This is a genomic window from Mesorhizobium sp. M0145, assembly GCF_040322355.1.
In the GTDB taxonomy this organism is placed as follows: Bacteria; Pseudomonadota; Alphaproteobacteria; order Rhizobiales; family Rhizobiaceae; genus Mesorhizobium.
Genome location: NZ_JAMYTK010000017.1, coordinates 54,309 through 148,494, shown reverse-complemented (window position 1 = coordinate 148,494; position 94,186 = coordinate 54,309). Strand labels below are relative to the sequence as shown.

General features: G+C 62.2%; 94 protein-coding genes and 2 tRNA genes (1 of these 96 running past the window's edge). 38 read left to right on the top strand and 58 right to left on the bottom strand.

Annotated features, from left to right (window positions below; genetic code table 11):
• Positions 1–242 precede the first annotated feature (242 nt).
• The 4 genes from NKJ28_RS23040 to NKJ28_RS23025 form a co-directional block, all read right to left on the bottom strand.
• Positions 243–4,007, bottom strand: a complete 3,765-nt coding sequence (locus NKJ28_RS23040; protein WP_352637027.1) for a vitamin B12-dependent ribonucleotide reductase — start codon at positions 4,005–4,007, stop codon at positions 243–245.
• Between the two features lie 647 nt (positions 4,008–4,654).
• Positions 4,655–5,143, bottom strand: coding sequence for an NUDIX hydrolase (locus NKJ28_RS23035; protein ID WP_352458592.1), 489 nt, complete (start codon positions 5,141–5,143; stop codon positions 4,655–4,657).
• Between the two features lie 222 nt (positions 5,144–5,365).
• Positions 5,366–5,866 (bottom strand): xanthine phosphoribosyltransferase, encoded by a 501-nt coding sequence (gene gpt / locus NKJ28_RS23030; protein ID WP_352637026.1) that lies wholly within the window; start codon positions 5,864–5,866, stop codon positions 5,366–5,368.
• Positions 5,867–5,967: 101 nt separating this feature from the next.
• A complete protein-coding gene (locus tag NKJ28_RS23025; RefSeq protein ID WP_352637025.1) occupies positions 5,968–7,371 on the bottom strand; it encodes a pyridoxal phosphate-dependent decarboxylase family protein in 1,404 nt (467 codons plus the stop codon).
• A gap of 263 nt (positions 7,372–7,634) precedes the next feature.
• Between NKJ28_RS23025 and NKJ28_RS23020 the strand changes: the two genes are divergently transcribed.
• On the top strand, positions 7,635–8,543 hold the full coding sequence (locus NKJ28_RS23020; protein ID WP_352637024.1) for a LysR family transcriptional regulator: 909 nt from the start codon (positions 7,635–7,637) through the stop codon (positions 8,541–8,543).
• A 10-nt stretch (positions 8,544–8,553) separates the two neighbouring features.
• Here the strand turns inward: NKJ28_RS23020 and NKJ28_RS23015 are convergent, their stop codons facing one another.
• Positions 8,554–9,387 carry a universal stress protein gene (locus NKJ28_RS23015; protein ID WP_352637023.1) on the bottom strand — a complete coding sequence of 278 codons (834 nt, stop codon included), beginning with the start codon at positions 9,385–9,387 and terminating at the stop codon, positions 8,554–8,556.
• Positions 9,388–9,465: 78 nt separating this feature from the next.
• On the bottom strand, positions 9,466–10,215 hold the full coding sequence (locus NKJ28_RS23010; protein ID WP_352637022.1) for a competence/damage-inducible protein A: 750 nt from the start codon (positions 10,213–10,215) through the stop codon (positions 9,466–9,468).
• A 149-nt stretch (positions 10,216–10,364) separates the two neighbouring features.
• Between NKJ28_RS23010 and NKJ28_RS23005 the strand changes: the two genes are divergently transcribed.
• Complete coding sequence (locus NKJ28_RS23005; protein WP_352570875.1) at positions 10,365–11,351, top strand: alpha/beta fold hydrolase; 987 nt, start codon at positions 10,365–10,367, stop codon at positions 11,349–11,351.
• A gap of 186 nt (positions 11,352–11,537) precedes the next feature.
• Here the strand turns inward: NKJ28_RS23005 and NKJ28_RS23000 are convergent, their stop codons facing one another.
• The 8 genes from NKJ28_RS23000 to NKJ28_RS22965 form a co-directional block, all read right to left on the bottom strand.
• Positions 11,538–12,431 (bottom strand): carbohydrate ABC transporter permease, encoded by an 894-nt coding sequence (locus tag NKJ28_RS23000; protein ID WP_023674766.1) that lies wholly within the window; start codon positions 12,429–12,431, stop codon positions 11,538–11,540.
• A gap of 1 nt (position 12,432) precedes the next feature.
• A complete protein-coding gene (locus NKJ28_RS22995; RefSeq protein ID WP_376705884.1) occupies positions 12,433–13,284 on the bottom strand; it encodes a carbohydrate ABC transporter permease in 852 nt (283 codons plus the stop codon).
• Between the two features lie 191 nt (positions 13,285–13,475).
• Entirely contained in the window at positions 13,476–14,801 is a 1,326-nt protein-coding gene (locus tag NKJ28_RS22990) for an ABC transporter substrate-binding protein (protein WP_352637021.1), read from the bottom strand.
• A gap of 33 nt (positions 14,802–14,834) precedes the next feature.
• Complete coding sequence (locus tag NKJ28_RS22985; protein WP_352637020.1) at positions 14,835–15,920, bottom strand: ABC transporter ATP-binding protein; 1,086 nt, start codon at positions 15,918–15,920, stop codon at positions 14,835–14,837.
• 164 nt (positions 15,921–16,084) lie between these two features.
• Complete coding sequence (locus tag NKJ28_RS22980; RefSeq protein WP_023674770.1) at positions 16,085–16,324, bottom strand: DUF2188 domain-containing protein; 240 nt, start codon at positions 16,322–16,324, stop codon at positions 16,085–16,087.
• 28 nt (positions 16,325–16,352) lie between these two features.
• Positions 16,353–16,646: a DUF982 domain-containing protein gene (locus NKJ28_RS22975; protein ID WP_031211240.1), complete on the bottom strand. Its 294-nt coding sequence runs from the start codon at positions 16,644–16,646 to the stop codon at positions 16,353–16,355.
• A 62-nt stretch (positions 16,647–16,708) separates the two neighbouring features.
• A complete protein-coding gene (locus NKJ28_RS22970) occupies positions 16,709–17,026 on the bottom strand; it encodes an SH3 domain-containing protein (RefSeq protein ID WP_352570878.1) in 318 nt (105 codons plus the stop codon).
• 606 nt (positions 17,027–17,632) lie between these two features.
• Positions 17,633–18,736, bottom strand: coding sequence for an NADH:flavin oxidoreductase/NADH oxidase (locus NKJ28_RS22965; RefSeq protein ID WP_352637019.1), 1,104 nt, complete (start codon positions 18,734–18,736; stop codon positions 17,633–17,635).
• 153 nt (positions 18,737–18,889) lie between these two features.
• Here NKJ28_RS22965 and NKJ28_RS22960 point away from each other — a divergent pair, with 153 nt between their 5' ends.
• Positions 18,890–19,468 carry an NUDIX domain-containing protein gene (locus tag NKJ28_RS22960; protein ID WP_352541399.1) on the top strand — a complete coding sequence of 193 codons (579 nt, stop codon included), beginning with the start codon at positions 18,890–18,892 and terminating at the stop codon, positions 19,466–19,468.
• Between the two features lie 190 nt (positions 19,469–19,658).
• Here the strand turns inward: NKJ28_RS22960 and NKJ28_RS22955 are convergent, their stop codons facing one another.
• From NKJ28_RS22955 to NKJ28_RS22940, 4 genes are all read right to left on the bottom strand, one after another.
• On the bottom strand, positions 19,659–21,572 hold the full coding sequence (locus NKJ28_RS22955) for a hypothetical protein (protein ID WP_352637018.1): 1,914 nt from the start codon (positions 21,570–21,572) through the stop codon (positions 19,659–19,661).
• Positions 21,569–22,081, bottom strand: a complete 513-nt coding sequence (locus tag NKJ28_RS22950) for an ABC-three component system middle component 2 (RefSeq protein WP_352637017.1) — start codon at positions 22,079–22,081, stop codon at positions 21,569–21,571. The genes NKJ28_RS22955 and NKJ28_RS22950 overlap by 4 nt, the downstream gene beginning before the upstream one ends.
• A complete protein-coding gene (locus NKJ28_RS22945; protein ID WP_352637016.1) occupies positions 22,066–23,067 on the bottom strand; it encodes an ABC-three component system protein in 1,002 nt (333 codons plus the stop codon). The genes NKJ28_RS22950 and NKJ28_RS22945 overlap by 16 nt, the downstream gene beginning before the upstream one ends.
• Before the next feature lie 232 nt (positions 23,068–23,299).
• Positions 23,300–23,385, bottom strand: a tRNA-Leu gene (locus NKJ28_RS22940).
• Between the two features lie 239 nt (positions 23,386–23,624).
• Between NKJ28_RS22940 and NKJ28_RS22935 the strand changes: the two genes are divergently transcribed.
• Both NKJ28_RS22935 and ade read left to right on the top strand, forming a co-directional pair.
• Entirely contained in the window at positions 23,625–24,116 is a 492-nt protein-coding gene (locus NKJ28_RS22935; protein WP_352637015.1) for a cupin domain-containing protein, read from the top strand.
• A 571-nt stretch (positions 24,117–24,687) separates the two neighbouring features.
• Complete coding sequence (gene ade / locus NKJ28_RS22930; protein ID WP_352637014.1) at positions 24,688–26,499, top strand: adenine deaminase; 1,812 nt, start codon at positions 24,688–24,690, stop codon at positions 26,497–26,499.
• 256 nt (positions 26,500–26,755) lie between these two features.
• Here ade and NKJ28_RS22925 read toward each other — a convergent pair whose 3' ends face one another.
• The 3 genes from NKJ28_RS22925 to NKJ28_RS22915 all read right to left on the bottom strand — a co-directional run bounded on the left by NKJ28_RS22925 (position 26,756) and on the right by NKJ28_RS22915 (position 30,623).
• Entirely contained in the window at positions 26,756–27,919 is a 1,164-nt protein-coding gene (locus NKJ28_RS22925; RefSeq protein ID WP_352637012.1) for an alpha/beta hydrolase, read from the bottom strand.
• A gap of 132 nt (positions 27,920–28,051) precedes the next feature.
• On the bottom strand, positions 28,052–29,125 hold the full coding sequence (locus NKJ28_RS22920) for an alpha/beta hydrolase (RefSeq protein WP_352637011.1): 1,074 nt from the start codon (positions 29,123–29,125) through the stop codon (positions 28,052–28,054).
• 103 nt (positions 29,126–29,228) lie between these two features.
• Positions 29,229–30,623 (bottom strand): hypothetical protein, encoded by a 1,395-nt coding sequence (locus NKJ28_RS22915; protein ID WP_352637010.1) that lies wholly within the window; start codon positions 30,621–30,623, stop codon positions 29,229–29,231.
• A 128-nt stretch (positions 30,624–30,751) separates the two neighbouring features.
• On the opposite strand from NKJ28_RS22915, the gene ilvA reads away from it, so the two are divergent.
• Together ilvA and NKJ28_RS22905 are read left to right on the top strand one after the other, a co-directional pair.
• Entirely contained in the window at positions 30,752–32,008 is a 1,257-nt protein-coding gene (gene ilvA, locus NKJ28_RS22910; RefSeq protein WP_352637009.1) for a threonine ammonia-lyase IlvA, read from the top strand.
• Entirely contained in the window at positions 32,005–32,577 is a 573-nt protein-coding gene (locus NKJ28_RS22905) for a DUF1697 domain-containing protein (RefSeq protein ID WP_352637008.1), read from the top strand. Before ilvA ends, NKJ28_RS22905 begins: the two co-directional genes overlap by 4 nt.
• Before the next feature lie 8 nt (positions 32,578–32,585).
• Here the strand turns inward: NKJ28_RS22905 and NKJ28_RS22900 are convergent, their stop codons facing one another.
• The gene (locus tag NKJ28_RS22900) at positions 32,586–32,879 is read right to left on the bottom strand and encodes a DUF2218 domain-containing protein (protein WP_352637007.1); all 294 of its coding nucleotides are present in this window, start codon (positions 32,877–32,879) and stop codon (positions 32,586–32,588) included.
• Between the two features lie 78 nt (positions 32,880–32,957).
• Entirely contained in the window at positions 32,958–33,398 is a 441-nt protein-coding gene (gene gloA / locus NKJ28_RS22895; RefSeq protein WP_023674793.1) for a lactoylglutathione lyase, read from the bottom strand.
• A gap of 215 nt (positions 33,399–33,613) precedes the next feature.
• On the opposite strand from gloA, the gene NKJ28_RS22890 reads away from it, so the two are divergent.
• From NKJ28_RS22890 to NKJ28_RS22875, 4 genes are all read left to right on the top strand, one after another.
• The gene (locus NKJ28_RS22890; RefSeq protein WP_036238076.1) at positions 33,614–34,210 is read left to right on the top strand and encodes a cold-shock protein; all 597 of its coding nucleotides are present in this window, start codon (positions 33,614–33,616) and stop codon (positions 34,208–34,210) included.
• A 19-nt stretch (positions 34,211–34,229) separates the two neighbouring features.
• Complete coding sequence (locus NKJ28_RS22885) at positions 34,230–34,793, top strand: DUF192 domain-containing protein (protein ID WP_023674794.1); 564 nt, start codon at positions 34,230–34,232, stop codon at positions 34,791–34,793.
• Between the two features lie 20 nt (positions 34,794–34,813).
• Positions 34,814–35,581, top strand: coding sequence for an alpha/beta fold hydrolase (locus NKJ28_RS22880; RefSeq protein ID WP_352637006.1), 768 nt, complete (start codon positions 34,814–34,816; stop codon positions 35,579–35,581).
• Between the two features lie 132 nt (positions 35,582–35,713).
• A complete protein-coding gene (locus NKJ28_RS22875; protein ID WP_352637005.1) occupies positions 35,714–36,085 on the top strand; it encodes a hypothetical protein in 372 nt (123 codons plus the stop codon).
• Between the two features lie 42 nt (positions 36,086–36,127).
• Here the strand turns inward: NKJ28_RS22875 and NKJ28_RS22870 are convergent, their stop codons facing one another.
• Complete coding sequence (locus NKJ28_RS22870) at positions 36,128–36,742, bottom strand: HD domain-containing protein (RefSeq protein WP_352637004.1); 615 nt, start codon at positions 36,740–36,742, stop codon at positions 36,128–36,130.
• Between the two features lie 159 nt (positions 36,743–36,901).
• Here NKJ28_RS22870 and cysE point away from each other — a divergent pair, with 159 nt between their 5' ends.
• Both cysE and NKJ28_RS22860 read left to right on the top strand, forming a co-directional pair.
• The gene (gene cysE / locus NKJ28_RS22865) at positions 36,902–37,750 is read left to right on the top strand and encodes a serine O-acetyltransferase (protein ID WP_023717455.1); all 849 of its coding nucleotides are present in this window, start codon (positions 36,902–36,904) and stop codon (positions 37,748–37,750) included.
• Positions 37,751–38,083: 333 nt separating this feature from the next.
• Positions 38,084–38,287, top strand: coding sequence for a DUF3126 family protein (locus NKJ28_RS22860; RefSeq protein WP_023674799.1), 204 nt, complete (start codon positions 38,084–38,086; stop codon positions 38,285–38,287).
• A gap of 265 nt (positions 38,288–38,552) precedes the next feature.
• Here the strand turns inward: NKJ28_RS22860 and NKJ28_RS22855 are convergent, their stop codons facing one another.
• Positions 38,553–39,284 carry a hypothetical protein gene (locus NKJ28_RS22855; protein ID WP_352570896.1) on the bottom strand — a complete coding sequence of 244 codons (732 nt, stop codon included), beginning with the start codon at positions 39,282–39,284 and terminating at the stop codon, positions 38,553–38,555.
• Between the two features lie 118 nt (positions 39,285–39,402).
• On the opposite strand from NKJ28_RS22855, the gene NKJ28_RS22850 reads away from it, so the two are divergent.
• Positions 39,403–39,747, top strand: a complete 345-nt coding sequence (locus NKJ28_RS22850; protein WP_352570897.1) for a DUF6949 family protein — start codon at positions 39,403–39,405, stop codon at positions 39,745–39,747.
• An 18-nt stretch (positions 39,748–39,765) separates the two neighbouring features.
• A complete protein-coding gene (locus NKJ28_RS22845; RefSeq protein WP_352637002.1) occupies positions 39,766–40,293 on the top strand; it encodes a gamma carbonic anhydrase family protein in 528 nt (175 codons plus the stop codon).
• Positions 40,294–40,320: 27 nt separating this feature from the next.
• Here the strand turns inward: NKJ28_RS22845 and NKJ28_RS22840 are convergent, their stop codons facing one another.
• From NKJ28_RS22840 to NKJ28_RS22820, 5 genes are all read right to left on the bottom strand, one after another.
• Positions 40,321–40,830, bottom strand: a complete 510-nt coding sequence (locus NKJ28_RS22840) for a hypothetical protein (RefSeq protein WP_352637000.1) — start codon at positions 40,828–40,830, stop codon at positions 40,321–40,323.
• A 16-nt stretch (positions 40,831–40,846) separates the two neighbouring features.
• Positions 40,847–43,954 carry a class I SAM-dependent DNA methyltransferase gene (locus NKJ28_RS22835; protein WP_352636999.1) on the bottom strand — a complete coding sequence of 1,036 codons (3,108 nt, stop codon included), beginning with the start codon at positions 43,952–43,954 and terminating at the stop codon, positions 40,847–40,849.
• 203 nt (positions 43,955–44,157) lie between these two features.
• Positions 44,158–44,757, bottom strand: a complete 600-nt coding sequence (locus NKJ28_RS22830; protein WP_352623276.1) for a transglutaminase-like cysteine peptidase — start codon at positions 44,755–44,757, stop codon at positions 44,158–44,160.
• Between the two features lie 262 nt (positions 44,758–45,019).
• Positions 45,020–45,637, bottom strand: a complete 618-nt coding sequence (locus NKJ28_RS22825; protein ID WP_352636998.1) for a PilZ domain-containing protein — start codon at positions 45,635–45,637, stop codon at positions 45,020–45,022.
• Between the two features lie 117 nt (positions 45,638–45,754).
• Positions 45,755–46,393: a PAS domain-containing protein gene (locus NKJ28_RS22820; protein ID WP_352492545.1), complete on the bottom strand. Its 639-nt coding sequence runs from the start codon at positions 46,391–46,393 to the stop codon at positions 45,755–45,757.
• A 392-nt stretch (positions 46,394–46,785) separates the two neighbouring features.
• Between NKJ28_RS22820 and NKJ28_RS22815 the strand changes: the two genes are divergently transcribed.
• From NKJ28_RS22815 to NKJ28_RS22800, 4 genes are all read left to right on the top strand, one after another.
• Entirely contained in the window at positions 46,786–47,556 is a 771-nt protein-coding gene (locus NKJ28_RS22815) for a rhomboid family intramembrane serine protease (RefSeq protein WP_352623264.1), read from the top strand.
• Between the two features lie 100 nt (positions 47,557–47,656).
• A complete protein-coding gene (locus NKJ28_RS22810) occupies positions 47,657–48,088 on the top strand; it encodes a CBS domain-containing protein (RefSeq protein ID WP_023674810.1) in 432 nt (143 codons plus the stop codon).
• 190 nt (positions 48,089–48,278) lie between these two features.
• Positions 48,279–49,778 carry an Asp-tRNA(Asn)/Glu-tRNA(Gln) amidotransferase subunit GatB gene (gatB, locus tag NKJ28_RS22805; RefSeq protein WP_352623263.1) on the top strand — a complete coding sequence of 500 codons (1,500 nt, stop codon included), beginning with the start codon at positions 48,279–48,281 and terminating at the stop codon, positions 49,776–49,778.
• A 1-nt stretch (position 49,779) separates the two neighbouring features.
• Positions 49,780–50,268, top strand: a complete 489-nt coding sequence (locus NKJ28_RS22800) for a GNAT family N-acetyltransferase (RefSeq protein ID WP_352636997.1) — start codon at positions 49,780–49,782, stop codon at positions 50,266–50,268.
• 16 nt (positions 50,269–50,284) lie between these two features.
• Here the strand turns inward: NKJ28_RS22800 and NKJ28_RS22795 are convergent, their stop codons facing one another.
• The 5 genes from NKJ28_RS22795 to NKJ28_RS22775 form a co-directional block, all read right to left on the bottom strand.
• Entirely contained in the window at positions 50,285–50,626 is a 342-nt protein-coding gene (locus tag NKJ28_RS22795) for a hypothetical protein (RefSeq protein WP_352636996.1), read from the bottom strand.
• 152 nt (positions 50,627–50,778) lie between these two features.
• The gene (locus NKJ28_RS22790; protein WP_352636995.1) at positions 50,779–51,987 is read right to left on the bottom strand and encodes a hypothetical protein; all 1,209 of its coding nucleotides are present in this window, start codon (positions 51,985–51,987) and stop codon (positions 50,779–50,781) included.
• A gap of 152 nt (positions 51,988–52,139) precedes the next feature.
• The gene (locus NKJ28_RS22785; RefSeq protein WP_352472757.1) at positions 52,140–52,439 is read right to left on the bottom strand and encodes a hypothetical protein; all 300 of its coding nucleotides are present in this window, start codon (positions 52,437–52,439) and stop codon (positions 52,140–52,142) included.
• 94 nt (positions 52,440–52,533) lie between these two features.
• Entirely contained in the window at positions 52,534–53,934 is a 1,401-nt protein-coding gene (locus NKJ28_RS22780) for an ArnT family glycosyltransferase (RefSeq protein WP_352636994.1), read from the bottom strand.
• A 209-nt stretch (positions 53,935–54,143) separates the two neighbouring features.
• On the bottom strand, positions 54,144–55,304 hold the full coding sequence (locus NKJ28_RS22775) for a helix-turn-helix transcriptional regulator (RefSeq protein WP_352570906.1): 1,161 nt from the start codon (positions 55,302–55,304) through the stop codon (positions 54,144–54,146).
• A gap of 258 nt (positions 55,305–55,562) precedes the next feature.
• Between NKJ28_RS22775 and NKJ28_RS22770 the strand changes: the two genes are divergently transcribed.
• The 3 genes from NKJ28_RS22770 to NKJ28_RS22760 all read left to right on the top strand — a co-directional run bounded on the left by NKJ28_RS22770 (position 55,563) and on the right by NKJ28_RS22760 (position 57,056).
• Positions 55,563–55,961 (top strand): NADH:ubiquinone oxidoreductase subunit NDUFA12, encoded by a 399-nt coding sequence (locus NKJ28_RS22770; protein WP_023674818.1) that lies wholly within the window; start codon positions 55,563–55,565, stop codon positions 55,959–55,961.
• 155 nt (positions 55,962–56,116) lie between these two features.
• Positions 56,117–56,599 (top strand): DUF2155 domain-containing protein, encoded by a 483-nt coding sequence (locus tag NKJ28_RS22765; protein WP_023674819.1) that lies wholly within the window; start codon positions 56,117–56,119, stop codon positions 56,597–56,599.
• Positions 56,600–56,687: 88 nt separating this feature from the next.
• Entirely contained in the window at positions 56,688–57,056 is a 369-nt protein-coding gene (locus tag NKJ28_RS22760; protein ID WP_352637029.1) for a hypothetical protein, read from the top strand.
• 83 nt (positions 57,057–57,139) lie between these two features.
• Here NKJ28_RS22760 and aat read toward each other — a convergent pair whose 3' ends face one another.
• From aat to NKJ28_RS22730, 6 genes are all read right to left on the bottom strand, one after another.
• Positions 57,140–57,757, bottom strand: a complete 618-nt coding sequence (aat, locus tag NKJ28_RS22755; protein WP_023674821.1) for a leucyl/phenylalanyl-tRNA--protein transferase — start codon at positions 57,755–57,757, stop codon at positions 57,140–57,142.
• Between the two features lie 15 nt (positions 57,758–57,772).
• Positions 57,773–59,116, bottom strand: a complete 1,344-nt coding sequence (gene accC / locus NKJ28_RS22750) for an acetyl-CoA carboxylase biotin carboxylase subunit (RefSeq protein ID WP_352636993.1) — start codon at positions 59,114–59,116, stop codon at positions 57,773–57,775.
• Positions 59,117–59,135: 19 nt separating this feature from the next.
• The gene (gene accB / locus NKJ28_RS22745; RefSeq protein ID WP_023674823.1) at positions 59,136–59,594 is read right to left on the bottom strand and encodes an acetyl-CoA carboxylase biotin carboxyl carrier protein; all 459 of its coding nucleotides are present in this window, start codon (positions 59,592–59,594) and stop codon (positions 59,136–59,138) included.
• Positions 59,595–59,620: 26 nt separating this feature from the next.
• A complete protein-coding gene (gene aroQ, locus NKJ28_RS22740; RefSeq protein WP_352636992.1) occupies positions 59,621–60,055 on the bottom strand; it encodes a type II 3-dehydroquinate dehydratase in 435 nt (144 codons plus the stop codon).
• A 163-nt stretch (positions 60,056–60,218) separates the two neighbouring features.
• On the bottom strand, positions 60,219–61,022 hold the full coding sequence (locus tag NKJ28_RS22735; protein WP_352636991.1) for a DsbA family protein: 804 nt from the start codon (positions 61,020–61,022) through the stop codon (positions 60,219–60,221).
• A gap of 70 nt (positions 61,023–61,092) precedes the next feature.
• Positions 61,093–62,487 (bottom strand): M48 family metalloprotease, encoded by a 1,395-nt coding sequence (locus tag NKJ28_RS22730; protein ID WP_352636990.1) that lies wholly within the window; start codon positions 62,485–62,487, stop codon positions 61,093–61,095.
• A gap of 145 nt (positions 62,488–62,632) precedes the next feature.
• Between NKJ28_RS22730 and NKJ28_RS22725 the strand changes: the two genes are divergently transcribed.
• The gene (locus NKJ28_RS22725) at positions 62,633–63,781 is read left to right on the top strand and encodes a pyridoxal phosphate-dependent aminotransferase (protein WP_352636989.1); all 1,149 of its coding nucleotides are present in this window, start codon (positions 62,633–62,635) and stop codon (positions 63,779–63,781) included.
• A gap of 11 nt (positions 63,782–63,792) precedes the next feature.
• A complete protein-coding gene (locus NKJ28_RS22720; protein WP_352636988.1) occupies positions 63,793–64,740 on the top strand; it encodes a glutaminase in 948 nt (315 codons plus the stop codon).
• Between the two features lie 198 nt (positions 64,741–64,938).
• On the opposite strand, the gene NKJ28_RS22715 is transcribed toward NKJ28_RS22720, so the two are convergent.
• Complete coding sequence (locus NKJ28_RS22715; protein WP_352636987.1) at positions 64,939–67,923, bottom strand: Rne/Rng family ribonuclease; 2,985 nt, start codon at positions 67,921–67,923, stop codon at positions 64,939–64,941.
• A 666-nt stretch (positions 67,924–68,589) separates the two neighbouring features.
• Here NKJ28_RS22715 and NKJ28_RS22710 point away from each other — a divergent pair.
• The 7 genes from NKJ28_RS22710 to NKJ28_RS22680 all read left to right on the top strand — a co-directional run bounded on the left by NKJ28_RS22710 (position 68,590) and on the right by NKJ28_RS22680 (position 76,016).
• Positions 68,590–69,852, top strand: coding sequence for an N-acetylmuramoyl-L-alanine amidase (locus NKJ28_RS22710; RefSeq protein WP_352636986.1), 1,263 nt, complete (start codon positions 68,590–68,592; stop codon positions 69,850–69,852).
• A 1-nt stretch (position 69,853) separates the two neighbouring features.
• A complete protein-coding gene (locus NKJ28_RS22705; protein ID WP_352457449.1) occupies positions 69,854–70,036 on the top strand; it encodes a hypothetical protein in 183 nt (60 codons plus the stop codon).
• Between the two features lie 30 nt (positions 70,037–70,066).
• A complete protein-coding gene (locus NKJ28_RS22700) occupies positions 70,067–72,523 on the top strand; it encodes a penicillin-binding protein 1A (RefSeq protein ID WP_023679927.1) in 2,457 nt (818 codons plus the stop codon).
• A gap of 133 nt (positions 72,524–72,656) precedes the next feature.
• A protein-coding gene (gene prfB / locus NKJ28_RS22695; protein ID WP_156937454.1) for a peptide chain release factor 2 occupies positions 72,657–73,788 on the top strand; the annotation gives its coding sequence in 2 pieces (ribosomal slippage) (positions 72,657–72,722 and positions 72,724–73,788; 1,131 coding nt in all).
• Between the two features lie 473 nt (positions 73,789–74,261).
• Complete coding sequence (locus NKJ28_RS22690) at positions 74,262–74,648, top strand: hypothetical protein (protein WP_031212810.1); 387 nt, start codon at positions 74,262–74,264, stop codon at positions 74,646–74,648.
• A gap of 177 nt (positions 74,649–74,825) precedes the next feature.
• Complete coding sequence (locus tag NKJ28_RS22685) at positions 74,826–75,194, top strand: GFA family protein (RefSeq protein ID WP_023679923.1); 369 nt, start codon at positions 74,826–74,828, stop codon at positions 75,192–75,194.
• 174 nt (positions 75,195–75,368) lie between these two features.
• Complete coding sequence (locus NKJ28_RS22680; protein ID WP_023679922.1) at positions 75,369–76,016, top strand: YiaD family glycine zipper/OmpA-like lipoprotein; 648 nt, start codon at positions 75,369–75,371, stop codon at positions 76,014–76,016.
• Positions 76,017–76,106: 90 nt separating this feature from the next.
• Here the strand turns inward: NKJ28_RS22680 and NKJ28_RS22675 are convergent, their stop codons facing one another.
• Both NKJ28_RS22675 and NKJ28_RS22670 read right to left on the bottom strand, forming a co-directional pair.
• Complete coding sequence (locus NKJ28_RS22675) at positions 76,107–76,379, bottom strand: DUF2798 domain-containing protein (protein ID WP_023679921.1); 273 nt, start codon at positions 76,377–76,379, stop codon at positions 76,107–76,109.
• 48 nt (positions 76,380–76,427) lie between these two features.
• On the bottom strand, positions 76,428–77,312 hold the full coding sequence (locus NKJ28_RS22670; protein ID WP_352636985.1) for an NmrA/HSCARG family protein: 885 nt from the start codon (positions 77,310–77,312) through the stop codon (positions 76,428–76,430).
• A gap of 120 nt (positions 77,313–77,432) precedes the next feature.
• Between NKJ28_RS22670 and NKJ28_RS22665 the strand changes: the two genes are divergently transcribed.
• Positions 77,433–78,326, top strand: coding sequence for a LysR family transcriptional regulator (locus NKJ28_RS22665; protein ID WP_352636984.1), 894 nt, complete (start codon positions 77,433–77,435; stop codon positions 78,324–78,326).
• Between the two features lie 27 nt (positions 78,327–78,353).
• Here the strand turns inward: NKJ28_RS22665 and NKJ28_RS22660 are convergent, their stop codons facing one another.
• A complete protein-coding gene (locus NKJ28_RS22660; RefSeq protein WP_352623275.1) occupies positions 78,354–78,518 on the bottom strand; it encodes a YjiS-like domain-containing protein in 165 nt (54 codons plus the stop codon).
• Between the two features lie 253 nt (positions 78,519–78,771).
• On the opposite strand from NKJ28_RS22660, the gene NKJ28_RS22655 reads away from it, so the two are divergent.
• Positions 78,772–80,784 (top strand): BTAD domain-containing putative transcriptional regulator, encoded by a 2,013-nt coding sequence (locus tag NKJ28_RS22655; protein ID WP_352636983.1) that lies wholly within the window; start codon positions 78,772–78,774, stop codon positions 80,782–80,784.
• A gap of 81 nt (positions 80,785–80,865) precedes the next feature.
• Here NKJ28_RS22655 and NKJ28_RS22650 read toward each other — a convergent pair whose 3' ends face one another.
• The 7 genes from NKJ28_RS22650 to NKJ28_RS22620 form a co-directional block, all read right to left on the bottom strand.
• Complete coding sequence (locus NKJ28_RS22650) at positions 80,866–82,461, bottom strand: DEAD/DEAH box helicase (protein ID WP_352636982.1); 1,596 nt, start codon at positions 82,459–82,461, stop codon at positions 80,866–80,868.
• Between the two features lie 190 nt (positions 82,462–82,651).
• On the bottom strand, positions 82,652–83,425 hold the full coding sequence (locus NKJ28_RS22645; RefSeq protein WP_023679915.1) for an NAD kinase: 774 nt from the start codon (positions 83,423–83,425) through the stop codon (positions 82,652–82,654).
• 460 nt (positions 83,426–83,885) lie between these two features.
• Entirely contained in the window at positions 83,886–84,647 is a 762-nt protein-coding gene (locus tag NKJ28_RS22640; protein WP_352636981.1) for an MBL fold metallo-hydrolase, read from the bottom strand.
• On the bottom strand, positions 84,644–85,714 hold the full coding sequence (locus NKJ28_RS22635) for an ABC transporter ATP-binding protein (RefSeq protein ID WP_352636980.1): 1,071 nt from the start codon (positions 85,712–85,714) through the stop codon (positions 84,644–84,646). Before NKJ28_RS22635 ends, NKJ28_RS22640 begins: the two co-directional genes overlap by 4 nt.
• Positions 85,711–86,493: an ABC transporter permease gene (locus tag NKJ28_RS22630; protein ID WP_352636979.1), complete on the bottom strand. Its 783-nt coding sequence runs from the start codon at positions 86,491–86,493 to the stop codon at positions 85,711–85,713. Before NKJ28_RS22630 ends, NKJ28_RS22635 begins: the two co-directional genes overlap by 4 nt.
• A 2-nt stretch (positions 86,494–86,495) precedes the next feature.
• Positions 86,496–87,335, bottom strand: a complete 840-nt coding sequence (locus NKJ28_RS22625; protein ID WP_352636978.1) for an ABC transporter permease — start codon at positions 87,333–87,335, stop codon at positions 86,496–86,498.
• A 13-nt stretch (positions 87,336–87,348) separates the two neighbouring features.
• On the bottom strand, positions 87,349–88,455 hold the full coding sequence (locus NKJ28_RS22620) for a polyamine ABC transporter substrate-binding protein (protein WP_352636977.1): 1,107 nt from the start codon (positions 88,453–88,455) through the stop codon (positions 87,349–87,351).
• 91 nt (positions 88,456–88,546) lie between these two features.
• Between NKJ28_RS22620 and NKJ28_RS22615 the strand changes: the two genes are divergently transcribed.
• A complete protein-coding gene (locus NKJ28_RS22615) occupies positions 88,547–89,161 on the top strand; it encodes a TetR/AcrR family transcriptional regulator (RefSeq protein WP_023679909.1) in 615 nt (204 codons plus the stop codon).
• Between the two features lie 55 nt (positions 89,162–89,216).
• On the opposite strand, the gene NKJ28_RS22610 is transcribed toward NKJ28_RS22615, so the two are convergent.
• Positions 89,217–89,417, bottom strand: a complete 201-nt coding sequence (locus NKJ28_RS22610; RefSeq protein WP_023679908.1) for a DUF2905 domain-containing protein — start codon at positions 89,415–89,417, stop codon at positions 89,217–89,219.
• A 138-nt stretch (positions 89,418–89,555) separates the two neighbouring features.
• Here NKJ28_RS22610 and NKJ28_RS22605 point away from each other — a divergent pair, with 138 nt between their 5' ends.
• Positions 89,556–90,122 (top strand): DUF2569 family protein, encoded by a 567-nt coding sequence (locus NKJ28_RS22605; protein WP_352636976.1) that lies wholly within the window; start codon positions 89,556–89,558, stop codon positions 90,120–90,122.
• Positions 90,123–90,186: 64 nt separating this feature from the next.
• On the opposite strand, the gene NKJ28_RS22600 is transcribed toward NKJ28_RS22605, so the two are convergent.
• The 4 genes from NKJ28_RS22600 to NKJ28_RS22585 form a co-directional block, all read right to left on the bottom strand.
• Positions 90,187–90,825 (bottom strand): cupin domain-containing protein, encoded by a 639-nt coding sequence (locus NKJ28_RS22600; protein ID WP_023680420.1) that lies wholly within the window; start codon positions 90,823–90,825, stop codon positions 90,187–90,189.
• 135 nt (positions 90,826–90,960) lie between these two features.
• Positions 90,961–91,158 carry a hypothetical protein gene (locus NKJ28_RS22595; RefSeq protein WP_084641813.1) on the bottom strand — a complete coding sequence of 66 codons (198 nt, stop codon included), beginning with the start codon at positions 91,156–91,158 and terminating at the stop codon, positions 90,961–90,963.
• Between the two features lie 275 nt (positions 91,159–91,433).
• Positions 91,434–91,673, bottom strand: a complete 240-nt coding sequence (locus tag NKJ28_RS22590) for a hypothetical protein (protein WP_156937488.1) — start codon at positions 91,671–91,673, stop codon at positions 91,434–91,436.
• A 153-nt stretch (positions 91,674–91,826) separates the two neighbouring features.
• Positions 91,827–91,902, bottom strand: a tRNA-Thr gene (locus NKJ28_RS22585).
• 156 nt (positions 91,903–92,058) lie between these two features.
• Between NKJ28_RS22585 and NKJ28_RS22580 the strand changes: the two genes are divergently transcribed.
• From NKJ28_RS22580 to NKJ28_RS22570, 3 genes are all read left to right on the top strand, one after another.
• The gene (locus NKJ28_RS22580) at positions 92,059–92,226 is read left to right on the top strand and encodes a hypothetical protein (protein ID WP_352451069.1); all 168 of its coding nucleotides are present in this window, start codon (positions 92,059–92,061) and stop codon (positions 92,224–92,226) included.
• Between the two features lie 176 nt (positions 92,227–92,402).
• The gene (locus tag NKJ28_RS22575) at positions 92,403–92,702 is read left to right on the top strand and encodes a BA14K family protein (protein WP_352636975.1); all 300 of its coding nucleotides are present in this window, start codon (positions 92,403–92,405) and stop codon (positions 92,700–92,702) included.
• Positions 92,703–93,167: 465 nt separating this feature from the next.
• The gene (locus tag NKJ28_RS22570; protein WP_352593845.1) at positions 93,168–93,524 is read left to right on the top strand and encodes a hypothetical protein; all 357 of its coding nucleotides are present in this window, start codon (positions 93,168–93,170) and stop codon (positions 93,522–93,524) included.
• A 40-nt stretch (positions 93,525–93,564) separates the two neighbouring features.
• Here NKJ28_RS22570 and bhcR read toward each other — a convergent pair whose 3' ends face one another.
• Positions 93,565–94,186: the 3' portion of an HTH-type transcriptional regulator BhcR gene (gene bhcR / locus NKJ28_RS22565; protein ID WP_352636974.1), read on the bottom strand. Its footprint extends 236 nt past the window's final position; 622 of the gene's 858 nt are visible here — the last part of the coding sequence; its start codon lies beyond the right edge, outside the window; its stop codon occupies positions 93,565–93,567.

Genomic DNA, 94,186 nt, shown 5'->3' with positions numbered 1-94,186 from the left:
AACGCTTCCACGCCATCGCCGAGGGCTTCGCTCTTGCAAATCCAAACTAATCCCCGCCAAATCAGATGTGTGCGCACGCTAGCCCCCTGTGGGAGAAGGTGGCTCGGCGCGGAGCGCCGAGACGGTTGAGGGGTGTTGGACGGAGCGCCGCCGGTGCCAAGCTGGAGCACCCCTCATCCGACCGAGCTTCGCTCGGCCACCTTCTCCCACAAGGGGAGAAGGGAGGGCGCGACCTCAGCTCCTCAGCTACACCCGCTCGTGGCCCCGCAAGTATCGCACTTCTCGCAAGTCCCGTTCCGCACCATCGTGAAGTTGTGGCATTCCGAGCATTCGTTGCCGGTGTAGCCTTGCATCAGCGACTGCTGGCGCCGGTTGGCGGCAAGCGCTTTTGCTTCGGCTGCTTCCTTCGCCGCCTCGTCGGTGAACAGCTCCGTCGGGTCGGACGCTTCCGCGTAGACGATGTCCTCGACCAGTTCCCTGGCGCGCTCCTCGTAGTCGCGCTTGTAGGCGACGGCTTCGTCGCTTGCCGGTTTTAGCGTCAGCACGTTGGAGCCGGAGAAAGCGGTCGGGGCGGTACGGGCTGGAGTTCCGGAACCGGAACCCGCAAAGCCTTTCGGCTCGGCGCCCATGCCCGACACCAGCTTGACCGGCGAGGCGCCGCGGGTCAGGCCCTTGGAGAAGGGCGTCGCCTTGCCTTCATTGATGCCGCGTCCGAGTGCCGTCTTGTCGAAATCCGACTGGTCGACATGGGCGAGATCGTGGCGGCCGAGATAGGAGACAGCCAGTTCGCGGAACACGTAGTCGAGGATCGACGTGGCGTTCTTGATGGCGTCGTTGCCCTGCACCATGCCGGCCGGCTCGAACTTGGTGAAGGTGAAGGCCTCGACATATTCGTCGAGCGGCACGCCATATTGCAGGCCGAGCGAGATGGCGATAGCGAAGTTGTTCATCATCGCCCGGAAGGCGGCACCTTCCTTGTGCATGTCGATGAAGATCTCGCCGATACGGCCGTCATCAAACTCGCCAGTGCGCAGATAGACCTTGTGGCCGCCGACGACCGCCTTCTGGGTATAGCCCTTGCGGCGGTTCGGCAGTTTCTCGCGGTCGCGGTAGAGACGCTCGACGACGCGCTCGACGATCTTCTCGGTCACCTGCACGGCGCGCTGTGCGGCCGGCGCCGCGATCAGCTGCTCGATGGCTTCGTCCTCGTCGTCTTCGACGTCGGCAAGCAGCGAGGCGTTGAGCGGCTGCGACAGCTTCGAGCCGTCGCGATAGAGCGCGTTGGCCTTCAGCGCCAGCTTCCACGACAGCATGTAGGCGCCCTTGGCGTCTTCCACCGTCGCGTCGTTCGGCATGTTGATGGTCTTGGAGATGGCGCCGGAGATGAAGGGCTGCGCCGCCGCCATCATCATGATGTGGCTTTTGATCGACAGCGAACGCTTGCCGATCTTGCCGCACGGGCTGGCGCAGTCGAACACCGGCAGGTGTTCGGCCTTCAGGAACGGCGCGCCTTCCAGCGTCATCGCCCCGCAGACATGGATGTTGGCGGCCTCGATGTCCTTCTTCGAAAAGCCCAGCGCCGGCAGCATCTCGAACGAGAAATCATTGAGCTGCTCGTCGGTGAAGCCGAACGTCTCCTTCACCCAGTCAGCGCCCAGCGTCCACTGGTTGAAGACGAATTTGATGTCGAAGGCCGACTTCAGCGCGGCATTGAGTGCTGCGATCTTTTCGTCGGTAAAGCCTTTTGCCTTGAGCGAGCCGGGGTTGATGCCCGGCGCCTGGTTGAGATTGCCGTGGCCGACGGCATAGGCCTCGATCTCGGCGATCTGGGCCTCGGAATAGCCGAGCGTGCGCAGCGCTTCGGGCACCGCGCGGTTGATGATCTTGAAATAGCCGCCGCCGGCGAGCTTCTTGAATTTTACCAGCGCGAAGTCGGGCTCGATGCCGGTGGTGTCGCAATCCATCACCAGGCCGATCGTGCCGGTCGGCGCGATCACCGTTGCCTGCGCGTTGCGGTAGCCATGCTCCTCGCCGAGCTCGATGGCGCGGTCCCAGGCGGCCTTGGCATGGTCGGCAAGCTCCTGCTGCCTGAGATCGGAGGCGACCAGCGGCACCGGGTTGACGGCTAGCTTCTCGTAGCCGTCCCTTTCGCCATAGGCCGCGCGGCGGTGGTTGCGCATGACGCGCAGCATGTTCTGCGCGTTGCGGTCGTAGTCGGGGAAGGCGCCGAGCTCGGCGGCCATTTCGGCCGAAGTGGCATAGGCCGTGCCGGTCATGATCGCGGTGAGGGCGGCGCAGATGGCGCGGCCCTCGTCGGAATCATAGGGAATGCCCGAGGTCATCAGCAGGCCGCCGATATTGGCATAGCCGAGGCCGAGCGTGCGGTACTCGTAGGAAAGCTTGGCGATCTCCTTCGACGGGAACTGCGCCATCATGACGGAGATTTCCAGCACCATGGTCCACAGCCGCACCGTGTGCTCGTAGGCTGATATGTCGATCGTGCCGTCGGCATTGCGGTAGGGCAGAAGGTTGATCGAGGCCAGATTGCAGGCGGTGTCGTCGAGGAACATGTATTCCGAGCACGGGTTGGACGCCCGGATCGCACCGGCCGAGGCGCAGGTGTGCCAGTCGTTCATCGTCGTGTTGAAATGCAGGCCCGGATCGGCCGATGCCCAGGCGGCATAGCCGATCTTTTCCCAGAGATCGCGCGCCTTCAGCGTCTTCAGTACCTTGCCGTCCTTGCGGGCGGTGAGATGCCAGTCGCCGTCCTGCTCGACGGCGCGCAGGAAATCGTCCTTCAGCGACACCGAATTGTTGGAATTCTGGCCGGAAACCGTGAGATAGGCGTCCGAATCCCAGTCGGTGTCGTAGGTCTTGAACGACATCGAGGTGTAGCCCTGCTTTGCAAACTGGATGACGCGGTAGATGTAGTTCTCCGGCACCGCGTCCTTCTTGGCCGCCTTGATCTCGCGCTTCAGCGCGGTGTTGACCGCCGGGTCGAAGCAGTCGTCGCCATTGCCTTCGCAGTTGATGCAGGCCTTCATGATCGCTTCGAGATGCTTCTTGACGATCTTCGAGCCGGTGACCAGCGAGGCGACCTTCTGCTCCTCATTGACCTTCCAGTCGATGAATTCCTCGATATCGGGATGATCGGCGTCGACGATGACCATTTTCGCGGCGCGACGCGTCGTGCCGCCCGACTTGATGGCGCCCGCCGCGCGGTCGCCGATCTTGAGGAAGCTCATCAGCCCCGACGAACGACCGCCGCCCGACAGCTTTTCGCCTTCGCCGCGCAGGAACGAGAAGTTGGAGCCGGTGCCGGAGCCGTATTTGAACAGGCGCGCCTCACGCACCCACAGGTCCATGATGCCACCTTCATTGACGAGGTCGTCCTGCACGCCCTGGATGAAGCAGGCATGCGGCTGCGGATGCTCGTAGGAAGACTTCGACTTGGTCAGCTTGCCGGTGAACGGGTCGACATAGAAGTGGCCCTGGCTCGGGCCGTCGATGCCATAGGCCCAGTGCAGGCCGGTGTTGAACCATTGCGGCGAGTTCGGCGCGACGCGCTGGGTGGCCAGCATATAGGCGAGCTCGTCGCGGAAGGCGCTCGCGTCTTCCTCCGACTTGAAGTAGCCGCCCTTCCAGCCCCAATAGGTCCAGGTACCGGCAAGCCGGTCGAAGACCTGGCGGGCGTCGGTCTCGGAACCGTAGCGCTCGGCTTCCGGCAGCTTGGCCAGTTCAGCCTCGTCGGCGACCGAGCGCCACAGGAAGGAGGGGACTTGCGTCTCTTCGACCTTCTTCAGCCGTGCGGGAACACCCGCCTTGCGGAAATATTTCTGCGCCAGGATATCGGCGGCAACCTGGGAGAACTGCGCCGGCACGTCGATGTTGTCCAAGCGGAACACCACCGAGCCATCCGGATTCTTGATCTCCGAAAGCGCCTTGCGGAATTCGATCTCCGAATAGGCAGATTGTCCTGGTTTGGTGAAACGACGCTCGATGCGCATTGGTCCGGTCCCTTTTGTCTACATATAGCGCTTTTCCCAGAGGATTTCTGCCCTCTTGACGAAACGCGCATGTCCGCCGCCTGCCGGCGTTCGAAAACCGCCGGCTCTCATCTTCACAGGCTCCGCCGCCCTGCCGGTCAAACCTCTCGCGAGGCCGCTGTCCAACGCGCTCACGGACCCTGTGGGTCCCTCAAAACTGAAAACTTTTTGTAACGCCCTCGATCGAGGGAAATTTACATTATCTAGCGTCGAACCTACCTGCAAACACTAAATATAGTATTAACAGACAATTTATTCAAGTCCGACAATCCTCCCCTTTCGCCACCCAAGGCTTCAAAATCCCACGCCTTCGCCGGCCTCGTAAACAGGCGGGAATGCGGCTCAAAACGCACATATTCCGGGAAAAAGACCGGCCTCGAAACTTTTCCGGTCGCACTCTCAACAGGAGCGCATGGCCTATAAAAGGCGACTCGTTTTGCGGCGTCAAGGATTCGTTTGCGTAGCTTTTATGACCCCCACATCTTGTGTGTCACACATGTGGATAACGGGGATAGAAGCGGAGCGCAAGGAAGGGTCGGCTCTGGGTGGAGGCGCTTCGGCAACGACGTTCCACAGCACCTGAGCGATAGGCTATGCGCGACTGAGACTCAGGAGAACCGATGCGGATCCGCGCAGAAATGGGCGATGATCTGGCTGAGGTCGGGTTCGTTGACCATGCGCACAGCCTCGGCGGCGCTGACCCACTTGCGGGTGCGTGCCCGCTTTTCCTTCCACCGGTCGGCGACCTTGTCGACCTGCAGCGGGAAGACCAGCACCTCGCACGGCACTTCCTCGCCGGAATCCAGCAGCTTGGCATAGAAATAGCGGCCGGCCTCGTGATGCGAGATCGTGCCGCGCAGCCCGGCCTCCTCGCCGGCTTCGCGCGCCGCCGCCTCGCAAAGCGGCTCCTTTGCTTCCGGCCAGCCCTTGGGAAGCACCCAGCGGCCGGTATCGCGGCTGGTGATCAGCATGATTTCGACGCCGTCGCCGCCATCGCGCCAGGGCAGGGCTGCAACCTGAAGGCGGGACGGCACCGCGCCGAAGAGTCGCCGGACCCTTTCGGCCTTATGGTTGTGCGTCGTTGGCCTCGTCAACATCGGAGAAGCTTGCCCCAGCTTCCAGAATCATTTGCCGTCTCACGAATCTTACGGCTAATTATAAGCAATGAAAGTAAAAAATGTTTCACGGATCGGCCAGATTCCGTCAATCTGCGCCGATCTCAGCCTAATGGCGCGACTGCAGCAGCGTCGCGCCACGCCTTTATCGGTGTGCGGAGGTCCCCTGGGCGGACTCGGTGCATCAAGCGGCGTTGCCGCGAATCAGCCGGCGTGGTCGTCGGCGATCGGCTTCTGGTAGGTGAAGCCCATGTCCCAGGGAAAATAGATCCAGGTGTCCTGACTGACCTCGGTAACAAAAGTGTCGACCATCGGCCTGCCTTTCGGCTTGGCATAGACGGTGGCGAAATGCGCCCTGGGCATCATCGCGCGCACGATGCCTGCCGTCTTGCCGGTGTCGGTGAGGTCGTCGATGATCAGCACGCCGGCCCCGTCATCGACGAGCAGCGCCGGCGTGACCTCCTTCAGCACCTGCAATTGCCCCTGGCTGGTATAATCGTGGTAGGAGGCGACGCAGACCGTCTCGATGATGCGGATGCCAAGTTCGCGCGAAATGATAGCCGCCGGAACCAGGCCGCCGCGCGTGATGCAGACGATCGCCTTCCACTGTCCCTTGTTGGCGCCGGCAAGCCGCCAGGCGAGCGCGCGCGCATCGCGGTGGAACTGGTCCCAGGAGACCGGGAAGGCTTTTTCGGGCAGGGACATCTTTCGCGCACTCCGCAAAGCGCGCATCGCGCGCAGACACTATGGAATGCGCGCGGAATTAACTGGAAAGCCTGTGCGTTGGCAAGTGGCGGAACCTCCAGTCAGATCGCTGTAGCCGATTCCGGCGTAAGCACAGAAGTCGCGGCTGCGATCGCCCGCTTCACATCCTGCTCGTTGGTGCGCCAGTTGACCACGCTGACGCGCATGGCGCGGCGGTTGTGCCATGTCGTGCCGGAGAAGAAGGCTTCGCCCGTCGCGTTTATTTTTTGAATCGTTTCGTCGGTAAAAGCATCGTTTTCCGCGGGAGACGCGCCCGGCCGAACGAATCTGAGCAGGCCTTGATTGAGCGTTGGCCTTGCAAGGATCTCGGCGCCTGGCAGTTCGCCAATCCCCTCGACGATGCTGGCGCAATGCACGCAACAGCGATCCACCAAAGCCTCCACGCCGCTGCGGCCGAGTTGCTTGAGCGCGGCATAGACGGGAACGCCGCGCGCGCGGCGAGAGTATTCAGGGTTCCAGTCCAACTGATCCCGCGCGATTGTCGTGGGCGCGACATAGGATGCGCTCGATGTCATGGCGGCGCGGTGCGCCTCCCGGTCCGCGACGATGGCGATGCCGCAATCGAAGGGGACGTTCAGCCATTTGTGGCCGTCGGTCGCCCAGCTATCCGCCAGTTCCACGCCGTCCAGCAGGTGGCGGTAGGTTCGGCTGGCGCGTGCGAACAGGCCGAAAGCGCCGTCGATGTGAACCCAGGCGCCGGCTGAATGCGCCATCGGAATCAACTCCCCGAACGCGTCACAGGCGCCGATGTTCAGGCCGGCGGCATTCAGCACCAGCATGGTCGGCTTGGAACTGGCGGAAAGCGCGCCCTCGAGAACCGCGGGAGAAACGCGTCCATCCCCGTCGGTTTCCAATTGTTCGACGGCATTGCGGCCGATCCCCAGGAAGCGCACCGCGCGGTCTATGGTGACGTGTCGCTGGTCGCTCGTCAGCACCCTGATCCCGGGCGCGCCAACGAGCCCGTCCTCTTCCACATTCCAGCCGGCGCGCTTGAGCAGGGCCCCCCGCGCAGCCGCAAGGCTGGTCATGTGCGCCATCTGGCAACCGCTGGTGAAGGCGAAAGAGACGTGACGCGGCAGGTCGAGCAACTCCTTGATCCATTCGCCCGCCGTCTCTTCGATTATTGCGGACGCAGGACTGGAGGCATAGACCGTCGCGTTCTGATCCCAGGTGGCGACGAGCCAGTCGGCCGCGAGCGCGGATTCCAGCCCGCCGCCAATCACCCAGGCAAAGAAGCGTCCGCCTGCGCTGCCATGCATCCCAGAGCCGGCATCCCTGGCGAGTGTCTGAACCACGTCCTCTGCGCTGCTGCCATCCTGCGGCAATGGGCTCGAGAAAGATCGCCTGAGATCCGACAAAGTGGCCGTGGCCGCCACCGAACGATCATCCAGTCCGTCGATCCATGCTCGTGCTGCACGATACGCCAGATCGAGCGCGGTGTTCATCGTATAGGCCCCTTCTTCCTTCGTCGTGGACGTCTCTCCAGGAGGCCCCACCCGGTGTGTGATGCGTCTGGTACGATACTGGAAGAGCCCATTCACCAAAGTTGCCGAAGGGTTTCTCAGTCAGCCACCCGAAACCTGCCAATGTGCGCAAACCCTGTCGGTTCGCCTGGATTTACTCAGCTTGGCTGATGTCGATTGCTCCGAGAAACGAAAAAGACTTACACTGAACATCAGCGAAATTGGCGAATTGGGGTTTGCCACTCATGTCGAACCATCGCTTGCGGCCGGATTCGGACGTTCTGTTGGGGTTGGACAATTCGCTTCTGCGTACTCTGATGGCGGTTGTCGACACAGGCAGCTTTGTTGGCGCTGCCCGAACAGTGCACCGGACGCCGTCTGCCATCAGCATGCAAATGAAGCGGCTGGAAACGCAGATCGGACAGCCGATCTTTGTGCATCAACGGCGCTCCGTAATGTTGACGCCGGCAGGTGAAACGCTTCTGACCTATGCGCGGCGCGCCCTTGGAATAGCCGAGGAGGCGATAATGCGGTTCAATCGCCTGTCGCCTGGAAGCGCCGTGCGGCTGGGAATGACCGACGAATATGCAGTTGCGTTCCTTCCCTCGGTTCTCGCCAGCTATACAGCGGCCCATCCGTTGGTGGAGATAAGCGTGACGTGCCGCACGAGCAGCACGATGTCGCGGATGCTGGATGAGGGCGAACTGGATGTGGCGCTGGTGACGGCGGGCGTGACTAATCGATCTGGATCGCCCGATACGGTCATTCATAGAGATCGGCTTGTGTGGGCTGGCCTCGCGCATGGAACTGCCCATCTTAGTCGTCCGCTGGCGATCGCCGCAGGTCCGACGACTTGCATTTGGCGGAAGTCGGCCATCGATGCGCTCGATGCGGCCGGCATCTCTTATCACATCGTTTGCACAAGCGAGAATCTTGCAGGCCAGCTCGCGCTGGTGGTGGCGGGGCTGGCAGTTGCGCCCTTGCCGATTGCGGCCTTGTCGGGCGAACTGACGCCATTCGGGCCCGAGCAAGGCCTTCCGTCAATTGGCTACTATGACGTCGCTTTGCGGCGCAGCCCTCACGCGCCCCATGACCCGACTTCCACTGTCGTCGACCATGTCGGGGCGTATTTTGCCGCGCGCCAGAGTTTTTGATCTACACGTCCTACCGTGACAGGAAAGCCGCCACCGGGGCGGTGCGCAGCACCGTTCGGGTCACGCCGCCGAACAGCAGCTGGCGCAGCCAGGAATGGCTGTAGGCGCCGAGCACGAGCAGGTCCGCACCCGACTCGGCGACCCTGGTCTGGATGATGTCGTCGACCGAGGCGCCGCCGGACCTCAGCACCGAGACACTGACGGTCGCGCCATGCCTGGACAGCGAGGCGGCGATCTCGGCGCCGGCTGTTTCCGGCGCCTCGTCGAGCGTATCGGGCGGGTCGATGACGACGATGTCCGTCTTTTCGGCCTCGATAATGAAGGGCAGGGCATCGAAGGCCGCGCGCGCGGCTTCCTTGCTGCCGTTCCAGGCGAGCAGCACGTGCTTGAAGCTGGTCACCAGCGGACCCGAATGCGGCACCACCAGCACCGGCCGGCCGGCATCGTAGACCAGCGTGTCGACGTCGGCGCTCGGGTCGCTGCCCGATTCGCGCTGCGCGGCGATGATCAGGTCCGCGGTGCGAACGGTCGAGATGCCGGTCAGCGCACTGTCGCCGGAAAAACTCTCGAGGCTGCGCCACTCGAACGACAGGCCGGAATTCTCGATGCGCTTGTGAAAGGCGGCCTGCAACTTCTCGGCGCGCTCCCGGTTCATATCGGCGGAAACCTGCAGGAACTCGGTGTCCGGAAAGCCGGTGGCAGAGGTGTAGGGCACGGGCAGCGCCTCGGCATGGATGCCGATCAGATGGCTCTCGAACCGGCTGGCCAGCGGGATCGCGCAGTCGAGGACGCGCTCGGCATCCTGTTCGTTCTGTAGTATGGCGACGATGGTCTTGAAGCGCATGGCAGTCCCTCACTTCTTACGGCGATCCCATCCATGACAAACGTCACTGCGCGATGCTGGTTCCGTCAGGCCGGCCGATCAGCCCACTCGGCTTGCCTTGATCAAGCCCGCCACCATAGCCTCTACGTCGGCGCGTGCGGAGTCCAGCGCCTGCTGGCTGCGGGCGCGCACCACCAGTTCCGTCCAGAACTTGCCGTCGCCATATTTCGGGTAGGAGCCGATGATCGTGTCCGGATGCGCCTTCTGGATGTCGCCCAGCGGCCCGCCGATCAGGCCTTCGCCGAACGGGCATTCCACGGTTGCTGACAGCATTTTGGTGCCAGCCCGCAATGTCGGCACGACATTGTCGAGCATCGCCTGGAAAATCGCCGGCACGCCGGCCATGACATGGACGTTGCCGATGCGAAAGCCCGGCGCAACCGACACTGGGTTGTCGATATGGTCTGCCCCGTGCGGCATCCGCGCCATGCGCTTGCGCGCTTCGGTGTATTCGATGCCGCGGGCGGCGTAGCTTGCTTCCAGCAGGGCGTAGGCTCTGGCGTCGTATTCGCATGGGACGCCAAAGGCCTTGGCAACCGAATCGGCGGTGATGTCGTCATGCGTCGGGCCGATGCCGCCGGTGGTGAAGACATAAGTATAGCGGGTGCGCAGCGCATTCACCGCAGCGACGATCTCGTCTTCCTCGTCCGCAACGATGCGCACTTCCTTCAGGTCGATGCCGATCGCCGTCATGATGTCGGCGAGGTGGCCGATATTCTTGTCCTTGGTGCGGCCGGACAGAATCTCGTCGCCGATGACGAGCATGGCGGCGGTGACGATTTCGGTCATGACTGGCTCCGGCAAACGGGTCGCCTGAGATAGCGCGGCAAACGGCCGGCGGCAATGCCGCCAAACGACGGATCTACCTGTGCCACCTCCCTTGCGGTGCACCCGTCGGCGGGTGATGCTGCGTGCCGGTTTGGAGCCCTGAGCAAGACATGCCGGCATCGATTCTGCTATGGCTACCCGGCGCGCTGTTTCTGCTGGCGCTCGTCATGGCAGCCTATCCGATGCTGGCGACGCTGCGGATCGCGGCGAAGGCCGAAAGGCTGGTGCCGGCCAGTGGCAAATTCATCGAGATCGACGGCAACCGCATCCATTATGTCGAGACGGGCGAGGGGCGGCCGATCGTCTTCCTGCACGGCCTCGGCGCGCAGCTTCATCAATTCGGCCACACGCTGTTCGGACGGTTCGGCCCGAACTATCGGCTGATCGCGCTCGACCGTCCGGGCTCCGGCTATTCGGTGCGGGCCAGGGGCGCCAGCGGACGGCTGCCCGAGCAGGCCGAGATCGTGCGGCATTTTATCGACGCGCTTGGGCTGGAAAAGCCTCTGGTCGTCGGTCATTCGCTGGGTGGCGCCATCGCGCTGACGCTGGCTATCGAGCATCCCACGGCGATTTCCGGCATCGCCTTGCTGGCACCGCTGACCCATCTGGAGCCGGACGCGCGCGAGAAGTTCGGCCCGCTGTACATCAAGTCGCCGCTGCGGCGCCGGATCATGGCTCATACGGTGGCGATCCCGGCGGCTCTCAAATATGCCGAAGCGACGCTTGCCTTCATTTTCGCGCCGCAGACGGCGCCGACCGACTATATGGTCGAGGGCGGCGGCTGGTGCGGGCTGAGGCCAAGCCATTTCTATGCAACGTCGACCGATGTCGTGGCCATCGAGCACGACCTTGGCCGCATCGAGCAACGCTATCGCGAGATCACCATGCCGGCCGGCATTCTGTTTGGTGCTTCCGATCTCGTGCTGGGCATCGATATCCATGCCTGGCCGGTGATGGATAAGATCAGGGGGCTGCATTTCGAGCCGGTCGAGGGGCTTGGTCACATGCCGCAATTCATCGACCCGGAACGGGTCGTCGCTTTCATAGAACGCATTGCCGACCGCGCATTTGCGCCGAAGTCCGACACCGGCTGCTGACACCCTTCCGTAACCTCGCGCATTCCTCACGCAAAGGTGTGCAAGCCTGTCTCCGACGCCAACGCCAACACGAATGTCAACGATCAATACTGCGGCAAGTAACCGGCCGTAGCCTCGGCCGGCAGGGTGCCTACCCCAGGTATTCCCGGCCGCCGGGAATACCTCCGAACCCAATCACGATGCTGGCTATTCCTTCACGGCTCCGGTCATCGAGGAAACATAGTGCTCGACAAAGAACGAATAGAGCACCACGACCGGCAGCGAGCCGATCAGCGCTCCCGCCATCAGCGCCCCCCATTCATAGACGTCCGAGCGCACCAGCTCGGTGAGCACGCCGACCGGCACAGTCTTGTTTTCGGACGACTGGATGAAGGTCAAGGCGTAGATGAACTCGTTCCATGACAGCGTGAATGCGAAGATGCCGGCGGAAATCAGGCCCGGCACCGACAGCGGCAGCACGATCTTGGTGAGGATCTGCCAACGGCTCGCCCCGTCGATCAGCGCGCATTCTTCCAGCTCGAACGGGATCGAGCGGAAATAACCCATCAGCAGCCATGTGCAGAACGGGATCAGGAAGGTCGGATAGGTGAGGATGAGCGCGAACGGCGTGTCGTAAAGTCCAAGGTTGAACACCATCACAGACAGCGGAATGAACAGGATCGAGGGCGGCACGAGATAGGCGAGGAACACCGCGAGGCCGACCTGCCGCGCCCCGGAGAACCTCAAGCGTTCGATCGCATAGGCAGCGAACACCGCAGCCAGCAGCGACAGGAACGTGGCGGCGGTCGAGATGATGATCGTGTTGAGCAGCCAGCCCGGATAAGACGTCTCGAAGAGCAGGTAGCGGATATGCTCGAGCGTCGGATGCACCACCCAGAACGGATTGAAATTGGCGTAGTCGGTCATCTCGAGGTTGGGCTTAACCGCCGTGATCGTCATCCAGTAGAACGGAAACAACAGCACGATGACGAAGATCAGCAACGGCAGGTAGACCGTCACCACGCGGCGCGGCAAACTCTGCAGGTAGCCCATGCCGCCTTCGTCGAGTTCCGGGCGTTTGCTCGTTTCGATCGCGGTCATGTCAATCTCCGCCGCCCTGCTGCCATTTGCGACGCTGCAGGCCAAAATAGCTGAACAGGATCGCCGCCAGCAGGAACGGGATCATGGCAACTGCGATCGCGGCGCCTTCGCCAAGCTGGCCTCCGGAAATGCCGCGCTGGAACGACAGCGTCGCCATCAGATGCGTGGCGTTCACGGGCCCGCCGCGCGTCAGCACATAGATCAGCTGGAAATCGGTGAAGGTGAACAGCACCGAAAACGTCATGGTGATGGCGATGATCGGCGTCAGCAGCGGCAGCGTCACATAGCGGAACAATTGCCAGCGGCTGGCGCCGTCGAGCGTGGCGGCCTCGTAGAGCGACTGCGGAATCGTCTGCAGGCCGGCAAGCAGCGTGATCGCCACAAAAGGAATGCCGCGCCAGACATTGGCGGCGATGACCGAAGCCCGCGCATTCTCGGGATCGCCGAGGAAGTTGATGCGATGGTCGATCAGGCCCATTTCCATAAGCGCCCAGGACAGGATCGAGAATTGCGAATCGTAGATCCACCAGAAGGCGATCGCCGACAGCACCGTCGGCACCACCCAGGGCAGCAGGACGATCGCGCGGAAGAACGACTTGAACGGCAGGTTCTGGTTGAGGATAAGCGCCAGCCACAGGCCGAGCGCAAACTTCAGGATCGAGGCGCTGATCGTGTAGAGCAAGGTGTTGAAGACGGAGAGCCAGAAGACGGCGTCATCCCACAGATATTCGTAGTTCTCGATACCGATGAAGATGCCGGGGCGGCCGATGCGGGCATCGGTGAAGCCGAGCCAGACGCCGAGCCCGAGCGGATAGGTCAGGAAGACCAGTAGCAGCGCCGCCGCCGGCAGCATGAAGCCGAAGCCAAGCGCGTTATGACTTTCAGACACGAACGCTAGAATGCGCGACAGCGTCGACCGGCGTGGCTGAACGGCAGCGGAGGTCACGGCCATGGGTCGGCTCCTCTAAGGTCTCATTGATCGGCGGGCGGCCGCGACGCAGTCCAAAGCCAGCCGGGCAGCATGGCTGCCCGGCTGAACCCGGCTCAAACGCGATAGTAGCGGTTTGCGCGCTTCTCGGCTTCTTCCATCGCTTCTTGCGGCGTCGCCTGGCCGGTCACCGCCTTGGCGAACATGTCGACCAGCACATAGTCGGCCATGGTCGCTGCCGAGGCATAGCCAAGCGGGCCGGCATAGCCGTTGGGCCGCAGCGTCGCCGAGGCCTTGGCGTAGGCGGCATTGTTCGGATCGGCCGTCCACACCGGGTTGTTGTCGAAGGCTTTGAGCGTCTGGCAGCAATAGCCTGCCGACGACGTGATCCACTGCGACATTTGCGGATCCTCGAACATGAACTGCAGGTAGGCCTTGGCGGCGTTGGGGTAGGGCGTGTAGTCGAAGATCACGGCCGTGGTCACCTGGAACAGCTCGACGGATTTCCCGACCGGGCCGATCGGCAGGTTGGTGGTGCGAATGTCCTTGGCTATTTCAGCCAGCTTCGGATCATTGTCCTTGTTGATCTTGGCCGTGTTGTACGCGGAAATCCCATTGGCGATGACACTGACTTCGCCGGCCAGGAAGGCGCGGTTGTTATTGACGTCGAGCCAGCTTTCGGTGCCGGGAATGAAGGTCTTGTAGAGCTCCTGCGCGTATTCGATCGCCTTGAGGGTCTCCGGGCTGTTGATCGTTACCTTTCCGCTCTCGTCGACCATCTGGCCGCCATGGCTCCACAGCAGCCAGTGAGCGTAGTTGTTGCCGTCGCCGACGCCGTGGCCGTGCGTGAAGCCGGCCGGATGTCCCTTCGCCTGCAGCGCCTTGCAAAGTTCGAGCAAGCCTTGAGTGTCCTTGGGAAACTCCGAAAAACCCGCTTCTTTCACCCAGCTCTCGCGGTAGACGATGGCATTGCCGATGGTGGCGAGAGGCAGGCCGAGGAATTTGCCCTCCCGCGTCGCATACTGGTGCGGTCCGTCGTACCAGCCGCCATATTTCGAGCCCAGATATTCACCCAATTCCGTCACGTCGTGCAGCTTGTCGGGATATTGATGCGGGTCGTCGAACCAGACCAACATGAGATCCGGGCCGGAGCCGACATTGGCGGCGACCGCCGCCTTGGGGCGGATGTCCTCCCAGCTTTCCTTGTCGACGCGAACCTCGACACCGGTCGCTTCGGTGAAGCGCTTGGTGTTGGCCAGCCATTGGTCCTCGTCGCCCTTCACGAAAGGCGACCAGCGCAGCAGCCTGAGCTTGGCGCCGTCCTCGGGCTTGTATTTCAACCCCTCCTGGGCAAAGGCGGGAGAGCCGATGAGCCGGCTTCCCAAGGCTCCCGCCGCCGCACCGGCGGTGGTGCGGATCACGTCGCGTCTGGTGAATTTCATGCTCGCTTCCTCCTGCTTATTGTCATTGCCGTCCTACTGCTCGATGGGTGTTTCGAACCGCTGTCCGGTTTTGCCGTGAAAGAGATGGATGAGGCCAGGCTCGGCCGTAAGCCGGATGGTTTCGCCCGGCGTGAAGGAATGGCGTTCGCGAAAATTGGCGACGATCTCCTCGCCGCCGGCGGTGCGGCCGATGAGCTGCACTTCGGATCCTGTCGGCTCGACCACCACGACGGTGACCGGGATACCCTGATGGTCGGACAGCCGTAAATGCTCGGGCCGTATCCCCAGCACGACCGGCTCACCATTGCCGATGGAAAGTGCAGACGCCAACGGGACCGAAATCCCTCCGGCGCCGCGAAATGAGGGCGAGCCGTCGCTTACGATCTCGCCCCTGAGCATGTTCATGGCGGGCGAGCCGATGAAGCTAGCGACAAAAATATTGTTCGGCCGGTCGTACAGCTCGAGCGGCGGCCCGATCTGCTCGACGATGCCGTCATGCATGACGACGATCTTGTCGGCCATGGTCATCGCCTCGATCTGGTCGTGGGTGACGTAGACCGTCGTCGTCTTCAGGCGCTGGTGCAGTTCCTTGATCTCGGCGCGCATCTGCACCCGGAGCTTGGCATCGAGATTGGATAGCGGCTCGTCGAACAGGAAAACCTGCGGATCGCGCACGATCGCCCGGCCCATGGCAACGCGCTGGCGCTGCCCGCCGGAAAGCTGGCGCGGATAGCGGTCGAGCAGCGGCACCAGTCCCAGGATTTCGGCCGCGCGCCGCACGCCGGCATCGCTCTCCGTCTTGGGAACGCCCTTGAGCATCAGCGAGAACGCCATGTTCTCGGCGACCGTCATATGCGGGTAGAGCGCATAGTTCTGGAAGACCATGGCGACGTCGCGCTCCTTTGGCGCAACGTTGTTGACGACACGTTTGCCGATCGCGATCTGGCCGCGCGAGATCTTTTCCAGGCCGGCGATCATCCTGAGAAGGGTCGACTTTCCGCAACCCGAAGGCCCGACCAGCGTGACGAACTCGCCGTCGTCTATATCGACGCTGACCCCGTGCAGGACCTCGACGGTCCCAAATGATTTGTAGACATCGCCGATCGCGACAGACGCCATCGATCTCCTCCCGATTGATTCCCGCAACGACTTCGAAGGAAACCGCTTTCTTGCCTGGACCGCGACAGCGCCCAGGCTCCTCCCCGGTCACGCGCGATGTGAGACGGTAGCGCTACCAAACCGACCTGTAAAGCAGCCCGGCATCACCTGGATATCGACACACCCTAATCCGAAACCTCCGTCTGCGGCCGGTCGCGGCCATCTGCGAGCTCGTCGTGCCATTTGCCGTCGGCGTCCTCGTACTGGATGCCGTCGGTATTGCCGGCGACCTGCTGTTCGGCCGAAGCGATCTCGGCGGCGCGCAACGCGTCCTGATGGGTTGGGAACGTTTCGGAGAATGTCGAGCCGACCTTGTAGGCCCAGCCTCCGTCATGCTCGACGATCTTGTAGGTCAGTTTCGCCATGAAACCCTCCGGTTGAAAGCCCGTTGCCTCAATGCAGCCTATCGTCGGCCAGTCTGTCGTCTGGCAGCCTGTCGTCTGTGACCAGCACGTCCGATTCCCTGGCGGCTTCGATTAGTGCCCGGCGCGCATCCGCCGTCGAACGATAACCTTCCAGCACTTTTAGGCAAGTGTCGAGGGCATCACGATGACGCGGCCCGCGATTGAGTGGCCAGACCGTCATCAGGCACTCCGCCGCCTCCTGGGCGCTGCGGATCTGCCGATATTTGCCGACATGGCCGAGTTCGACCACGACCGGCTTTTCAAATGGCTTGCTGTCCATCATCGCCGCCAACGCGGAGCGGCCGATTTGGTTGCAACTGCTATTTTAGCTCAGGCGAAAATAGCTCAATAGCCGCAGTCGTTGCGCAGCCAGCGTGCATTCGCCCAGCCGGTGCGGCCGCCGAAATCGACCTTGTACCAGCTTCCGCGGCGGTCGAAGATCTCGGTTTGGTCGCCGTTGAATAATTGCCCGATCATGCGCGACGACGAGTTCGGTCGGGCTCGAACGGCGAGAAAGCCGCTTCCCGTTGCCAGATTGTAGTGCCTGGAAAGTCCGTGCACCGTACCTTCGCAATATTGCGCCTCGGCCGGCGTCGGTGCGGCGAACGACAGCCCGGCCAACACCGCGGCGGCAGCCGCAGCATAAATCCCTCTGAAAGACATGGTTTCGCTCCCCCAGCTCAGCCGCGCCACCCGCAGCCTTTGCGCATCATACAACGGCAGAGGATCAAAGCGAAGCTGTGGCGCGCCTTGGTAGTGTCTCAGTTTGAAAATTCTCACATGAAAAAGGCCGCTTCTGGAAGGCGGCCTACCGGCGACGGGAGTCGAACCGCAGTCTCTCTAAAGACATGGTTTGCCATGGCCTTACCATTCGGGCGAACGCCGGCTTGCTCTATCTATCAGGCCGCACTCTTGTTGTTACTCCCCTGCACCTTCCAGAGTGACAAACACTAGCGGCACTTTCTCCGCGCTTGCTGTGGCCGGCTGCGGGACATGCGTTATCTCGGTCACCGCATACATGGCCAGACTATCGCCTGATGGCATGTGTACCCGGTCACCTACTACAGGCATTGATGCGAACGTCCACATCGTTGCTTCGTTTTCAATTCTGACAAGGCATCGGACCACCGCTCAATCACTCCATGCTTTCCGGTAAGCATATAGGAGTTCGGCGCGTGGCGCGACAATCGGCCGATGCCTAATAGCAGCCCGTCAAATTTCCAACTGAGACACTATCCGCGCCTTCCGGTGAGACGAGAACCCGCCCCTTCAGCTCGCCGCTTTCATCCAATGCTGCATCGTCGTCACCGAGCGGGCAAGCTGCGGCGCCGGGTGGATTTTTTCGCCGAAGGTGGCCGCGGCGCGCCAGCCCCAGCGCGGATCGGCGAGGAAGGCGCGCGCCAGCGCCACCATGTCGGCGCGCCCGTCGGCGACGATCGCCTCGGCCTGTTTCGGATCGTCGATCAGGCCGACGGCCCGCGTCGGGATGCCGACGGCCTTGCGCACCGCTTCGGCCAGATGAACCTGGTAGCCGGGCCCGGAGGGCAGCTTCTGCAACGGTGAATTGCCGCCGCTCGAGCAGCAGAGATAGGCGACGCCGGCTTCCTTCAGCGCTTTTGCCACTTCGATCGCATCCTCGACCTCGAAGCCGCCATCGACCCATTCCTTGATCGACAGACGCGCGCCCAGCATCAGCCTGGGCACCGCCTTCTTCACCGCCTTGGCGATCTCGACGGCGAAACGCATGCGGTTTTCCAGCGAGCCGCCCCACCGGTCGGTGCGCCGGTTGGAGAGCGGCGACAGGAACTGGAAGATCAGATAGCCATGCGCGGCATGCAGCTCGATGAAGTCGAAGCCGGCGCGCTCGGCCCGCCGTGCCGCTTCTGCGAAGCGTTCGATGATTTGCAGGATCTCGTCGTCCTCCAGCGCCCGCGGCACCTGCCAGCCGGTGTCGTAGGCGATGGCCGACGCCGACACGATCGGCCACGGATCTTGATCGGCATGCAGCGGGCCGCCGCCCTCCCAAGGTTTGCGGTTCGAGGCCTTGCGGCCGGCATGGGCAAGCTGCGTGCCGAATTTCGTGCCCGGTGCGGCGACACGCTTGGCTGCATCCAGCGTGCGTCGCGCGGCCGCCTCGTTGTCCTCGGAATAGAGGCCGAGACAGCCATGCGAGATGCGGCCGCGCCGTTCGACATCGGTCATCTCGACGGTGACCATGCCGGCGCCGGACATCGCCAGGTTCATCCAGTGATAGAGGTGCCAATCGCTGGCCGAGCCGTCCTCGGCCGAATACTGGCACATCGGCGCGACCGCGATGCGGTTGGGGAAGGTGAGGCCTTCGAGGGTGATCGGTTGGAAAAGAGATGAGGTCATAAAAAACTCCGGAAAGGGTTGCCGCTATTTATGCAGCCGATTGTGCCAGCGCCAGACACGAGACGGTGAACCGGCGCTCTGGACCAATTGGTGACCCGATTGCGCGAACCGCCGTTCGCGGCTACGCCTTGCCGCGGCAGCAGGGAGTCCACCATGGAAGATCGCATTCGCATCCGCTCTGAGGAAGTCCTTTCCGACGAGTGGGCGGTTTTGAAAAAGACCGTCTTCGACTACCGCCGGCGCGACGGCAAATGGGAAACGCACACCCGCCAGACCTACGATCGCGGCGACGGCGCGGTGATCCTGCCTTTCGATCCGGAGCGTTCGACGGTGCTTCTGGTGCGGCAGTTCCGCTACCCGGCCTACGTCACCGGCCACAAGGAGCCGCTGATCGAGGCCTGCGCCGGCCTGCTCGACGAAGACGATCCCGAAACCTGCATCCGCAAGGAGGCCGAGGAGGAACTCGGCTACCGTCTGAAGGACGTGCAGCGGCTGTTTTCGCCCTATATGAGCCCCGGCAGCGTGACTGAGCGGCTCTGGTTCTTCGTCGCCCGCTACTCGCCCGCCGACCGCATTTCCGACGGCGGCGGCGCTCATGACGAAGGCGAAGACATCGAAGTTTTGGAAATGCCGCTCGACGAGGCACTGGCCGGCATCCACGACGGTCGGATTATCGACGCCAAGACCATCATTTTGATCCAGCATTTGAAGCTGAACCCGATCGGGGGGTGAGAGTGGTGGACTGGGGCTGCGTCGCGTTGATGATCGTACGCTGAACCGGTACCCTCTTAACCGGTCTCGTCATTGCAGTCGGTCCCGCGTCGCGCCTGCGGCGTCATAAAGGTGTTGAGTCTCCTCTGACAGTTGCTCTGTCGGCACTTTGGTTCGTTTTTCCATCGGCAACGTCTACTGGTAAGCCGCTCTAATTCGTGGAATTTTTTGCTGCAACTGCCGAGCGCCGTGGCGAATGAAACAAGCCTACCCGACCTGTCGAAGGATCGCCGGTCAGGGTCTCCACTTTACCCAATGCTTCGATATTGCTTGGCAGGTCTACGTTCTCGATGACCATAAACTGGCATGTGTCACCGTTCTTTGAGAGGTGCTCAAAAAAGAAGTCCTTCAGTGACGTGTTGCTCAAAGCTTGTTCGTCTGCCGATAGTGGCCCCGCCTTAGAGGCAATCGGATCGCGATAGGTAAGCAAGGGCGTATCAAGCACCACAAATCCGGGGTGTGGAAGCTGTCTATCGCGACAGAATAGGAGCAAAGCCACCTTGAAGGCGGCGTGTGTGATGGCGCGAACGCCTTTTCCGTTGTCTCGGCGGTGCTTGCCATCAATGATGAGGTCGAAAGTGGTTTCGTCAAACGAGACATCCCGTTTTCCGGGGAACTGCCACTCTTCAAGCACCGAACCCACAGTCTGGGCGAATTCGTAGGCGACGTTGGTTGACAGGCTCAAATTCGGCTTGTCGCTCTTCGAAGCCGGCTTGAGTCCGGCGAGTTCATTCCGGCGCTTTTGAAGCGATTGCCGCTGCTCGATCAATGCGAGACCTTCGCGAACCTTGTCTCGAACCGGCAGCGTCTCATCTAGCTGCCTCCGTGCCGTATTCGCTGTGGGCGCGAGTTCTGCAAGACCCAGTTCGACGAAAGCAAGATTGCTATAAGCTGCGGCTAGCTCTTTCTCGCCCTCCAGCGCCTCGGCATTCAAATCCGCAAGCGCAGTTTCCAACTCAACACTCTGCCGCCTGATTTTGGCGATTTCAGCTGCTGCTGCCCCCCGTGCCTTTTCTATTTCATCGAGGCTGTGTGCATGCTTCTGATTTTCCGATGTCGCTCCGCAAAGCGGACAGTCATGGTCTCCGCCCAAACTGAGTAGGAAACCGGCTTCGTCAATGGCTTCGAGCCGTCGAATGTCGGATTGGTAGACATCTTGAAGCTGCTCGAATCTTCCGAAATTGATGTGTATTTCCGCTCGCCTAGTCTCAAGTCGCGAAATTGAATCGGCGTGTACCCGTTTGGCTGTGAGCCGGGCTCGGATGGATTCTTGTGCTCGGTCGAACTCACGCCGTGCATTTTGATAGGTTTCCTCCAATAGGGCGTACTGAGCAGCGAGCTGTTCTGAGTGAGGAAAATCCGCCGTCAGTTTGTCGTCAATGCCCACGATCATGTCGTCCAAGACTTCTAGCTTCCCGGCGGTAGACGACTTGAATGTTTTCTTGTCGACGACCGGAACAATCGCGCTGTCATCCGCCCCAGTGATGAGCAGCTTGAATACGCTGCGCTCGGCGGTCACAGACAGATGCTGCCCGGACAAGGCAGGCGAAACTTCACTTTGGATCGCCGTTTCGTCGACAATACAAAAACGCACAATGTCACGGAAGCTAAGCGACCGCTTCTTACCGTTCGCATCGACTGCAATCTGGCAACTGGCCAGACCTATCTCCTCAAGCAGAAGCTGAGAGATGTTGTCAGTGTTAGTCTGATCGTGCCGTCCAGAGAGTTGACGAATGTCTGTGCCGTCCGTCGGAGAGTCGGAAACGAAGCCTGGATGGTACTCAAGCGATCCACCAGCTAGAGCACGCATGAAGGTGGTCGACCCGGACTGAGGAAGGTCAAGTCCTAGCCAGGCGCGGTTGTAAGGCATGCGTTCTGCAATGTTGGGCAATTCGCGCGATGCGCCCAACATGAAATCGAGCGCCTTCACCGAAAAGGATTTGCCCGTGTTGGAAGCTCCGTAAAGCACACTGAGGCCCGGCGAAAACTCAAGGTCAGCCTGATCGGCGTCTGGTCCCGTGAAGGTCAAATGGTTGAGCGTGAGCCAAGGTCGTTTGCTACTCACGAGCCGCCTCCAGGCGCGTCGCTTTCGCCCTGAAATTCAACCGACCAACGACCGATGCGGTTCGCGATCAGTTCCGCGAGTTCGCTGTCGGCTCGTTGGTTAACATAGTCGGCAAGCCATCCCGCTCGCTCCTTAAGAGCGCGGCCATAGGCAGTTCGGAGCGAGTCGACAAACGCAGATGCTTCTTCGCGAGCAACATAAAGAATGCCGTCGGCGCGGTTCTGGGCGTCAACCAGATGAAGCTGGCGCATCAGGGTAAGGCCGTTTTCGACCAGCCGCCGCCGTACCAAAAGCTCGCCGATTCGTTGAGGAATATCGGGATGGAGGCTTTCGGGTCCCCCTATGTCGGCCGTGTGTACAACAAGATGATCGAGCCAAATCAGGTGTGACAAATCGAAGGCGCGCGGAAACACAGCGTCGAGCATCACGACGGCGCGCATGCCGGTCTCAAGCGAACCGTTGAAGAGCGGAACGCGGCTAGGTTCTGGGCCGGTTAACTCTTGCGCCATTTGATCAGGCCTTCATTTGCGAAGTGGTGGCAGATTCCCTGCTTGACGGGGACACGCGCGTAACGCGCGAGAGCGCCAGAGGCTTGAACGTTTGCGGCCTGGGTCATGACCGCGTCGACGCGCCGCAGCGAATCCGGGTAGTCAGCGCTATGGGTCTCGGCAACGCCATGATGGAGGTCGCGACGCAGGACGTCGATCTCTTCCTGCATCGTGTTGTCTCTATAAAACCGGGCGAACGAGTCTGCATCAAAGAAACGCTCACGTTGCATTTTGAGATGCGGTCCATGAGCGGAATGCGCTCGGGCGGTATCTTTGTCGAGGACACACCCGTCACGCTCACCATAAGCGTCAATCAATTGCTGAACATATGGCAGTTCGTGCAACTCGATTTCGTCTGGGGCGACGCCGATGGGGGCGGGGCCGGGATCAACACCGAACCAGGATTGAAGCACAGGCTTTGCCGCTGCGTCGCCTAGGATCTCATCGACCATCAGCAGATGAATGCCTGAAAAGTCCCACGCTTCGATAAACGCGCGAAGCTCGGGCGTGAGGGCGATGTTCTGCCCCTCCACAATCTTTTTGACGCAGAACTGATCCCAGTTGTCGATGAGGGTTGATTTGAACTCGGATGGCTTGGAGATGAGGCGCCTGAGATTGCGGTTCACACCGCGAGGAGCAACGAAGAAGTATGCCGTCGGCGCTGTAAACTCGCCGCTGTGGCTGTAGTAGAGCAGCTTGCCGAGTTCAGCGATACCAATGTCGGTTGCCAACGACCGGCCGTACTGCTTGCATTGGTAATTATGCCATGCCCCTTCGTGCTGCCGGAAACTCAAATAACCAACTACGTCTCGTCCCATGTCGCCAGGGCCTGTGAAGCGTTGTACTTTCACGTACTCTGTCTTGTATGCGGCCCATTCGCGCACAAAAGTTTCCAGTTGCTCATCGGTGAGCGCTAGGATTTGGCGATCAAGGGGCACTTTTACCATGTACAGGAATCAATGAGAGGAAAGGAAAGATATGTCTTAGCGTACGGAGCATATGCGAAGATTTCTACTATAACTTTCAAGGTACACAGGATTACGTGAGTTCCACGACCAATTTGGGAGCGCCTTTCGCCCGACCATTTCGGCAGGACGGTCGACCTAGCTGCGGCTCGTGTCCGTGTGTTCCGCCATGCTGTGTTTTGAGACCCTTTGCGGGTGCCGCACAGGACGCGGTTGGTGCGGACGACGGGAATCGAACCCGTACGATCAGAGATCGAGGGATTTTAAGTCCCTTGCGTCTACCAATTCCGCCACGTCCGCAGGCCAGCCCTTTTCAGCCGCCAGCCAAAGGCCGTCAAGCCGTCTTCTGCCGTCGACAAATCTGGCACTGGAAGCTGGCGAGGCCGATCACCTACAGTGATACAAACAAAATCGTTTCACCTGGAAATGTTTTTAGCGGCAGCTTCCGCGGCTACCGCGAATGCGCGTCCCCCGTTCGCAGGATGCGTTCGGGCGCTCTGCCCTGATAGGCTCGAAGTGGCAAGTGGATCGGCGCTCCGATGCTCGACGCCGTCCTCTACAAACACTGGGAGATTGTCATGCTCAAGCTTGCCTCTGCCCTGGCACTGCTGCTTGTTGGGACGGCGCCTCTGTTTGCCGATGAGATGCCGATGAACGCCAAAGACATCAAATGGGGTCCTGCTCCTGCTGTCATTCCCGCTGGTGCGGAAATGGCTGTTGTCGCTGGAGATCCCTCAAAGGACGGCGCCTATGTGCTGCGGTTGAAGACACCCGCCGGCTACAAAATTGCCGCACATAATCATCCCACCACGGAATACGTAACGGTGCTTTCCGGCAACTTCCATGTTGGAATGGGCGATAAGTTCGACGAGTCGAAAGGCGTCGAACTGACTGCTGGCGGCTTCGGCGTCGCGCCGGCCGGAATGAATCACTTCGCCTGGACAACAAGCGACACGATCATCCAGGTTCATGGCGAGGGGCCATTCAAGATCACCTACGTCAACCCGGCGGACGATCCAAGCAAAAAATGACAGTTCGGGATCGAATTGAGTGAACCGGCCGAAGGCTCGAACGATGGAGTGCGTCAAACTCCGCGACCGTCGATTCAGAAGGATCCTCTAACGAGACGAAAGCTGATTGGCCGCAACGGAATCGTATTCCGCCTGGGCCATTTGCCATGAATGGCGCAATAACAAAAAAACCCGCCTCGGGAGGCGGGTCGTTGGAGCCAATTGGCACCATACCCAAATTAGTAGCATAGCTGCCGGCACAAAGCAAGAACAAAGTTGCTGCGGCCGGCACAAAATGCCCTTGGCGATTGGCGAAGGCCATGGCGCATCGATCTCCCTCCTTGAGGGGGAGATGGCCGGCAGGCCAGAGGGGGACGTCTCGCGTCGAGCGCCAGCCTGTTTTGTTCGCGGTAAAGGCCAGCCTGTTTTGTTCGCGGTAAAGGTTCGCGTCAGGACGTCCCGACCCCCTCTGTCGCCTTCGGCGACATCTCCCCCTCGAGGGGGGAGATCTGCAACTTCGCCGTCCGCGCTTACTTCCTCGCTGGTCAAAATCCTCGCGGCTTGGCACAGTCGGGCAAAGAGGAGCCTGTTGATGCCGAAGACCGCCAATGCGACGAAACCAAAACCCTGGGCCGAGATGGCGACGCATCTGGTCGATGTCGCTATGGGCCGCAAACCCGCCGATCTCGTCATCCGCAACGGGCGCTGGGTCAACGTCCATTCGGGCGAGATCATCGCCGGCACCGACATCGCCATTGCCGGCGGCCGCTTCGCTTATTGCGGGCCGAACGCCGGCCATGCCATCGGCCAGGGCACCAAGGTGGTCGATGCCGGCGGCCGCTATCTGGTGCCGGGGCTTTGCGACGCGCATATGCATGTCGAGAGCGGCATGGTGACGGTGACGGAATTCTGCCGCGCGGTGATCCCGCATGGCACAACTTCGATGTTCATCGATCCGCATGAGATCGCCAACGTGCTCGGCCTGCCGGGCGTGCGGCTGATGCATGACGAGGCCGTCGCCATGCCGGTCAACGTGCTCGTGCAGATGCCGTCCTGCGTGCCTTCGGCACCGGGGCTGGAGCATGCCGGCGCCGAGCTGACCGTCGCCGACGTTGCCGAGGCGATGACCTGGGAGAACATTATCGGGCTCGGCGAGGTGATGAATTTTCCCGGCGTCGCCGCCAATGATCCGGTGATGTCGGGCGAGATCGCGGCGACGGTGAGGGCCGGCAAGACGGTCGGCGGGCATTATGCCTCGCGCGATCTCGGCCTGCCGTTCCACGGCTATGTCGCCGGCGGCCCCGAGGATGACCACGAAGGCACGCGCGCCGAGGACGCCATCGCCCGCGTCCGCCAGGGCATGAAGGCAATGCTGCGGCTGGGCTCGGCCTGGTATGACGTCGCCTTGCAGATCAAGGCGGTGACCGAGAGCGGGCTCGACCCGCGCAACTTCATCCTGTGCACCGACGACAGCCATTCCGGCACGCTGGTGCACGAAGGCCATATGGACCGGGTCGTCCGCCACGCTATCAGCCAGGGCTTGAAGCCGGTGACGGCGATCCAGATGGCGACGCTCAACACCGCCCAGCATTTCCGGCTGGAGCGCGAGATCGGCTCGATCGCGCCGGGACGGCTCGCCGATCTGCTGATCGTCTCCGACCTCGCCGAAATGACCATCGACGAGGTCTATGGCCGCGGCGTCAGGCTGGCCAAGGGCGGCAAGCTCGAAATCGACATTCCGGCCTACGACTATCCGAAGACGGCGAAGAACACCGTCAAGCTCGGCAGGAAGCTCAAGCCCGGCGATTTCGACATCGCCGCACCCCTGGGCGCCAACGAGGTGCGGGTGCGGGTCATCGGCGTCATCGAAAACCAGGCGCCGACGCGGGCGCTGGAGGCCGATCTTGCCGTCGAGGACGGGCTGGTCGCCATGGACCGCCGCAACGACGTCTGCCAGATCGCGCTGGTCGAGCGCCACAAGGGCACGGGCGGCGTCACCAACGCCTTCGTCTCCGGCTTCGGCTATATCGGCGACTGCGCCATGGCATCGAGCGTGGCGCATGATGCCCACCACATTATCGTCGTCGGCACCAACAAGCAGGACATGGCATTGGCGGTGAACCGGCTGGGCGAGGTCGGCGGCGGCGTCGTGCTGTTCTCCAAGGGCAAGGAGCTGGCGCTGGTCGAAATGCCGATCGCCGGGCTGATGTCCAACGAGCGGGCGGAAATCGTCGCCGCCAAGGCGGACCAACTCAGCGACGCCATGCGCCAGATGGGCTGCTCGCTCAACAACGCCTACATGCAGCACTCGCTGCTGGCGCTGGTCGTCATCCCGGAGTTGAGGATTTCCGACGTCGGCCTGATCGACGTGACGACTTTTCAGAAGGTTGATTTGTTCGTTTGAAGAACCACTGAACCCTGGAGGAACAGCGCCCCCCTCTGTCCTGCCGGACATCTCCCCCTCAAGGGGGAAGATTGGCGGTTTCGTTGACAGCGCCTTGTTCGTCAAAGATGGAGATTGGCGAAAGCCGAAAGTGGCGGCCAATCTCCCCACTAGAGGGGGAGATGTCCGGCAGGACAGAGGGGGGCGCGAAGGATCGCTACAGGGCGTTTTTGTTGACAGCTGCCAATCACCGGCGTGTTTGGCAGCAGAGGTCGGCTCACCCGCCGGTGGCGATGGTCAGCACTTTGAACGGCGTGGTGATGACGATTTCGGCGACCGAACCGACGGCCTTGCCGAGGCCCTGGCCGAGATTGTCGAGCTGGGCCGGCGCGGTCTCTTCGGAGGCAAGGCCCGCCGGGGCGCGCAGGCGGTCGCCGAGCAGCTGCACCAGGAACGGGTTGTCGGCGAATTTGGCGTGATTCAGCCGGTCGCCGCCCTTGGTCTTGGTCAGGTCGACCACCGAGACGCCATAGCTGGCGAGGTCGGCCGCGTCGCCATAGTCGCCGACGCGTGGCTTGTCGCCGGAGATCAGGGTCGACAGCCTGAGCGCCCGGTCGTCGCCCGAAAGCAGCACGGCGAACGGCTTGTCGGGCTTGCCGTAGCGGATCATCTGCTTCTTGAACACGTCGACGTCGATATCGGGTGAGGCCAGGATGACGTAGCCGAGCTTGCCGCCGAGGTCGCGGTCGCCGGTGATGGCAAGCTGGCGCAACGCTTCCATGGTCACCCAGGTCCCCATCGAATGGGCAATGATGTCGATGCTCTTGGCGCGGCTCTTGGCGAGCATGCGCAGCGTCGCTTCGAGATCGTCGCGCGCCGCATTGGCGCTTTCCTTGTCGTAGATGTAGCCGGTCGTCTTGCCGCTCGACGCCCACGAAAACAGCACCGGCGTGCCCGGATATTTCGTGTCGTGCGCGATCTGCGTCAGCCGGTAGATACCGTCGTCGAAGCCATTGTTGAAGCCGTGCACGAAAACCAGCGCGCGGTCGCCGCGCATAGCGATGTCGGCGCCGACCGCCTTGGCGAATTGCGGGGCGCCTTCGTAGAAGGTGACGCCGGTCGCCGTGAAATCCTTCGCCGGATTGCTGTTGGCCGAGCCCTTGACCCGCTCGATGGCGCCGAGCTGGTGGATTTTGGGCACCGTCACCTCGACGCTGGCAAAGCTGGTGGTCGGCGAACGGTCGCCGTCGAACACCTGCCGGGGCTCTTTCATTGCCTTTTGCCGGGTTGTGGCGACGAAGATCTTGTGCGTCGCCGCAATGTCCGAAGCAGGCACGATGATCGTCGTCTTGTTGAGCAGATCGTGCGTGTTCTGGCCGGCGCAGCCGGTAACCGCGAGCGCGAACGCAACGACGAGAAAGATCTTCGAAGGCACGATCACGCGGGCTCCCGCAAAGGCGACGTCGAGCCGGAGACGTCTTGGCCTATTCGATAGAGGCAGAGGCCGGCACGGTCCAGTTCAAACTGTTCCGATGGTGCGGCAATGGTCAACAGTCACTGCCGCGCAATGCAGCTATTGTCCGACCGAGGCGATGCGGTCTGTCACTTCGCGGTCGCTGGCAAACCCGTCATCCTCGCGCAGCTTCTGGCCGATCAACTGCACCAATTCCGGATTGTCGGCGAATTTGGTGTGGTTGAAGCGGTCGGTTCCCTTGACGCTGGAGAGATCGACGACCGACACGCCATAGCTGGCGAGGTCGGCGGCGTTTTTGTAGTCGCCGACGCGCGGCCGCGCGCCGGCGATCAGGCCGGAGAGCCGCAGCGCCCGGTCGTCGTCGGAGAGCAGCAGGATGAACGGCTTGTCCGGCTTGCCGTAGCGGCGCATCTGGCTCTTGAACACGTCGACGTCGATGTCGGGCGAGGCCAGCACGACGTCGCCGAGCTTGCCGCCCAGATCGCGGTCGCCGGTGATGGCGAGCTGGCGCAACGCCTCCATGGTAACCCAGGTCCCCAGCGAATGGGCGACGATGTCGATGCGCCGCGCGCCGGTCTGCGCCAGCATTCTCAGCGTCACTTCCAGCTGGTCGCGGGCAACGCTGGCGCTTTCCTTGTCGTAGACGTAGTCGGTGGTCTTGGCGCCCGACGCCCAGGAAAACAGCACCGGCGTGCCTGGATAGCCGGAATCATGGGTGATCTGGGTGACGCGGTAGACGGCGTCGTCGAAGCCGGTGTTGTAGCCGTGGACGAAGACCATGACACGGCCGCCGCGCGCCGCGATGTCGGCGCTGAGCGCGCTGGAGAATTTCGGCTGGGTGTCGTAGCCGACGACCTCGGAAGCCATGAAGTATTTGGCCGGATCGTCCGACTTGCCGCGCGAGCGCCGCTCGATCTGGCCTGTCTTGTGGATACCGGGGACGGTGACGTTGACGCGGGCATAGTTCAGCGTCGCCGAGCGCTCGCCGTCGAAGACCTTGTCGGGATCGTCGGAGCGCTTGCGCGTGGTTGCGATGAAGATCGAGTGGTTGCCGGCGATTTCCGTCACCGGCACCGCCATCATGGCGCTGCCGAGCAGTTCCTCGGTTTGGCGCCCGCCGCAGCCGGCGAGCAGCGCGGCAATGAGAATGATGCAAATCGTCTTCAAGGGCACTTAAGCAATTCCACTCCGGCCTGACCAAAGGCCCATCCACCTCCGCCGCACCTCCCGGACAGGCCAAGTGCGGCGGAAGTAAGTCGCAGGCGCCGAAATGCGCTCAGCGCCTCGCGACTGCCATCGCACTGTTGCGCGAAAGCCAGAACGGCGGCAGGAACGCCGGAATGTTGGAAAACGGCAGCACTTCCGGCTTCAGCCTTATGCCGAGCACGTCGGTCATGAAGGCGCGGCGCGCCTCGATGCGGCGCCAGGCTTCGGGATAGCGCGCGGCGATCTCTTCGCGCAGCGCCTCGTCGGCCAGCGCGATGCCGTCCTCGATGTTGGTGGTGAAATAGTCGGTGCCGGTCGCCGGGATGATGTCGACCTGCAAGGCCATGCCCGACTTCAATCTGATGTCGGAGCCGGAAAATACCGGCGAATGCATCCATTCGTCGATATGGATGAGGTGGCCGGGGTTGAGCGCTACGCCGAAGAACCGATCGCCGATGCGGTCGTGCACCGCTTGCCACAACGCGCCGGCGGGAACGCCGATGCCGACCGTCTCGTACCAGTCGACGACGGCGCAGAAATAGGGCGCGACCAGCTTCTCGACATAGTCCTGGATGCCCCTCGGAAGCTCGGCCGCGTCCTCGACCAGAAAACCGGCGCGGGCATTGAGCGAGCCCTGGATGCCATAGGCCATGGTGATCGGGTCGCCGCGCTTGATGATGTCGAGGCGCGGGCTCGGCAGGCCATAGGCCGCACGCTTGCCGGCCGACAGCATCGGGTGACAGCATTGCGGCAGGCCGTTGATGCCCATCAGCCGCGCCGCCTGCAATTCGGTCATGCCGGGTTCGATGCCTTGCAGGACGTTGCGCAGGCCTTGCGAGGAATAGGTCGCGGCGAATTCGAACGCCGCCAGTTGGTCGGCCTCATTGATGGCGCGCAGGCCGTCGGCGGGGTTCATCAAAGGGTTCGCCGCATTGATGATCACGCCCCTATCGCCGACAAGGCTGCGCAACGTGTCGGCGATGAAGGACGGCAGGTCGAGCGTCGTTTCGCCAAAACCGGCATCGCCGGGGCCGAACGGCTTCCAGCCGATGGCGCCGATGCGCTGGCCGGCATTCAGGCCGCAATCGGCAAGGATGTCGGAAAGCCCCTGCGAGCGGTCGCGCGGCTGCGCCGGCAGCGAAAACGTCTGGTAGAGCACGCGCTCGTACGGCCCGTCGCAGATCTCGGCATAGCCCCAGCCCTCATTGCCGACCAGCAGTTTCGGCGGCTTGCCGGGAACGATGATGAGCAGCGTCTCCTCGAAGCGCGGATCGTAGCCGCAGAGGTAGGCGACATTGGCCGCATGTTCGCGGTCGCCATAGACGACGAAGGCATCGAACCCGCCAAGTGCGACCAGCGCCGCGATACGGGCCTCATAGGTGGCGCGGGGCACCAGCGGCATCACCGTCGGCTCGCCGAACTCCGGCAGCGACACGGTTTTCCGGGCCACCGATGCGACAGGCATGAGCAAACGCCCCCAAATGCTTACGTTGATTCCGGAAATGCCCCTTCGGGGCGGCCGGACAATGGCTTCACGAGGCCAGATATGCAATAGCGGGACCGAACTCGCCTAGCCTGTGGGGTGCTCCAGCCATGACCAGTTTCTCCTCTCGCGTCGCCGCTGCCGCTGCGGCGATCCGCGAGATTTTTCCGGAGACGCCGCTGCAGGAAAACGACTATCTGTCGAAGAAGACCGGCGCGCGGGTGCTGCTGAAGCGCGAGGACCTGACGCCGGTGCGCTCCTACAAGATCCGCGGCGCCTTCAACTTCTTCCGCAAGACGCTCGCCGCCGGCAACGCTGCCGAGCTGTTCGTCTGCGCTTCGGCCGGCAATCATGCGCAGGGCTTTGCCTTCGTCTGCCGCCATTTCGGCAAGAAGGGCGTCGTCTTCATGCCGGTGACGACGCCGCAGCAGAAGATCGACAAGACGCGGCTGTTCGGCGGCGAATTCGTCGAGATCAGGCTGGTCGGCGATTTCTTCGACGACTGCTATCGCGCGGCACTTGAATTCACCGAAACTGCCGGCGCCCACATGGTGCCGCCGTTCGACCATAAGGACATCATCGAAGGGCAGGCGACCGTCGCCTATGAGATATCAGGCCAGATGCCCGGCGCGCGCATGGCTGATATCGTCATGCTGCCGGTCGGCGGCGGCGGCCTGGCCGCCGGTGTCACCCATTATTTCGCTGACCAGCACCGCGAAACGCGCTTCGTCTTTTGCGAGCCGGCCGGCGCCCCGAGTTTGAGCGATAGCCTTGCCGCCGGAAAGCGGATCAAGCTCGCCAAGGTCGACAATTTCGTCGACGGCGCAGCGGTGGCCGAGATCGGCCGCGAGCCGCTGCGCCACCTAAGGGAGTTTGCCGCCGACACCGTGCGGCTGATCCCGGAAAACCGGCTCTGCGCGACCATGATCGAAATGCTCAATGTCGAAGGCGTCGTGCTGGAGCCGGCCGGCGCGCTGGCGATCGATGCGCTCAAGGATTTTTCCAGGAAGGAAATCAGGGGCAAGACCATCGTTGCCGTGGTGTCGGGCGGCAATTTCGATTTCGAGCGGCTGCCGGATGTGAAGGAACGGGCGCTGCGCTTCGAGGGCTTGAAGAAATACTTCATCATCCGCTTTCCGCAACGGCCCGGCGCGCTGCGCGATTTCCTCGAATTGCTGGGTCCCGACGATGACATCGCCCGCTTCGAATATCTGAAGAAATCTGCGCGCAATTTCGGTTCGGTGCTGATCGGCATCGAAACCAAGGACCGCCGCAATTTCGACCTGCTCAAGGCGAATTTCGATGCCGAGAGCGTCCATTACCAGGACATCACAGACAACGAGACGCTCGCCGGGTTCATCATATGAGCAGCAACGATCTTCCGAACGCTCCGGCGAACGTTTTTGTCGCGCTGTTTTCCGGCATCAATGTCGGCGGCAACCGCATCGTCAAAATGGCGGAGTTGCGGACGTTCTTGGAGCAGCTCGGCTTCTCCGATATCGCCACCTATGTGCAGAGCGGCAACGCCGTGTTCCGGTCGCCAGATGGCGATGCGGCGACGCTGACCAGGCGGTTGGAAGCGGAATTCGAGAAGAAATGGGGGTTCCATTCACGCATCATGGTGCGCGATCTCGGCTGGCTCGAGCGGCTGGCGGCGGACAATCCCTATCCGGAAGTGGCCGGCGAGCCGACCAAGCTGCATGCCTATGCGCTGGAGCGCCGGCCGACCGCCGAGGAGGTCGCCCGGCTGGCGGAAAAATGCACCGGGCCAGAACGCTTCGAGATCAAGGGCGACGTGCTCTACCTGCATGCGCCTGACGGGCTCGGCAAATCGGTGTTTGCCAATCTCATTCCGCGCGTTCTGAAGGTGCCGGGCACGGCGCGTAATTGGCGCACCGTGCTGATGCTGCTGGACATGGCCCAGGCCGGCGGTTGACAGGTCGTCTACGCGGCCGGACCGCGTTTCCAGTCGAATGCCAGGTCTTCACGGAAGGCGAAGCGCTTGATGTGCTCGGCGACGACCGTTTCCAGGCGCTCGAGCGAGCCGGCTTCATCGGTCGTCACTGCAATGTGCAGCGCAGCCGGGTCGGCATCGAGAACCGTGCGGCCGAGCGTCAGATCGATGGTGCCGTGGTTCGGGTCGAATTCGACGGGAAACTTGTGCGCCCAATGTTTGCACAGCTGCTGCAGATAGCGGCTGGCATGTTCGGTGGCGACGTCGACATGGCTGGCCGGCATGAATGAATTCTCCTTGGGAATGCGGACGCGAAAACCGAACCAGGGCCCGCCTGCGTCCGTTCAAGATGGCGTGATCGGTTACCAGCTGCCGGTGTTCGGCATCGACGCCCACGGCTCGGCCTTCGGCTTGGCCGGACCTTTCTGCAACAGCTCGATCGAGATGCCGTCCGGCGATTTGACGAACGCCATGTTGCCGTCGCGCGGCGGCCGGTTGATGGTAACGCCATTGTCCATCAGCCGCTGACAGGTGGCGTAGATGTCGTCGACCTCATAGGCGAGATGGCCGAAATTGCGGCCGCCCTTGTAGTCTTCCGGATCCCAATTGTAGGTCAGCTCGACCAGCGGCGCCTTTTCGGAGATGCCGCTTTGCTCGTCTTCGGGGGCGGCGAGGAAGATCAGCGTGTAGCGGCCCTGCTCGTTTTCATGGCGGCGCACTTCCTTGAGGCCAAGCTTGTTGCAGTAGAAATCGAGCGAAGCATCGATGTCGGCGACGCGGACCATGGTGTGCAGATAGCGCATGATTTCCTCCTTATGTTGCGTTGCGGCGCAACATAGGGGCGGCCCGGCCAAAGGGCAATTGGCCACGTTTTGCGGCGCCGGAAAACGGCAAATCCGCTATTCCTGTATGGAACCGTGAAAAAAGGCACGTCAGGTCTTGCACACACCGGAAGCCGCGGTGTTAATCTGATACCAAGAATCAGTTGCAGTGTTTCTTGAAAAAAGGGGGCGTTCTTATGGGGGAAAAGGCCTCTTTCATGGGGCGGGACGGGGCCGGTAACGATACGTTGAAGCGGGATGAGAGCGCCGATACGGCCGATCTCGTCGAAATCGCCGGCGCCATCAAATGGTTCGACGTGGCCAAGGGCTACGGTTTCATCCTTCCCGATGATGGTACTTCGGGCGACATCCTCCTCCATGTGACATGCCTTCGAAAGGATGGTTTTCAGACCGCCCTGGAAGGCGCCCGTGTCGTCTGCCTGGTCAAGCAGGGCGAGCGCGGGCTGCAGGCCTTCCGCGTGCTCTCGATGGATGTCACCACGGCGGTGCATCCGGCGGAGCTACAGGAGCAGCGCACCCATGTCGCGGTGACGCCGGAAAGCGGCCTCGAACGGGCGCTGGTCAAATGGTTCAACCGTACCAAGGGGTTCGGCTTTCTGACCCGGGGCGAGGGCACCGAGGACATTTTCGTCCACATGGAGACGCTGCGCCGCTACGGCATCACCGAACTCCGGCCGGGCCAGGTGGTGCTGGTCCGCTTCGGACGCGGCGACAAAGGCCTTATGGCTGCCGAAATTCACCCCGATATGGGTACCTTGCCGGTCTCGCATTAGTTCCGGCCGAGGATTTCATATGGCTCACAGGAACCGGGTGACGGCGGGCGCGCTCTGCGCCGGGATTTTCCTCATCGTCGCCACAAGTGCGTTCTTCTATTTTCAACAACCGAGTTCCGCCGACGGCAAGGCGATGATCCTTCCCGTCGACCCGGCGCCGCTGGTCGCGGTGACGAAGGCCGGCGAGCGTTCTTTTTCCGTGGAAATCGCCGACACGCCCGCCGAGCGCGAAGCCGGGCTGATGTTCCGCCGGCACATGGCCGACAATCACGGCATGCTGTTCGTGTTCGGCGCGCCGCAGGATGTGAGTTTCTGGATGAAGAACACGCCGATGCCGCTCGACCTGATCTTCGTCGGCCAGGACGGCCGGATCCGGGCGATCGAGCAAGGCGAGCCGCAGTCGGAGGCGATCATCTCGCCGGACGAACCGGTGCGCTTCGTGCTCGAGCTCAAGGCGGGCACGGCTGCCAAAAAGGGCATTGAGGACGGCGACCTGCTGCGCCATCCGGCCATCGGCACGGCGGCGGGGCCGGCCATGCCGCCGCCCGACAAGGGCGATGCGCCGAGTGTCGATTCCGACTGAGCGGGCAGGATCTTCGGCCGATGCAGTTCTTCTCCCATGACGGTTTCGACCTTGCTTTCCTTGACCGCCAGCCGGCATCGGGGCAGGGCGATCCGGTGCTGATGATCCACGGCTTTGCCTCGAGCCATTACGTCAACTGGGTGTCGCCCGGCTGGTTCAAGACGCTGAACGACGCCGGCTACCGTGCGATCGCCTTCGACAATCGCGGCCATGGCTCGTCGTCGAAGAGCTATGACGAAGCCGACTACACGCCGGCAAAAATGGCGTCGGACGCGGCAGCGCTTTTGAACCATCTCGGCATCGAACGCGCTCATGTCATGGGTTACTCGATGGGCGCGCGCATATCGGCCTTCCTGGCGCTCTCCGACCCGGAGAAGGTGGCGACGCTGGTCTTCGGCGGTCTCGGCATCGGCATGGTCGACGGCGTCGGCGACTGGGATCCGATAGCCGACGCCCTTCTGGCCGACGATCCGGCAGGCACCAGCGATCCGCGCGGCCGCTCGTTCCGCGCCTTCGCCGATCAGACCCGCAGCGATCGCCGCGCGCTCGCCGCCTGCATCGCCACCTCCCGCGAATTGCTGAGCGAGGCCGACCTTGCCCGCATTGCCCAGCCGACGCTGATCGCCGTCGGCAGCAAGGACGACATCGGCGGCTCGCCGGATGAGCTCGCCGCCCTGATGCCCAACGCCAGGGCGTTTCACATCGAAGGCCGCGACCACATGCTGGCGGTCGGCGACAAGACCTTCAAGCAGCGTGTGCTGGAGTTTTATGCCGAGCATCCGCTCTGATGGATGGCTCCCCAAAAAGCGGCCATCCGGCCTGAACGGGTCCTTAGCGGTTTTGCAACGATACAGGAATAAATGAGAGCGACGTGTGGATCGGTTCAAACCCGCCACGCTGAACGAAGGGCAGGGGGTACGATGGCACAATGGGGAAGAAGCGACGCCGCTTTGCTGGGCGTCGTTGCGAAAAGCAGGTTCGGCGAATGGTCCGTTGTTCTAGCGCTGGCTGCATTGGTGGCAGGCGCGATGGCGATCACCGCGTTGATGGCAATGCCGAGCGACGCGTCCCCACTGCTCCAGAACAGTGCGACAGGCTTCTTCGCCGCCGTATTTTTTCTGGCCGGGCCATTGGCACATCTTACCGGCGTGGTTTTCGGGTTGATGGCGCTCGGTCGTTCGAACGACAGTCGTGTGCTCGGTCTGGCTGGCATCGTAGTCAACGGCGCGTCGCTTGCGGCCGGGGTGTTCATGCTGTGGGGAATGGCATCGACCATCGGCGCGTTTACCTGATTTCGGGCAACTCTCCGGCAGGCAAGCGAGCGACGCGTCGGGCTACGATCGGCGCGGGCTGTGCCCCAGCGCCCTGAGCGAGCGCGTCATGTTATGCCGGGCCTGGGTTTCGAAGCGCCGGCGGAATTCCTCGCTGTGGAAGATATGCGGCCGCGCGAGGAAGCCCTCTAGCACTGCGGCACGGCCGGCCCGCCACATCGGCTCATCGACCCACTTATATTCGCGGCGAACCGCCTGCTCGTAGGCGTCGAACACGTCGGGCGCAGCACCCAGGATCGCCAGGTCCATGTCGAGGAACAGCGCCGCGTCACGAACCGAATGCTGGTCGCCAAGGGGCGGCAATTCGTGGCCGGCAGTGGCAGTGATCATCGCCGCGATGCGACCGATGCGTTGTGCATCGGCGCGGCCGGCGAGCTTTTCCTCGGCAAGTGCGGCACTCCTCGCCTCATTGTCCTTGGCGCGGCTGTCGTAGATCGCGTCGTGGAACCAGATCGCTGCCTCGACTGCTTCAGGATCATGCAACAACGCCTTGTAATCATTGGCCAGCGCCAGCGTCGCCTCGATGTGGCCAAGGTCGTGGTAGTGGCGATCTTCGGCCTCATAGAGCGCGGAAAGCTCGCGCTTCAGGGTCTCGTCCATCAAGGTTGCGTTTTCCATGGCTGCTTGAAATTCCGCCAACCAAATCCATTTCACGAAGCACTAAGGAAAATTGAGTTCACCCGTGCTATGATCTGGCTTATAGGTGCGGCCGGAGAATAGGCAAGCCGCCAACCGAGACATTGGATGGCCGAGACATTGGATGGCCGGAGACATCAGATGAACAGCGTTACGATTTCCCGTCCCACCAGGGTGCAGCCGGTAGATCCGATCTGGCGTTCGATCCGCGACGAAGCGATGGAAGCGGTCAACCGCGATCCGCTGCTGGCGGCGTTCCTCTATTCGACCATCCTCAATCAGGAAAACCTGGAAGAAGCGGTCATTCACCGGCTGGCCGAGCGCCTCGCCCATCAGGACATCGGCTCCGACCTCATCCGCCAGACGTTCAAGGCGATGGCGGCCGACGACAAGGACTGGTCGACGACGGTGCGCGTCGATATCCAGGCCTATTACGACCGTGATCCGGCATGCGACCGCTTCATCATGCCGGTGCTCTACTTCAAGGGTTTTCACGCCATCCAGACGCACCGGCTGGCGCATTGGCTGTGGAACCAGGGCCGCCAGGACTTCGCGCTGTATCTGCAGAGCCGGTCGTCCTCGGTGTTCCAGACCGACATCAATCCGGCTGCCCGCATCGGCAAGGGCATCTTCCTCGACCACGCCACCGGCCTCGTCGTCGGCCAGACGGCGGTGATCGAGGACGACGTGTCGATCCTGCACGGCGTGACGCTGGGCGGCACCGGCAAGGCCGGCGGCGACCGCCATCCCAAGATCCGCTACGGCGTGCTGATCGGCGCCGGCGCCAAGATCCTCGGCAACATCGAGATCGGCCATTGCTCGAAGATCGCGGCCGGCTCGGTGGTGCTGTCGCCGGTACCGCACAACAAGACGGTTGCCGGCGTGCCGGCCCGCGTCGTCGGCGAGACCGGCTGCGACCAGCCTTCGCGGCAGATGGACCAGCTGTTGCCATCGCAGACGATGGACCACGTCGTCAGCTTCGACATCTGAGTGCTCGGGCAGGGGCTTGTCGCGTCGGACCAACTATCAATGTCGGCGCTGCCCCTCATCTGCCTGCCGGCATCTTCTCCCCGTATAGTGACGGGGAGAAGGGGCTGACTGCGGCCTCGGCACTGTTTCTGTAACGCTGGAGATTGGCGAAATTTTTTGCGAAGGCGGCCTTCTCCCCGTCACTATACGGGGAGAAGTGCCCGGCAGGGCGATGAGGGGCAGCGCAAACCTGAGGCGATTGCCCGTGTTCTCTCGCCGGCTTGCCTTTACATGGCCATTGTCGACGTGCCAGAAGCGCGCTCAAACGAAGAAGCCGACGATCGGAGAAGACTGTTGAAGCCGGACGAAATCAGAAAGCTGGACGCCTATTTCAAGCGCACCTTCCAGAACCCCAAACTCGAAGTGAAGGCGCGGCCGCGCAAGGAAGATTCGGCCGAGGTCTATGTCGGCGACGAGTTCCTCGGCATCGTCTTCAAGGACGAGGACGACGGCGATTATAATTTCTCGATGGCGATCCTCGACATCGATCTGGCCTGAGTTGGGAGTTTAGCTGGCCGCTACGCCTCAAGCGCTGCGGCGGTACGGAACCTTGCAGGACGCCGGCGGAACAGCGCCCTCCTCTGGCCTGCCGCCCATCTCCCCCACCTGGGGGGAGATTGGCAGCCTCGGCGCTGCACTCTTCCTGCAACATTGGAGACTGGCGAAAGCCAAGATGACGGCCGATCTCCCCCCTCGTGGGGGAGATGTCCGGTAGGACAGAGAGGGGCGCGAAGGATCGCTACGGAACGGCTCGTTTCGTTGCTTACCGCCCGGTCTTCAGCACACGTGCCGCCTCGCCCGAAATCGCCGCGTCGAGCCCCTGCCAGTCGCCCAGGAATTCCCGGGGGAAGCGGTAGGTAAGGCTGAGATTGTCGCCGACCAGGATGTCGCGTTCGCAGGGCGCCAGCGATTCGTCCGAGCTCGGGCCGCTCAGGCAGCGTGCGACGAACGGATCCTTGCCGGGGCGATCGGCGACCGCCAGCACTTCGTTCAGATAGCCTGATTTTTCGCTGAAGGCGTAAAGCGTGGTGCCGCCAGGGCCGGGCGTACCCGGCTTGGCGATCAGCGCGCTGTAGATCGGCGCGAAGCGGCCGCTCATGTCGCGCGACATCATCTGCGGCTCGAACGACAGGAAGACGATGTCCTTGCTGGGTCCGGTGTGGTTGAAGTCGTTGCGGGCAGCCTCGCTGTAGCCGTCCATCTCGGGATAGCGCAGATAGAGGTCGAGTCGCGAGGCGATGCCGTCGCGCCGGGCCTGGGCAAAGCGGATGACATTGGCCGGCACGGCGATGACGTTGTTGCCGATGACGACCTTGTGGACCGTGGTGTCGTCGGTGTACCCGGCCATGGCAATCGAGCGGCCGAACCATTTGCCGCCAAGGCTGATCGCCACCGAAAGCAGCGCCAGCGTCGCGAACGCATAAAACACTCGCTTCATCAGCGTCGAATCGACGACGCTGAGTTGCGGGCCCTCTGTGGCGGCTGCCTGCTTCATCGCGATCCTCATTTGCCGTCCCATCGGGTGTACCTGAACGGCACATCTCGGCGCGCACGGCTCTTGCTTCGCAGCTTTGCGGGCGACTGTGCGATTTCATGGTAAACGGAGGGTAAAGATGGGCCCGGTCGAACAAATCATATTCAGTTTTATGGCTGGGCTGACGGCTTGCGGCCTGACCGGATCGGTGATGGAGCTGATCGCCGGCCGTAGGCTTGCCTTCGTCCAGCCCTATGTATCGTCGAAGCACATGCTGCGCTCGCTCGCCACGACGGCTTGCGCCGGGCCGCTGATGTTCGCCAACGAGGCGCTGGACGCCTGGCGCGAGCGTCGCATCTCGGTGCTGGGGCTGATCTCCTGCGGCTGTACGGCGACCATCTGGGCGCTGGCGCTGGGCATGGTGGTGATCGCCATTGCGTCCTGGGCGGCTTCGCTTCTAGGGTCTGGCAGCTTGTCGGTGTGAGACGATCTGGAGACAGCAATGCCGATCTACGCGATTGACGGAAAAGCGCCCGCCTTCGAGGACGCCGACAGCAACTGGATCGCGCCCGATGCCACCCTGATCGGCAATATCAGCATTGGCCGCAATGCCGGCTTCTGGTTCGGCGTCGTCGTCCGCGGCGACGATGAGCCGATCGTCATCGGCGCCGACACAAATGTGCAGGAGCACACAATCATGCACACCGACGCCGGCTTTCCGCTGACCGTCGGCCAACGCTGCACGATCGGCCATCGCGCCTTGCTGCATGGCTGCACGATCGGCGACAACAGCCTGATCGGCATGGGCGCCATCGTGCTGAACGGCGCGAAGATCGGCAACAACTCGCTGGTCGGCGCCGGTGCGCTGGTCACCGAAGGCAAGCAATTTCCCGACAATTCGCTGATCGTCGGCTCGCCCGCGCGCGTCGTCAGGATGCTCGACGAGGCCGCAGTCGCCAGGCTGCGCGCCTCGGCCGCGTATTATGTGGCAAACGGCAGGCGGTTTAGGGCTGGGTTGAGGAAGGTCTAGTGGCAGCTCACGGGCGCGAATTTGCCCCTACCTTGGAAGGAAGTATTTCCGTTGCCCCTCATGTTCGCCGGTTCGGGCAACGCCGGTCGCGACCAGCGTCTCCAGAACCTCCTCGATCCGGTCGCGACGCTTGGCGGTATTCCTGCCGTCGAATACCTTGGCGATGGCTTCCGGCGGGGCGGGCGCTGGCGCCTTTGCGAGTAGATCCCGCACCAGCCTGATCTGCTCCAGACCGTCTGTAGGCCATTTTGGGCGGTCCACAATGTCGGGCAGTTCGATGTCGAGCGTGCCAACGTGTTCGCCTTCCGCCATCGGAGCTTTCACGCCCAGCTTCGGTATCTGGTAGTCGGGGCGGAGCCAGCGTACTTGCCCACGTTTTTCCTCGGCTGCCCGTTCCTGATTGAGCGCCACCAGCCGGGTCAGCAATTCTTCCTCTGCCTGCTCTTGCGCCTTTGTCTTGTGAGGCGAAGGCAATGTCGCGCCGGGTTTGCCAACCAGCGCCGGGATCAGGTCTTCCCAACCATACGCGGTGAGCACGGCGCGGTCGATGTCATCATGAATTTCCTTTCAGCACCGAGATCAGTCCTGCCTGATGCACATTGCGCTCAGCATCGGTCAGGGATGGCACGTCACAGCCGTTTTCTAACTCGCGCAGGCGTTCCAGCGCATTGTAGAGACCAGTCATCGTGAGGAAGAAGTGCTGTGCGAGCTGTGTCTTGCGGAAAACGTCCAGCCGTTCGCCAAGCTCGCGAAGGCGTTCTTGCTGAGCATAGAGAGGATCCATGGATGTCAGTCTCGGATCAACGGCAACCGGGAACGGAAATGGCTCGAACGTCTCACTCTTTGCGTAGACGGGATCATTGCCGACGCCCATCCATGCACCCTTAGCGATGGACCAAACAACGTGCAGACGCGAGGAAAGCACGGCGGCATGTTCGGCGGACGCGAGACCGACAGCAATCAGCTTGTTGTCCGGTCGAATGCTTGCGTCTAGGAACTGGAAAAACCTATGCTTCGCCGTCTCAACGGTCGTGATGTAACGCGGAAGGGCGCGGACCATGTCGCGAAATTCGGTGCGTACACGTCCAAATAGCCACCAGTTTGCCCGAATATCGCTGTCCCGGTTGTGGTCACGTTCCGGCTTTACGTTCTCCAGAACGTGTTGGTAAATAGCTGGAAAGCGGCTGCCGACTTCGTCAATGTCGAGCGGATACAGGTCGATTACCATGGCCCCTCGTGAACGGGCGGTAATATCTCGACCGTTAAGATAGGGGAGGATATGTTCGTCAGCGCCTGCAATCGTTCCGCGCCCAAGTGCTTGGGCTTGGCTAACGGAAACGATGAAGCCAGCGCCGTGTAGCTTTACGCCGGGTCGCGATAATTCTTCGTTCGCAAGCAATGGCTTCGCGGATGCGGTGTTTGCTCCAACAACAAGATTTTCTCGGACTTTGCCCTCCTGTTGGTCCAGTTGGACCTGGGGAGTGTCTGTATTAAGCCCCATCTCCGCCAAGACTTCAGCCAGTACACCCTCGCGATCACCCTTCTCTGCAACGGTCATGGCGATGCGAACTGCGGCCTTGTCCGCGGCCTTTAGCCATGGATGATCGGGTATTGCGAAGACCAGAGACAGAGGCTCCTTGGCGACCATATGGCGCTCGATGACACGTCGCGAGAAGGTCTGGGTGATGGAATTGGTCGTGATAAAGCCGAAGCGTCGCAGGGGATTCGTGGCGTCCTTGGTTGGCTTCCGTAAAAGGCGGGTCGCAGCCTCGTCCCAGAAGTGCATGACGAAATCCGCCCCGCCTGGAATATGCGGACGCGCCGCCCAGCAAGCTTCCGCATAACCGTCGCCAAGCTCCTGTCGTATGTCCTTGCCGCCTATAAAGGGCGGATTGCCGACGATGAATTCGACCTCCGGCCAAGATGCGCGCTTCGGGTTGACATAGCTATAGAGCGGCACTTGTGCGCCGGGATCAGGGATTTCCTCGCCCGTAATTGGATGCAGTTTCTTTGTCACACGATCCCAGCGCGAAAGAGGCCGTCCGCTGGCATCCCGTAGCAATTCCTGCCGATTATAGGCGATCACTGCATCCTGCTCTCTGATCGTGCCATAAGCATGTAAAATAGGTTCCGTGATCGAGGCTAGACCGGCGGTCTTGAGCTGCCATTTGAGGTAGCCGATCCACAGCACGAGGTCGGCGATGGGGACAGCGCGGCGGTTCAGTTCAAGCCCATAAAACTGACGCGGGTTGACCGTCTCACCTTCCATGGCGAACCGCCCCTGATCCTCACCCAGATCGTCCAGGGCCTCCAGCACCTCACCTTCGAGCCGCTTCATCAGCTCAAGACTGACATAGAGGAAATTGCCAGTGCCACAGGCCGGATCTAGCACCCGCGTGGTGCAGAGCTTGTGATGATAGGCCTTGACCGCCGCCAAGGCTCCGGCATGGTCCCCCTTGTCGCGCAACTCCTTCACCTGCCCCTGAACCAGCTCCCAGTCGGCGCGCAACGGCTCGATGATGGTCGGCACGACAAGACGCTCGACATAGGCGCGCGGTGTATAGTGCGCACCGAGCTTTGACCGTTCGCGCGGATTGAGAGCACGCTCAAGAAGCGTGCCGAAAATCGCAGGCTCCACATCCGACCAATCCTTGCCTGCCGCGATCCAGAGTTCGTTGATGTCGTCCCTGTCGAGCGGGAGCGCGGCCCGCTTTTTGAACAGCGAGCCGTTGAATTTCTTCAAGGTGGCGTTGAGGTGTGGCGCATAGCCTCCGCCATCCATCACTGCCCACAGGCTCTCCAGCGCCGCTACGAAGTGCTGGGGCGTGTCCTTCATCTGGCCCAGCAGCTTTTGAAAGCCCTTCTCGGGGATAAGCTTCACGTCTTCCGCGAACATCGTGAACAGGCACCGCATGAGGAATTCGGCAACGTCCTTCGCGTCGTGCTTGCCTTCCAGTCGCTTAGCGATCTTGGCCAGGCGTTCTGCTATGTCGCGCGTGACCTCCGCCGATATACGGGTCGGGTCGAGTGCTAGCGGGTCCGTCCAGATCGCCCGCAGCCGCGCCTGAATTTTCGCGTCGCGAAGATCGTCCATGCCTATGCGAAAGGTCTGACGGTCGGGGAAGTGGGCGTAGTTTTTGCCCTGACCGGAGAAGTCGGCGAAAACCTCGATAGTATTGCCAACATCCACCACCAGCAGGAACGGCGGATAGCCATGCTCAACCGGCAGGGCGCGGGCATAGTCCTCCGCCTGTTTGCGGGCAGCGAGCATCACCTGGTCCCAGCCGCGCGTGCCGCGTTTGGCCTGACCGGGCTTGCGTTGGGCTGCGTCTTCCGGGAGCAGCAGAAGCTGGCTGGGATCGACTTTGGTGGCTTGACGCTTGCCGGACTGCTTGGCTTCGAGAATGAAACAGCCGCGTCGATAGCAATCGATTCGGCCCGCCGAGCGAGTGCCGTCAGGATGCTTGAAATCCACCCGGCGTTCGAAAACGTAGTCGTTCAGTTGATTCTGCTCCTGCGCCATCGCGGGACGCGGCAGATTGAGCGCGATACACAGGCGCTCGATGAAAAGCTGATAGTTGGCGAGCTCAGAACCGCCAGAGGCACGCGCCTCAGCGATCAAGGCTTCCAATTTTTCGGTGTCGGCCAGGACTTCCCCCATGGGGCCAAACTACCCACCGCAAGCCGTGGATGACAACGCAAAAGACGGTATGCGTCGAAAACGAAGCTGGATAACTGCGACTATTTTCTGGGCTAGGTCCCACCCGGAAATGGTGGAGCCGGCCCGGGGACGGGGCCGGCTCCTTAAACCCGGTCGTTGGGGACGGGGAGGGTGGGGACTCGACCGGGTTTTGCGTCGCGTCCTCAGCGGACGCTGGCGACCGCGTCGGAGCGGCCGTCGTTGATCGTCACCCAGGCGCCGGAATTCCGCTCGGACTGGCGCTTCAGGTAGGTGTAGCCGGTATTGGTCCAGGACAGCACCTTGGGCTGGAGATTGTCGAGGATGAACTCGCCAAGGCTGGTGCGCACGGTCAGCACCGCATGGCCTTCGCCATTGCGCTGGCGCACCACCGTCATCAGCAGATCGCCGGCCGGCACGCCGATGCTCATCAGCTCGCGGCGCTTTTCCAGCGCATAGTCCTCGCAGTCGCCGAAGCCGCTATTGGGAAAGGACCAGACTTCCTCCTTGCCCCACATTTCCATGTCGGTGCGCGGCGCGACCCTGCTGTTGACCGAATTGTTGACCTTGACGATCGTTGCCCACAGCTTGCGGGTCAGCTCGACGGGTGCCCGGCCAGGCGTCCTCTGATTGCATTCCTGCGGAAGCTGCTGGCACAATTCGTAGTGTCCGACCGGCTGCGTGGTGCGGCCGCCGGTGTGCATGAAGGCCGGCTCCGCCGCGTTTACAGTCCCCCAACCGAAAAGCTGCATCGCTATTGCCGCCAGCAACAGCTTGCCCCTCATCCTGTTCATTATTCAGTCTCCCCGTTTGAGGAGACAATGACACGACTGGATTTATTTGACGCAAAAGTGCGAAGTAGACATTAAGTAAAACGCCAATAGAATAAACATAAAATTTGACGCAATTGAATATAGAATTGTTTAAGGATTCCAGCCGGGCATGTTCCCATGCTTCGTCGCACCGTTCGAACAGCCAGGATGGCGGGACAGAGGGGGGCGCGAAGGATCGCCAGCCTCTCTTCCCGATAGTGCTAACGCTTCCGCGTCAGCCGCGCGATGAGCTGAATTCGGTATCGAGCGTTTCCGGCCGCTGGATGACGGCGAACTCGATGGCGAGGCCATCTTCGAAATGCCGCACTATCTGGCCGCGCATGGTGCCCAGCGTCACCTGGACGCCGATGGCCGGCTTGACGTCGATCTCGATCGCCGCGCCCGACAGCGACAGGTCGATGATGCGGCACTGGTACTGGCGTCCGTCGGCAAGCTGCAGCACGCTCGTCGAGTTGCGCGGTGCGACGCGTTCATGGCGGCGGTCTTCCGGCAGGTCGAGCTCGTGCTTGTTGGCAAGCCAGGTCAGTTGCGCGGCGAGCTTGTCCCTCTTGCGCTCCGACGCGATGACGGTCATCGCAAAGCCATCCTGCAGTGTGCGGGTGATGACGCCTTCGATGCGGCCGATGTGATCGATGTAGGCAATGACCTTTTCGCCAGCCAGGCCGGCGCGCTCGGTGCGCAGCGCAACGTTGCCGGGCGACATGTCGACCACCTGGCAGGGATGTTCGGTGCGGTCTTCCAGCATGAAGCGTCCGTAAATTTTCACGCGGACGCGCTGAAAGTTACGCCTTTCAGCTTGGGACGGCGCATGGTCGACCGCCGCTGACCTCATCACTGCCATACCCCGTTCGGCATTCCGCGCATGGATGCGGGGAATTTCAGCGGAAAACTACAACAAAGCAGGTTAACAAAGGGGAAAGCCCGGCGCTGTTGCTTTAAGCTTTGGGCATCATTCCTCGCGTCCGCCGTCGAAGACGACCAGGTGACGGATGCGGCGAGCCTGGCCGAGCGCCGAAATCGTCTCGGGCGGGTCGAATTCCGATGGGGCGAGCGAGGGAACCTCTATCGCCGGCCGGTTCTTCAGGAACATCGGCTCCTTGTCGGGATCGACGACACGGATCGAATCGATCAAGGCGTCGAGAACCGGGTCGGCACCCAGCCAGAAGGGTTTTTCGACGGCGCTTATCACGCCGAGGCAGCGCGGGCTCTCGACACCGCCGTCGAGCGGCAGCGCGAGCAGCTCGAACCTGTTGGACCGGCCGTTGCGGCTGAAACCCTCATAGGTGATGAGCATCACCGATTTCAGGTCGAAGACGCCATCGGTCAGCTTCGAAATCAGTCGCTGGTCCTTCTCGCGCCACAGTGAAGGGAATGAAAACCCCTTGAGTTCGCGGCCATAGACCGCGCAGAGCCTGGTGCCGGCCAGCCGGAACACCGCTTCGCCGCGCGTGTCCTTTTCCAGGATGAACGTGTCGGCCAGCAGCGACTTGATATCGGCCGGTTCGACTTCCGAGCGTTTCGGGGCAGGGCGTCCGTCACGCAACCGGTTCCAATAATGGAACAGCGTGATCGATCCGGTCTGGTTCATGCTAATGCTGCTCCGCGCATTCTGTCTTCTGATGTCCCATCGGTGAACAGAAGGGCGCCCTCCGAAGACCTACATGCGTTGCGGAGCAGGATGCGTGCCAGCATCGTTAATACTTGTTCACGGGTCGGGGCGGTTAAGGTTAACAACTGGTTTACGTTGCGCGCCTGCCAGTCCTGTGGCACACCAAAACCACTCCAGAAGCGGTCGTTTTGCGACGATCGGCAGCACTTCAGTCAAGAGTTCAGGGGGAGCAAGGGGGCTCGACCAGCCGTTCAAGGGAAACCTTGGACGGCTTCTTTTTTGATTCGGGGCTGCTGATTCGCCGTTTGTGATTCGGTTGGCCGTGATCTACATGCTCGCCAAGTCCAATCCAGCGACTGAGTGCAAGCCATATGAGCGACCCAGAAAGCCCACCGGAGATCGAGCAGGGCCAGGGTGGGCCTGTCGCCCGCGAACCGGAGCGCCGCCGCGAGCCGGTGTTCAACCTGCCGCCCGTGGTGCTGGCGGTGATCGCCATCTGCGTCGTCGTCTTTCTGATGCAGCAGTATGTGCTTAGCCAAGACCAGCAGTTGACACTATTGTACGACGGGGCCTTCATTCCTGTTCTCTACACTGGCCAATACGGCTTCGACTGGTTCCTGTTTTCTCGGCCCTTTACATATGCCTTCCTGCATGGCGGCTTTGCCCATCTTGCCATCAACATGGTGTGGCTTGCGGCCTTCGGCTCACCGCTGGCCAACCGCTTCGGCGCGCTGCGCTTCAGCCTGTTCTTCGCCGCGACCGGACTGGCGGCGGTGGCGCTGTTCTGGGCCATGCATCCGCTTGGCGAGGCGCCGCTGGTCGGCGCCTCCGGCGCGATTTCCGGCATGATGGGCGCGGCGGCACGCTACGGCTTCCGCATCGACCGCTCGTCGGGCAAGGCCGCCTTCGCCGGCCAGCCTTTGCCGATGGCGGCGGTGCTGCGCTCGCGCGGCGTCGTCACCTTTCTCGCCATGTGGATGGTGATCAACCTCGCGACCGGCCTCTTCGGCCTGGCGCCCGGCATTGACGGCCAGATCGCCTGGGAAGCCCATATTGGCGGCTTTCTTGCCGGCTTCTTCGGCCTGCGGTTTTTTGATCGGCGAGAGCAGGTGCCCCGGCAGGCGGACGAGCCGGAGACCTGAGACCGCCGCACTTGAAATGCAACCGATCGCGGCGCACCATGTTCATCCCAGGGAAAGCCGGCCAGGGCAGGAGCCGGCAGGAAATGCAGAGGAGGACGCCATGACTGTTAAGGCAATTCTCGAGGCAAAAGGCCACGACGTGGTGACGCTCGGGCCGAACGAAAAGCTCAGCGAAGCCATCCGCATGCTTTCCGAACACAGGATCGGCGCGCTGGTCATCACCAACGGCGATCACAAGATCGTCGGCATTCTTTCCGAGCGCGATGTGGTGCGGGTTCTCGCCAAGGAGGGGGCGGCGGCGCTCGACCTTGCCGTCCGCTCGGCGATGACGCCCAAGGTGAAGATCTGCAATGAGAACCACACCGTCAACGAGGTCATGGAGATCATGACCAAGGGCCGCTTCCGCCACCTGCCGGTGGAAAAGAACGGGCTGCTCGACGGCATCGTGTCGATCGGCGACGTGGTCAAGCGGCGCATCGAGGATGTCGAGCGCGAGGCCGAGGAGATCAGGGCCTATATCGCCACGGCATGAGGCGACGGCGGCCGGGTTGCCGACAGGTCGATTTTTCAAGCTGCTATCGCAGTTCGTCGCGGCAGGTGCGGGCCTGTGCCGCGTCGGCGCCTGCGGCTTTGCGCTTGTCTCTTTTGGCGGTTTGCACTAGCGAAGTTGCACATCAAAATATGCGTTCTCGCATATCCGCAATTTCAATATGCAGGCCCTTATGAGCATTATCGACACCCGCACGCCCGACGCCAAGCGCCTGGTTCCCGGCGCCACCGGCGACTGGGAGATCATCATCGGCCTCGAGGTCCACGCGCAGGTGACCTCGCAGGCAAAGCTGTTTTCCGGCGCCTCGACCATTTTCGGCGCCGCGCCCAACGCCAATGTCAGCCTGGTCGACGCGGCGATGCCCGGCATGCTGCCGGTCATCAACGAGGAATGCGTCAAGCAGGCGATCCGCACCGGGCTGGGCCTGAAGGCCGAGATCAACCACAAATCGGTCTTCGACAGGAAAAACTATTTCTATCCCGACCTGCCGCAGGGCTACCAGATCTCGCAGTTCAAGCAGCCGATCGTCGGCGAGGGGAAGGTGATCGTCTCGGTCGGCCCGGACCGGCAGGGCGAATTCGAGGACATCGAGGTCGGCATCGAGCGCCTGCACCTGGAGCAGGACGCCGGCAAGTCGATGCACGACCAGCATGCGACGATGTCCTATGTCGATCTCAACCGCTCCGGTGTGGCGCTGATGGAGATCGTTTCGAAGCCGGATATGCGCTCCGCCGATGAAGCCAAGGCCTATGTCACCAAGCTGCGCACCATCGTGCGCTACCTCGGCACGTGCGACGGCAATATGGACGAAGGCTCGCTGCGCGCCGACGTCAACGTCTCGGTACGCCGGCCCGGCGGTGAATTCGGCACGCGCTGCGAGATCAAGAACGTCAACTCCATCCGTTTCATCGGCCAGGCCATCGACTACGAGGCGCGCCGCCAGATCGCCATCCTGGAGGACGGCGGCAAGATCGACCAGGAAACGCGGCTGTTCGACCCCAACAAGGGCGAAACGCGCTCGATGCGCTCCAAGGAGGAAGCGCACGACTACCGCTATTTCCCCGATCCCGATCTTCTGCCGCTGGAATTCGACCAGGCCTATGTCGACGCGCTGGCAAAGGACCTGCCGGAACTTCCCGATGCCAAAAAGGCGCGGCTGATCGCTTCGCTCGGCCTGTCGACCTACGACGCCTCGATCCTGGTATCGGAAAAGGCGGTCGCCGATTATTTCGAGAAGGTGGCGGCCGGGCGCGACGGCAAGCTCGCCGCCAACTGGGTCATCAACGACCTCCTGGGGGCCTTGAACAAGGCCGGCAAGGACATTGAAAACGCTCCTGTTTCACCCGACCAGCTTGGTGCTGTCATCGACCTGATCAAGGAAGGCACCATCTCCGGCAAGATCGCCAAGGATCTGTTCGAGATCGTCTGGAACGAGGGCGGCGATCCGCGTCAGCTGGTCGAAAGCCGCGGCATGAAGCAGGTCACCGATACCGGCGCCATCGAAAAGGCGGTGGACGAGGTGATCGCGGCCAACCCGGACAAGGTCGAACAGGCGCGCGCCAAGCCGACCATGGCCGGCTGGTTCGTCGGCCAGGTGATGAAGGCGACCGGCGGCAAGGCCAATCCGCAGGCGGTCAACGAGTTGGTCAAGGCCAGGCTCGGGATCGAGTAGGATGTTCGTCCGCACCGCCGGCGAGCGCGATCTGGCGGCGGTGCGCGCATTGCTGATCGAGACGTGGCATGCCACCTATGACGCCATCTATGGCGCGGCGCGGGTTACCGAAATCACCGATGAATGGCATTCGATCGCCGCGCTCAAGGCACGGCTGACGCGGCCGAACTCGGAGTTCCTGGTCGCCGACGACGGCAAAAGCATCGGCGGCATGGCCTTCGCCGCCGCCACCACGGATCCCGCGATCGTCATGCTGAACCAGCTTTACGTGCATCCGGCCTGGCAGAGGCAAGGCATCGGCCAGGCGCTGCTGGACGAGATCGAGGCCAGCTTTCCGGAGGCCCGGACGCTGCGTGTCGAGGTCGAGGAAGCAAATGCTCCGGCCGTTGCCTTTTACCGCGCGAGAGGGTTCTTGCCCGCCGGCAACACGGCCGATTGCGGCGGCGCCTCGGGATTGCCGGCGCTGGTTTTGGAGAAGGCGATCGGCTAGCTCGTTCGCCTGACGTTCAGTTGCGTTTCTCAGGCAGGTTGGAGCAGCCGGCAGCGAGAAACTCGCACGGCAGGCTGCCGCCGCCGCCCGACGTGTGCGGGGGCGTGGCGGCTTCGATTTTTTCGACCTCGTAATATTTCGAGGTGACGCCCCATTTTTTGACGCCCTGGCACGTCGAGCGCACGCCAACCTCCGTCGCCTTCGCCGCCGTCTTGTAATAGGTGGTGATCCGGCAGGATTGGCTGACCGGTAGCGCGTTCGCCGGGCTCGTGACCGGCGGCATGAAGTTCGGGAAGGCAAGCAGCGAGATTGCCGCAATGATCCTGACGGCGGGCATGGTGAGGGGAAGGTGCAGCATCGTTTGTCTCCATCGATGGCGCCGCTCGCTCGTGGCGCAGCGGCGCAATTTGTTCCCGCAAGATCAGGCCATGAAGCCGGGGCTGCCGCATCTGCCGCGCGGGGGATGGCGGCAGCGGTCTGAACCGCCGCCGTCATCCGCGAGCGGCCGCGTCAGGGCGTTTTCGGCTTGATGGGCGTCTTTATCGGAACGGCGACTTTTGGGGGCCGGACCGTACTGGCTCCACCGTCGACGGCCAGCCCGCCGCTGTTGAGATAGCGTACCGTATAGTGCAGCTCATAGCCCGGAACTCTGACCCATGTAGGTTTGTGATTGAACTGGTCCGGAGGCCTCGAATACCACTTCGGGATCTGCATGATCTTGGAACCGGCACCGAATCCCGCAGTCTTGGCCGCTACCGCGAAGGCGCTGTCTCTGGGATCGTTCGGCGGCTGGTCGACATTGCCGATGACGACCAGCGAATCGTATTTTCGCGCGTCGAGCCTGAGTACGGGAAGGTTCAGCGCAGCCACGTCGCCTTCGCGCATCGTCAGGGCTTTCTGAACGCCGTCCTCATTGGCATAGACGTTGAGGTTTATGGCCTCGGATTCCGCATAGACGACATTGTTGTGGAAGTCGCGGGCTGGCAGGCGTGTGAGGCTGTCGAAGGTCACTTCAACCGTCGGCTTGGCTATGGCGTCCGTCACCACCAGGTTGCGCCGCGGCACCGTCCAGAAGATGAGATCATCGCCGGTGGCCTGCGTGCCGGCATCGGAGCCGTCTATGGCCGAGCATTTCGAATTTGGAACCGGCGTCGTCACCGGCAGAGGTGCCGAAAACGAGCTGCGTACCTGGGCGTCGATGTAATTGCCGACGTTGAAAACGTCTTCGAGGATGTTGCCGCCCTCGAAGCTCGCCGGGCCGGGTTGCGAGCGGATGATGACCTGGCTGGAATCGGTCTGCCAGCCGCTGCAGAAGACGTTGACGTCTATGGGAATGCCGATGTGGCGGTCGGAGGTCACCGGGATCGAGACTTTGATGGTCAGGATGTAAGGAACTTTGACAAACCACCTGTTCGGCTGGTTCAGCATCTGCGTCGCAAAGCGCGACGGCCGCCATTGCTTCAGCGATTCGATCGATGCGCGTGACGATCGTCCCTGGGCGGCCAGCTGTGCGTTGGTGGCGTCGACCTTGGCTTGCGCCAGGTTGCGGACGGTGTTGGTGATCAGGAACACGCCGAGTTCGGCTTTGCAGGGCCTGTTCGATTGTGTGGCGTTGCATGGGGCAAGTGCCGCACTGGGAACCGGCGGCCCCGAAGGCGGCGGCTGGGCCGCCGCGGTGGTCGCCATCAGGCAGATGAACAGCATCGTGCAGGTTTTCAACATGGTATCCTCGCTCTGTCGTTGGAAACCACCCTCCGGCTAGACAGCAGCATTTCTTCGATGGCGGTTCATCGCCCGCACGGGGGATGAACCGCGAAACATCGGGCAGGCCCAGCGACGTTGAGCCGCCGCCGTCCTTTCGGATTGGGTGTCTACTGCTTCACGACGCCTTTGGTTGTCGCCATCGGCGCGACGACCTTGGGCTTGGGGGTTTTCGGGCCGGGGTCGACTACCAATGCGGCCGTGCAGGAACATTTGCCCGAACCGCAGTTCAGGTCGCCCTTGCACATTTTGGAATGCCGCATATCGGTGCAGTCGGCGGTCCCGGAGCAGGAGCAACTGCCTTGCCCAATCGTTCCGGACTGACATTTGAAGCTCCATGCCGGATCGGCGGCAAGGCCGGCCACAGCGAGCGATACGGCAAAAAGCGTCGTCGAGATGAGCTTGCGCATGAATACCTCCCGGTTCTATCGAGCGATGGAACCACGAAGCAGCAACGCCTTCATCTCCCGCGCGGGGGACGAACTCGCATACCGGTGACGATCGTCAATGCTGTCCCTTCAGCACGACGAGATAGCCGCGTTCGACGCGAAGCCGGAACGCGATTTGCCCTGCAGTGCCGGGATCCTTGGAAACCTTGTCGATGACATAGCCGCTGGGATGCGAGCCAAGCCATTCTTCCGGTTTGTCGGTGCTTTCGAACGGCTTTTGCAACCGGGCCAGGAAGCCGACTTCGCCCTGATAGTCGAAAGCCACGGCCCAGTCCGCATCCTTTCGCTCGTCGATGAAGTTGGCGAGCGGCGTCAGATCATAGCGTTTGAACGCGGTCGCCGATGCCACCGCGTGGCCGATGCCGAAAATGACAAGCATGACGATGGCCGAGCTCTTCAGCCTGGCGAGCGGGATCTCCGCCATGAAATAGCCGAACAGGATGACCACGAACGGCAACATCGGCACGACATAATGAGGCTGCTTGCCGGATATCGCGCTGAACACCAGAAACACGGCAACGAACGAGAATGACAGCAGGCGCAAGGCGCGCAGATCCGGCGACTTCGCGTCGATCAGGCTGCGTATCCGCGTGGGCAGCTTCAACCGCCACACCTCGGGTATGAAGATCCACGGTATGAACATGACGGGCAGCAGCAGCAGATAGAAATAGAACGGCCGGCCGTGCGAATTGCGCAAATTGCCGGTGACGCGCCCCGCCGACTGGTTCCAGACGAGATCATAAACGAAATTGCCTTTTGTCAGGATGGTCGCCGGCACCAGCCAGATCGCCACCGGAATTAGTGCGGCGAGCAGGGCCAGGCCCACTCCAGCGAGGAAGTTCGGTGTCGTCAGTCCCACCCGCCCGTCGCGCCAGAACGGGTAGAACAGGATGGGCGCGCCCATATGGATCAGCACCACCGGGCCTTTCGTCAGCACGCCCATGCCGATGAACAGCCCGGCCAGAACGGCCTGCCAGCGGTTGCCGCTGCGGGCAAAGGCAATCAACGACAACAGCGCGGCGAGCACGAAGACCGTCAGCAACAGGTCGAACAGGATCAGCGTCGAATAGATGACGAACACGCTGCTTCCGGCAACCAGCCAGGGGATGCGCCGCGCGATGTCGTCGCGGCCCGGAAACAGGGTCTTTGCCAACGCCGTCGTCAGCCAGATGACGAGCGAGGAGGCGGCGAAGATGACCAGCATCGCCGCCGGCCGGCTGGCGCCGAAAATATTCCAGACAAGGTCGATAAGCCAAAACAGCAGTGGCGGCTTCTGCAGATAGGGCGCGAAATTCATCGTCGGGACGAAGATCTGTCCGCTCAGATACATTTCCCAGGTGACGCTGAGATATCGCGTTTCGTCGACGGGCAGCAGTGGCCGGAAAGCGACCGCGATTACGATCAGCCCAAGCAGAAAGAGGTAGGGGAGCAGCCGCTCGGTAGATGTCGGTGTCAAAGATCGAGATCCGCGCCAGAAACCATTTTCATTCCAGCCGAGCATAGTGCCGCGTTTCTGGACCGCGAACGACCGCACCATGATTTTGGCCGAATTGCAACGATGCCGGTTTCGTTTCGCAGATTTTGCGGACGATGGTCTCAAGGGCTTGAAAAACTTGCCGGCCGAGTCTTTTGGACCGCTGCCGGTTCCGGGGAACCTGAGCAAAATCAACTGGAGCGCAACGGCGGTGACAATTCGCGCATCAACAGTTCGAGCTCGCGCTGATCGCCTGTACCGGTCTTGTCGAAGATCGTCGCCAGCTGCGACTTGACGGTGCCGTCCGAGACGCCGCCGGCCGCGGCGATTTCCTTTCGCGTCAGGCCGGCGGCAACGTGACCGGCGACGCGCCTTTCTGCCGCGGTCAATCCGAACAGCGCCGCAATGGCGTCCAGCGCCGGGGTCGGTGTCGAACCGGCCGCGGCGATGAAGATCGCTGCGGCGGCGCGTTGCGAGATGCGCGCCGAGATTTCACGCCGCGCCAGCGGCATGACATGGGCCACCGCCGGAACGACCGTCCTGGCCAGGGGAATGTTGATGCCGCAAGGTCCGAGCGCGAATTCGTCGCGCGTGCCGAGCTGGACGGCACGGCCGATCGCGGCGTTGGCGTTGGCATAGGTGAACGAAAGCTGTCCGCGCACGCAAGCGACCGAGATGTTTTCGGCGAGCAGCGCTTCGGCTGACGGGTTGGCGAAGATGATGGTCATGTCTTCTGCGACGATCAGCACCGGATGGTCGAGGCTTTCGATGATGGAGCGGAAGATTTCGGCCTTGCGCCGCTCGGCCTCGAACAGGTCGCCGATGGTCACCGCGCGCCGCACATGCGGTGCCAACAGGCAGACAAGCTCGATATCCTCGCGGGAAATCTGGCGCCTGTCCTTGTCGGTAACCACCATCAACGTGCCGATCCGGGTCGGCCGCTTCATCAACGCCACCCAGAAGAAATCGTCCAGGCGGTTGGGTTGCACCCATTCGCGCACGATGCGGCTTTCGAGCCATCTCTGTCGCGTATCCGGGCCTTGCAGGGCGTAGATCGAATCGACGGTGAACGGCACGTCGATCTCCATCTTGGGAACCGCCGCATAGAACGGCACTTGCGAGCCGTAGTCATGCTTCAACGGCTCAAGAACTGCGGGATCGCCGCAAGACACCGAAAACCGCGCGGAGCTGCTGATCGTGTCGATGACGGCGAGCATGGCAAGCTGGCCTTCCGCCAGGTTGCAGATGGCCTCGAGTGTCGCCTGCCAGCGGTCGACGTCGGCAATCGAATCGTAGATCGCCTCAACGACCTGCGGCAACGCGCGACCGGCCGTGCCCGCCAGCGATGACATGAGCCCCTCTCATTTGCCGTCCTTGAGGCAACGAAGCTTCAACTCCTAGAATAACGCTGCGTAAGGTTGCCAACAACCCATTTCATCTGCTTCGCTCGGTCGCGAGGATCGCATGAACGTATCGCTTCGCCGCCAGCCATTTGCTCGCCGGTTGCGGCAAGACCCTTGCCTTCGCAATGCCGTGACGCCATAAGCAGGAAAAGGCGCCGCCGCAGCCGCCGCGAGGACTTGCTACAAGGACTTGCCACGAGGATTTGAATGAAAACTTTCCTTCTGCAGTTTTTCACCTGGTGGAACAGCCAGACATTGGGAACGCGCTTCCACACATGGCGGCATGGCAAGAAGGTCGGGCAGGACGAGGTCGGCAACGTCTACTACGAGGGCGGCGTCGATTCGGAAGGCCGCACCCGTCGCTGGGTCATCTACCGCGACTATTCGGAAGCCTCGGCGATTCCGCCCGGCTGGCATGGCTGGATCCATCATCGTGTCGACGTTGCGCCGCCAAGCGAAGACTACAAGCCACGCGACTGGCAAAAGCCGCATGTGCCGAACCTCACCGGCAGCCCCGCGGCCTATCGCCCGAAAGGCTCGGTGCTGACCAACCAGCATCGTCCGCAAGTGACGGGCGACTACGACGCCTGGACGCCTGGTTCGTGATCGATCGCCGTGACACGCGCGCGGTCCCCACGGGGGCGTCCCCACGGGGGCGGTCCTTTGTCGCCACAATTGCTGTTTAGCTGTTTGCTGATCCGACAGCAGCAACTAGCCTTGGCGTTAAGAGAATCACCCGGGCGCAAACCACCGGACCTTGCATGAGCATGTTCAGCCGAATTTTGACGGGCGGATTAACCGCGGTCGTTCTCGCTTCTATGGTGGCGCTTGCTACTGCGCAGGAATTGGCGCCGCCTGCGCCGGACGCGTCGGTGGCGCCTGCAGCACCCGCAGTATCCGAGCGCATCACCAATCCCGTCGCTGAATTCGCCGGCATCGACAAGATCACCGGCCGTATCATCACCTTCGATGTCTACATCGACGAGACGGTGCAGTTCGGCGCTTTGCAGGTGACGCCGCGCATCTGCTATTCGCGGCCCGAAAACGAAGAGCCGAAGACGGATTCGTTCGTCGAGGTCGACGAGATCACGCTCGACCGGAAAATACGCCGTATCTTCACCGGCTGGATGTTTGCCGAAAGCCCCGGGATCAACGCCGTCGAGCATGCCGTCTATGATATCTGGCTGAAGGGCTGCAAGCAGAAGTCCGACGTGCCAGCACCCGCCGCCCCCAAAACCAACTAGAATGTGTCAGCGCGCGGCGGATACCGCGTCTCGCGGAACCGCCGTGTTGCCCGAGCGTTGGTGCCTCTCTACGGAGGAGGTTGCCATGATGATGGCCAACAAGAACGAACTTCTCGACATCGAAAGGGGATTCTGGAGCGGCGGCGCCGACTATTTCAAGGCCAATGCCGATACCGAATGCCTGGTGGCCTTCCCGCAGATGGCGCGGGTGATGAGCAATACCGATCTGGCCGCAACTGCCACGGACCCGAACCGCTGGCGCGATCTCGACATCGACCTCAAGGGCATCATCGAGCCGGGCAGCGACATCGTCGTGCTGACCTACGAGGCGCGTGCGACGCGGCAAGATGGCGAAGCCTATGCGGCGCTGGTCAGCACCGGCTATGTCCACCGCGTCAATGGCTGGAAGATGATGTTCCACGCACAGACGCCGCTGGTGACGGCAGCAAAAGGCTGACCGGCCGCAAGAGCAATTCCAGGAAAGTGTGAACGGCTTTCCGTCCGGAATTGCGTTTCTGTGAAACGATGAACCATACCAGTTTATGGAAAAAACACGGCCTCGCCCTTCAGCGCCTCGGCCAGCATCTTCTCGTACTTGCCGCGCGGCACGTCGATTGCACCGAAGCGTTTGAGATGCTCGGTGGTGAACTGCGTATCGAGCAGTGCAAAGCCACGCGCCTTCAGGCGTTCGACGAGGTGAACCAGGCAGGCCTTTGACGCGTCGGTCTCCCTGGCGAACATGCTCTCGCCGAAGAACACGCGGCCGAGCGATACGCCGTAGAGCCCCCCGACCAATCGGTCGTTGTGCCAGGCCTCGACCGAATGGCAATGGCCCATCCGATGCAGCTCGATATAGGCTTCGCGGATCGGCGCGTTGATCCAGGTCGACCGACGTTCCTCGCGCCTTTCGGCGCAGGCCTCGATCGTCGCCTCGAAGTCGAAATCGATGCGGAACTCGAACAGGTTCTTGCGGATCGTCTTTCTCAGGCTTTTCGGTATGTGGAACCCGTCGAGCGGAATGATGCCGCGCGTCTCCGGCCGCACCCAGAATACTTCGGGGTCATTGGCGCTTTCGGCCATCGGGAAGACGCCGGAGGCATAGGCTTTGAGCAAAAGGTCGGTCGGGATGCGATAACCGGGTGCGTAGGGACGGGTCATCACTTCGCCCCTGTGTCACTCGCCTTCGGCCAGGTATTTTTCCAGCCAGTGGATATCGTAGTCGCCATTGGCGATGCCGGCGTTGCCAACGAGGTCGCGAAACAGTGGCAGCGTCGTCTTGATGCCGTCGACGACGAATTCGTCGAGCGCGCGCCGCAGCCGCATCATGCATTCGACGCGGTTGCGGCCATGCACGATCAGCTTGCCGATCAGGCTGTCGTAGTAGGGCGGGATCTTGTAGCCGGAATAGACGCCGGAATCGACACGGATGCCGAGGCCGCCCGGCGTGTGGAAATGGGTGATGGTGCCCGGCGAGGGGGTGAAGGTGCGCGGATCCTCGGCATTGATGCGGCATTCGATGGCATGGCCGTGGAAGCGGATGTCCTCCTGGCGCACCGAAAGTCCGCCGCCCGAGGCGACGCGGATCTGCTCGTGCACGAGGTCGATGCCGGTAATCGCCTCGGTCACCGGATGTTCGACCTGCAGGCGCGTGTTCATCTCGATGAAATAGAACTCGCCGTCCTCATAGAGGAATTCGATGGTGCCGGCGCCGGAATAGCCGAGATCGGCGATCGCCCTGGCGCAGACGCCGCCAATATGCGCGCGCTCCTCGGCATTGAGCGCCGGCGAGGGCGCTTCTTCCCAGACCTTCTGGTGGCGGCGCTGCAGCGAGCAGTCGCGCTCGCCGAAATGCACGCCGCGCCCGGCGCCGTCGCCGAACACCTGCACTTCGATATGGCGCGGCTTCTGCAGATATTTCTCGATATAGACTGCGTCGTCGCCGAAGGCCGCACCCGCCTCCGAGCGTGCCGTCTGCAGCGCCACCTCGAGATCGGCCTCGCTACGCGCCACTTTCATGCCGCGCCCGCCGCCGCCGGCCGACGCCTTGATGATTACGGGGTAGCCGATCGCGGCGGCAATGCGCTTGGCTTCCTTGTCCTCGGTGACCGCGCCGTCGGAGCCGGGCACCACGGGAATGCCGAGGCGTTTTGCGGTACGCTTGGCCTCGATCTTGTCACCCATGATGCGGATATGGTCGCCGGTCGGGCCGATGAAGGTGATGTTGTGCGCGGCGAGGATGTCGGCGAACTTGGCGTTCTCCGACAGAAAACCGTAGCCGGGATGCACCGCGTCGGCGCCGGTGATCTCGCAGGCGGCGACGATCTGGTGGATGTTGAGATAGCTGTCGCGCGACGGCGGCGGGCCGATGCAGACGCTCTCGTCGGCGAGACGCACATGCATGGCGTCGGCGTCGGCGGTCGAATGCACCACCACCGTCTGGATGCCGAGCTCCTTGCAGGCGCGCAGCACCCTGAGGGCGATTTCGCCGCGATTGGCGATGAGGATTTTCTGGAACATCTTTCGCCTGTTCCCGGCTCTACTCGATCACGACGAGCGGCATACCATATTCGACCGGCTGCGCATCTTCAAACAGGATCGCCGTCACCGTGCCGGCGCGCGGCGAGGGGATCTGGTTCATCGTCTTCATTGCTTCGATGATCAGCAGCGTCTGGCCTTCCTTGACCTTCTGGCCGATTTCGATGAACGGCCTGGCGTCGGGCGACGGTGCCAGATAGGCGGTGCCGACCATCGGCGAGGCAACGGCGTTCTTCGACACGTCGGGCGTCGCCGGCGCGGCCGCTGCCGCAGGCTGCGCGGCTGCCGGGGCATAGGCCGGCTGAGCTGTGGCGACGGCATGGACGGCCGGGGCCTGCCGCGAGACGCGCACCTTCAGATCGCCCAGCTCGACCTCGATCTCGGTCAGGTTGGTGTCGTTCAGTATGCCCGCCAGATCGCGGATCAGCTGCTGGTCAACACCGTTCTTCTTTATCGACATTTTCGAGCCTTCTGTTTGTTGGCCGGTCATAGGCGTGCAGCCAGCGCCTGCAGCGCCAGCGTGTAGCCGAGCGGCCCGAACCCGCAGATCATGCCGACGGCGACCGGCGCGACCATGGAGACGTGGCGGAATGGTTCTCGCGCGTGGATGTTGGAGAGATGCACCTCAGCGACCGGCAGCGGCGCGACAGCGCGGATGGCATCGTGAATGGCGATCGAGGTATGGCCGTAGGCGCCCGGATTGATGACGATCGCGGCGGCCTTGTCGGCGGCCTCCTGGATCCAGTCGACGAGGTCGCCCTCATGGTTCGACTGGCGGAAATCGATCTCCAGCCCAAGTGCGGCACCTGCCTGCTTGCAGTCGTCGGCGATCGCGGCAAGCGTCTTGCCGCCATAGATGCCTGCCTCGCGCTTGCCGAGCGCGTTGAGATTGGGGCCGTTCAGGACGAAAACCGTTTTCAAAATATGCCGACCTTTCCCGGCGCGGCTAAGCCGGCGCGCCGGACCCTCTATAATGGGCATAGACGCTGGCGAAAAGAGCGCAAGTGCGTTCTTTCGCCGTCCACAACAGCCGGAAAACGGCCCGTGCCGGAAACCCGCAGCCTAATCGAAACCCGAATGCTGATCAGAGCGCGGCCTTCGCCGCCTCGATCTTTTCGGCCAGCACTTCCTGGCCAAGCGCGCCGAACACCACCTCGTTGCCGACGACATAGGACGGCGTTCCGGTGATGGCGAGCTTGGTGGCGAGGTCATAGGTCTTGGAGAAGGCCTCGGTGATGCTCGGGTCCTTCATCTTTTCGCGCAGCGCCGCCTCGTCGGCGCCGAGCGACAGCGCCACCTTGATTGCCGCCGCCTCGGTGGCGCGCCCCTGGCCGCCGAGCAGCGCATTGTGGAATTCGCCGTATTTCTCCGGCTTCATCAAATGGAAGGCCATCGAGACGACGCTCGCCTTCTGCGAATCCGGGCCGAGGATCGGGAACTCCTTGAGTACGAAGCGCAGGTCCGGATCGGCCTTGGTCAGCGCGCGCATGTCGTCGATGGCGCGTTTGCAGTAGCCGCAATTATAATCATAGAATTCGACGATGGTGACCTTGCCGTTCGGATTGCCGACAACACCGTCGAATGAGGAATTGAAGATCTGGTCCTTGGCGTCTTTGATGACGCCGAGACTGGCGACGCGCTGTTCTTCCTTCTGCTTGGCCTCGAGTGCCTGCTGGGCCTCCAGAAGCACTTCCGGGTTCTTCAGCAGATAGTCGCGGACGATGCCTTCGACTTCGGCACGGTCGAGCTTGGTACCCGAGGACGCCGTCTGGGCAAGCTGCGCCGTGCCGGCCTTCGCCGTCTGCGGATTGCCGGCGACGAAGCCGAACGCCAGCATGGCGAGAGCCGCTGCCACTCCGGTAGTGCCCAGCAGAATTGCCTTGGTCATGATCCTCGATCCTCTTGCCTGTGTTTGGGTCCGCCCGGTTTGGCTGTGTCGCAGCCTGCGTCGGAAAGGTTCACTTCTTCTTACCTGATGGTGCGTAGTTTATAATGTCCTGCGCGCGAAGCCAGCCCGGCTCGCCCCGCTTCATGCTCTGCTGCGCCCGCATGGCGAATATCTTCGCATTCTTGTAGTCGCCGGAATAGAAATGCCCTTCGGCGGTTGCAAGCTCGGCGGCCGGGATGTTGCCGAGTTCCCCGTAGGCCTGTGCCAGATAGCGGTATCCGGCGGCGTTTTCGCGATCCCGTCCGAGGCCGGTGTTGATCTGCGCCACCGCCTTCTTCAGCGAATCCTGCGTGCCGATCGCCATCAGCGCCTGGCCGTAAGAGACCGGCAGCAGCCCCGATCGCGCCGGATCGAGGCTGACCGACTTGGCATAGGCGTCCGCCGCATCCTTCGGCCGGTTCGCCTTCATCAGGATGTCGCCGCGTAATTCCTGGAAATAGGGATTTTTCGGCTGTTCCTTGATCAACGCGTTGGTCTTGGTGAGCGCCGACGCCAGATTGCCGAAAAGATAGGTCATCTGCGCGTCGCCATAGCGTGAGGCAAGGCTGCCGGGGTTCTTGCGCATCAATCGCGACGCCGCCGCCTGGCCCTGCATGTAGGCGGCGATCTTGATGCGCATCATGTCGTGGCGCTGCTGCAGTGCCGGCGGGTCGACCTTGTCGACGTAAGGGCTCTGCTTCACCAGCACTTCGAGATTGGCGATACGCTCCTGCGGCATCGGATGGCTGATCCTGTAGGGATCGACTTGCGCGCCCGAGAGCGACAATGCGTTCTGGAAGCGGCCAAACGTCTTCAGCATGCCCATGCCGGACTGGCCGGTTGCATTGAGATAGGTGATCGCCGAACGGTCGGCGGTCATCTCTTCGGTGCGCTGATAAGCGAGGATACTGCGTTGCGCCATCTCGCCGCCGCCGGCCATCACGCCCATGCCGGCGCCGGCGAGACCGCGGCTGTTGCTGGTGGCGCCGGCCACCATGGCGCCGGCGCCAAGCAGCGTCGCCAGGATCGCCATCGTCTTGGCGCGCTCGAGCTGTTCTCGCAATTTCTGCTGGTGTCCGCCGGCGATATGGCCGGCCTCGTGGGCAATGACGCCAATGATCTCGTTGGGCGTTTCGGCCGTCATCAGCGCGCCGGTGTTGATGAACAGGCGGCGGCCGGCAACAAAGGCGTTGAAGCTCTGGTCGTTGACCAGCACGATGTTGATGGCGTCGCCCGACAAGCCCGCCGCCTTGAAGATCGGCCGCGCGTAATCGCGCACCAGCGCCTCGATCTCGGCATCGCGCACAACCGGCACATTCTGCGCAAAGGCATTGACCGAGCCGGCCATGGCGACCACCGCGGCGAGCGAAAGCGTCGCGAGGGCGCGCGCTGTCCTGGCGATCGTCGATTTGGGTCGGCTCAACATGGCAGGTCCACTGGTAGACGAGTGGGCGAAGGATGAAAAGTCGGCAGCCTAAACTTACCGAACTTGTGATCCCCACACCAATCGGGCATTTGTGCGGCGCGGCCAGCATGGCCGGCACGTGCGGACAAGTGTGGTGGATTGAAAAATGGTTGTTTCGCTTTCGCGCCGCGGCGCGGTCGAACCGTTCCATGCCATGGACATCCTGGCCGAGGCGAATCGGCTGAAAGCCAAGGGCCTGCCGGTCGTTTCTATGGCCGTCGGCCAGCCTTCCGATCCGGCGCCGGCCGGGGTTCGCGAAGCGGCGGCCAATGCCTTGAAAGCAGGCCGCATCGGCTATACCGACGCGCTGGGCATCGCCGGTCTGCGCAAGGCGATCGCGGCGCATTATGGCGAGCACTACGGGCTTGACGTTTCGCCCGAGCGGATAGCCGTCACCACCGGATCGTCGGCTGCCTTCAACCTCGCTTTCCTGGCAATGTTCGATCCAGGCGACCGCGTCGCCATCGCTGCGCCCGGATATCCTGCCTATCGCAACATCATGGCCGCGCTCGGCATCGACATCGCCGAGATCGAGTTGGACGGCGCCGCCTATCTGCATGCCGAGCACCTGCAAGCCGCGCATCGCGAAAAACCGCTGAAGGGCGTGCTGTTCGCCAGCCCGGCCAACCCGACCGGCGCGGTCATCCCCGCCGGCGATCTCGAGGCGCTGGTCGAGACGGCGCAAGAGCTCGGCATCGCCGTCATCTCGGACGAAATCTACCACCGGCTGGCCTATGCGGCGCCCGACACGACGGCGCTTTCTTTCGGCGCGGATGTGACGGTGATCAATTCCTTCTCGAAATATTATTGCATGACCGGCTGGCGCATCGGCTGGATGGTGCTGCCGCAGGAACTGGTGCGGCCAGTCGAGCGCATCGCCCAGAGCCTCTACATCTCGCCGCCCGAACTGTCCCAGATTGCCGCGATCGAGGCATTCAAGGCGACGCCAGAGCTGGAAGCGGTGAAGGCGCGCTATGCCTGGAACCGCGAGCTCCTGATGCAACGCCTGCCGGAGCTCGGCTTTGCTTTGGCCGCGCCCATGGACGGCGCGTTCTACGCCTTCTGCGACGTCACCAGGCACACCAATGACAGCATGGCGTTTGCGCGCCGGATGCTTGCCGAGGCGCATGTGGCTGCGACGCCGGGCCGCGATTTCGACCCGCTGCAAGGCCATCGCACGATGCGCTTTTCCTATGCCGGCAGCCACGACGACATGGTCGAGGCGATGGCGCGTATCGAACGCTGGCTGAAGTAGCGGGGGCGACGATGCCGGAGCTTGAACAGGCGCCCCAACTCGAACATGCGTTGCGCGAGGTCGCTGCCGAAATGGCGGAGCGTACCGATCGCGGCGACGTCGCCAGCTATATCCCCCAGCTCGGCAAGATCGATCCGAAAAAATTCGGCATTGCCGCGGTGACCAATGACGGCCGCATGCTGACCGCAGGCGATGCCGACGAGGCGTTTTCGATCCAGAGCATCTCAAAGGTGTTCACGCTGACGCTGGCGCTCGGCAATGTCGGCGACGCGCTGTGGCAGCGGGTTGGGCGCGAACCTTCGGGCAATCCGTTCAACTCGATCGTCCAGCTCGAGCACGAGAACGGCATTCCGCGCAATCCATTCATCAATGCCGGCGCCATCGTGGTCTCGGACATCCTGCTTGCCGGCCATCAGCCGCGCGAGGCGATCGGCGAGATCCTGCGCTTCATCCAGTTCCTGGCCGATGACGACACCATCATCATCGACCGCGAGGTCGCGGCGTCCGAACGCGCCACCGGCTTTCGCAATTTCGCGCTTGCCAATTACATGAAATCGTTCGGTAATCTCAATCACGCGCCGGAACTGGCGCTGGGCGTCTATTTCCACCATTGCGCTATCGCCATGAGCTGCCGGCAACTGGCCCTGGCCGGCCGCTTCCTTGCCAATGGCGGCAACAACCCGGCGACCGGGCATTCCGTCGTCTCGGCAGAGCGCGCCCGCCGCATCGGCGCGATGATGCTGACCTGCGGCCACTATGACGGCTCCGGCGACTTCGCTTTCCGCGTCGGCATTCCCGGCAAGAGCGGCGTTGGCGGCGGCATATTGGGGATCGTGCCGGGCGTCGCCTCGCTTGCCGTCTGGTCCCCTGGCCTTAATGCCAACGGCAATTCCAGGCTGGGCTCGATCGCGTTGGAAAAACTGGCGAAGACGATGAACTGGTCGATCTTCGCGCCATAAGCATTTTGCAGCCAAATGGAACCATTTGGCGTCCGCACAAATGCGGCAAAACAAACAGTGAGCGGAATGCCCCATTCAATTTGAATACATTCCGCTCTGGTGCCTGTCGCCTGAATTGGGGCAAAAAAATCCCGCGCAGCCGATCGGCAGCGCGGGATTTTTTTTTAATCAGAAAGTCTGGCTAATGCACGGAAAAGCTTAGAAAAAGCCCTTCCGTTGCCACCAGCCGGCACGCTTCGGCTTGTCCTCGGTCTTTGCCTCGTCGGTCTTTGCCTCGTCCGGGACGATCGAGGAGACGACCGGCACGACCGGAGCATCCACCGGTGCGGGTTTGCGCCGCGACGGCCGGACCTTCGGCGTTTCCTTGGCAGCCGCCGCTTCGGTCTCCTGCGGAACCGGCGTGGGGGTCTCGCCGGAAGCCACTGAGGCGGCCTCGGCGGCCGATGTTTCGGCGCCCGCAATCTCGGCAACTGCATCCGCCGCAACCTTCTTCGGCTTGGCGGTACGGCGCGGCTTCTTCGGCTTTTCGGCGCTCGGCATGTCGTCGTTCGCCGGAGCGAGCACCGCAAGCTCTTCGGCCGGCGGCGCACCTTCCGGCTCGCCGGTTACGGGCTCTGCTTCCGACACGGCACCTTCCGTCATGGCGGCTGGCTCGCCGGGGGCAGCCTCCAAGCCGTCCTCGCCGTCCTCACGGCGATTGCGCTTGCCGCCGCGCTTGCCGCGCCGGCGCTTCTTGCCGTGACCGTCGTCCGCCGCTTCCGCCGTTTCGGCAACACCGGCCGGCGTTTCACGTTCCGCTTCGGCGCCTTGATCGCCGGCGGCTACGAAGGCATCGTCTATCGGCTCCGAAACGGAAGCACCTTCCACAGCAGCGCCATGCTCGCGATCGCCATGTTCACGTTCCCCGTGTTCACGATCCCCGTGTTCACGATCCTTGCCGCCGCGCCGTCTGCGGCGCTTGCGGCGCTTGCGATCGCGGCCTTCGCCGTCCTCGCCGGACCTTGGCTGCTGCGGCTGCTGGGCAATGCGTGGCTGCTCGGCCTGCACCGGTGCCTCGTCTTCCTCTTCGATGACGATCTCGTCCTCGGGTTCTTCCGGCTCGACATAGGCCGGGAACGTGCGCGCCTCGACAAAGCCTTCCGGCTTTTCGGCCAGCGCGCCGCGGAAGATGGCATAGTGTTGTGCACCGACCGCGTCATCGGCTTCGATGGTGATGGTCACGCCGAAGCGGTGCTCGAATTCCACCAGCGTGCCGCGCTTGTGATTGAGCACATAGAGCGCGGTCGCCGCCGGCGTCCGCACCGTGATGTGGCTGCGCGAATCCTTGAGCAGGAATTCCTCGATTGCCCGCACCACCATCAGCGCGACCGACGAATCGGAGCGCACATGGCCGGTGCCGCCGCAATGCGGGCAAGGCTTCATGGTCGATTCCAGCACGCTGGCACGGATGCGCTGGCGTGACATCTCCATCAGGCCGAAATGCGAGATGCGGCCGACCTGGATGCGGGCACGATCGTTCTTGAGGTGATCCTTCAGCCGCTTCTCGACGGAGCGGTTGTTGCGGTTCTCCTCCATATCGATGAAGTCGATGACGATGAGGCCGGCGAGATCGCGCAGCCTCAATTGCCGGGCGACTTCCTCGGCGGCTTCCAGATTGGTGTGAAGTGCGGTGTCCTCGATCGAGTGCTCCTTGGTGGAACGGCCCGAATTGACGTCGATGGCGACCAGCGCTTCCGTCTGGTTGATGATGATGTAGCCGCCGCTCTTCAGCGTCACCTGCGGCTGCAGCATGCGGTCGAGCTGCGCTTCGATGCCGTTGCGCACAAAGATTGGCGTCGTGTCGCGGAACGGCTGAACCACCTTGGCGTGGCTCGGCATCAGCATGCGCATGAAGTCCTTGGCCTCACGGTAGCCTTCTTCGCCGGAAACCAGGATCTCGTCGATATCCTTGTTGTAGAGGTCGCGCACCGAGCGCTTGATCAGGCTGCCTTCCTCATAGACCAGGGCAGGGGCCGTCGATTGCAGCGTCAGATTGCGAACATTTTCCCAAAGTCGCATCAAATATTCGTAGTCGCGCTTGATCTCTGCCTTGGTGCGGCTTTCGCCGGCCGTACGCAGTATGACACCCATGCCTTGCGGCACTTCGAGATCGGCGACCACTTCCTTCAGCCGCTTGCGGTCCTGCGCATTGGTGATCTTGCGCGAAATCCCGCCGCCGCGCGCCGTGTTCGGCATCAGCACCGAATAGCGGCCGGCCAGTGACAGGTAGGTGGTCAGCGCCGCACCCTTGTTGCCGCGCTCTTCCTTGACGACCTGCACCAGCAGGATCTGCCGGCGCTTGATCACTTCCTGGATCTTGTACTGGCGGCGCACCGGCTTGCGGCGGTTGCGTACTTCTTCGAGCGCGTCTTCGGCGCCGACCGATTCGACCTCGTGATCGTCCGGATGCGAGGATTGCACCTCTTCCAGCATGCCGCGGTCATTGTCTTCGGAGGTTGCTTCGCCGCTTGTCTCGGCCCCGCTTGTCTCGGGCCCGCTTAGCTCGACTTGCGGGACGGCTTCCGAGATTACGTCGGCATCGACGCTGGCAGCGATGGAACTCGATCCGCCTTCGGAAGGCTCGGTCTCGCCGCTATCGGCGACTTCATCGCTCTGCCCGGCGGCACCCTCGCTCTGTCCGGCAATGTCGGACGTGGTATTGTCGGCAACGGCATCCAGCTTTTCTGCGACGGCATCTTCGCCGTTCTCGCCATTCTCACCGTCGGCCGCGCCTGCCTCGCGCCTGTGCTCGCCGCGGTCGCGGCTCTTGCCGCCGCGCCGGCGTCCGCGCTTGCCACGGTCGCGGCTCTGGCGGTCCTCGCCTTCGGCGGCTTCCTCGTCCTCTTCGTCCTGGGCTTCCTGTGCTTCCGCACGCAGCAGCGCCTGACGGTCGGCGACCGGAATCTGGTAGTAGTCGGGATGTATTTCACTGAAGGCGAGGAAACCGTGACGGTTGCCGCCATATTCGACAAAGGCTGCCTGAAGGGAAGGTTCGACGCGCGTTACGCGGGCGAGATAGATATTTCCTTTGAGCTGCTTCTTGTCCTGGGATTCAAAGTCGAATTCTTCAATACGGTTACCGCGAACGACGACAACGCGTGTTTCCTCCGGGTGGGAGGCGTCTATCAGCATTTTGTTGGGCATTATTTCGTTTCCTCCCGGCAGCCGTCGGCCGCAGCTTGCAGGACACTGCCCGCTGCCGTGGACCTGGAACATGGGTGCCGGACAATTGAACGTCCGCCGGCCGCTGCCTGAGCGCCATGGCGGTGCCGCCCGCAGCCGTAGTGGCGCGGTTTGTTGCGGACCTTTCCATGATTGCGCTTGAAGCCATCGTCACCAGCAGAACCTTTTGAACCAAAGCCCGGAAAAAACCGGACCAGCTTGTTTGCTCATACAGAGCCGGCACGGGACAATCCCGGCCGTTTTGCTCACGCAGGCGATTCCCCCGCCACGGGAGCACGCCTGCGAAAATCGTCGCGATCACCGATGCCTTCTTCGCCTGAAGCGAAAGGAGCCGTCTTGCGTCTGACCTGTAGCAGGAAGCTGCGGAGGAGGACGGTTCCAGGATTGCAGTGATCCACCATCGCTTTTATGATTTGGCGGGTTGGAAGGCAACCCCGATTCCCGATGCCGGCAAAAAGCCGTTCCGCAGCGGAAGCCCCGGTCCCAAGCCTTCCATGAAAAGGCTTGGTTAACCTTCTCTGGATACCAATCGTTAATCGAGTTCGCGGCCTGCCAGAACTTTGACAAGCAATAAGGCACTTCGACAAGCGATCGGGCATGACGCCAAAGGGAGCGATTGGTAGAAAGATGGGACTGGCAGGCTTCGCAGACAAGGGCCGTCATCATGGAGGCTGGTTCTTCCGCACCGCCTGCCTGCTGCCGCTGATCCTGGCTTGCCTGGTCTTTTCGCCGCTTTCGCGTGCTGCCGACGTACCGCTCGGCGCCATAAGCTACAAGATGGCCGGCGATGCCACCAAGATGCGCATCGTCATCAATTTCGACCGCGAGCCCGACATCAAATGGTTCCTGCTGCGCGGCCCCAATCGCCTGGTCATCGATCTCCCGGCCACGAGATTCGCCCTCAATGCCAAGGATATGAAGCCGCGCGGGCTTGTCCGCGCCGTGCGTTACGGCGGACTCGGCGAGGGGAAATCGCGGCTGATTCTCACCGGCAAGGGACCGTTCGCCGTCGACAATCTCGACGTGCTCAAGAACGATGACGGCAACGGCTACCGCATCGCCATCGACATGTCGGCGGCCTCGCAGCGGGAATTCGACGCAGCGCTCGCCAATCAGGCGCTGACCACCGGTTCGACGGTCTCCGCCGACAAGGCCGGCAGGGTCGGTACCGGGCCGGTCTCCAATCCGGGCCATCGTTTCACCGTCGTCATCGATCCCGGCCATGGCGGCATCGACGGCGGCGCCGAGGGCCTGAACGGGACGGTCGAGAAGAACGTGACGCTCGCCTTCGCCATGGAACTGCGCGACAAGCTCGCCGCCGGCGGCAAATACGACGTGTTCCTGACACGTGAGACCGACGTGTTCCTGCGGCTCGACGACCGCGTGCGCATTGCCCGCCAGCATGAGGCCGACCTGCTCATCTCGATCCATGCCGACACGATCAGCCTCAAGGGCATTCGCGGCGCAACGGTCTACACCGTGTCCGACAAGGCTTCCGATCCCGAGGCGCAGGCGCTTGCCGACCGTGAAAATCTTTCCGACCAGTTCGCCGGCATGGAGATCAAGGACGACAGCAAGGAAGTGACCGATATCCTGATCGACCTGATCCGCCGCGAGACGCATAATTTTTCGATGAGCTTCGCCCATACTCTCGTCGGACAGCTTTCCACCAGCGTCGGTCTGATCAACAACCCGCAGCGTTCTGCCGGCTTCAAGGTGCTGAAGGCGCCGGACGTTCCATCCGTGCTGGTCGAACTCGGCTATCTGTCGAACGCCAAGGACGAAGCGCAATTGCTCAGCGCCGATTGGCGCAACAAGGCGACCCAGAGCATAACCAACGCCGTTGCCCTGTTTGCTTCGGCCAAGAGCGGAACGGGGGCCGGAGGCTGAAATGTCCGCCGGCGCCCACAACCTGAAGCAGCGTTGCACGGCGACAACACCCTGTGCTTTTATTTCCGGCATTCGAAACCGAAATCCCGCGCTGCCGTATTTTGCCCACATGGTCGCGACATGGATTTTGCGATTACGGTTTGGGATCGTCCCGAAAGCTTGCGTGAAGGGCGGCTTCGTTTAGGAAATTCCCGAACCAAGGACTGGAGCGGGTATGATTCGTCTCATTGGCTATTTCTTCGGCATCGGCACGACGCTGGCCCTTTTGGTCGCGGCGGGCGTGGCGATCTATATCGGCCATTTGTCGAAGGACCTGCCCGATTACGAGGTGCTGGCCAAATACGAGCCGCCGGTGACCACCCGCATCCACGCGTCGGATGGCGCGCTGATGGCCGAATATGCGCGTGAGCGGCGGCTTTATCTGCCGATTCAGGCGATCCCGGACCGTGTCAAGGCGGCCTTCCTGTCGGCCGAGGACAAGAACTTTTACAATCACCCCGGCATCGACGTGACCGGCCTTGGCCGGGCCATTGTCGTCAACCTGCAGAATGTTGGTTCGGGAAAGCGCCAGGTCGGCGCCTCGACCATCACCCAGCAGGTGGCGAAGAACTTCCTGTTGTCTTCAGACCAGACCTACGAGCGCAAGATCAAGGAGATGATCCTCGCCTTCCGCATCGAGCAGGCCTACTCGAAGGATCGCATTCTCGAGCTCTATCTCAACGAGATTTTCTTCGGCTTCGGCGCCTATGGCGTCGCGGGTGCTGCGCTAACCTATTTCGACAAATCGGTGAACGAGCTCACGGTGGCCGAAGCCGCCTATCTCGCCTCTCTGCCGAAGGGGCCGAACAACTACCATCCCTTCAAGCATGCCGATCGCGCCTTGGAGCGCCGCAACTGGGTCATCGACCAGATGGTCGAGAACGGCTACGTCACGCATGAAGAAGGCGAGAAGGCCAAGGCCGAGCCGCTCGGCGTCACGCCGCGCCGCACCGGCAACTATCTCTTCGCCGGGGAGTATTTCACCGAGGAAGTGCGTCGCCAGATCATCGCGCGCTATGGCGAGAATGCGCTCTACGAGGGCGGCCTTTCCGTCCGCACGACGCTCGATCCGAAGATGCAGCTGATTGCCCGCAAGGCCATGCAGAACGGACTTATGAAGTTCGACACGCTGCGCGGCTACCGCGGGCCGGTCACGAGCATCGACGTTTCCGGCGACTGGGGCGTGCCGCTGGGCAACGTCAAGCGGTTGGAGGACGTGCCGGAATGGTCGCTCGCCGTCGTGCTCGACAGCTCGGCCACCGGCCTGTCCATCGGCCTGCAGCCGACGCGCCAGATCTCCGGCGAAATCGTCAAGGACCGCGTCGAAGGCACTGTCAGCAAGGAAGACATGAGCTTCGCCATGCGCCACGTGGTCGACGGCAGGACCGTCAAGGCGAAGTCGCCCGCCGACGTGTTGAAGCCGGGCGACGTGATTTTCGTGCAGAAGAACGACGGCTCGGACAACAGCTACAGCTTGCGCCAGGTTCCCGAAGTGGAAGGCGGCCTGATCGCCATGGACCCGCATACCGGACGCGTCCTGGCCATGGTCGGCGGTTTCTCCTACGCGCAATCGGAGTTCAACCGGGCGACGCAGGCCATGCGCCAGCCGGGATCGTCGTTCAAGCCGATCGTCTATTCGGCCGCCCTCGACAATGGCTATACCCCCGCCTCCGTGATCATGGACGGGCCGATCACCATCCAGAGCGGCAACACGACCTGGACGCCCAAGAACTACGACGGAACGGTGGCCGGCCCGGCGACGTTGCGCTCCGGCATCGAGAAATCGCGCAATCTGATGACGGTGCGGCTTGCCAACGACATGGGCATGAAGCTGGTCGTGGAATATGCCGAGCGTTTCGGCGTCTACGACCACCTGGCGCCGTATCTGCCGATGGCGCTGGGATCCGGCGAGACGACGGTGATGCGCATGGTGTCGGCCTATTCGATCATGGCCAATGGCGGCAAGTCGATCAAGCCGTCGCTGATCGACCGCATCCAGGATCGCTACGGCAAGACCGTCTTTAGGCAGGACGAACGCGGCTGCTCGAACTGCAATGCCGCCGAGTGGCAGGACCAGCCAGAGCCGGAGCTGGTCGACAACTCCGAGCAGGTGCTCGATCCGATGACCGCCTACCAGATCACATCGATGATGGAGGGCGTCGTGCAACGCGGTACCGGCGCCACCATCAACGAGCTTGGCCGTCACATCGCCGGCAAGACCGGAACGACCAACGACGAAAAGGATGCCTGGTTCATCGGCTATACGCCGAACCTCGTTGTCGGCCTCTATATGGGCTACGATCAGCCGAAAGGTCTTGGCAAGGGCGCGACCGGCGGCGGCCTTGCCGCGCCGATCTTCAAGGATTTCATGCGCGTGGCGCTGGATGGCACGCCCAATGTCGACTTCAAGGTTCCGGAAGGCATGAAGCTGATTGCGATCAATCGCAAGACCGGCATGCGAGCCAACGCGGGCGACGCCGGAACCATCACCGAAGCCTTCAAGCCGGGTACCGGTCCCGCCGACAGCTATTGGGTGATCGGCATGGGTGCGGACGGCTCCAACGCCACCGGCGGGGCGCTGTCGCCGCAGGCCAACCAGGCCATCCAGTCGGGCGGCGGCGGGCTCTACTGACAATCGCTACATCGGGTCGGGCCGACTTGACGATGATGGTCGAGCCGGCCCATTCCGCTTTACAGGGGCCGGTGCCGTCCCTATGTATCGCGCCATCAAGCCGCCATTTAGCAACAGGACAGAACAGCCAGCCATGCGCGCGGAAACGCAAAATATTGTCGACGAGATCAGGCAGGCGATAACCCTGCTGAGGAGGCATCTTTGACTGGGATCAAGCCATAAAGCGGCTTGAGTACCTGAATGTCCGTGCCGAGGATTCGAGCCTCTGGAACGAGCCGCTGGAAGCGCAAAAGCTGATGCGCGAGCGTCAGGGCCTCGAGGAAGGTATTGCCGCGGTCAAAGGCCTCACCCAGGCCCTGGAAGACAATATCGGCCTGATCGAGCTTGGCGAGGAAGAGGGCGACGAGGGCGTAATCGCGGAGGCCGAAGCGGCGATCCGCTCGATGCGCGGCGAGGCCAAGGCGCGCCAGATCGAAACGCTGCTGTCGGGCGAGGCTGACGCCAACGATAGCTATCTGGAAGTCCATGCTGGCGCCGGCGGCACCGAAAGCCAGGACTGGGCCTCGATGCTTCTGCGCATGTATACGCGCTGGGCCGAGCGCCGCCGCTTCAAGGTCGAAGTGCTGGAAGTACATGACGGTGAAGAAGCCGGCATCAAGTCCGCCACGCTGCTGATCAAGGGCCACAACGCCTACGGCTGGCTGAAGACCGAATCCGGCGTGCATCGTCTCGTGCGGATTTCGCCCTATGACAGCAATGCGCGCCGCCACACCTCCTTCGCCAGCGTCTGGGTCTATCCCGTCATCGACGATACGATCGACATCGACGTTTCCGAATCCGACGTCCGTATCGACACGTATCGGTCGTCGGGATCGGGCGGCCAGCACGTCAACACCACCGATTCGGCCGTGCGCATAACCCATCTCGCCACCGGCATCGCGGTTGCCTGCCAGGCCGAGCGCTCCCAGCACAAGAACAAGGCCAAGGCCTGGGAAATGCTGCGCTCGCGGCTTTACGAGGAAGAGCTGAAGAAGCGCGAAGCGGTGGCGGACGCCACGGAAGCGTCGAAGAGCGATATCGGCTGGGGCCACCAGATACGGTCCTACGTGCTGCAGCCCTATCAGTTGGTGAAAGATCTGCGCACCGGTGTCGAGAGCACCAGCCCGTCGAGCGTGCTCGACGGCGACCTCGATGATTTCATGGAAGCCTCGCTGTCGCAGCGGATCGAGGGTGGCGCCGGCGAAACGGTGGCCGATATCGACTGAGGCCGCCGGGCACCAATCCGGCAGGAATGTGGGTTCATCACGCGAGAGTTACGGCCATCGTGCGAGAGTGACGAGCTCTCAATTTGCACCTACCTGTCGTTCTACAACTTTGTTTTTCGTAGAGTTTTTCAAAATCGATTTCCGCTTTTGACGCGGATGCCTCGGGCCTGCCGGTGCCAAGCCTGGAACCAGCGCGAGCCAAATCCCGTTATTGGCGATCCCTCTGCCGGGGGTCGACGAGGTTCGTCAACCAGGGCGGCAGGTTGGTTCCGGCTGCAGAGGTCGGCGTTCGATTGCGACAGCAATTCCTTGCGCCAACCAAGGAATCAGCCCAGCATTCATGCGCTGGGGAGGAAAAAAGCATTTATGGCCGGACGCGGCGTATCTGCGACCTGACGATCCGGCCACTGGGAAGACACGTTCCGGGAACGGGCAAGCGAAATGCTTGACAACCGTTGATAGGAACTGCGCTCATGCCTGCTCTCACAACCAGACCGGCCCCAGTCGCCCGCACGGCGCGCCGACTCCTGAATTCACTTGTCGCGGCAGTGGTTTTGATTGCTGCCGCCATTCCATTTGCGGCGCCTGCTCTGGCGCATGATGCCAAGCCGACCGCGGCAATGCCGCAAGGCTGGAGCTATCCGTTCTCCTGCTGCTCGGGCTATGATTGCCGCGAGGTCTCTCAGACATCGATCAGCGAACGTCCCGAGGGCTATGTCATCAAAGGAACCGGGGAAGTCGTGGCCTATAGCGACAAGCGGATCAAGAATTCGCCCGACGGCGAATATCATTGGTGCTCCGTTGCCGGTGCCAATGACGGAAAGACCATCTGCCTGTTCGTGCCCCCATCGTCCTACTAGCGCATGACGCCCAAAAGCTTGCCCACGGGCTGACCCGAGCGTGTGCAGCGGTTTTGGATCGATGGGCCTTCGATCTGTGCATCGCAGGCTCACAGGTCTGCTGACCGGCAGTTGTCAGGAGCGTTTCTTTATGCTGCCTTTGCCGTACGGGGCGGCGGCATTGTGAGGGACCAATTCATGACCATCAAGGCAAGCTGCCACTGCAAGGCGACGACGTTCGAGGTTTCGCAAGCGCCGCAGACAGTGACGCGATGCACCTGTTCCTTCTGTTCGAAACGCGGTTCGTTGTGGGCCTATTACACCCCATCGCAATTCAGACTCACCAGCCCGCCGGAGAATGTTTCGTTCTACCAGTGGGGATCGAAAACCATAAAACACGGTTTTTGCGCCACCTGCGGCTGCGGCACCTTCACCGAGACGCCGGACTGGTCGACAGGCGAGCCGAATTTCGACAATCCGAAGATCAGCGTGAACTCGCGGCTGTTCGACGATTTCGATCTCGACAAGGTCGAAGTGGTGGTCATCGACGGCAAGAATCTCTGGTAGCCGATCGAATTGGGGTGGTCGCGCGAGCCGCTGCAGGCGTGTGGAATTGAGCCGGGGAAAGCCGCGGCAACGGCTTTTGCTGGTCCGTTTTTCGCCGCATTTCATGGTACAAGTCGCTGGAAGGGCTGATGCGGTGCGCCGTTGCGCGACCGTGGAATGGAGAGGGACCACCATATGAAAAAGATTGTGCTCGCCGTCGTGGCGACGGCTGTGCTCGTGAGCGCATGCACCACCGATCCCTACACCGGGGAACAGAAGGTTTCCAACACCGCTGCCGGCGCCGGTCTCGGTGCTTTGGCGGGTGCCGGGCTCGGCATGCTTGCCGGCGGTAACGACCGCCGCAACGCGCTGATCGGCGCGGGCATCGGCGCGCTTGCCGGCGGTGCCATCGGTGCCACCATGGACCAGAACGAGGCCGAACTGCGCCGACAGCTTCAGGGCACCGGCGTCAGCGTCACCCGCACCGGCGACCAGATCATCCTCAATATGCCGTCCGACATCACCTTCAACGTCGACCAGGACGCGGTGAAGGCCGGTTTCTATCCGGTGCTGAATTCGGTTGCCCTTGTGCTGAAAAAGTTCCGGCAGACCACCGTCGACGTGTTCGGCCACACCGACTCGACCGGCGGCGACGAGCACAATTTCGACCTGTCGCAGCGCCGTGCTTTGGCGGTCGCCAACTATCTGTCCGGACAGGGCGTCGATTCCCGCCGCTTCGCCGTCACCGGCTTCGGCAAGACGCGTCCGATCGCCTCCAATGCGACGGCTGCCGGCCGGGCTCAGAACCGCCGCGTCGAGATCCAGCTGTCGCCGCTCACCTGAGGCAAGCACATGAACCGAGAGCGGCCCCGCAAGGGGCCGCTCTAATGGTTATGCCGGACCACCGGCCGCCGGCGCCCTTCGTTCGCGATATCAGGACCGGGCCGGCTGATCGACAATTGCGGCAACGATCCGGCGCACGATCGGAAGCACAATCAGCAGGCTGGGAAACGCAACAAGCCATGAAGCGCCCCACGCATAGCTCCAGGCCGCTATAAACCCGTTCGTCCAGCCTGCGCCGATTGCCGTCGAAACCGCCGAGACAATCGAGGACATCAGAATCGAAAGAACCAACGGCATCACCACCGCGCCGTAGGAGGGCGGCAGCTTTCTCAACTTGAAGGCTCGGTCCGGTGATGCTTGCATCGAAATCTCCTAATAAAAAAATATGCGTAGGCGCTATTGTGAGGACGATCAGGCGGCATATGCCGTCTGCAGCGCCAATTCCCGAATGAAGCTTCGCAGCGAACGCGGCTCGCGGCCAAGCACGGCACGCAACGTCAGGCTGTTCCCGCCGAGGCCGTATTTGGCGTAGTGGCTGTGTACTTTGGCCAGCATCTGCAACTGCCGGTCCGTATAGGGAAGGCGGGCCTTCGCCGCCCAGTCCTGAAATGTCGGCTCGCCCGCCGAAACCGGCCGGCCAAGCGCTTCGCTCATCATGGCGACGACCTCTTCGCGGCTGTGCATACCGTCGGCGCACAGCTCGAGGGTCGCATAGGACAAACGCGCTTCGGTCAGTGCGATTGCCGCAACTTCAGCCACATCGCGATAGTCGACGCGGGCGAGCTTCGCCGTCCTTGGAAACGGCTCGGCGAAAACGCCGTGCTCGACGACGGACGGCCAGGCCGCCGCGATATTTTGCATGAAATTGGCCGGGTGCAGAATGGTGTACTCCATGTTCGTCGAATAGAGGGCAGCTTCAACGGGTACCTTGCTTGCATGGTTTTCCAGCCTCGTATTGGTCGGCTGGATCACCGACGAAAAGACGAACTTTCGAACGCCTGCTCGCGCCGCCGCCTCAACCATGGCAACCCCCATGGCGGCTTCGTCGGGAGCAAAGGCCGGTCCGATGTGAAAGACACCGTCGACACCTTCCACGGCCTGCTCAAGGCTCCGATGGTCGCGCAGATCTCCGATCGCGATCTCGGATGCACCGGCTTTCTGGGCTTTTTCGGCACTCGCGGCGTCACGAACAAGCGCCCGAATCCTGGCATTGCGGCGGACGAGTTCAGGCACCAGCAAACCGGCAACGCGGCCTGCGGCGCCTACGATCAGGACCGTTGGACTGGGTGTTCGCATGACGATCTCCTTCCCTCAAGTCTGCCTTTCGGCCTATGCAGGGAAGATAAAATCTAGCGAACTGCGTTACAATTGATCGATTTTGCGATAGTTTCTCCCGATTTTCGGGAGAAAGGAGCGATGAGCCGGATAGATGATTTCGAAGCCTTCATTGCCATTGTCGAGCACGGCAGCCTGACGGCTGCCGCACGCCGGCTGAACCGCTCACTGCAGTCGGTCAGTCGGTCCTTGGCGACATTGGAGGAATCCATCGGGGTCGAGCTTCTGCACAGGACGACACGCCGCTCGACGCCGAGCGAAGCCGGAGCGGCTTTTTTCCAGCGCATCAAACCCGCCGTCGAGGAAATTAACGAAGCCAGGCTTCAGGCGGCCAACCGACGGTCGGAGCCGTCGGGCATCCTGCGTGTGAGTGCCCCGGTTCTGTTCGGCCCGGATTTCCTGATGCCGGTCATCGCCGACTATATGCGGACATATCCCCGCGTCGAGGTTGACCTCCAGCTTTCCGATGAATTTGTCGATCTTGATGCCGAGGGTCTCGATTTGGCGGTCCGGATCGGCAATTTGCCGGATTCCAATTTACGTGCGAAGCGGCTGGGGGCGTTGCGGCGCGTCGTGTTCGGCGCACCTGCCTACTTCCAGCAACGCGGCCGACCGGCCCATCCGCTTGAATTGCGTGAGCACGATTGCATCGTACGAACTGTCGACGGCCGCCCGGGCGAATGGATGTTTCAGATTGAAGGCAAGCCCCGGTCGGTGAAGGTCGCGGGCACTTTCCGGTCGAATTTGATGATATCCATCTATGCAGCCGCGGTTCACGGATTGGGTCTGGGCTACTCGCCGCTTTGGCAGATAAAACACCTGGTGGACGACGGCCGCCTGGAACTGGTTCTGACCGAATTCGAGCCTGTGCCGGTGCCGATACACGCCGTGTGGCCGGAAGGCAGATTATCCTCGGCCAAAGTCCGTGCTTTTCTGGACCTGCTGGCATCCCGCCTGGAACTCAAGAATCTTTAGGGCGCAAAACCATTTTGAGCGCCGATCTTACCTCATCGACATCAAGTTCGTGATCAGAACTGCCTTGGCGGCGTTGACCACGGGTTGATGGACCTCCGAATGACCGATGTCATTCAGCTGATCGTTCGTCAAATCTGCCAGTGCCCTGCGTCTCGCGACGGTCCGCCGCCATCGCGTGAAGGCAGCGATCATCATTGCTGCGCCTTTCAGGCTAGACCCAAGCAACCGTTTGGACATGCTGCGGGCGGCGCGAGGTTCCGTGTGAGCCATTGTTTTGGTCTCCCATTTCCAGTTTGCGGATGGGAGCGTGCCACGAAGGCGTTTTCGGGCTGTTCGGCTGTGCGTGAACAACTGGGAGAAGTCCGACGATCCGCCGTTAAATCGGTGTTAAATCAATCTACCGAGATGCTATTCTGTCGCTGCGGTCAAAGTCTGGAGACGATTTGTGCGCATCCGGTTGCTTGGTGGCCTGGAGGTTACTTCCCCGGAGCATCGGCCTGTCCGGTTCGCCACACGCAAGACTTCGCTTCTTTTTGCTGCTCTGGTTCTTGCAGGCCGCCGCGGCCATCGTCGCGAGCAGCTTTCCGAAGTCTTTTGGCCGGGGCGAAGCAATGGGCAGGCCCGCAATAGTCTGCGGCAAGCGCTGGTCGACATCAGGCGCACGTTCCCCGCCAGCTCGGATGCGACCGTCTACATCGATGGGGATCAGGAAACCGTTGCGCTGATTGCCGGACCGGATGAGGCGGACATCTCGATCTTCGATCGGAAATTAGAGGAGGGCCGAACCACCGATCTCGCCTTCGCCGCCGATCTCTACCGCGGTGAGCTGCTTGCTGGGCAAGCCATTCCTGACGAACTGGACGAGTGGTTTGGACCGTATCTGAGCAAGTATCAGCGCAAAGCGCTGCAATTGGTCGATCGGCTGAGCCTGGCGCTGCCCGCACCCGGCTCAGCGGAAGAGACGGCCTGCGAAGGGCTCGCGGAGAGATTGCTCGCCTCGGATTCGACGGCGGAGGCAGCCCATCGGGCGCTGATCCGCATCCACGCTCATCGGGGCCACGAAAACGCCGCTTTGCGCCAGTTCGAGCTGTGTCGGGCAGCTTTAAAAAAACATCTGAATGCGGACCCAGAGGAGCAGACAAGCTCACTTGCGGCTTCCCTGCAGTCCCGCGAACGACCTGAACGTCAGCGGCCGGAGCCAAGCTCTGGCGCCGTATCACTGGCGCAGGTTCTGGCAGTCCCGACGAGGCGCGACGATCAGCCATCAATTGCGGTGCTGCCGTTTCAGAATCTAAGCGGTGATGTGGAGCAGGAATATTTCGCCGACGGCATGGTGGAAGACATTGTCACCGCCTTGGCTCACTTTCGTCACCTGTTCGTGGTCGCACGGAATTCGAGCTTCACCTACAGGGGACGGTCCATAGACATAAAGCAGGTCGGGCGTGAGCTGGGCGTGCGCTATGTGGTCGAGGGAAGTGTTCGCCGGGCGGGCGACCGCCTGCGCATCGCCGGGCAGCTCATCGACACCTCGACGGGGGCCTATCTCTGGGCCGACCGTTTTGATGGAACGCTCGCCGAAGTTTTCAATCTGCAGGACCAGGTCGCCTCGAGCATCGTCGGCGCAATCACACCGAAAATGGAGGAGGCTGAGATCGAGCGTGCCAAACGCAAACCGACAGAAAGCCTCGATGCTTATGACTACTATCTCCGCGGGCTGGCGGCCTTTGACCGAACGATCACTAGTAGAGCGGCCATTGACGACGCCTTGCGCCTCTTCATGAAGGCGATCGACCGTGACCCGGAGTTCGCGATAGCCCATGCGCGGGCGGCGCGGTGCTACGCTACCCGAAAAAGCAACGGCTGGATGGTCGACCGTGCAGAAGAGATTGCCGAAGCTACTCGACTGGCCAGGAGAGCGGTCGAACTCGGAAGGGACGATGCAATTGCGCTTTCCTACGGTGGATACGTCCTCGGCTACGTAGGCGGCGACCTTGATGATAGTGCGGCTTGCATCGATCGCGCGCTCGCTCTCAACCCGAACTTGGCCGCTGCTTTGGGCGTCAGCAGCTGGGTGAGGGCTTGCTTGGGCGAGCCAGGCAAGGCCATCGAGCACGCCGCGCTTGCCATGCGCCTAAGCCCATTGGATCCACGCCTGTTCGCTTGGCAGTTCAACACCGGGCTCGCTCATTTTTGTGCAGGCCACTACGATGACGCCGTCGCTTGGGCGGGAAAGTCGCTGCGTCACCAGCCGAACTACGTGAGCGCGATGCGTGTAGTGGCGGCGGGTCATGCCCTTGCGGGGCGCCTAACGGAAGCGCAGCAAATGATGGCCCGGCTTTGCGAGTTCGATCCCTCGCTGCGGCTTTCGAATCTCGCCGAGGTGCTGCCGCCGTTTTATCGACCGGACGATCGCAGCAGATATATCGAAGGCCTTCGCAAGGCGGGCCTGCCGGACTAACCCCATCTCAGCGCGAAGCGAGGCTGTCTTATGCAGGTTTCGGTGCTTCGCGCGTCCGCAGGACGCACAAGCGCTGCAGCATCAGACCTTGGCGACGATCCGCATGAAGGCCGGCATGTCGTCGCCGAAGCCGACGGTCGCGTCATTGTCTTCCTGTCGCTGGCGGGCAGGGCGCTCGCGCTGCGGCCTGGTGTCGCCGCGTTCGGGCGCGCGCCTTTCGTTGCGATCCGGCGAAGCCTTCCGTTCAGGTGAAGCCTGGCGTTCGCTGTTTTCCGACCGGATCGCGTCCTTGCGGGTACGCCGCTCGTCGATGTCGGCGACCGCGGCTTCGGCCACGACCGGCTGTTCCTCGCTAACTGCTTCCGGCGCTGCTTCTTCGCTGCGCTTGGCGTGGCGTTCACGCGGTTTGCGCTCGCCCCTGTCCTTGGCGTCGTCCTTGCGGCCGGCACGGCGTGGCGCACCGCGGCCACGGCGCGGGGCCTCATCCTCGCCGCCTTCGCTGGCAACGACCGTCGACAAATCGCCGTCATGCCACTCGATCTTCGTGCCGATCAGCCGCTCGATGGCGTCGATGTATTTGGTGTCCGACTTGGTCGCGATGGTGAAGGATTTGCCCGAGCGCCCGGCGCGGCCGGTACGGCCGATGCGGTGGACGTAATCCTCCGCGTGGATCGGCACGTCGTAATTGAAGACATGGCTGACATCGGGAATGTCGAGGCCGCGCGCCGCGACATCCGAAGCAACGAGGTAGCGCAGCTTGCCGTCACGGAAATTGGCCAGCATCTGCATGCGCGCGCGCTGGTCCATGTCGCCGTGCAGAGCGCCGGCGTCGAAGTCATATTTCAGCAGCGAGCGGAACAGCTCCGATACCTCGATCTTGCGGTTGCAGAAGATGATGGCGTTCTTCAGCTCGGCATCCTCGGCTTTCATCAGATTGCGCAGCGTCTCGCGCTTGTCCCAGGGTTTCGGACCGGATTTCACCAGCCGCTGGATGATGTTGGTGGCGGCCGATGCTGCCTTCGACACTTCGACGCGCACCGGTGCGTGCAGGAATTTCTCGGTGAGCTTTGTGATTTCCGGCGGCATCGTCGCCGAGAAGAACAGCGTCTGCCTGGTGAACGGAATCATCTCGCAGATACGCTCGATGTCGGGGATGAAGCCCATGTCGAGCATGCGATCGGCCTCGTCGATGACGAGGATCTCGACGCCGTTGAGCAGGAGCTTGCCGCGCTCGCGATGGTCGAGCAGGCGGCCCGGCGTCGCGATCAGCACGTCGGCGCCGCGCTCGAGCTTCTTGTCCTGCTCGTCGAAGGACACGCCGCCGATCAGCAGTGCGATGTTGAGCTTGTGGTTCTTGCCGTATTTGACGAAGTTTTCCTCGACTTGCGCGGCGAGCTCGCGCGTCGGCTCGAGGATCAGCGTGCGCGGCATGCGGGCGCGGGCGCGGCCCTTTTCCAACCGGGTGAGCATCGGCAGGACGAAGGACGCCGTCTTGCCGGTGCCGGTCTGGGCAATGCCCAGCACGTCCTTGCCGAGCAAGGCGTGCGGGATAGCACCAGCCTGGATCGGCGTCGGCTCGGTGTAGCCGGCATCGGTAACTGCGGAAAGAACCTTCGGCGACAGGCCGAGGTCTGCGAAGGTCAACGCTTCTTGAGCGATCTGGGTGTCTGAGGACAAGTTTGGCTGTCTTTGGCTGGTTCGGGGGCGCAACATACGCAGTCGCGGCAAGCGCCGCGCGCCTGCAAGATTGGTATTGCAGGTAGGCGCAAGCCCACGATTTGTCAACACAAACGGGCGGCATTGGCGCGATTGTGAAGTCGTAACCTTAATCGCGATGCTTAATTTGCGCAGTGGCCGCTGCGCCGGCTCAATACCTGAACTGTTCGGCGAGAATGCGCTCGTTCCACGAATGGTTGGGATCGAACAGCAGCGTCGCCGTTGCCGTCGGCGATTCCCTCACCGTGACCGTCGTCACCGCCTTGACCTCGGTGTGGTCGGCGGCGGCATTCACCGGCCGCTTTTCCGGCTCCAGAATGTCGAAACGCACGATCGCCTTGTTGGAGAGCAGCGCGCCGCGCCAGCGGCGCGGACGAAACGGGCTGACCGGGGTCAGCGCCAGCAGCGGAGCGTCGAGCGGCAGGATCGGCCCGTGCGCCGACAGATTATATGCGGTCGAGCCGGCCGGCGTCGCAATCATCACGCCGTCGCAGTGCAATTCCTCCAGCCGCTCTTGCCCATCCACGGTGATGCGGATCTTGGCCGTCTGGTACGACTGGCGCCAAAGCGCGACCTCGTTGATCGCGAGCGCCGAAATCGTCTCGCCTTCGGCCGTCACCGCCTGCATCTCCAGCGGACGGATCGTTTCGGCAACGGCCGCCGCGATGCGCCCGGTCAAGCCGCTGGCGCGGTATTCGTTCATCAGGAAACCGATGGTGCCACGGTTCATGCCGTAGACCTTCTTTCCCGTGCTCATCGTCTCACGCAGGGTCTGCAGCAGAAAGCCGTCGCCGCCGAGCGCCACGACGATCCCGGCTTCTTCGACGGACGCCTGGCCGTAACGTGCAGAGAGGCTTTCCAGCGCTGCATTGGCGTCGGCTGTACCGGATGAGACGAAGGCGAAACGGCTGGCGGTTTTGCTCATGGCTCTCTACGACAACCGATTGGCGACGACCGTCTGGCGACCGATTGGCGGCGACCGGTTGCTGGGCCGCGCCAGCGCCGGGTTAGCATGGGTGGGCATTTCTGCAAAGGGAGGGAGGTGCCTGGAGATGGCGACCAAACAAGGCGCGCTCGCGCATCATGTCGGAGGACAAAATGATGTGATGGTTAAGGCCCGCCTTAAACTCTCGTAAAGCCGGATCGATCATGTTAGCCGGCAGCGGACGGGCGGCGTGGGGCTAACCAGTCGAGGCCGATCTATTGCCGCTGGCACGCTTGATTATTGTCTTCCTGATGCTGGCAAGTTTTGCCCTGGCTTTCGCGGAATTGGTGCGCCAGTCGGAGGAAAAGAGCTTTAGACCCGAGCCCACGGCCTCACGCTGCGGCGACGCGGCGGGGACACCCTGTCCGCAAAGGGCGCTTTGACGCCACAGCGCCAGTGCTTATCGGGCTTGCAACAGATGGCAGCCGGCCTGGCGCTTTTGCGCGAGATACTCGTCGACAAGCTGGCGATAGCGGACTTTGCCGAAGCTCGGGAAATGGCCGCCATGCACGACCGAGACATCGAGATCGCGCATGCGCAGCAGCGTTTCGACATAATCGTCGATCTCGGAGTGATAGACGTCGTCGATCAGCGGGCCGTCATAGATGATGTCGCCGGAAAACAGGATGCCCGTCCTGTTTTCGTAGAGCGCAATGCCGCCGGGTGAATGGCCGGGCGTGTGGATGACCTCGAAGGCACGGTCGCCGAGGTCGACGACGTCGCCTTGTTCGAGCAACCGGCCGGCTGGTGCGGGCAGGATCCGGTAGCGCTTCGTGTCCCAGCCTTGCGGCATGCCGTCGAACATCTCGTCGGTGGCATAGCGGTCGGCAACCGTCCATTCGTTGCGTGGATCGGCGAGGATTTCGGCCTCGGCCGGGTGCACGCAGCGGTCGGGAAATTCGTGATGGCAGCCGATATGATCGAAATGGGTGTGGCTGGCCACGCAGGTGAGCTTGCGCTCCGTGACCAGCGGCACGTGGCGGCGCAGGCTGAAATGGCCGAGGCCGGTGTCGAACAGAAGATCGCGGTCGCGGCCGCGCACATGCCAGATGTTGCAGCGGAAGAACGGCTTGATCCACGGCTCGTGGATCAGCGTCACGCCATCGCCCATGCGGATAGTTTCGTACCAGTCAGGAGCGTCGATGATTGGAAGCGTGCTCATGTTTGGTCCGCAAGCAGGATGATGTCGCCAGCATCGCACGATACCGCGACAACGTCGCCCGGCTGGACGGCCGACGCTGCCGCGACCTTGGCGATGAAGTGCAGTGTCGGGTCGGTCGTGGAGGTCCCCAGCACGCGCTTGAAGCTGCCCTGGAAGACGACGTCGCTGACCTTGACCATGCCAAGTGCCACAGCGCCGCCGGCAGCGCCGAGAACAAGATGCTCAGGCCGAATGGCCAGCGCAACGGTCGAGCCGGCCGGCAATGTGCCGGGCAGCGAGAGCGACCCAAGCTTCGTGGTGACGGTGATTTTGCCGCTCTTCGCCTCCGTCACCGTTCCCGATAACAGCGTGCTTTCGCCCATGAAAGTCGCGGAAAAGCGCGTCGCTGGCCGTGCATAGACGCGCTCGGGCGGTCCTTCGTCCTCGATGCGCCCGTCATTCATCACCACGCAATGATCGGCCAGCGCCATCGCCTCTTCCTGGTCGTGGGTGACGTGGATGAAGGCGGTGCCGACGCGTTTCTGGATCGCCTTCAATTCATCCTGCATCTGCCGGCGCAATTTCAGGTCGAGCGCGCCGAGCGGCTCGTCGAGCAGGAGCACCGCCGGCTCGACCACCAGGGCGCGCGCCAGTGCCACGCGCTGCCGCTGACCGCCCGAAAGCTGATGCGGCTTCTTGTCGAAGGCAGTGGCCAGCCCAACCAGCGCCAGCGCCTCGCGTGCCCTTGCTGCCCGGGTTGCGCCATCGACACCCCGCATGCGCAGCCCGAAGCCGACATTGCTGCCGACGCTCATATGCGGGAACAGCGCATAATCCTGGAACACGGTGGTCGTCGGCCGCTTCGCCGGTGGCACGGCGGTGCAGTCCTCGCCGCGGATCAGCACCTTGCCCTCGCTCGGCGTGACGAAGCCTCCGAGGATGGACAGAAGCGTCGTCTTGCCGGAGCCGGACGGCCCGAGCAGGATCGTGTAGCTGCCAGGCTCGATCGTCAGCGAGACGTTCTTCAGCACGGTGTGCTGACCGAAGCGATGCGAGACAGAGCTTATATCGACCAGTGGCGCGGTCATGCCGGCTTCCTCCGCAACAGCATCAGCTCGAACAATACCACCAGTACGATGGAGACGGCGAAGACCAGCGAGCCGACGGCGTTGGTCTTGGGATTGAGGCCGGAGCGCAGCAGGTTCCAGATCTCGACCGGCAGCGTCGTGTCGAAGCGCGTCAACAGGAACGAGATGACGAATTCGTCCCAGGAGAAGGTCATCGACAGGAAGAAGCCGGCGAAGATCGCCGGCGCCATGACGGGCACGGTGATCAGCAGCAGCACCTTCCATTCGGGCGCGCCGAGGTCGCGCGCGGCGCGCTCGATGTTGATCTGGTGGTCGCCCATCTGGCTGTAGACGATGGCAAAGCAGAGCGGCAGGTTGATCACGACGTGGCCGATGCCGGCGGCAGTGAGCGACTTCGGCACGCCGGCCCAGTTGAACAGCACCAGCAGCCCCATGCCGATGATGAGATAGCTGACGGTCAAGGGCAAGGTGATAAGCCCGCGCATCAGACCCGAGCCCGGCAAGGCGAAGCGCGCAAAACCCCAGGCGGAGAGAAAGCCAAGCGTGACGGCGACAGCCGAGGAGACGACCGCCACCAGCAGCGAATTGACCAGCGCCGAAGTCAGCCGCGTGTCGGCGAGCACGGCCTCGTACCAGCGCAGCGACGGCCCGGTGAAGGGCGGGATCGGAAACGAGGTTGCCTGCAGCGAAAACAGCACCAGAACGATGACCGGCAGAAAGATAAAGGCGTAGATTGCGATGGCGTAAAGGCCGGAGACGAGGCGGATGAGCGCGGGCATGGTCAGGCCCGCTCGATCTTCAGCCAGCGGGAGCAGGCGAGATAGGCGATGGTGACCACCGCCATCAGGATGATCGACAGCGCCGAGGCGAGCGGAAAGTCGCCGCGCCGGCCGATCTGCATCATGACGAGTTGCGGCATCAAAAGCTCGTTGTTGCCGCCGAGGATCTGCGGCGTGATGTAGTCGCCGATGCACAGCACGAAGGTGAGGAAGGCGCCGACCATGATACCGGGGAGCGTAAGCGGCAGAACGACATGCAGGAAAGTCCGCACCGGCCCGGCGCCGAGGTCGGCGGCGGCCTTGCGGTAGCTGGGGCTGAGCTGCTTCAGATTGGCAAAGATCGTCAGCGTCAGCAGCATGACGAAAAAATGCACGAAGCCGATGACGGTGGCGAGCCGAGTATTAGCGAGCTGCAGCGGTTCGCCGAACAGGCCGGAGCCGGTCAGTGCGCGGTTGACGACGCCGTTCTGCGCCAGCACCAGCAGCCACGAATAGGAGCGCACGACATAGGAGGTCCAGAACGGCAGCACGGCCAGCATCAGCGCCAGCCGCTGCCAGCGCTCCGGCACCTGTTCGGCCAGGATCCAGGCAAAGGGATAGGCGAGCAGCACGGAGATCACGGTGACGATCGCTGTGACCTGCAGCGAGTTCACCATCGCCTGCCAGTAGGACGGATTGGCAAAGAACTGGCTGTAGTTGGACAGCGTGAAGCCGCCGCCTTCATGTGCCGTCAGGCTCGATACAGCCATGGCGACGAAGGGCAGCACAAAAAACAGCAGCGTCCAGCCGAGCGCCGGCGCGACCAACGCCCAGGGCAGGGGGCTCTTTGCCGCAACGCTCACGACCGGCAGCCGGTTATTGCGCCTGCAGCATTTCGGTCCAGACGTCCTGCATCTTCTTGTCGAGGTCGGCGTTCGGCGCAGGATAGGACTGGGCGCGGGCGAGGAATTCCGGCTGCTCGTCGAAGCGCAGGACCTTCTTCTGCTCGTCGCTCAACGCCGCCTTGCTGTTGGCCGGCATGCCCCAATAGCAGGACGAGGTGGCGAGCCGCGCCTGGCCTTCGGGGCTCATAATGTACTGGATGAATTTAAGCGCCAGCTCCTTGTTCTTGGAATCCTTGAACATTGCCAGCGACTGCGACCACAGCACGGCGCCTTCTTTCGGGATAGAGAAGTCGAGGGCAGGGTTTTCCTTGGCCAGCCCCGCCGTCACCCATTCGCCGCCGCCGACCAGAATGTCGACCTCGCCGGTCGCCAGCGCCGTCTGGCTGGCGGTCACTTCGCCGACCAGCTTGGCGTTGGCCTTCATTTTGAGCAGCTCTTCCTTGATGGCGGGAAGGTCGGCTTCGGTCAGCTCGGCAGTCTTCTTGCCGATCGCCAGTGCGGCCATGCCGATGACCGGCAGGTAATAATCGTAGATGGCGATCTTGCCCTTGTATTTGTCGCCGGTCAGCGCCGCCAGCGACTGCATGTCGGCCGGGTCGACCTTGGTCTTGTTGTAGCCGATCGTGTTGTAGCCGAACTTTTCGGTGATGCCGTAACGCTTGCCGTCGACGACGGTGGAGCTATCCATCTTCACCTGCGGAAACAGGTCGGCCAGCGGCAGCTTGTCTTCCGGTAGCGGCTCGAACAGGCCTTTTTCGACGCCGCGCGGTACGTCGATGCTGTCGATCACCATCACGTCCCAGTCGCCGGGCTGCGATTGATCGACGATGGCCAGGCCGGCGCCGGTGCCTTCGAACTCCTTGACATTGACCTTGACGCCGTTCGCCTCCTCGAACGGCTGCAGCAGCGCCGGATCGGCGTGATCGCACCAGATCAGTGCGTTGAGATCCTGCGCCTGAGCGAGGCTGCCCGCCGCCAGCAGCAGTGCTGCCGCCGCACAGGCGCCTTGGAGATGGCTCTTCAGAACGGAAAGCGGATTCCTGGTAATTGGATTGGGGGTTTTTTGATTGATGGACATCGAGTGTTCTCCCATGCCTTTTTGGCTTGTAGGAAAAAATTGAACCAATTCTAAAATTGAGTCAATTCTGTTTTTGTGGCAAACAGCCGATATGAGCGGATTGCGGGCAAGGCAGAAGGCGGATCGGCACCGCCGCATCATCGAGGCGGCGGCGGCGCTTTTCCGCGATGCGGGTTATGAAGGCGCCAAGATCGAGACCATCGCCGCGCAGGCCGAAGTCTCGGTCGGCACGATCTACAATTACTACCAGAACAAGGGCGACATCCTCGGCGCCATCGTCTCGATGGAGGTCAACGAGGTGCTGAATGCCGGGCGCGGCGTCGTCGCCAACCCGCCGGCCAATGTCGGCGACGCTCTCGATACGCTGCTCGGCATCTATATCGAGCACTCGCTGCATTATCTCAGCAAGGAGATGTGGCGGCAGGCGATGGCGATCTCGACGCAACTGCCCGACAGCCCGTTCGGCCAGGCCTATACCGCGCTAGACCGCGCCCTGACCGAGCAAATCCGCGCGCTGATCGTCCGCCTGCAGGCGCTCGGCCTGGTGCGCCGCGACATCGACGGGCCGGCGCTCGGCGAACTCATCTTCAACAACATGAACATGATGTTCATCGAATTCGTGAAGCGCGAGGAGGCGAGGATTGCCGAACTGCGCACGGCGATACGCAGGCAGAACAGGATATTGGTGGCGGCGATCGGAGTGTAAGAAGATCAAGGGCGAGTAGGGCCTGCAACCCAAATCGCCGCAGCCGGAGCATCGCCTAACGGTTGATCAGCCATAGAATGGCCGAGAGCACGATGCTGACCAGTATCCCCGTGGTGATAGGGACATAAAGCCTGAAGTTCTCACGCTCGATCACGATATCGCCGGGCAGCCTGCCAAGGCCGGTCCGAGCCAACCAAGGCCACAGCAGGCCTATGGCGACTATGCTGAGACCAACGACGATCAGAGTTCGCGACATGGCAGCATCCTGCCGGAAATAGTATCATGCCGGAAATCTAGTGTTGACGGGTCTGCAAGCAGCGCTTCCTCTCGATGTTGCCTCTTGAGTTGAGGTTGAAATCTGTTACAACCTAAAAGGGCATCAAGGGAGGGTTGGATGCAGATTTCCATCTGGCATTGGGCTATAGTGCTGCTGCTGATCGGCGTGCCTGTTTTCTTTGCCGTTCGGTCAGCCGCAAAGCCATTACAGGATCCTTCGGCTCTCGTAGGTTTCGGAGGCTGGCTTATGCTGCTGGCGATCCTTCAGGCTTTCTCCCCGCTACGCACGCTCTTCTCATTGGGCTCATCGAGTGAAGGCTACCGACAGCTCATGACGCTCCCGAATGGCACTTTGGCGGTCTACGGAGAGATTGCCCTCTTGCTGGCGTTTGTGGTGTTCCAGGTGGTTGTGCTCTTTGCGATGCTGCTGCGGAGTTACCGCTTCAAGCAGCTATTCCTGTATCAGTGGTTTGCAATACCAATCGTGTTTATTCTGGACGCGGCATGGATCTCAGCGGTTATGAGCGCTCCTGTGAGCTTGGTGCTTGCAGGGGATGCGCTGGTAATGCCCGCAGTTTCTTTTGTCCTGACCGGCATCTGGGTCGCCTACGTCTACAAGTCGGTCAGGGTGAGAAACACGTTCGACCGGGTCGCCATATCCGGTCATGTCGCGAGTGCTTCATAGAGCTTGCCGCGAGTCCTATGTATGGCTGCCGACAAAAATGCCGGGCGCCCAATATGGACCCGGATCATCCGGCTACTAGGCCTGCTCTAGCGAGGATTTCAGGAGCCGGCGTGACATGCCCGTGCGGCTTGCAGTAGTCCGGGTCGATCGCGCGATAGCCGAGCAGATGGCCGAGTGGCGCCAGGATCGCCAGCGCCACTCGCTGAATCGAAGGTGGCGGGTGCGTGAAGACGATCACGTCGGCAAATTCTCTGGCGATGACTGCTGCCTGAAGCGGCGAAGGTCTACCTTTTCTGTCCACCTTGCCGGCATTGGCCAGGCCGAAGAGCATGCCGATCAGCAGCTCGAAACGGTTCGGGTCGACATTGTCCGCACCTGGCGCCCGGTCGACTTCGACCAGGACATGCGCTTCTTCGGTTTTGCTGCTGTTCCACCAATCATGTGCGACGCCTGCTTCGACCGTGGCGGATTGGCCAGGCCCCAGGGACAAAGTTTTCCCGGCGATGCAAGCGTCGAGACGGCCACGGAGGACGGTAAACCGTTCCGTCAGGTTCGGGTGGAAGTGCTCGCCCACCACTGCGGCTCCCGGCCGGGCTGTCAGATGAGCGATGCCAGGTCCCTGGCCGCGGTCTTCGGTGCCACGCAGGATGACTGCATATTCGCCGGTCACTTTGTTCTCGTAGACATCTCCACAGCGTGACATGGATCGGCTCCGGAGTTTCAGAGCACCACTGCCCGGCAACTCTATCGTCAAAGGCTTGGTCGTTCAACGACGCTCCAACGGGCGATTGCGGAAACACCAGTTGCCGGCTCTTCGTCAACGCGAGCGATCAGCGCTCTACCGAACATGCTTAGGCGGCCGCGCACGCGGAAACGGCACAACCGTCAGTGGCGCCTTGCGGAATTCCGCGATGGCTATTTCTTCAATCAGCGCGTCGAGGGCCTCGTTGACGCGTCGGCTCGTTTCATCCGCGCCGCAGAGGCGGTTTTGTGCGCACTCCAAAAGCTCGCGCGCCGCGGCGAAATCACTTCGCATGACAACACCCTTTGGTTTTTGGCCCGCCGCACCGACATTGTCGGCGCGCTTAATTGAGCGAGTGCTAATATACACAGGAGCAATTTAATCGAATGGTACGAGATGGCCGAGGCCGGGAGAGAGGGCCGAAATGACGGCTCTGCAACCGCGAAGTCACGCCCGGGCTCAGCGTCTCTAGATATGAGATGCTAACTCGTTGTCTGGCGACAGATTTTGCCAGCAATTTCACGGAAGTTTCTGGTGACCCGACGAGGACGGTCCCGACACGTACGCCCCTAATACGATCTTGGGCGGCTTATATATTCTCTGGCGGCGGCAATCTGGCGCCGGTGCTCGCGGAGGAAGGCTGCGCCGAAACAAATGGCGAAGGCCAGTACTGAAAGGCTTGTCGTTGCTCTTGATGTTGGATCGGGATCGGGACTTAGCAGGAAACGGAAACCGAACGCGAAGGCGAAGACGATAAATCCGCCAAATATGCCGTTGATGAAGGGGGCGGTCGTGCGTTTCTGCTCCAACGAAGACTCCAAGGTTTTCCGCTAGGGAACTATGGTTTCCGCTAGGGAATATATGCGTTGAAGCTGATGTGCTACCGATCCTGACGGCCCCGGCCTGTGGATATCGGGGATGAGCAGATATCAAGCGCCCCGGAGGTCTCAAGAAGCCCGTACTGGTGCCCCCGGACGGAATCGAACCGCCGACCTTCGGTTTACAAAACCGCTGCTCTACCAGCTGAGCTACAAGGGCACGGCGCTCCGGTTACCATATCTGCTGCGCCAGTAAAGACAAAACTCCGTTTTCCGCTGCCGCGAACGCGGCGGTTCTGCCGCCAAGGCGTCCTGAAAACGGCCAATTCGCTTCCTATATTGATCGAAGGTGCAATTGCATCAGCGAGGCAGTCGCATGATCAGGTTTGTCATCATTCTCCCGCTCGTCGTCGTGGCCTGGGTTCTCCTGGTGAAGCTCATCAAGGACCTGAAGCACGCCAATATCGACTGGACCGGCGTCACCACCATCATCGGCTTCATCGCGCTCGCCTTCTGGCTTCGCCATATCACCGGCATGGGCTGAGGCCTGCCGGTTGTTCCGGTGAACTGTCGACGGCGCGACCGTTCGTGGTCGCGCATCAGACCGCGCGATTTCTCCCGCCGAGAAAAAATCCAAAAAGACCTTCGAACCTTTTTCCTTGTCGCGACGACTGACGGTCAAGAGGCGGTTGGATCGCCTCCCACAACAAGGAGATCGTCATGTTCAAGCGCACCATCGTTTCCGGCCTCGTCGCCACCACCGTCGCCGCCGCCATGCTGGTCGGCACCGTTCAGCCGTCGGCCGCCCATCACAAGCACAAGCACCTCGGCATCGGCATTGCCGCAGGTGTCGGCGGCTTCCTGCTCGGCAGCGCGCTCGCCCAGCCGCGCACCGTCTATATCGAGGAAGACGGCGGCTCCTGGCACGTCCGGCGCTGCCTCAATCGCTACCAGAGCTACGACCCGTACTCGGACACCTATGTCGGCTACGACGGCTATCGCCATCGCTGCTGGCTTTGAGGGCCACTATGCCAGCTTGGGAGGAGGTGACCGTTTCAGGCAACCGGAAGAAGGGGCACCCCACTGCCCCTTTTTCTGCGCGTCTGAGTGGCAGGGCAGAGGGGTTGTTCCTCCGACCTCTTAGGACCTGGGTTCCTCGCCCGCCGCGAAGCGGGGGAGAGGTGGCCGCCCACGGGTCTTGCCTTCGGCAAGCCCGAGGACAGGCTCCGCGGCCGGAGAGGGGGCCTTCGTAGGGCGCGGTCCCCTCTCCGTCGCGGCTTCGCCGCGCCACCTCTCCCCACTTCCGTGGGGCGAGGAACCCAAGCTGGAATAAAGCCGCGCTCCGTCAGCCTCTCTGTCCTGTCGAACATCGCCCACTTAAGACGAGATCGGATGCCGCTTCAGCATTCGCCAACACTCTTGCCGATGTACAGCGATTTCCCAACAGCCTAATCTGCACCGATACCGAAACAGGGGAGAGGGCGCTTGGGCGAGCAAGATCCGAACGAAGAGCCGATCGAGACAATTTTCCGCAACGGCACAATCACCACCGTCGGCATCCTGCTGGCGTTCTCGCTGGGCTTCATCACGCATTGGGCCGCCAACCCGATACCATGGGAAATCTATCACCTGGCCGCCGTCGCGCCGATTTTGATCGGCATTGCCCTGCAGATACGAGCGCTGCGGTTGCTGCTCGACATAACGTCTCTACAACGGCGCGTTTATGAACGCGCCAATCGTATCTTCATTGCCGGCCTCATCTTCACCGCCTGCGGAGTTGGGCTGGCGATGCTGCTTGATTTCTACGACCTATCGACCAAGAGCGCGGTGCCCGGGGCCTAGCTCTGGCCATCCTGGCAGATGTCGCACCATTCCGCGCCGGTCAGCGCTGCCATGCGCTCGGCTCGCTGCCAAGGCCGGGAGGGGTCGGCAGCCCGCCGATCATCCTCGTCACCTCCGCCGCCGCATCGTGCACCAGCGGGCCGATCTCGGCCAGCCGTTCCGGCGTGACCCGTACTGTCGGCCCGGAGACCGAAACGCCGCCGATCGGCTCGCCGAATTCATTGAAGATGGCGGCGGCAACGCAGCGCATGCCGGGATGCCGCTCCTCGTCGTCTACCGACCAGCCGCGCAGCTTGATCGTCACCAGGTCGCGGGCGAGCGCCGAGATGTCGGACAGCGTATTTTCGGTGAAGCGCTCCAACCCGGCCCGGCGCAGGATGGTGGCGACGCGCTCCGGCTCGAGATGCGCCAGCACCGCCTTGCCGATGCCCGAGGCATGGAAGGAGCTGCGCGTGCCCGGCCGGAAAAAGGCGCGGATCGCCTGGTGCGTCTCGACCTGACTGACGAAGACGACGCAATCGTCCTCGGCGACGCCGAGATTGGCGGTCTCGCCGGTCTTCTCCATCAGTTCCTGCATGACGATACGGGCGCGGTCGACCAGCTTGCGGCGGCGCAGGAACGCCGCGCCCATGCGATAGGTCTCGACGCCGATCGACCACAGC

Bases quoted from the DNA above. Each gene is read 5' to 3' on its own strand.
- NKJ28_RS23040 (WP_352637027.1), bottom strand. From the start codon at position 4,007: ATGCGCATCGAGCGTCGTTTCACCAAACCAGGACAATCTGCCTATTCG.
- NKJ28_RS23035 (WP_352458592.1), bottom strand. From the start codon at position 5,143: ATGTTGACGAGGCCAACGACGCACAACCATAAGGCCGAAAGGGTCCGG.
- gpt (WP_352637026.1), bottom strand. From the start codon at position 5,866: ATGTCCCTGCCCGAAAAAGCCTTCCCGGTCTCCTGGGACCAGTTCCAC.
- NKJ28_RS23025 (WP_352637025.1), bottom strand. From the start codon at position 7,371: ATGAACACCGCGCTCGATCTGGCGTATCGTGCAGCACGAGCATGGATC.
- NKJ28_RS23020 (WP_352637024.1), top strand. From the start codon at position 7,635: ATGTCGAACCATCGCTTGCGGCCGGATTCGGACGTTCTGTTGGGGTTG.
- NKJ28_RS23015 (WP_352637023.1), bottom strand. From the start codon at position 9,387: ATGCGCTTCAAGACCATCGTCGCCATACTACAGAACGAACAGGATGCC.
- NKJ28_RS23010 (WP_352637022.1), bottom strand. From the start codon at position 10,215: ATGACCGAAATCGTCACCGCCGCCATGCTCGTCATCGGCGACGAGATT.
- NKJ28_RS23005 (WP_352570875.1), top strand. From the start codon at position 10,365: ATGCCGGCATCGATTCTGCTATGGCTACCCGGCGCGCTGTTTCTGCTG.
- NKJ28_RS23000 (WP_023674766.1), bottom strand. From the start codon at position 12,431: ATGACCGCGATCGAAACGAGCAAACGCCCGGAACTCGACGAAGGCGGC.
- NKJ28_RS22995 (WP_376705884.1), bottom strand. From the start codon at position 13,284: ATGCTGCCGGCGGCGGCGCTGCTACTGGTCTTCCTGACCTATCCGCTC.
- NKJ28_RS22990 (WP_352637021.1), bottom strand. From the start codon at position 14,801: ATGAAATTCACCAGACGCGACGTGATCCGCACCACCGCCGGTGCGGCG.
- NKJ28_RS22985 (WP_352637020.1), bottom strand. From the start codon at position 15,920: ATGGCGTCTGTCGCGATCGGCGATGTCTACAAATCATTTGGGACCGTC.
- NKJ28_RS22980 (WP_023674770.1), bottom strand. From the start codon at position 16,324: ATGGCGAAACTGACCTACAAGATCGTCGAGCATGACGGAGGCTGGGCC.
- NKJ28_RS22975 (WP_031211240.1), bottom strand. From the start codon at position 16,646: ATGATGGACAGCAAGCCATTTGAAAAGCCGGTCGTGGTCGAACTCGGC.
- NKJ28_RS22970 (WP_352570878.1), bottom strand. From the start codon at position 17,026: ATGTCTTTCAGAGGGATTTATGCTGCGGCTGCCGCCGCGGTGTTGGCC.
- NKJ28_RS22965 (WP_352637019.1), bottom strand. From the start codon at position 18,736: ATGACCTCATCTCTTTTCCAACCGATCACCCTCGAAGGCCTCACCTTC.
- NKJ28_RS22960 (WP_352541399.1), top strand. From the start codon at position 18,890: ATGGAAGATCGCATTCGCATCCGCTCTGAGGAAGTCCTTTCCGACGAG.
- NKJ28_RS22950 (WP_352637017.1), bottom strand. From the start codon at position 22,081: ATGGCGCAAGAGTTAACCGGCCCAGAACCTAGCCGCGTTCCGCTCTTC.
- NKJ28_RS22945 (WP_352637016.1), bottom strand. From the start codon at position 23,067: ATGGTAAAAGTGCCCCTTGATCGCCAAATCCTAGCGCTCACCGATGAG.
- NKJ28_RS22935 (WP_352637015.1), top strand. From the start codon at position 23,625: ATGCTCGACGCCGTCCTCTACAAACACTGGGAGATTGTCATGCTCAAG.
- ade (WP_352637014.1), top strand. From the start codon at position 24,688: ATGCCGAAGACCGCCAATGCGACGAAACCAAAACCCTGGGCCGAGATG.
- NKJ28_RS22915 (WP_352637010.1), bottom strand. From the start codon at position 30,623: ATGCCTGTCGCATCGGTGGCCCGGAAAACCGTGTCGCTGCCGGAGTTC.
- ilvA (WP_352637009.1), top strand. From the start codon at position 30,752: ATGACCAGTTTCTCCTCTCGCGTCGCCGCTGCCGCTGCGGCGATCCGC.
- NKJ28_RS22905 (WP_352637008.1), top strand. From the start codon at position 32,005: ATGAGCAGCAACGATCTTCCGAACGCTCCGGCGAACGTTTTTGTCGCG.
- NKJ28_RS22900 (WP_352637007.1), bottom strand. From the start codon at position 32,879: ATGCCGGCCAGCCATGTCGACGTCGCCACCGAACATGCCAGCCGCTAT.
- gloA (WP_023674793.1), bottom strand. From the start codon at position 33,398: ATGCGCTATCTGCACACCATGGTCCGCGTCGCCGACATCGATGCTTCG.
- NKJ28_RS22890 (WP_036238076.1), top strand. From the start codon at position 33,614: ATGGGGGAAAAGGCCTCTTTCATGGGGCGGGACGGGGCCGGTAACGAT.
- NKJ28_RS22885 (WP_023674794.1), top strand. From the start codon at position 34,230: ATGGCTCACAGGAACCGGGTGACGGCGGGCGCGCTCTGCGCCGGGATT.
- NKJ28_RS22880 (WP_352637006.1), top strand. From the start codon at position 34,814: ATGCAGTTCTTCTCCCATGACGGTTTCGACCTTGCTTTCCTTGACCGC.
- NKJ28_RS22875 (WP_352637005.1), top strand. From the start codon at position 35,714: ATGGCACAATGGGGAAGAAGCGACGCCGCTTTGCTGGGCGTCGTTGCG.
- NKJ28_RS22870 (WP_352637004.1), bottom strand. From the start codon at position 36,742: ATGGAAAACGCAACCTTGATGGACGAGACCCTGAAGCGCGAGCTTTCC.
- cysE (WP_023717455.1), top strand. From the start codon at position 36,902: ATGAACAGCGTTACGATTTCCCGTCCCACCAGGGTGCAGCCGGTAGAT.
- NKJ28_RS22855 (WP_352570896.1), bottom strand. From the start codon at position 39,284: ATGAAGCAGGCAGCCGCCACAGAGGGCCCGCAACTCAGCGTCGTCGAT.
- NKJ28_RS22850 (WP_352570897.1), top strand. From the start codon at position 39,403: ATGGGCCCGGTCGAACAAATCATATTCAGTTTTATGGCTGGGCTGACG.
- NKJ28_RS22845 (WP_352637002.1), top strand. From the start codon at position 39,766: ATGCCGATCTACGCGATTGACGGAAAAGCGCCCGCCTTCGAGGACGCC.
- NKJ28_RS22835 (WP_352636999.1), bottom strand. From the start codon at position 43,954: ATGGGGGAAGTCCTGGCCGACACCGAAAAATTGGAAGCCTTGATCGCT.
- NKJ28_RS22830 (WP_352623276.1), bottom strand. From the start codon at position 44,757: ATGAGGGGCAAGCTGTTGCTGGCGGCAATAGCGATGCAGCTTTTCGGT.
- NKJ28_RS22825 (WP_352636998.1), bottom strand. From the start codon at position 45,637: ATGAGGTCAGCGGCGGTCGACCATGCGCCGTCCCAAGCTGAAAGGCGT.
- NKJ28_RS22820 (WP_352492545.1), bottom strand. From the start codon at position 46,393: ATGAACCAGACCGGATCGATCACGCTGTTCCATTATTGGAACCGGTTG.
- NKJ28_RS22815 (WP_352623264.1), top strand. From the start codon at position 46,786: ATGAGCGACCCAGAAAGCCCACCGGAGATCGAGCAGGGCCAGGGTGGG.
- NKJ28_RS22810 (WP_023674810.1), top strand. From the start codon at position 47,657: ATGACTGTTAAGGCAATTCTCGAGGCAAAAGGCCACGACGTGGTGACG.
- gatB (WP_352623263.1), top strand. From the start codon at position 48,279: ATGAGCATTATCGACACCCGCACGCCCGACGCCAAGCGCCTGGTTCCC.
- NKJ28_RS22800 (WP_352636997.1), top strand. From the start codon at position 49,780: ATGTTCGTCCGCACCGCCGGCGAGCGCGATCTGGCGGCGGTGCGCGCA.
- NKJ28_RS22795 (WP_352636996.1), bottom strand. From the start codon at position 50,626: ATGCTGCACCTTCCCCTCACCATGCCCGCCGTCAGGATCATTGCGGCA.
- NKJ28_RS22785 (WP_352472757.1), bottom strand. From the start codon at position 52,439: ATGCGCAAGCTCATCTCGACGACGCTTTTTGCCGTATCGCTCGCTGTG.
- NKJ28_RS22775 (WP_352570906.1), bottom strand. From the start codon at position 55,304: ATGTCATCGCTGGCGGGCACGGCCGGTCGCGCGTTGCCGCAGGTCGTT.
- NKJ28_RS22770 (WP_023674818.1), top strand. From the start codon at position 55,563: ATGAAAACTTTCCTTCTGCAGTTTTTCACCTGGTGGAACAGCCAGACA.
- NKJ28_RS22765 (WP_023674819.1), top strand. From the start codon at position 56,117: ATGAGCATGTTCAGCCGAATTTTGACGGGCGGATTAACCGCGGTCGTT.
- NKJ28_RS22760 (WP_352637029.1), top strand. From the start codon at position 56,688: ATGATGGCCAACAAGAACGAACTTCTCGACATCGAAAGGGGATTCTGG.
- aat (WP_023674821.1), bottom strand. From the start codon at position 57,757: ATGACCCGTCCCTACGCACCCGGTTATCGCATCCCGACCGACCTTTTG.
- accC (WP_352636993.1), bottom strand. From the start codon at position 59,116: ATGTTCCAGAAAATCCTCATCGCCAATCGCGGCGAAATCGCCCTCAGG.
- accB (WP_023674823.1), bottom strand. From the start codon at position 59,594: ATGTCGATAAAGAAGAACGGTGTTGACCAGCAGCTGATCCGCGATCTG.
- NKJ28_RS22735 (WP_352636991.1), bottom strand. From the start codon at position 61,022: ATGACCAAGGCAATTCTGCTGGGCACTACCGGAGTGGCAGCGGCTCTC.
- NKJ28_RS22730 (WP_352636990.1), bottom strand. From the start codon at position 62,487: ATGTTGAGCCGACCCAAATCGACGATCGCCAGGACAGCGCGCGCCCTC.
- NKJ28_RS22725 (WP_352636989.1), top strand. From the start codon at position 62,633: ATGGTTGTTTCGCTTTCGCGCCGCGGCGCGGTCGAACCGTTCCATGCC.
- NKJ28_RS22720 (WP_352636988.1), top strand. From the start codon at position 63,793: ATGCCGGAGCTTGAACAGGCGCCCCAACTCGAACATGCGTTGCGCGAG.
- NKJ28_RS22715 (WP_352636987.1), bottom strand. From the start codon at position 67,923: ATGCCCAACAAAATGCTGATAGACGCCTCCCACCCGGAGGAAACACGC.
- NKJ28_RS22710 (WP_352636986.1), top strand. From the start codon at position 68,590: ATGGGACTGGCAGGCTTCGCAGACAAGGGCCGTCATCATGGAGGCTGG.
- NKJ28_RS22705 (WP_352457449.1), top strand. From the start codon at position 69,854: ATGTCCGCCGGCGCCCACAACCTGAAGCAGCGTTGCACGGCGACAACA.
- NKJ28_RS22700 (WP_023679927.1), top strand. From the start codon at position 70,067: ATGATTCGTCTCATTGGCTATTTCTTCGGCATCGGCACGACGCTGGCC.
- NKJ28_RS22690 (WP_031212810.1), top strand. From the start codon at position 74,262: ATGCCTGCTCTCACAACCAGACCGGCCCCAGTCGCCCGCACGGCGCGC.
- NKJ28_RS22685 (WP_023679923.1), top strand. From the start codon at position 74,826: ATGACCATCAAGGCAAGCTGCCACTGCAAGGCGACGACGTTCGAGGTT.
- NKJ28_RS22680 (WP_023679922.1), top strand. From the start codon at position 75,369: ATGAAAAAGATTGTGCTCGCCGTCGTGGCGACGGCTGTGCTCGTGAGC.
- NKJ28_RS22675 (WP_023679921.1), bottom strand. From the start codon at position 76,379: ATGCAAGCATCACCGGACCGAGCCTTCAAGTTGAGAAAGCTGCCGCCC.
- NKJ28_RS22670 (WP_352636985.1), bottom strand. From the start codon at position 77,312: ATGCGAACACCCAGTCCAACGGTCCTGATCGTAGGCGCCGCAGGCCGC.
- NKJ28_RS22665 (WP_352636984.1), top strand. From the start codon at position 77,433: ATGAGCCGGATAGATGATTTCGAAGCCTTCATTGCCATTGTCGAGCAC.
- NKJ28_RS22660 (WP_352623275.1), bottom strand. From the start codon at position 78,518: ATGATCGCTGCCTTCACGCGATGGCGGCGGACCGTCGCGAGACGCAGG.
- NKJ28_RS22645 (WP_023679915.1), bottom strand. From the start codon at position 83,425: ATGAGCAAAACCGCCAGCCGTTTCGCCTTCGTCTCATCCGGTACAGCC.
- NKJ28_RS22640 (WP_352636981.1), bottom strand. From the start codon at position 84,647: ATGAGCACGCTTCCAATCATCGACGCTCCTGACTGGTACGAAACTATC.
- NKJ28_RS22635 (WP_352636980.1), bottom strand. From the start codon at position 85,714: ATGACCGCGCCACTGGTCGATATAAGCTCTGTCTCGCATCGCTTCGGT.
- NKJ28_RS22630 (WP_352636979.1), bottom strand. From the start codon at position 86,493: ATGCCCGCGCTCATCCGCCTCGTCTCCGGCCTTTACGCCATCGCAATC.
- NKJ28_RS22620 (WP_352636977.1), bottom strand. From the start codon at position 88,455: ATGTCCATCAATCAAAAAACCCCCAATCCAATTACCAGGAATCCGCTT.
- NKJ28_RS22615 (WP_023679909.1), top strand. From the start codon at position 88,547: ATGAGCGGATTGCGGGCAAGGCAGAAGGCGGATCGGCACCGCCGCATC.
- NKJ28_RS22610 (WP_023679908.1), bottom strand. From the start codon at position 89,417: ATGTCGCGAACTCTGATCGTCGTTGGTCTCAGCATAGTCGCCATAGGC.
- NKJ28_RS22605 (WP_352636976.1), top strand. From the start codon at position 89,556: ATGCAGATTTCCATCTGGCATTGGGCTATAGTGCTGCTGCTGATCGGC.
- NKJ28_RS22600 (WP_023680420.1), bottom strand. From the start codon at position 90,825: ATGTCACGCTGTGGAGATGTCTACGAGAACAAAGTGACCGGCGAATAT.
- NKJ28_RS22595 (WP_084641813.1), bottom strand. From the start codon at position 91,158: ATGCGAAGTGATTTCGCCGCGGCGCGCGAGCTTTTGGAGTGCGCACAA.
- NKJ28_RS22580 (WP_352451069.1), top strand. From the start codon at position 92,059: ATGATCAGGTTTGTCATCATTCTCCCGCTCGTCGTCGTGGCCTGGGTT.
- NKJ28_RS22575 (WP_352636975.1), top strand. From the start codon at position 92,403: ATGTTCAAGCGCACCATCGTTTCCGGCCTCGTCGCCACCACCGTCGCC.